95 protein-coding genes (1 of these 95 cut by a window edge) are annotated in these 115,343 nt (G+C 47.9%); 35 read left to right on the top strand and 60 right to left on the bottom strand.

Going from position 1 to position 115,343, the window contains the following annotated elements:
- Positions 1-67: 67 nt before the first annotated feature.
- From ACE3MQ_RS10965 to ACE3MQ_RS10950, 4 genes are all read right to left on the bottom strand, one after another.
- Complete coding sequence (locus ACE3MQ_RS10965) at positions 68-487, bottom strand: chemotaxis protein CheW (protein ID WP_379392651.1); 420 nt, start codon at positions 485-487, stop codon at positions 68-70.
- A 17-nt stretch (positions 488-504) separates the two neighbouring features.
- Entirely contained in the window at positions 505-2,103 is a 1,599-nt protein-coding gene (locus ACE3MQ_RS10960; protein ID WP_379392650.1) for a methyl-accepting chemotaxis protein, read from the bottom strand.
- A 272-nt stretch (positions 2,104-2,375) separates the two neighbouring features.
- Positions 2,376-3,035, bottom strand: a complete 660-nt coding sequence (locus ACE3MQ_RS10955; RefSeq protein ID WP_379392649.1) for a response regulator transcription factor — start codon at positions 3,033-3,035, stop codon at positions 2,376-2,378.
- A 41-nt stretch (positions 3,036-3,076) separates the two neighbouring features.
- Positions 3,077-5,986, bottom strand: a complete 2,910-nt coding sequence (locus ACE3MQ_RS10950; protein WP_379392648.1) for a sensor histidine kinase — start codon at positions 5,984-5,986, stop codon at positions 3,077-3,079.
- Between the two features lie 405 nt (positions 5,987-6,391).
- Between ACE3MQ_RS10950 and ACE3MQ_RS10945 the strand changes: the two genes are divergently transcribed.
- Both ACE3MQ_RS10945 and ACE3MQ_RS10940 read left to right on the top strand, forming a co-directional pair.
- The gene (locus ACE3MQ_RS10945) at positions 6,392-7,204 is read left to right on the top strand and encodes an AAC(3) family N-acetyltransferase (protein ID WP_379392647.1); all 813 of its coding nucleotides are present in this window, start codon (positions 6,392-6,394) and stop codon (positions 7,202-7,204) included.
- A 183-nt stretch (positions 7,205-7,387) separates the two neighbouring features.
- Complete coding sequence (locus ACE3MQ_RS10940; RefSeq protein WP_379392646.1) at positions 7,388-7,525, top strand: hypothetical protein; 138 nt, start codon at positions 7,388-7,390, stop codon at positions 7,523-7,525.
- Between the two features lie 71 nt (positions 7,526-7,596).
- On the opposite strand, the gene ACE3MQ_RS10935 is transcribed toward ACE3MQ_RS10940, so the two are convergent.
- From ACE3MQ_RS10935 to ACE3MQ_RS10920, 4 genes are all read right to left on the bottom strand, one after another.
- Entirely contained in the window at positions 7,597-8,478 is an 882-nt protein-coding gene (locus tag ACE3MQ_RS10935) for an alpha/beta fold hydrolase (protein WP_379392645.1), read from the bottom strand.
- Between the two features lie 153 nt (positions 8,479-8,631).
- A complete protein-coding gene (locus tag ACE3MQ_RS10930) occupies positions 8,632-9,072 on the bottom strand; it encodes a DUF2269 family protein (RefSeq protein ID WP_379393074.1) in 441 nt (146 codons plus the stop codon).
- 6 nt (positions 9,073-9,078) lie between these two features.
- Positions 9,079-9,429, bottom strand: coding sequence for an ASCH domain-containing protein (locus ACE3MQ_RS10925; protein WP_379392644.1), 351 nt, complete (start codon positions 9,427-9,429; stop codon positions 9,079-9,081).
- Positions 9,430-9,513: 84 nt separating this feature from the next.
- Positions 9,514-11,625, bottom strand: coding sequence for a S41 family peptidase (locus tag ACE3MQ_RS10920; RefSeq protein WP_379392643.1), 2,112 nt, complete (start codon positions 11,623-11,625; stop codon positions 9,514-9,516).
- 201 nt (positions 11,626-11,826) lie between these two features.
- Between ACE3MQ_RS10920 and ACE3MQ_RS10915 the strand changes: the two genes are divergently transcribed.
- Positions 11,827-12,522, top strand: coding sequence for a 4'-phosphopantetheinyl transferase family protein (locus ACE3MQ_RS10915; protein WP_379392642.1), 696 nt, complete (start codon positions 11,827-11,829; stop codon positions 12,520-12,522).
- A gap of 210 nt (positions 12,523-12,732) precedes the next feature.
- On the opposite strand, the gene ACE3MQ_RS10910 is transcribed toward ACE3MQ_RS10915, so the two are convergent.
- The 7 genes from ACE3MQ_RS10910 to ACE3MQ_RS10880 form a co-directional block, all read right to left on the bottom strand.
- Positions 12,733-14,403, bottom strand: a complete 1,671-nt coding sequence (locus tag ACE3MQ_RS10910; RefSeq protein ID WP_379392641.1) for a M20/M25/M40 family metallo-hydrolase — start codon at positions 14,401-14,403, stop codon at positions 12,733-12,735.
- Between the two features lie 97 nt (positions 14,404-14,500).
- Positions 14,501-15,787, bottom strand: a complete 1,287-nt coding sequence (locus ACE3MQ_RS10905; RefSeq protein ID WP_379392640.1) for an NCS2 family permease — start codon at positions 15,785-15,787, stop codon at positions 14,501-14,503.
- A gap of 203 nt (positions 15,788-15,990) precedes the next feature.
- Positions 15,991-16,944 carry an ABC transporter permease gene (locus tag ACE3MQ_RS10900; RefSeq protein ID WP_379392639.1) on the bottom strand — a complete coding sequence of 318 codons (954 nt, stop codon included), beginning with the start codon at positions 16,942-16,944 and terminating at the stop codon, positions 15,991-15,993.
- A gap of 3 nt (positions 16,945-16,947) precedes the next feature.
- Positions 16,948-18,018, bottom strand: coding sequence for an ABC transporter permease (locus ACE3MQ_RS10895; protein ID WP_379392638.1), 1,071 nt, complete (start codon positions 18,016-18,018; stop codon positions 16,948-16,950).
- Complete coding sequence (locus ACE3MQ_RS10890; protein WP_379392637.1) at positions 18,011-19,546, bottom strand: ABC transporter ATP-binding protein; 1,536 nt, start codon at positions 19,544-19,546, stop codon at positions 18,011-18,013. Before ACE3MQ_RS10890 ends, ACE3MQ_RS10895 begins: the two co-directional genes overlap by 8 nt.
- A gap of 62 nt (positions 19,547-19,608) precedes the next feature.
- Entirely contained in the window at positions 19,609-20,667 is a 1,059-nt protein-coding gene (locus ACE3MQ_RS10885; protein WP_379392636.1) for a BMP family lipoprotein, read from the bottom strand.
- A 69-nt stretch (positions 20,668-20,736) separates the two neighbouring features.
- Positions 20,737-21,924, bottom strand: a complete 1,188-nt coding sequence (locus tag ACE3MQ_RS10880; protein WP_379392635.1) for a phosphopentomutase — start codon at positions 21,922-21,924, stop codon at positions 20,737-20,739.
- Between the two features lie 140 nt (positions 21,925-22,064).
- Here ACE3MQ_RS10880 and ACE3MQ_RS10875 point away from each other — a divergent pair, with 140 nt between their 5' ends.
- The 3 genes from ACE3MQ_RS10875 to ACE3MQ_RS10865 all read left to right on the top strand — a co-directional run bounded on the left by ACE3MQ_RS10875 (position 22,065) and on the right by ACE3MQ_RS10865 (position 25,378).
- Positions 22,065-22,781, top strand: a complete 717-nt coding sequence (locus tag ACE3MQ_RS10875; RefSeq protein WP_379392634.1) for a Crp/Fnr family transcriptional regulator — start codon at positions 22,065-22,067, stop codon at positions 22,779-22,781.
- A 187-nt stretch (positions 22,782-22,968) separates the two neighbouring features.
- Complete coding sequence (deoD, locus tag ACE3MQ_RS10870) at positions 22,969-23,673, top strand: purine-nucleoside phosphorylase (protein WP_379392633.1); 705 nt, start codon at positions 22,969-22,971, stop codon at positions 23,671-23,673.
- A 268-nt stretch (positions 23,674-23,941) separates the two neighbouring features.
- Complete coding sequence (locus tag ACE3MQ_RS10865; RefSeq protein WP_379392632.1) at positions 23,942-25,378, top strand: serine hydrolase domain-containing protein; 1,437 nt, start codon at positions 23,942-23,944, stop codon at positions 25,376-25,378.
- On the opposite strand, the gene ACE3MQ_RS10860 is transcribed toward ACE3MQ_RS10865, so the two are convergent.
- The 10 genes from ACE3MQ_RS10860 to ACE3MQ_RS10815 form a co-directional block, all read right to left on the bottom strand.
- Positions 25,356-26,564, bottom strand: coding sequence for a stalk domain-containing protein (locus tag ACE3MQ_RS10860; RefSeq protein ID WP_379392631.1), 1,209 nt, complete (start codon positions 26,562-26,564; stop codon positions 25,356-25,358). The two genes, ACE3MQ_RS10865 and ACE3MQ_RS10860, sit on opposite strands and share 23 nt — an antisense overlap.
- Positions 26,565-26,771: 207 nt before the next feature.
- Positions 26,772-27,827 carry an NAD(P)/FAD-dependent oxidoreductase gene (locus tag ACE3MQ_RS10855; protein WP_379392630.1) on the bottom strand — a complete coding sequence of 352 codons (1,056 nt, stop codon included), beginning with the start codon at positions 27,825-27,827 and terminating at the stop codon, positions 26,772-26,774.
- A gap of 321 nt (positions 27,828-28,148) precedes the next feature.
- Entirely contained in the window at positions 28,149-29,165 is a 1,017-nt protein-coding gene (locus ACE3MQ_RS10850; RefSeq protein WP_379392629.1) for an SDR family oxidoreductase, read from the bottom strand.
- A 194-nt stretch (positions 29,166-29,359) separates the two neighbouring features.
- On the bottom strand, positions 29,360-30,400 hold the full coding sequence (locus ACE3MQ_RS10845; protein ID WP_379393072.1) for an endo-1,4-beta-xylanase: 1,041 nt from the start codon (positions 30,398-30,400) through the stop codon (positions 29,360-29,362).
- 31 nt (positions 30,401-30,431) lie between these two features.
- Positions 30,432-31,391, bottom strand: a complete 960-nt coding sequence (locus ACE3MQ_RS10840; protein ID WP_379392628.1) for a carbohydrate ABC transporter permease — start codon at positions 31,389-31,391, stop codon at positions 30,432-30,434.
- Positions 31,392-31,393: 2 nt separating this feature from the next.
- Entirely contained in the window at positions 31,394-32,353 is a 960-nt protein-coding gene (locus tag ACE3MQ_RS10835) for an ABC transporter permease (RefSeq protein ID WP_379392627.1), read from the bottom strand.
- A 78-nt stretch (positions 32,354-32,431) separates the two neighbouring features.
- Positions 32,432-34,126 (bottom strand): type 2 periplasmic-binding domain-containing protein, encoded by a 1,695-nt coding sequence (locus ACE3MQ_RS10830; protein WP_379392626.1) that lies wholly within the window; start codon positions 34,124-34,126, stop codon positions 32,432-32,434.
- 136 nt (positions 34,127-34,262) lie between these two features.
- Complete coding sequence (locus tag ACE3MQ_RS10825) at positions 34,263-35,801, bottom strand: response regulator transcription factor (protein WP_379392625.1); 1,539 nt, start codon at positions 35,799-35,801, stop codon at positions 34,263-34,265.
- 20 nt (positions 35,802-35,821) lie between these two features.
- Positions 35,822-37,618: a sensor histidine kinase gene (locus ACE3MQ_RS10820; RefSeq protein WP_379392624.1), complete on the bottom strand. Its 1,797-nt coding sequence runs from the start codon at positions 37,616-37,618 to the stop codon at positions 35,822-35,824.
- On the bottom strand, positions 37,611-39,179 hold the full coding sequence (locus ACE3MQ_RS10815; protein ID WP_379392623.1) for a helix-turn-helix domain-containing protein: 1,569 nt from the start codon (positions 39,177-39,179) through the stop codon (positions 37,611-37,613). The genes ACE3MQ_RS10820 and ACE3MQ_RS10815 overlap by 8 nt, the downstream gene beginning before the upstream one ends.
- Before the next feature lie 183 nt (positions 39,180-39,362).
- Between ACE3MQ_RS10815 and ACE3MQ_RS10810 the strand changes: the two genes are divergently transcribed.
- Positions 39,363-40,001, top strand: coding sequence for a polysaccharide deacetylase family protein (locus ACE3MQ_RS10810; RefSeq protein WP_379392622.1), 639 nt, complete (start codon positions 39,363-39,365; stop codon positions 39,999-40,001).
- A gap of 134 nt (positions 40,002-40,135) precedes the next feature.
- On the opposite strand, the gene ACE3MQ_RS10805 is transcribed toward ACE3MQ_RS10810, so the two are convergent.
- The 5 genes from ACE3MQ_RS10805 to ACE3MQ_RS10785 all read right to left on the bottom strand — a co-directional run bounded on the left by ACE3MQ_RS10805 (position 40,136) and on the right by ACE3MQ_RS10785 (position 49,808).
- The gene (locus ACE3MQ_RS10805) at positions 40,136-42,106 is read right to left on the bottom strand and encodes an FAD-dependent oxidoreductase (protein WP_379392621.1); all 1,971 of its coding nucleotides are present in this window, start codon (positions 42,104-42,106) and stop codon (positions 40,136-40,138) included.
- Positions 42,107-42,266: 160 nt separating this feature from the next.
- The gene (locus ACE3MQ_RS10800) at positions 42,267-43,085 is read right to left on the bottom strand and encodes a MerR family transcriptional regulator (RefSeq protein WP_379392620.1); all 819 of its coding nucleotides are present in this window, start codon (positions 43,083-43,085) and stop codon (positions 42,267-42,269) included.
- A gap of 200 nt (positions 43,086-43,285) precedes the next feature.
- Entirely contained in the window at positions 43,286-43,900 is a 615-nt protein-coding gene (locus ACE3MQ_RS10795; protein ID WP_379392619.1) for an SAM-dependent methyltransferase, read from the bottom strand.
- A gap of 140 nt (positions 43,901-44,040) precedes the next feature.
- Entirely contained in the window at positions 44,041-44,511 is a 471-nt protein-coding gene (locus tag ACE3MQ_RS10790; protein WP_379392618.1) for an SRPBCC family protein, read from the bottom strand.
- Between the two features lie 77 nt (positions 44,512-44,588).
- Positions 44,589-49,808 (bottom strand): S-layer homology domain-containing protein, encoded by a 5,220-nt coding sequence (locus tag ACE3MQ_RS10785; protein ID WP_379392617.1) that lies wholly within the window; start codon positions 49,806-49,808, stop codon positions 44,589-44,591.
- Between the two features lie 314 nt (positions 49,809-50,122).
- Between ACE3MQ_RS10785 and ACE3MQ_RS10780 the strand changes: the two genes are divergently transcribed.
- From ACE3MQ_RS10780 to ACE3MQ_RS10760, 5 genes are all read left to right on the top strand, one after another.
- On the top strand, positions 50,123-51,244 hold the full coding sequence (locus ACE3MQ_RS10780) for a C40 family peptidase (RefSeq protein WP_379392616.1): 1,122 nt from the start codon (positions 50,123-50,125) through the stop codon (positions 51,242-51,244).
- Between the two features lie 275 nt (positions 51,245-51,519).
- Positions 51,520-52,215, top strand: a complete 696-nt coding sequence (locus tag ACE3MQ_RS10775; protein WP_379392615.1) for a response regulator transcription factor — start codon at positions 51,520-51,522, stop codon at positions 52,213-52,215.
- Positions 52,208-53,212, top strand: a complete 1,005-nt coding sequence (locus tag ACE3MQ_RS10770) for a sensor histidine kinase (protein WP_379392614.1) — start codon at positions 52,208-52,210, stop codon at positions 53,210-53,212. The genes ACE3MQ_RS10775 and ACE3MQ_RS10770 overlap by 8 nt, the downstream gene beginning before the upstream one ends.
- Before the next feature lie 113 nt (positions 53,213-53,325).
- Positions 53,326-54,087, top strand: coding sequence for an ABC transporter ATP-binding protein (locus tag ACE3MQ_RS10765; RefSeq protein ID WP_379392613.1), 762 nt, complete (start codon positions 53,326-53,328; stop codon positions 54,085-54,087).
- Entirely contained in the window at positions 54,077-56,020 is a 1,944-nt protein-coding gene (locus ACE3MQ_RS10760; protein ID WP_379392612.1) for an FtsX-like permease family protein, read from the top strand. Before ACE3MQ_RS10765 ends, ACE3MQ_RS10760 begins: the two co-directional genes overlap by 11 nt.
- 387 nt (positions 56,021-56,407) lie before the next feature.
- Here ACE3MQ_RS10760 and ACE3MQ_RS10755 read toward each other — a convergent pair whose 3' ends face one another.
- The 3 genes from ACE3MQ_RS10755 to ACE3MQ_RS10745 are packed head-to-tail and all read right to left on the bottom strand — an operon-like array spanning position 56,408 to position 58,657.
- Positions 56,408-56,614 carry a DUF2997 domain-containing protein gene (locus tag ACE3MQ_RS10755; protein WP_379392611.1) on the bottom strand — a complete coding sequence of 69 codons (207 nt, stop codon included), beginning with the start codon at positions 56,612-56,614 and terminating at the stop codon, positions 56,408-56,410.
- A 13-nt stretch (positions 56,615-56,627) separates the two neighbouring features.
- Positions 56,628-58,352, bottom strand: a complete 1,725-nt coding sequence (locus tag ACE3MQ_RS10750) for an AAA family ATPase (RefSeq protein ID WP_379392610.1) — start codon at positions 58,350-58,352, stop codon at positions 56,628-56,630.
- 23 nt (positions 58,353-58,375) lie between these two features.
- Positions 58,376-58,657, bottom strand: coding sequence for a ComEA family DNA-binding protein (locus tag ACE3MQ_RS10745; protein ID WP_379393070.1), 282 nt, complete (start codon positions 58,655-58,657; stop codon positions 58,376-58,378).
- An 8-nt stretch (positions 58,658-58,665) separates the two neighbouring features.
- Here ACE3MQ_RS10745 and ACE3MQ_RS10740 point away from each other — a divergent pair, with 8 nt between their 5' ends.
- Positions 58,666-59,019 carry a hypothetical protein gene (locus ACE3MQ_RS10740; RefSeq protein ID WP_379393107.1) on the top strand — a complete coding sequence of 118 codons (354 nt, stop codon included), beginning with the start codon at positions 58,666-58,668 and terminating at the stop codon, positions 59,017-59,019.
- 271 nt (positions 59,020-59,290) lie between these two features.
- Here the strand turns inward: ACE3MQ_RS10740 and ACE3MQ_RS10735 are convergent, their stop codons facing one another.
- The 4 genes from ACE3MQ_RS10735 to ACE3MQ_RS10720 form a co-directional block, all read right to left on the bottom strand.
- Positions 59,291-59,749 carry a hypothetical protein gene (locus ACE3MQ_RS10735; protein WP_379392609.1) on the bottom strand — a complete coding sequence of 153 codons (459 nt, stop codon included), beginning with the start codon at positions 59,747-59,749 and terminating at the stop codon, positions 59,291-59,293.
- 2 nt (positions 59,750-59,751) lie between these two features.
- Positions 59,752-60,378 (bottom strand): 4Fe-4S single cluster domain-containing protein, encoded by a 627-nt coding sequence (locus tag ACE3MQ_RS10730; protein ID WP_379392608.1) that lies wholly within the window; start codon positions 60,376-60,378, stop codon positions 59,752-59,754.
- A 252-nt stretch (positions 60,379-60,630) separates the two neighbouring features.
- Positions 60,631-61,506, bottom strand: coding sequence for a polysaccharide deacetylase family protein (locus ACE3MQ_RS10725; RefSeq protein WP_379392607.1), 876 nt, complete (start codon positions 61,504-61,506; stop codon positions 60,631-60,633).
- A gap of 197 nt (positions 61,507-61,703) precedes the next feature.
- Positions 61,704-63,110 (bottom strand): transcriptional regulator, encoded by a 1,407-nt coding sequence (locus ACE3MQ_RS10720; RefSeq protein ID WP_379392606.1) that lies wholly within the window; start codon positions 63,108-63,110, stop codon positions 61,704-61,706.
- Between the two features lie 224 nt (positions 63,111-63,334).
- Here ACE3MQ_RS10720 and ACE3MQ_RS10715 point away from each other — a divergent pair, with 224 nt between their 5' ends.
- On the top strand, positions 63,335-63,679 hold the full coding sequence (locus ACE3MQ_RS10715) for a helix-turn-helix domain-containing protein (protein WP_379392605.1): 345 nt from the start codon (positions 63,335-63,337) through the stop codon (positions 63,677-63,679).
- Between the two features lie 900 nt (positions 63,680-64,579).
- Here the strand turns inward: ACE3MQ_RS10715 and ACE3MQ_RS10710 are convergent.
- From ACE3MQ_RS10710 to ACE3MQ_RS10695, 4 genes are all read right to left on the bottom strand, one after another.
- Positions 64,580-65,407: a hypothetical protein gene (locus tag ACE3MQ_RS10710; RefSeq protein WP_379392604.1), complete on the bottom strand. Its 828-nt coding sequence runs from the start codon at positions 65,405-65,407 to the stop codon at positions 64,580-64,582.
- A gap of 5 nt (positions 65,408-65,412) precedes the next feature.
- On the bottom strand, positions 65,413-66,186 hold the full coding sequence (locus tag ACE3MQ_RS10705; protein WP_379392603.1) for an ImmA/IrrE family metallo-endopeptidase: 774 nt from the start codon (positions 66,184-66,186) through the stop codon (positions 65,413-65,415).
- Positions 66,187-66,197: 11 nt separating this feature from the next.
- Positions 66,198-66,551: an XRE family transcriptional regulator gene (locus ACE3MQ_RS10700; RefSeq protein ID WP_379392602.1), complete on the bottom strand. Its 354-nt coding sequence runs from the start codon at positions 66,549-66,551 to the stop codon at positions 66,198-66,200.
- Positions 66,552-66,765: 214 nt separating this feature from the next.
- Entirely contained in the window at positions 66,766-67,356 is a 591-nt protein-coding gene (locus ACE3MQ_RS10695; protein WP_379392601.1) for an NAD(P)H-dependent oxidoreductase, read from the bottom strand.
- 133 nt (positions 67,357-67,489) lie between these two features.
- On the opposite strand from ACE3MQ_RS10695, the gene ACE3MQ_RS10690 reads away from it, so the two are divergent.
- Positions 67,490-67,918, top strand: a complete 429-nt coding sequence (locus tag ACE3MQ_RS10690; protein ID WP_379392600.1) for a MarR family winged helix-turn-helix transcriptional regulator — start codon at positions 67,490-67,492, stop codon at positions 67,916-67,918.
- Between the two features lie 34 nt (positions 67,919-67,952).
- Here the strand turns inward: ACE3MQ_RS10690 and ACE3MQ_RS10685 are convergent, their stop codons facing one another.
- Complete coding sequence (locus ACE3MQ_RS10685; protein WP_379392599.1) at positions 67,953-68,744, bottom strand: MerR family transcriptional regulator; 792 nt, start codon at positions 68,742-68,744, stop codon at positions 67,953-67,955.
- Positions 68,745-68,807: 63 nt separating this feature from the next.
- Between ACE3MQ_RS10685 and uvrA the strand changes: the two genes are divergently transcribed.
- Positions 68,808-71,270: an excinuclease ABC subunit UvrA gene (uvrA, locus tag ACE3MQ_RS10680; RefSeq protein WP_379392598.1), complete on the top strand. Its 2,463-nt coding sequence runs from the start codon at positions 68,808-68,810 to the stop codon at positions 71,268-71,270.
- 190 nt (positions 71,271-71,460) lie between these two features.
- Here the strand turns inward: uvrA and ACE3MQ_RS10675 are convergent, their stop codons facing one another.
- Positions 71,461-72,231 (bottom strand): TerC family protein, encoded by a 771-nt coding sequence (locus ACE3MQ_RS10675; protein ID WP_379392597.1) that lies wholly within the window; start codon positions 72,229-72,231, stop codon positions 71,461-71,463.
- A gap of 358 nt (positions 72,232-72,589) precedes the next feature.
- The gene (locus tag ACE3MQ_RS10670; protein ID WP_379392596.1) at positions 72,590-73,651 is read right to left on the bottom strand and encodes an LLM class flavin-dependent oxidoreductase; all 1,062 of its coding nucleotides are present in this window, start codon (positions 73,649-73,651) and stop codon (positions 72,590-72,592) included.
- Between the two features lie 416 nt (positions 73,652-74,067).
- Between ACE3MQ_RS10670 and ACE3MQ_RS10665 the strand changes: the two genes are divergently transcribed.
- A complete protein-coding gene (locus tag ACE3MQ_RS10665; protein ID WP_379392595.1) occupies positions 74,068-74,586 on the top strand; it encodes a hypothetical protein in 519 nt (172 codons plus the stop codon).
- Between the two features lie 11 nt (positions 74,587-74,597).
- Here ACE3MQ_RS10665 and ACE3MQ_RS10660 read toward each other — a convergent pair whose 3' ends face one another.
- Together ACE3MQ_RS10660 and ACE3MQ_RS10655 are read right to left on the bottom strand one after the other, a co-directional pair.
- The gene (locus ACE3MQ_RS10660; protein WP_379393068.1) at positions 74,598-75,416 is read right to left on the bottom strand and encodes a pentapeptide repeat-containing protein; all 819 of its coding nucleotides are present in this window, start codon (positions 75,414-75,416) and stop codon (positions 74,598-74,600) included.
- 312 nt (positions 75,417-75,728) lie between these two features.
- Positions 75,729-76,070: a zinc ribbon domain-containing protein YjdM gene (locus tag ACE3MQ_RS10655; protein WP_379393066.1), complete on the bottom strand. Its 342-nt coding sequence runs from the start codon at positions 76,068-76,070 to the stop codon at positions 75,729-75,731.
- Positions 76,071-76,599: 529 nt separating this feature from the next.
- On the opposite strand from ACE3MQ_RS10655, the gene ACE3MQ_RS10650 reads away from it, so the two are divergent.
- A complete protein-coding gene (locus tag ACE3MQ_RS10650) occupies positions 76,600-80,610 on the top strand; it encodes a glycosyl hydrolase family 18 protein (RefSeq protein ID WP_379392594.1) in 4,011 nt (1,336 codons plus the stop codon).
- Between the two features lie 137 nt (positions 80,611-80,747).
- On the opposite strand, the gene ACE3MQ_RS10645 is transcribed toward ACE3MQ_RS10650, so the two are convergent.
- The 6 genes from ACE3MQ_RS10645 to ACE3MQ_RS10620 all read right to left on the bottom strand — a co-directional run bounded on the left by ACE3MQ_RS10645 (position 80,748) and on the right by ACE3MQ_RS10620 (position 87,336).
- Positions 80,748-82,658, bottom strand: a complete 1,911-nt coding sequence (locus ACE3MQ_RS10645; protein ID WP_379392593.1) for a beta-N-acetylhexosaminidase — start codon at positions 82,656-82,658, stop codon at positions 80,748-80,750.
- Positions 82,659-82,830: 172 nt separating this feature from the next.
- The gene (locus ACE3MQ_RS10640; RefSeq protein WP_379392592.1) at positions 82,831-84,276 is read right to left on the bottom strand and encodes a polysaccharide deacetylase family protein; all 1,446 of its coding nucleotides are present in this window, start codon (positions 84,274-84,276) and stop codon (positions 82,831-82,833) included.
- Positions 84,277-84,360: 84 nt separating this feature from the next.
- Positions 84,361-85,326 (bottom strand): aldo/keto reductase, encoded by a 966-nt coding sequence (locus tag ACE3MQ_RS10635; protein WP_379392591.1) that lies wholly within the window; start codon positions 85,324-85,326, stop codon positions 84,361-84,363.
- Between the two features lie 108 nt (positions 85,327-85,434).
- A complete protein-coding gene (locus ACE3MQ_RS10630; protein WP_379392590.1) occupies positions 85,435-86,094 on the bottom strand; it encodes a ThuA domain-containing protein in 660 nt (219 codons plus the stop codon).
- A 23-nt stretch (positions 86,095-86,117) separates the two neighbouring features.
- Positions 86,118-86,819, bottom strand: a complete 702-nt coding sequence (locus ACE3MQ_RS10625; protein ID WP_379392589.1) for an SDR family oxidoreductase — start codon at positions 86,817-86,819, stop codon at positions 86,118-86,120.
- 61 nt (positions 86,820-86,880) lie between these two features.
- The gene (locus ACE3MQ_RS10620; RefSeq protein WP_379392588.1) at positions 86,881-87,336 is read right to left on the bottom strand and encodes a VOC family protein; all 456 of its coding nucleotides are present in this window, start codon (positions 87,334-87,336) and stop codon (positions 86,881-86,883) included.
- Positions 87,337-87,516: 180 nt separating this feature from the next.
- Here ACE3MQ_RS10620 and ACE3MQ_RS10615 point away from each other — a divergent pair, with 180 nt between their 5' ends.
- Positions 87,517-87,690, top strand: a complete 174-nt coding sequence (locus ACE3MQ_RS10615) for an alpha/beta fold hydrolase (RefSeq protein WP_379392587.1) — start codon at positions 87,517-87,519, stop codon at positions 87,688-87,690.
- Positions 87,691-87,737: 47 nt separating this feature from the next.
- Here the strand turns inward: ACE3MQ_RS10615 and ACE3MQ_RS10610 are convergent, their stop codons facing one another.
- The 3 genes from ACE3MQ_RS10610 to ACE3MQ_RS10600 form a co-directional block, all read right to left on the bottom strand.
- On the bottom strand, positions 87,738-89,363 hold the full coding sequence (locus ACE3MQ_RS10610; protein WP_379392586.1) for a glycoside hydrolase family 9 protein: 1,626 nt from the start codon (positions 89,361-89,363) through the stop codon (positions 87,738-87,740).
- Positions 89,364-89,564: 201 nt separating this feature from the next.
- Complete coding sequence (locus ACE3MQ_RS10605) at positions 89,565-90,932, bottom strand: amino acid permease (protein WP_379392585.1); 1,368 nt, start codon at positions 90,930-90,932, stop codon at positions 89,565-89,567.
- 353 nt (positions 90,933-91,285) lie between these two features.
- Entirely contained in the window at positions 91,286-91,825 is a 540-nt protein-coding gene (locus tag ACE3MQ_RS10600; protein WP_379392584.1) for a hypothetical protein, read from the bottom strand.
- A gap of 102 nt (positions 91,826-91,927) precedes the next feature.
- On the opposite strand from ACE3MQ_RS10600, the gene ACE3MQ_RS10595 reads away from it, so the two are divergent.
- The 3 genes from ACE3MQ_RS10595 to ACE3MQ_RS10585 all read left to right on the top strand — a co-directional run bounded on the left by ACE3MQ_RS10595 (position 91,928) and on the right by ACE3MQ_RS10585 (position 94,432).
- Positions 91,928-92,842: a phosphatidate cytidylyltransferase gene (locus ACE3MQ_RS10595; protein ID WP_379392583.1), complete on the top strand. Its 915-nt coding sequence runs from the start codon at positions 91,928-91,930 to the stop codon at positions 92,840-92,842.
- Positions 92,843-92,978: 136 nt separating this feature from the next.
- Positions 92,979-93,716 carry a glycosyltransferase family 2 protein gene (locus ACE3MQ_RS10590; protein ID WP_379392582.1) on the top strand — a complete coding sequence of 246 codons (738 nt, stop codon included), beginning with the start codon at positions 92,979-92,981 and terminating at the stop codon, positions 93,714-93,716.
- A complete protein-coding gene (locus ACE3MQ_RS10585) occupies positions 93,716-94,432 on the top strand; it encodes a glycosyltransferase family 2 protein (protein WP_379392581.1) in 717 nt (238 codons plus the stop codon). The genes ACE3MQ_RS10590 and ACE3MQ_RS10585 overlap by 1 nt, the downstream gene beginning before the upstream one ends.
- Positions 94,433-94,556: 124 nt before the next feature.
- Here the strand turns inward: ACE3MQ_RS10585 and ACE3MQ_RS10580 are convergent, their stop codons facing one another.
- Positions 94,557-95,441, bottom strand: a complete 885-nt coding sequence (locus tag ACE3MQ_RS10580) for a LysR family transcriptional regulator (RefSeq protein ID WP_379392580.1) — start codon at positions 95,439-95,441, stop codon at positions 94,557-94,559.
- Between the two features lie 124 nt (positions 95,442-95,565).
- Here ACE3MQ_RS10580 and ACE3MQ_RS10575 point away from each other — a divergent pair, with 124 nt between their 5' ends.
- Complete coding sequence (locus ACE3MQ_RS10575; protein ID WP_379392579.1) at positions 95,566-96,756, top strand: coenzyme F420-0:L-glutamate ligase; 1,191 nt, start codon at positions 95,566-95,568, stop codon at positions 96,754-96,756.
- 287 nt (positions 96,757-97,043) lie between these two features.
- On the opposite strand, the gene ACE3MQ_RS10570 is transcribed toward ACE3MQ_RS10575, so the two are convergent.
- Both ACE3MQ_RS10570 and ACE3MQ_RS10565 read right to left on the bottom strand, forming a co-directional pair.
- Positions 97,044-98,543: a malate:quinone oxidoreductase gene (locus ACE3MQ_RS10570; protein ID WP_379392578.1), complete on the bottom strand. Its 1,500-nt coding sequence runs from the start codon at positions 98,541-98,543 to the stop codon at positions 97,044-97,046.
- A 241-nt stretch (positions 98,544-98,784) separates the two neighbouring features.
- Entirely contained in the window at positions 98,785-99,429 is a 645-nt protein-coding gene (locus ACE3MQ_RS10565; protein ID WP_379392577.1) for a helix-turn-helix transcriptional regulator, read from the bottom strand.
- Between the two features lie 329 nt (positions 99,430-99,758).
- On the opposite strand from ACE3MQ_RS10565, the gene ACE3MQ_RS10560 reads away from it, so the two are divergent.
- The 10 genes from ACE3MQ_RS10560 (at position 99,759) to ACE3MQ_RS10515 (ending at position 110,672) form a co-directional block, all read left to right on the top strand.
- On the top strand, positions 99,759-100,559 hold the full coding sequence (locus tag ACE3MQ_RS10560; RefSeq protein WP_379392576.1) for an endonuclease/exonuclease/phosphatase family protein: 801 nt from the start codon (positions 99,759-99,761) through the stop codon (positions 100,557-100,559).
- A 7-nt stretch (positions 100,560-100,566) separates the two neighbouring features.
- Entirely contained in the window at positions 100,567-101,658 is a 1,092-nt protein-coding gene (locus ACE3MQ_RS10555; protein WP_379392575.1) for an extracellular solute-binding protein, read from the top strand.
- A gap of 105 nt (positions 101,659-101,763) precedes the next feature.
- On the top strand, positions 101,764-102,774 hold the full coding sequence (locus tag ACE3MQ_RS10550; RefSeq protein WP_379392574.1) for an ABC transporter ATP-binding protein: 1,011 nt from the start codon (positions 101,764-101,766) through the stop codon (positions 102,772-102,774).
- 23 nt (positions 102,775-102,797) lie between these two features.
- Positions 102,798-104,495 carry an ABC transporter permease gene (locus ACE3MQ_RS10545; protein WP_379393064.1) on the top strand — a complete coding sequence of 566 codons (1,698 nt, stop codon included), beginning with the start codon at positions 102,798-102,800 and terminating at the stop codon, positions 104,493-104,495.
- A gap of 51 nt (positions 104,496-104,546) precedes the next feature.
- Complete coding sequence (locus tag ACE3MQ_RS10540; protein WP_379392573.1) at positions 104,547-105,230, top strand: MgtC/SapB family protein; 684 nt, start codon at positions 104,547-104,549, stop codon at positions 105,228-105,230.
- Positions 105,231-105,247: 17 nt separating this feature from the next.
- The gene (locus ACE3MQ_RS10535) at positions 105,248-107,515 is read left to right on the top strand and encodes a glycoside hydrolase family 65 protein (RefSeq protein WP_379392572.1); all 2,268 of its coding nucleotides are present in this window, start codon (positions 105,248-105,250) and stop codon (positions 107,513-107,515) included.
- Positions 107,516-107,564: 49 nt separating this feature from the next.
- Positions 107,565-108,248: a beta-phosphoglucomutase gene (gene pgmB, locus ACE3MQ_RS10530; RefSeq protein ID WP_379392571.1), complete on the top strand. Its 684-nt coding sequence runs from the start codon at positions 107,565-107,567 to the stop codon at positions 108,246-108,248.
- Between the two features lie 299 nt (positions 108,249-108,547).
- A complete protein-coding gene (locus tag ACE3MQ_RS10525; protein WP_379392570.1) occupies positions 108,548-108,874 on the top strand; it encodes an autorepressor SdpR family transcription factor in 327 nt (108 codons plus the stop codon).
- Between the two features lie 230 nt (positions 108,875-109,104).
- Entirely contained in the window at positions 109,105-109,647 is a 543-nt protein-coding gene (locus tag ACE3MQ_RS10520) for a hypothetical protein (RefSeq protein WP_379392569.1), read from the top strand.
- The gene (locus tag ACE3MQ_RS10515) at positions 109,644-110,672 is read left to right on the top strand and encodes an alpha/beta fold hydrolase (RefSeq protein WP_379392568.1); all 1,029 of its coding nucleotides are present in this window, start codon (positions 109,644-109,646) and stop codon (positions 110,670-110,672) included. The genes ACE3MQ_RS10520 and ACE3MQ_RS10515 overlap by 4 nt, the downstream gene beginning before the upstream one ends.
- 153 nt (positions 110,673-110,825) lie before the next feature.
- On the opposite strand, the gene hprK is transcribed toward ACE3MQ_RS10515, so the two are convergent.
- Positions 110,826-111,743 (bottom strand): HPr(Ser) kinase/phosphatase, encoded by a 918-nt coding sequence (gene hprK / locus ACE3MQ_RS10510; RefSeq protein WP_379392567.1) that lies wholly within the window; start codon positions 111,741-111,743, stop codon positions 110,826-110,828.
- A gap of 276 nt (positions 111,744-112,019) precedes the next feature.
- On the bottom strand, positions 112,020-113,150 hold the full coding sequence (locus ACE3MQ_RS10505; protein ID WP_379392566.1) for a glycoside hydrolase family 88 protein: 1,131 nt from the start codon (positions 113,148-113,150) through the stop codon (positions 112,020-112,022).
- A gap of 102 nt (positions 113,151-113,252) precedes the next feature.
- Between ACE3MQ_RS10505 and ACE3MQ_RS10500 the strand changes: the two genes are divergently transcribed.
- Complete coding sequence (locus ACE3MQ_RS10500; protein ID WP_379392565.1) at positions 113,253-114,113, top strand: AraC family transcriptional regulator; 861 nt, start codon at positions 113,253-113,255, stop codon at positions 114,111-114,113.
- Between the two features lie 251 nt (positions 114,114-114,364).
- A protein-coding gene (locus ACE3MQ_RS10495) for a helix-turn-helix domain-containing protein (protein WP_379392564.1) crosses the window boundary here: on the top strand, positions 114,365-115,343 show its 5' portion. Its footprint extends 473 nt past the window's final position; 979 of the gene's 1,452 nt are visible here — the first part of the coding sequence; it begins with the start codon at positions 114,365-114,367; the stop codon falls past the right edge of the window.

The raw sequence follows: 115,343 nt of genomic DNA, 5'->3' as shown, positions 1-115,343 counted from the left end.
TGGCTAAACACATACGTCTCGCCCTGCCTAGGCCCATCAAAGCAAACCGTGACACCCATCCTTCATCCTATCGGTACAGCAAAATTTCATCCAGCTTTAATATGCCTACCAAACCGTTATCCGATAGTCCAATCCCTACGAAATAGCTCGAATCAATTCCTCCGATATGCTTAGGAGGTGCTTGTATATCCTTGAATTTGGCCACTTTATTCACCCGATCTACGATAATCCCTACAGTTCCCTCTTGATGATGAACTACAATAATTCGGGTCGCTCTGGAATGAGCCCTCTCTTCAAGACCAAAAAACCTTCGCAAATTGATGACGGGTATAATCGTACCCCTTAGATTAATGACTCCTTCTACATAAAATGTAACATTAGGAATATGGGTAATATCCTGAAGCCGAATAATCTCATAGATGTCCTGGATATGAATGGCATACGGTTCTTCCTCAATAGCAAATTCAATGTATTGTTGCTGCGCCATGGTCTGCCCGCCCCTCCTCATTCGATTTTGAAGATGGTTACTAAGCCATTCAATTCCTCCGCCAGCTGCGCCATCGATTGTGCTGTAGAGGCTGTCTCGCCGCTGCTTGCCGCTACTTCTTCGGTTGCCGCAGAAATGCTCTCAATAGCCTCTAGAACCTCTGCGGATTGGGCCGCCTGCTCCTCGCTAGCTGCTGCTATTTCCGTCACTTTATAAGCCGTCTCATTGACCATGGATAAAATATGTTCAAACGCTTCCCCGGTTCTCTGCGAGGATATCACGCCTTCATCTACCACTTTTACGCTATGCTGCGTATTCTCCTGCATTCCTTTAATGATAGTAGTGATTTGCTTCGTTGCCTCGCTGCTGCGTTCCGCCAGCTTCCTTACCTCATCCGCTACAACCGCAAATCCCCTTCCCTGGTCTCCGGCACGCGCCGCCTCAATCGCTGCATTTAGAGCCAGCAAATTCGTCTGCTCGGCAATCTCATCGATGACCTCAATAATCTCGCCGATTTTATGCGAATCATTCGCAAGCTGCACCATTTGCTCATTCACGCGATTCATTCCATCAATCGAGTTCTGGACAACCTTTCCCCCATCCTGCGCGATGCTCATCGTCTTCTCAGACAGCTCAGATGCTTGCTCTGCGCCTTGGGCCACAGAATTAATCGCTGCGGACAGCTCACGAAACAGCTCGTTCATCGTCTGAGCTGCACTGGCCTGGCTCATACTGCCGCTCGCAATTTCTTCGGTACTTGCCGAAATCTGCTGAGAGGCCGCGGAGACTGTCTCGGACGAGGCGAGAATCCCGCCCACGGTTTGTCTCAGATTCACGACCATATCATTGACCGAGCTGGCCAATTGCCCGATTTCATCCTTCGTATCCATATCCGAAGTTTCGCTTAAATCCCCTTCGGCTACTTTGCCTAGCAGCTGCACAACTTTATTCAGAGGCTTGGCGATAATTTGAGAAATAAGGAGCCCCAGACCGATGCTGATCATAACTGAAGCCACAATCACTGCAATCGTAATGTAGCGTGAAGTCTCATACAGCTTGTCTCCGCTCTCCTTTGCTTCCTCGGCCTGAGCCAGGTTAATCTCAATCAACCCGTCCATAACGGCTTTTAACTGATCGGTAGCCGTTTTAAGAGGGCCCGTGCGCAAATAATTCGTATAGTCCTGTGTGCTGATATCGGTTTGATTTACCTCCAGCACCTCTTCGATCCCCTCAGTGTAATTTTGCCATGCTTCAGGAAGCTCCTTCAGCTTTTCCAGTTCCGCTGGCGTCGAGGCCATGCTGGAGTATTTATCAAGCAACACATCGAGCTTATCGGTATTATCGCGAATTCGAGCCTCATACTCCTTAACTTCTTCCTTCGAGTCTGCCATCGCATTAATATCCCGAATCTCGATTCTATTAAAATTAAATAAGTCGGTAGCCTCCGAAAGATAAAGAATCGGCGTGAGTCGATGATCATACATATCCTCAATCGATTCATTCAATTTCCCGAGATTGCTGATGCCATAAAACCCGACTCCGCATAGTATGGCCGAAACAATCATAAAAGCGACGATTAATTTTACTGCTGTCTTCATATTTTTGAACCACTTCACGCTAACACACCCCATTTTTCTCCATGATGTATTACAAAGCCCCACAACATAGCCTTATTGCTGTCCTACCCACTATCCACGCAGGCTTCAGCCTCCAGATAAGCTTCTTCAATTTGATTGACATCTCATAACTAGAATCATCATAAGCTATCGCCTTATTCCAGTAACCGAAAAAAATTGGCGCACCTCCGCAAATATATTGCGGCATCCTGCAAACAAAAAAATAGCACGGTGCCTCCCCTGCACGGTGCTATTTCGCGTAAAATTTTAAATTAAGATAACTGAAAATCCGAGTCATTCAATAAGCCGATCTGCTTCGCTTTTAGAGCTGCTTCTATCCTGGACTTCACGTTAAGCTTTTGAAATAAGCTCGTCAGGTTATATTCCAACGAACGCTGGCTCATATGAACGATCTTTGCAATCTCCTTGTTGCTCTTTCCTTTGGCAATTTCTTTTAAAATGTGATATTCCCTGTTGCTAATTGAAGGAGATCCATGATCTTCACCCCTGGCTTCCCCGGTCTGTTCAACTCTTCTCAACTGCTTGACCAAGGAGAAAGGAAGAATGACCTGCCCCCTTAAGGCGCAGCGGACGGACATTACGAGCTGCTCTCGGGTTGTTGTTTTTGGGATAAATCCGAATATTCCCGTTTCGATCATTAAATTGAAATGGTTATTAAACTCAAACCCCGTGTAAATTAAAATTATGGCATCGACATGCATTTCAAGTACTTGCTTGGCCAGATCCATCCCGTTAACATCCCCGATATGAAGGTCGAATAGCATTACGTCAAAGGATTGCGCGCTTACCATCTGCAGTACTTCTTCGGCGGAATTAGCCAAAATGACCTTCATATCCCCTTCCTGCTCAAGCATCATCCTTGTTCCTTCCATTACGGTAGGATGATCGTCTACTAACAATATACGAATCATATACATGCCCCTAAATCAATTAATGTTAATTCTAAAAAATATCAGCTGCAGCCGGGGATGGATATATAGATCGACAGCCCCTCATTTCTCGAGGACAGAAATTGGATTGTCCCGTCCATGCTTCGTACCCGCTCCTTCATGCCATAGATGCCCATGCTTGTGTACGAGTCTTCCATTTTTGCCAGATCCATGCCAATCCCATTATCCTTATACTCTAATCGAGTACGTTCCCCGCCGCTAGACAATAAAATACGTACTTCGGTCGCAGAAGAATGCTTCGTCGCATTTGCCAAGAGCTCTTGGACAATACGATATACCCCGATTAGAATATCATTATTCAATTTATGGTGGAAGTGCTCGGAGTCAAAGTGTATACGATAATTGGCTCGCATCTGCGTAATCTCGAACAGCGCCTCAAGTGAAGGCACCAGCCCGTCCCGGATTAACAGCGGAGGCCTCAGCTCATTACAGGTGACGCGCAGCTGATATATGACATCCAGGAGCCCCTCGCTGATTTGCTCCAGCTGCTCTCGAACCTCTCCCGTAACGGATGTGTCCGATAAGAGCAGCTCCAACTTGCGGAACCAGATAATTTGCTCCTGAAGTGCCGAATCGTGCAGATCCTGCGCAAGCCGTTTCCGTTCCTTCTCCGATAAGTTAAACATGAACCGCAGCAGCCATGTAGGCGTAACTTGTCCGGAAACAACCTGCTCCAGTTCCTCCGTCAAATCCTCAATCAGTAGAAAGTTGTCGAATAGAACACTGACATAACGGGTGATCGTCTTCAGCCACACTCGTATCGCTGTAATTCGCAAAGCCGGGGGCTTGCCAGGAATATGGAGCAAATAACTCTTTCCGCGTACCTCTCCGATTTTCAGGGAAAAGCCGCTGTCGTTTTCAATGATTTCGCACAGTTTATCATGGTTATATTCAGCCTCCATGATGGTTGCGTTCGGGATCCATAAAATATTTCGAACTTCCGCTAATAAACGCTGCTTCATGTGACTCGTCTTCATCATGCCGAACAGATCATGGGAGAATTGATCCAGGCTTGTCTGCAAGCGGTAATACCGCTCCTCGCTCTCACGAATGACTTGCTCCGTCCTTCTTCGTTCTTCATCGGCCTTTTTCCTATCCCTGATATCGCGAAACATGGATATCCCCGCATGCTTCCCCTTATATAAAATCGTACTGGTTACCACCTCAACATCAATCCATTCACCGTCCGAACGAATCAGCTTCTCCTCTATAAGAGAGGCGCTTCTTTCCTCCGTATAAATCGTTTCCCCCAGCCGCTCTTTGACCAGCTCCCTGTAATCCGGATGGATATACTTAAATATCGGTTGTCCGACCAGTTCTCCTTGGGAGGATACCCCGAACAATTCCAGGCCTGCCAAGTTGACGTAGATGAACCTGTAATCACTGTGCAGAATGATCGCTTCCGGTGACATTTCAATGAGGCGCCGACTCAGCTCCTCGCTCTCCATCAAGGCTTGCTCCACCTGCTTCTTCTCCGTGATATCCTCGAACATAAGCTGAACGGATGAGGATTGGGAGTCAAATATGGAAAACATAGTCACGACGATGATCTGACCATCGGTGCGAATAATCTCATATTCCGTAGGTGGAGAGTAGCCGTTCAACAAAGTGTTGTCTATTCTCCTCCTAGCATGCTCACGGTAATCCGGATGAATCAAATCCATAATATGAAGATCAATCGCTTGCCCTTTAAACTCCACGCCAAGCATCTTTGCTCCCGCCGGGTTAATGTAAGTGAATTTATGATCCTTATAGACTGCTATGGCTACTGGCGACAGCTCAATCAATCTTTGGTAGCGCGCTTCACTGCCTATAAGGTCGGTAACATCTTTAGCGATCACAAACACGCCTTCGATCCGCTGATTCACATAAATCGGTACGTTCTTCATGTCCCAATGAATCACTCGATCATTCTTATGGCAAGAAGTCACAGAATATTGCGGAGTATGTCCTTTCAGCGTCTGCTCGTAGTAATTCTTTAACCGTTCCGTCTGTTCCGTGCCTAAGAACGCCTTGAGAGAGAAGCTTCCTTTATCTATACTAAGTTCTTCCTCTGTAATCTTCTCCGCCACTGGATTAATCGCCAAGACGTTCCCGTGCAAATCGAGTTCGCACACGACGTCGGAATTATATTCGAACAAAGATTTGTAACGCTGCTCGCTCCTGAGCAGAGCTTCTTCCACAGCTTTTCTATCTGTAATATCCATTACTGCGCCATCCAGCCGAATAACGTTGTTAGCATCATCCAAGCCGGGAATGATCCTGACTTGAATCCAGCGAATTTCCCCGCTTGCATGGATAATCCGGTACTCGCTCAAGTCTGGAAGCCCTTGGTTAACGATAGCTTTTACTTTTTCGAACAAAGGCAGATCCTCTTTATAAATCTGTTCCTGCAAAAAATGTGGCTCTGTCACCTTTTCCAGGGGATAGCCCGTAATTCTAGTAATAGCCTCGGAAGCAAAGGAAATATGATCGGAAACGCAATCATATGACCAGATGGCTACATCAATTTTCTCCAGCACCCTCTCGTACATGGCATACGTTCGTTGATATCGCTCCTGCATTAGCCGCCGATCCGTAATGTCCGCAAGGAATCCATCGATGCGAATCACCATGTTATCCTGATCCCGGACAGGAACGCCGATGCTATGAACCCATTTCATCTCCCCTGTATCCGTATGAATACGATATTCCAGGCTGCTTATTTGCCCGGAATATAAGATGTCCATATGCTCGACGAACATATGGACATCTTCCTTATGAACCATTTCTAGCAAGCGATCAGGCCGAAAGAGGGATGAAGCCTTCTCTTCCAAGCTGCCGATCCACTTCCTTAAGTCATTGCTCACCACGGTTAAAAAACGGGTCTTCTGATCAATAGACCAAGAGATTGCGTTGCCGTATAAACTCATGCTGTAACACCTGCCCCCTTGACTTTCTAATCTCATGCTGATTATAGGGTGTAGCACGTTTTATTTATTTTTTTACCTTAAAATAATTATCGGGACTACACTTTGCTTTCATAATATTTATCTTAAAATTTATGTACGAGCCCGGTCTGGAAGATTATTGAAATGGCTTGCCCTTTTTAATATAATGAAAAGGAAGCAAACAATGTAAGGGCAATGCTTTTCTGGTGGCATCAGAGACAACCCCTCGGTTAATGAGGGGCTGTCTCTTTTTTTAGATCTCAGAAGGTATAAATCGAGCATAAACCTCCTGATATCGCCAGAAAAACTGCCGCTAATCGCGGTCTATCTTCTTAAGAGAGTATGTCGATAAACGTTTTTCTTATAATTAATAAAGGAGTGAGTACGATGACAGATCCACGTTCGAGCCAAAGCCTGATTCTAACCAAAAGCGATTTAAAAGAGCAATTCCGGCGCTGCGGCGTAGCGGAAGGACAAACGATATTCGTGCATACTTCGCTAAGCCAGATTGGATATGTGGTTGGCGGAGCCGAGTCTTTAATCCGCGCTCTGCTTGAAATTGTTGGCGATAGAGGCACATTAATGATGCCGTCCCAGACCTGGAAGAATCTTGATCCCTCTGCAGGTGTTCATTGGGAGGTTCCAACTGACAGCTGGCCTTTAATACGTGAGCATTGGCCGGCTTACGATAAAGAAATTACACCGGCCATTGGCATGGGCGTTGTTGCGGAGATGTTCCGTAAGTGGCCCGGCGCAGCTAGATCCAACCATCCGGCAAGATCCGTGGCTGCCGTAGGCTGGCATGCGGAATATCTTACGAAAGAGCATGATTTAAGCCAGATTTTCGGCAAAGGCTCGCCTGTTGATAAGCTGTATGAGCTTGATGGTCATATCCTGCTCATTGGAGTCGGATATGACAAGAACACCTCGCTGCACTTAGCAGAGACTAGGGCGAGCTTTCCCACGAAGCGGTTTACGGAGGAAAGCAGCGCGATCATGATCGACGGGAAAAGAACATGGGTGACCTACCGCACTCAAGCCGTAGATGACGAGGATTTTATTCCTTTAGGCCAACAATATGATAGAGCTCATAACGTAACAATTCACAAGGTTGGTGCGGCTGAGGTTCGTTTTTTGAGACAGAGACAACTCGTGGACTGGGCTGTACAGTGGATGGAAAAACATCGAAAGAGTCAATAATCTTCTATATTTTCACAAAATGATTGCGCAGATAGTATTCACTTCAATGTGATTGTTGATGGACACAAAATATACATAAATTCTGTGCTAAAGGAGGTGCCGATAGACAGTAACAGCAGCTACTATCACTGCCCTCTCAGTCCTTATTTTGATTTCACCCATAGCATTCATAAAGAGAAATTGATGATTACATTGAAGGAAGAAACAGTAACTTCCCTTCAATTGCAGCCTGGCGATCAGTTTGAGGTTACCTTAGGCAGAATCGGGGACTATGCTTACAATATGATTAGTGATGAAGTGATTATTGTAGAAGTCCAGTAATGGAATCAACAGAAGCTTAAAGGGGCTGATTTCCTGGCTGCATGCCGAGGAATCAGCCGCTTTCTATTAGCTTACCCTAGCAGGAAGCCTACGATTTCTTCATTGATCCGTTCAGGCTGTTCATGATTAATTCCATGCCCCGTATCCGGAATGACCTTATACTGATATTTTCCTTCGTCCAATATTCGGAGGAAGTCCCGCTGCAGATCAATCCGATGTTCCGCCACGAGAAAATAGAGCTGGCTTCCTGCGGCGCCCCCCTCTTCCCGGTTATATTTCTCCACCTTATGAACAAACATCGCCTGCTGATTATGGCTCTTCATAAGAAGTGCCAAATGATCCGCCAACCAAGGGTATTGCGTAAAAATCTCGGAATTGGGCGAGCTGAGCTTTTTTAATATTCGAATTAAATTTTGATGGGTGGGAATGCATATTTCCGGAAACATCATCAACAGCGTCCGTACCATCGTCTTGAATGGATTCGTCACCATCCCGCCTTCCAAACAAACGGTTCTATGTACTCTGTGGCTATTGACCGCCGTGTAGTTGTAAGCCATGTATGCCCCGTTGGATACGCCCGCCAAGTAAACGCGCTCGTATTGAAAATGATCGATGATTTGATGGATCCAGTCCACCTGGTCAAAGCTGCCCCTGACAAAGTGCTCGTTGGGTATGCTTTTGCCCGGGCCGCCAAGGGTGTCCACAGCGATACAATAAAAATGCCGGGACAGCTCTTCTACGTTCAGAACCCACATCACCGCCGAATTATCTCCCACCCCATGGAACAGCAGCAAAGGGGGAAGATCGGGACGCCCCGAAGTAATGCAATGGGTTAGCCCGTACTTCGTGGGGATATGATGTTCCTGGAAATCTACAGGCCACATGTCTAATATGCGTTGGTAGGATTGAAGCACCTGCTGTTCGGCCCGCTTATTTTTATATACTTTAACCATCCTACTACCTCCAGCTTCATTATTATCCTTATAACCTGATATTCGCCTAGAAAAAAGAAATCGCCTCCCATCTGCTTAACACTTCGATGAAGGGCGATTCCGTCAATCATAATCTTGCCGTCACATGGCTGTCTTGCATACTTGGATAAAAAACTACCATAACTGCGGCTTAGCAACCATGAGCCATAGCATAACGAGCAGGAGCAGCAAATAAACCCATACCGAGCGGAGCAGCTTCCTGACCAGGTTCTCCTTGTCCGCATCAGGCTCCCCGAATTTGCGCAGCTTTGGCGTAAAGGCGCGGGCCATAAAATAGAGCGAGCCTGTCAATATAATATAGGTCGCTATAAGCCACGACTCCGTCCAAGACCATGACGCAACCACAATCAGAAGAATTCCCGAGACAACCAATACATGGCCCATATGCTTAACCAGCCGGATCGCCGACCTGAACGTATTCAAATAGGCCTGTCGCGCTTCGGGCCCTGCCGTCCGTAGGCGGGGAACCAACGGTATCAGGATAAAAAACGGGCCGATCGACGTGATCGCGCTGAGAATGTGAATATACAATAGCAGAGTGCGCAGCGTTTCCACATTCACCTATTTCCGCACAGGGTTGAATTCGTGAACCCAAACGCGCATGGTCGGTACCCAGCGCATGCCGGGATGAATCGATAGGATCGATTGCTTGTACTCCTCAAGACTCGCGTAGCCTTCCTGCATAGCCTGTTCTTCCGTCAGGTCGCCGAGGGTCTGGGAATACACCTGCTCTACTACAAAATCCCGCCCCTTCAACGTCATGACTTCCCCCACATCGGCGTAACGGCCGTTGCGGCGGGTCGCCGTCTTCTGACCTGCCAATACCTTCTCCACATCGGCTGGCATAGTTACTAATCGCTCAATCGAACAGGTCTTAGGCGGCAATGCCTCGTGTTCTGCATGGTTTTGCATATAGTTACCCTCCTCGTCAATTCTTTAATTTAACTTTATCACAATTGTGATTAGTGTCCATAACCTTCCGGGGACGTCGCGCCCCTACCGCCCTGCTTTTATCGGCTTCATATAATCCTCCAGCTTGGAGCTTTTAACGTAGATATCCGGACGGATGTGGGAGTACATAATATTGTTCTGCCTTACGTTCCAATAGTGATTTACCGCGATCACCATAATCTTATTCGCTTTGTCCTCAAATACGCGTTGCCCGACTCCTTTGCCGTATGTGTCCTGGCCTATAATCGTCACATTAGGCAAGTAGGTGCTAAGGCCCAAAGTTAATAACTCGGAGGCGCTCGCTGTATTTCCATCCACTAGAACATATATTTTTTTGAAGGCAATATAATCCGCATCTGAGTAGTAGTTGTCCGCATAACCGTCCCGCTCGATCAGCATGCTTGTCACGCATTCCGGCAGCAGCGCATCCAAAATGTAATTAGCGCTGTCCATATTCCCGCCTGTATTCCCCCGCAGGTCAATGACTAGCGTCTTGGTTTCAGAATTCGCAATTAGATCGAGATATTCAACGAACCTGTCATCGGTATTATGGTTAAATTCGTAGATGCGGAAGTAAGCGATCGTCCCCTGGTCTTCATAGAGCACATCTTGATCTGGACGCTCAGTGAACTGATCGTATTCCTCCCCATAAATGACAGAGGTGAATACATCCCTTTGATGCATCGCACGATCGAGAACCTCAGCTATTTCCGCCGTCGTCAACTCCTCCTGATCCAGCTTGGACAAAATCGTATCTAAATCAGGAATACTCCCTATGTATAAATAATTGTCCTTGAAAAAATGCTTAATCCGCTCACCGAGCGGCTTCCTGCTGTCCCTTAATGCATCCTGAATATGTAAGGCCATCGGATTGCCGGAGTATAACTCCAAGCTCTTCTCGCAATACTCCTCCGCCCGATCGTATTCTTCCAGCATAAGATAGGAATACGCCATCGTCGCGTAGGCCTCGTCATCTTGCGGATCCAACTCAATCACTCGCTCCATAGCCTGGATGGCTTCCGTGTAATGGTCTAGATCAAAATGGCATTGCCCCGTAAACCATGGAATGAGGGAAGAGGAGAACTCTTGCTTCCCGGCTTCCTCGCCAAAAGCGATGCACTGATAATTTCTGCGGCCATTGTACAGCGCCCTCAGCTTGCTGATGCTGCCCTCTTCATGCTGAGGCTGGAGCTGAACCGCCTGATCATAATACTTCGCCGCTTGGACGTACATCGATCGTTCCATATGAACGTCTCCCATGGCTATATGTATATCTGCATTGGACTTATCCTTCTGAACGGCGGCGTCATAGCTGTTCTTCACCCGTTCAAAATCTCCCAGCGCGTTATAAGTCTCCATCATCTGCACATAAACTTCGGTATGGTCGGGAAACTTTTCAGTCATGCCCCTATAGTGATGTTTTATAAGATCTATATCGCCTGTGTCTTCAAGTACAGCGGCTTTAATGCGGTAGGTCTCATAATTATCCGGTTTCTGCCGGATGAGATCATCGGCCAGCCTGCTCGCATCCTCATACCGATCAAGTTCGAGCAGGGTGTATATTTTCGCTTCAAACCCATCCATATCTGACTCATCCATACCCAAATAAATATCGAATTGCTCCAGCGCTTCTTCATATCGCTCTAAATCAAAAAGCGTTCTGCCCTTGCCATAATAAGCATATTTCTCATTGCCAATTGCTAGAGCCTGATCGTAGCTCTCCAGCGCCGCTTCATATTCATACAAACCGTACAGGGCATTTCCTTTATTCACATACTCCCAATCCTGATTGGGCACAATGAGGAGCGACTTCTCGATGTATTCCAAGCCTCTCTCATAATCCTCCAGCTCGTTGTAAGCCCAGCCTAGATTGTTAAACGGAGCCCCCATATACTGATCCAATTTCATTTCGCTTTCCAAATCAACGAGAGCCGGTTCCATTTTATAAGCATATTCAATCGCCTTTTCCAAATATTTGATCGCCTCTTCATATTCCCCCTTGTCCACTAAGCTATACCCTGTTGCATTATTTCTTACCATTTTCCCCCAATCCTCAGAGCCTCTGTAAGCGGTCCACTGAGTACAAGCACTCAGCATCCCCAGCATGCAAATGCCTACCATCAAGCAACAAATCCGAATGACACTTCTCTTCTTCAAACTGTTCCCCCACTCTTCGCAGCAATTTATCTCTTTCGTTAAGTTATCTATATCTTATCATGGAGCATTCAGGGGAGGAATGACTTTCAAGTGAAATAATGGCAGAACCATGGTTTGCTGGCTTGCATTTGCCCTCCGCAATAATATCCTTATAATGGAAGAAGAGACAACTGACTGATTGATAGATTAGGCGGGGAAAAAATGACTGAGATTTACGGTGTCCAGCTAGAACCAAACTTAACCTCGCTCCCTATTTGGAGCCTGATCGATGTACTTCCTATCGAGAGGCAGGAGCGAATCCACAGATTTATGCGCAAAGAAGACGCGCTAAGAACTTTAACAGCCGATATTCTATCCAGGCTCCTTATCTGCAGCAGGCTGAACATGAAGAACAGAGATATACGGCTGATTCAAAATGCTTACGGCAAGCCGCTGTTGGAGGGAGAATCCGGTCTGCACTTCAACAACTCCCACTCCGGGGAATGGGTCGTTTGCGCCATAGACGATTCACCTGTCGGGATCGATGTGGAAAAGGTCGCAGATATTGACTTCAGCCTCGCCAAGCGTTTTTTCTCCGAACAGGAGTGCTTTGATCTTTATATGCGTCAGGGTGGTGCCAGATTAAGATATTTCTTCGATTTATGGACGCTTAAAGAGAGCTACATCAAAGCGGCGGGCATGGGGCTCTCCTTGCCGCTGGACTCCTTCTCCATCCGTGTCGGACAGGAGCGGATCGAGCTAAACACTCGAAATGATTTCAAGAATTGTTCGTTCAAGCAGTATGACATCGATTCCTCGTACAAAATGTCTGTTTGTGCGCAGCATGACCGATTTCCTGATGATGTCCGCATGCTGGGCCTGGATGAGCTGTATGAACAGTTTTTGGTTTATGTATAGCCTCCAGAGTATACACTTGCGCCTTGGGAACTGCATCGCGCGCAAGATTCTTGTTTTTCATAACTTCTCAGTAATAAGTTTGAACGTTCAAGCTACCGCTCTTCTTGATGTAAAAGGAGTATTCCCCGCTCGGGGAATACTCCAATTTCCTTTCAACACTTTACCGTTCAGCTTTAACCTTTGACCGCCGATCACTTCAGGTTTTATACCCTAAGCCCATCTTCGATTCTTCACGGCTCTGCAAAATACAGGAAAAATCAGAGAGAGCGCCAGCGCGGCAACCGTGAGTAAAATACCCGCCATATCTAAAGTCATCAACATATATACGAGATAAAGAATCGGCGTAAATAGGATAAGACCTGGGATGGCGAATAGCACGGACACCCATGTCCAATCTCCCTGCTCCATTCGAAAGGAAAGATTCAAGCCGATCAAGCTGAATAGAAGCGGCCAGGTAAATAAATAGCTTCCACCCGGTAAAGAGAACGTCGACATCACACAAAACAAAAGCCACAACAGCAATGTTCCCAGCCAAAGGTTCTCTGCGCGAATATATCGCGAAATCAAGCGAACCAACAGCAGGTTCAACACAACCGTAAGGATCAGCAGGCCGATAAAGTAGTAAATGCTTATGCCCGGATCAGTGACCGTCGATTCGTATTGATCTACCGGCATATTAGAGCGCACCAGGCTCCACCCAAGTGTAATTACTCCGCCTACTGCCACCAAGCTGAGCAGAGTAATCATAAAGCCTCCAATAAGCCCTTTAAAGCTAATCCTTCTGTGGTATATCCCATGCCAGAGCGTTCCGGCAAATAATATTCCTACGAATACCATGAACCAGATTCCCCAGGATTCAGGGTAGCTGACCATCTTCCAGCCAAACACGTTAAAGTACACCCGGTTCTCCTGTTTCACATGCGGCTGACCCAAATCCAAATCTCCAAAATGGCGGGTCAAGCTCAGCATATATTCCCCATGGTGCTGCAAGCTGGCCGGGTCTAAATTTTCCGGAGTGTCGAGTACAGTGTGGTACGCATTCAATCCCATGCCAAAGGCAAAATTCAGCCCAGCTAATCCCCCGGCCCGGAACATCGTCAAATCTGTATCATTCGGCATAAGTTTATAAACGTTATATATGAGCGAATAAGCGATCGGTTGGGGAGCGGCCTTCATGAATTCCTTAACGATCCATCCGTTCTGCTCGCTGGTCTCGAACATAAATGACGGGCCTTTATTTCCACGGGCTTCAAAGTTGAGCACAAGTCCAATTTCTTTAGCCCATGGATGCTCATTCATAAATTCCCGCGCGCCGAGCAGCCCGATTTCTTCGCCGTCCGTCATGAGCACGATCAGGTCATTCTTAAGCGCCCCGGATACCTGCAGGGCCCTCAGCGTCTCCAGCATGGCTGCAATCGCTGCCCCATCATCCGCGGCTCCCGGCGCAGCCGGAACAGAATCATAGTGTGCCGCAAGCATCAGGGCTTTACTATGATCGGTGCCTGGAAGCCGTACCATTATATTCTCAAGTGTCCTCGATTCGCCGCGCCGATCCAAGGCCACCGTCTCCTGAATTTCGGGACTGAGCCCAAGCGCCTTCAGTTCGGCCATAAGATAATCCCTGACCTCGTCATGGGCAGGCGTGCCTACGGGATGAGGCTCCTTCGCAATGACCTTCAGCTTCTCCATCGCGCGCGCAGCGGAGAAATCCTCAGATGGCGCATCCGGCCCAGCCGCCGGTGGTGCTTGGATCTGCAGCATGCCGATGAGGATGGCACCTAGTATAACTATTGGAATTCCGATCCCCTTTACCCACTTAGCAAGTTTTGAGCCTGTTGGCTGCCTTGTCATAATGGATGGAGATGAATAATATGAAGCCACAATACCCCTCCTGATTTTTCAACTTGAGGAAAATTCTTATTCCTTCTCATCATAATCGTGAAAAATCAACTTGCCAAGAAGAGAGTTGCCGCAGCCTCTAAATCGAGCCCAAGATGAAATACAGCAGGAAGAAGAAGGCGATCATATACATGGTCATAGACACTTCCGCACGACGACCCGTCACCCACTTCACGATCGGATAAGCGATGAAGCCAAACGCAATTCCGTTAGCAATGCTGAAGGATAGGGGCATAACCGCCAGCATCATGTAAGCCGGAAAGGCTTCGGTAAAGTCGTCGAAAGGCACTTCCTTAATCGACATAATCATCAGGCATCCTACAATAATAAGCACCGGAGCAATCGCACTGCTCGGGATAACTTTGAATAAGGGGACAAGAAACAAGGCGGGGATAAAAAGCAGTCCTGCGGTCAGCGAGGTAAGACCCGTTCTTCCGCCGGATGCAATGCCGGTCGCTCCTTCTGCCGCCGTCGTCATCGGACTGCATCCGAGCAGCCCTGCACTGATAACCGAAAAGGAATTCGCCTGAAACGATTTTCTAAACTTCGACTTATTCGGAAGCATGCCCAGCTGGGCCCCCATATTTGAAAAGATAATGACCATCGATAAAGAGAATACGGCCGTCCAAAATTGGAACGTCCCTATCCCGCTGAAATCTAAAGCAAGAAACAGTTCCCCATACCCGCCAAAAGAAATACTGAAATCTCGCAGCACCGAGAAATCAACAATGCCAAGCGCCGCGCCAATCCCCGTTCCGGCAATGATCGCAATCAAGAAATTCCCTCTCACATTACGTAAGAATAACGGCAGCGCGATAACTAAAGTTAAAATCGTCGTTAACGCATGTGGCTCATTGAGGCTAGCCAAGCTCACAAAGGTGCTCTCGTTGGCCACGATCACACCACCGTTTTTTAAGCCTAGAAAGGCAATGAAAAAACCAATCCCTGCCGTCATTGCATGTATCATTGACTTTGGAATCGAGCGGGATAAATAGTCGGCCCACTTCGTCACTGACGTGACCATGAATACAAGCCCGGCAATGAATACTGCAGCCAGTGCCTGCTGCCAGGTTAACCCTAGCGAGAACACGAGCGTAAATACAAAAAACGCATTATCCCCCATGCCCGGGACAAGAATGAGGGGCGAGTTGGCCCACAGCGCCATCAGCATACAGCCGATGAAGGAGCAAATGACCGTCACGATCGTAGCCGCTTCATACGGCATTCCCACCATGCTCAGAATGGAACCGTTCACGGCAATGATATAAGCTACCGTCATAAACGTGGTTAATCCCGCTACCATTTCAGTACGGATCGTTGTCTTCTCTTGTTGAAGGTGAAACCATCTTTCTAGTCTGCTATCCAATGAAGAACACCTCTTTATTAGCACTACTGTTCCTGCTCACGAGCCCATTACACGGAATTCCCCTGCATTTTTGCAGCATTTTCTTCTAAATATTTGGCAGCTCGCCGAATGTTCATTTTAAAAAGGGCTGGAGGTCTTAAAGACTCCAGCCCCTAATCCAACTATAAATTCAGCAATAAGCCCACAGCTAAACAACATAAGACTCACCGCTTCCCGACCTCGTATGGTTCCCCTAATGCTTTCGGTGAACGCGCCTTCCCTACCGCGCCAATCAGTACGAGCATCGTCAGCACATACGGCAGCATGTAGAAAAATTCATTCGGAATGCGAGCTGCGAATTCGAAGATTTGCAGTTGATCCTTGACGGCTTGTGCCAAGCCGAAGAATAAGGAGGCCAGCATGACGCCAACCGGATTCCACTTGCCGAAAATAACCGCCGCAAGGGCGATATAGCCTTGACCGGAAATCGTGTTGAACGCAAAGTTGCCGTTCGAGGTAAGCACGATGGTCGCTCCGCCTAGCGCCGCAATCGAGCCGCTGAGAATAACGGCCATGTAACGCATGCGGTTGACCTTGACCCCCACGGTATCCGCAGCGCCAGGATGCTCGCCGACCGCACGTAGTCGGAGCCCGACAGACGTCTTATAGATAATGAAGTAAATCACAATCACGAACGCAATAGCGATGTAGGTCGTTGGATAGTTGTTGAAGAACGCATTGCCAATAAACGGAATGTCGCTTAGGAACGGGATTCTGAATTTATGGAATACCGTTGTCAGCAGCGGGCTTTCCGCCGAGCCTTCAAAGATCAGCTTCACCAGAAAGAAGGTGGAGCTCGCCGCAAGAATATTGATGACAACCCCGCTGACGACCTGGTTTGCCTTAAACCTGATCGTGGCTACGGCATGGATACTCGAGAATATAGCCGTAAATATAAAGGCACCGATAATTCCGAGCCATGGCGACAGCCCGCCTAACCCTGCCGTTTCTGCATAATAAGCAATGACGGCCGAGAAGAAAGCTCCGGACACCATAAAGCCTTCCAGTCCAATATTGATGACGCCCGAACGCTCGGATATAAGCCCGCCAAGGGCAGCAAAGATAAAGGCCGTGGAAAATACGAGCGTCCCATTAATGAGATTGCTGATAATGTCCATCACTTACACCTTCTTCTTCAATTTATTTGTAAGCGGGCGGAAGAAGAGCTTCACAATCCCCGGTGCGGCAACGAAAAAGATAATGAAGCCGATGACCATCCGAATGATCTCGCCCGGGACTTCCGCACCGAAGCTCATGCCTTGCGAGCCATAGGTCAGCGCCCCGATCAGCATGCCGGAAAGGAACACGCCGAGAGCCGTATTCCCGCCAAGCAGGGCGACTGCGATTCCATCAAATCCTAGACCCGAGGTCACCGAGTTAATAGCGATGTATTTAAATACGCCCAGCACCTCAAAGGTACCGACCAAGCCGCCGAACACGCCGGAAATAAACATTGTGCGCACCATGACATTCGATACCTTCATCCCTGCATACTCGGCCGCATCCGGGTTAAGTCCGACAGCCCGCAGCTCATAGCCCCATTTGGTTCGGTTCAAATAAATATGGTAGAAGATTACGGCGAGGATCGTGATGAGGAATCCCCAGTGAATGCGGGCGCCCCCCATGAGCTGGGATAGCCAGCCAATTTGAATGCTGGCCGATTCTTGAATCATCGCAGATCGCTGTGTACCTGCTTGCGGCATGAAAGTACGAATCATGTAATGACTGAAATAGAGCGCAATAAAGTTGAACATGATGCTGGTGATAACTTCATTAATGCCCCGCTTCGCCTTAATATACCCCACGAGTGCACCCCACAATCCTCCGAGGATTGCACCGAATATAACAGCAACTACAGCATGCAGCAGAGGAGGCAGGCTCAGCTTCGTTCCTACGATAAGCGCACCGAGCGAGCCCATAATGATCTGGCCATCCACCCCAATATTGAACAGACCCGCGCGGAAAGCAATGGCTACCGCGAGACCGCACATGACGAGGGGAACGATCGTACGCAAGGCCTCCCCGATGTCATAGCTGCTGCCGAATATTTTGGTTACGAGGGAGTCGTAAGCGAGCAGTGGATCATACCCGCCAATCAGCATAATTATTGCACCCAATAATAGACCAATAATAATAGAGACAACAGGAATAACAGCAGATTCACGCCTGAAAATACTCATTAATTTATTCATGTGTGCCATCTCCTTCATGCTTGCCGGCCATCATCAGCCCAAGCTGCTGATCATTCGTCGATTCCGGCGTCGTCTCGCCAACGATCTGCCCCCCGAACAGGACAAGGATCCGGTCAGCAACGTTCAGGATTTCCTCCAGCTCAAAGGAGACCAGAAGCACGGCTTTCCCTTCGTCTCGCTGAGCAATGAGCTGCTGATGCACAAATTCGATCGCACCTACGTCAAGTCCCCGCGTCGGCTGAGCCGCGATGAGAACCTGAGGCTTCTTGTCGATCTCCCGCGCGATAATAACCTTCTGCTGGTTGCCCCCAGACATAGAGCGAACCTTGGTATCAATGCTTGGCGTCCGTACGTCGAACTCCTTTACTAGACGCGCGGCCATTTCATCCCTCGATTTCTCATTAATGAAGCCGCGTTGATTCAACTCCGGATGATCATACGTTTGCAAGATAATATTTTCACTGACGGTAAAATCCAGAACGAGCCCATGTTTATGCCGATCCTGAGGTATATGTGACAATCCGCTTTCCGATATGAAACGTGGGGATTGATTAGTGACGCTTTTGCCCTGGAGCAGGATTTCACCTGATTTAATGCCTCGCATGCCGGTAATCGCTTCGATCAGCTCCGTCTGACCGTTGCCATCGACCCCGGCAATCCCGACGATTTCGCCTGCGCGAACGGAGAAGGACAGTCCATCTACCGCATTTTTTCCCTTTCCGCTTTCAACAACTAAATCCTTCACTTCCAATAACGCATCTCCAGGCTTGGCAGCCTGCTTCTCGGTCTTAAAGTTTACGGCTTTCCCTACCATCTTCTCCGCCAATTCCTGCGGATTAGTCTTAGCGACTTCAACGCTCTCAATGACTTTTCCACGGCGAATAATCGTGCATGTATCCGCGATTTCCATAATTTCTTTAAGCTTGTGCGTAATCAATACAATCGATTTGCCTTCGGCCACCAAACGTCTCATGATTTCCAGCAGCTCGCTGATCTCTTGAGGCGTCAGCACCGCGGTCGGCTCATCAAAAATAAGAATGTCCGCACCCCGGTAGAGCGTCTTGATAATTTCCACCCGCTGCTGCATGCCTACGCTGATCGATTCAATCGTAGCCATGGGATCAACATCGAGCTTGTACTGCTCGGAGAGCTTCTTGACCTGTGCGCTGGCGCCTTTAATATCGATCTTCATCCCCTTTTTCGGTTCCATGCCAAGAATGATATTCTCCGTCACCGTGAAGGGCTCGACCAATTTAAAATGCTGGTGGACCATCCCGATGCCAAGATCAATCGCCTTATTCGGGCTATCGATCAATTCCTTCTGCCCATTCACGTAAATTTCGCCTTCATCCGGCTGATATAGTCCAAAAACGATGCTCATCAGCGTCGACTTGCCTGCACCATTTTCTCCGAGCAAAGCATGGATCTCACCGCGTTTCAATTGAAAACTGATCGAATCGTTGGCCACTACTCCGGGGAATCTCTTCGTGATTCCTTTCAGCTCTAACGCAATATCCGCCTTAGTCAAAGTAGACCCCTCCATCAAAGTTTCCGTCCCCTATCGCGAGAGGTGACAGGGGACGGAATTTATTATTCTTCAGGTACTACAATTTCGCCGTTAATGATTTTTTGACGATATTCTTCGACTTTAGCCAGCACGTCAGGGGCTACGTTCTTCTCGGAGGTCGGAGCAATATCGACACCGTTCTCCTTTAGGCCCATCAGCGTGACTTGTCCTGCCGGGAAATTACCTTCGGCTAGGCTCTTGGAAATTTGATAAACCGCTTCATCTACTTTTTTCACCATGGACGTGAGTGTTACATCATCGCCGAAGATCAAGGATTGGTCTTTATCGACCCCGATAACCCATACTTTACCGCCCTTGCTGTTGCGTTCCTTCGCTTCGTTAAACACACCGTTCCCTGTTAAGCCTGCTGCATGGAAAATAATATCCGCCCCATCGTTATAGATGGTTGAGGCCGCTGATTTACCCATATCTACCCGGTTAAACAAACCGGTGTAGTTCACAATCAATTTGGCATCCGGATTAACCGCTTTGATTCCTTCACGGAAACCAGCTTCAAAACGTTTGATGACCGGAATCTCCATGCCGCCGACAAATCCGATTTTGTTCGTCTTCGTGGTAAGTCCCGCGATAACCCCGACGAGGTAAGAGCCCTCCTGCTCCTTAAAGGATACAGAGGCAACGTTAGGCAACGTCAGATCAGAGTCCACGATTCCAAACATTGAATTCGGGTTCTCATTGGCCAACTGAGTCACGGCATCCGCCAGGGTAAAAGCAGTGGCCCATGTTAAGTCATAGTTCGCTTTTACGAATTGATTCAGGTTCGGCACAACGTCCGCATCGGATTTCGGCTCCAGGTATTTCACCTCAAAGCCGTAGTCCTTCTTCAACTGCTGAAGCGCTTCCCATGCGCTTTGATTAAAGGATTTATCATTGACGCTTCCAAGGTCAGTAACCATACCGACTTTAAGCTTCTTGATTTCTTGTTGATTACCGTTGTCAGCAGGCGTATTGGCATTTCCCGCACCAGCGCCGTTCTGGTTCGTTCCATTTTGTCCGCATGCCGTAAGAACCAGTATAAATACCAACAAAAGAGGCAATACAGTTTTCATTGTCTTTTTCATTTTTAATTTCCTCCCTAATGTGATTTGCCTTTGGTCTTTGCTTTGAATTGGTTAATCGCCAGTTAGAAACTAGTCAGGAGCCACTAGCTGCCCTAGGAAGCTTTCCCCCAATTCCGGCTTGTCCACCCCGAAGTTGTCGGCGATCGTGGCCGCCAGATCCGCAAAAGTGCTTCTTGTGCCAATCAAAGTGGCTTGATCAGCCAGTGCAGGATTGTAAATTAGAATCGGGACATACTCGCGGGTGTGATCGGTTCCCGGGCTTGTAGGGTCATTCCCGTGATCTGCCGTAATGATGAGCAAATCGCGTTCTCCCGTCTGCTGCATCAGCTCTGGAATATGCCGATCGAATTCCTCGAGGCAGGCAGCGTAACCGGCAGGATCGCGGCGATGGCCGTATAAGGAATCGAAGTCCACTAAATTAGTAAAAAGCAAGCCTTTAAACGAGCGCTGCAACAACCGAATCGTTGTTTGAATACCGTCTAAATTATTCTTTGTTGGAAAGGACTCCTTTATTCCTTGTCCTGTAAATATATCATAAATTTTACCAATAGAGATAACATCATATTCGGCTGCCTGTAAATGATCCAATACTGTGCTGCCGAACGGAGCCAATGCATAATCATGGCGATTCGGCGTGCGTACAAATGCACTGGGCTCCCCGACATAAGGTCTGGCGATGACGCGCCCAACCACGTAGGGATCGTGAAGAGTCAATTCCCTGGCGATTTCGCAAGCACGGTAGAGCTCCTCCAGGGGAATCACTTCTTCATGAGCGGCGATTTGAAAAACGCTGTCCGCCGAGGTGTACACGATCCAGGAGCCTGTCCGCATCTGCTCTTCTCCGTACTCATCGAGAATTTCCGTTCCCGATGACGGCTTGTTGCCAATTACCTTGCGACCGGTCAGCTCCTCGAACTTTGCGATGAGCTCTGCGGGAAATCCTTGCGGGTATACTTGAAACGGCACCTCTACCTTGAGCCCCATCAGCTCCCAATGCCCGGTCATCGTATCTTTGCCTACGGATACCTCCGCCATTTTTCCATGGCTAGCCAAGGGTTTCTCGACGCTTGGGATTACAGGCAGCGGAGCAATGTTACCCAGACCAAGCGCAGTAAGATTCGGCAAGCTGATCGTAGGGACTTGCTCACAAATGTGGCCAAGCGTATGGCTGCCTTCATCCCCAAAGGCCGAAGCGTCCGGCAAAGCGCCGATCCCTACACTGTCCAGGACAATGACGCATATTCGTTCAAATTTCATACCATTACCTCGATTCTGTAAATAACAATATATGCTGCTATGCTATGTTTTCTTTAAATCATGCTACAATAATCTGTAGGGCTACTTACAATCTCATAACCAAGCTGTTCATATAACGAAACTGAAAGGACGTAGAATTCATGATTGATAACATCTCAGACATTCATATTTTTTCCGGCCTTCCTGAAGATGATTTGCAATATATAGTCCCATTTCTTAAAGAACGGCAATTCAAGAAGAACCATATTCTGATGTTTGAGAATGACGAAAGTGATGAGATCTATCTTCTACGCTCAGGCATGGTTAAAGTTTACCGCATGTACGAAGGTAAAGAAGTCGTCCTCAGCATTACGACGCCCGGCGACATTATCGGCGAAGTCGAATCACTGTCGAACAGCTACCATCGAATTTCATCGATTGAAGCGCTGGAGAATGTCTCCGTCTGGCAAATTTCGGGTCAGGACTTCATGCACCTTGTCGATAAGTATCCCATCATCCTGAGAAACGCTTACAAGATTCTGGTGGAGCGTACCCGGATGCTCAATCGCATGATCCGCTATTTAACCTTCTATGACGTTCGCGGCAAAGTCGCTAACTTAATCATGGATCTTTATTATAATTTTGGAACCACGCACGGAAACGTTTACAAAATCGATTTGAAAATTAATCAATCCCTGCTCGCCAATATGATCGGCATCACTAGGGAATCGATCTCCAAAACGCTTGGCGATTTTCAAGCCGAAGGACTAATCGATATTCGTGATAAGTACCTATACCTCCTTGATATGAAACTGTTAGAATCTATTTGTCATGAGACGGAAGAGTTCCCTACGCTTCGCAAGTGGTATAACAATTAGGCCTGCCTATTGCTCTCAATATAGCAAATGACAGCGCTTTAATTCCGTTAACAGCGTAACGATTATTTTGTTAACCAATTCACAAAGACGGGGTTAACCCCTTAACAGTTCGCGGACCTTGCATTGTGATATGCTTTTCGTGTAATGTTGCCACAGGCACAATATAACTAAGCTGGAGGGATTTTACATGAGCTTTCACATCGAAGCTAAGGTTGGCGAAGTTGCAGAATCCGTCTTACTGCCCGGCGATCCGCTGCGCGCAAAGTATATTGCCGAGACATTCCTGGAGGATGCTGTCTGCTACAATGAGGTTCGCGGCATGCTGGGTTTTACAGGAACCTATAAAGGTAAACGCGTATCGGTTCAAGGCACAGGCATGGGGATGCCTTCCGCATCTATCTACATCCAAGAACTGATTAACGATTACGGTGCCAAGCATCTCGTGCGGATTGGAACATGCGGCGCTATTCAGCCGGACGTCAAAATTCGTGACGTTATTGTCGCTCAAGCGGCGGCTACCAATTCCGCGATCATTCGCAACCAGTTCCCTGGATACGACTTCCCGCAAATCGGGAACTTTGATTCCATCAAGACCGCTTATGAAATCGGTACCAATAAAGGGTTGAATCTGCGTGTCGGCAACGTCCTCTCTTCCGACCTGTTCTACACGGACAACAGCGATGAATTCAGCAAACTCGGTAAGCACGGCGTGTTGGCTGTAGAAATGGAAACAGCAGCACTGTATTTCCTCACGAACAAATTCGGCGTTAAAGGCTTAAGTCTTCTCACGGTAAGTGACCATATCCTGACCGGAGAGCAAACGACGGCTCAAGAGAGACAAACGACCTTCAACGACATGATCGAGGTTGCTCTGGAAACCGTCTCGAAGTAAGGCCTGTAGCCCATGTGCCTTTAATTGAGTAAAACCATCACAAACAAACAACGAAGAGGACTACTTGACAGCAGCGAGCTACGCTATCGGGTAGTCCTTCTCTTTTATCCCTATCCCCTATGAGAACGAGATACGTCTATCATCCATATTAGGAGGTCTTATTATTCGCCGCTTATCTATCTTGCTCCCTATTATGATGTTCTGCAGCCTCTTATCTCTCCCAATCCAGGCCTCCAGCTCCATAGAATTTACAGTTCAGGAGGATACCTTGCATCATATCGATGAAGAGATTATCCAGAACATGCAGCGCTTTGACATTCCGGGTATGGCCTTCGTGCTTGCGGATGAGAACGGTACTATTTATACCAAAGGGTATGGGGTACTCGAATGGGGTAGTGCTGAGGAGGTTGAACCTACAAACTCTTTTCAAATCGGCTCTATTTCCAAAGTGTTTACTTCACTAGCAATCATGCAGCTTCGGGATCAAGGACTTATCCAGCTGAATGCCCCTGTCACAGAATACTTGCCTTGGTTTGCGACGAAAAACCCCACTCTCTCTGACCGCATTACCATTCACGATCTGCTGAATCATACGAGCGGACTCCCGGGGCGGCTCAATACTCATGATATAAATGGATCGCATCCAGATGCGATCGCACAGCAAATGGCTCGCAAGCTTCAGAACGTACAGCTTGTCGCCGATCCGGGCACAACCTATGAATATACCAATATGAACTATGACTTGCTGCAGCTCATTATTGAGGAAGTCAGCGGTTTATATTTTCCCTACTATATGCGTGATCATATATTTCAACCTCTAGGCATGCATCGAACGTTCTTCACTAGTGAGGCTGGACTTGATCCCAATTCGGCAACCGGGCACCGATATATCTGGGGGAAGGCTCGACCTTTTCATGAGAAGCTGGCCTACGCCACCTTGGGCTCTGCTGGATTATCGACGAATGCCGAAGATTTGGGGAAGTACATTACTTTTCTTCTAAGCGGCTCTTCCGTCTCGGGCAATCCTATCATCCAAGCAGATAGTTTGCGTGAGATGCATATGGCAGCTATTTTTGATTCTTCGATTGGGTATGGATACGGCTGGGAGATCACGACAAATACCATTGAGAAAAAAGGAGGGCTCCCCGGGTTTTCCGCCAATCTGATTGTATTGCCCGGCAAATCGTACGGCTTCGCCCTGCTCGCCAACTCCAAGCAAAACATTACCGACGAAACGAATTTTAACATTTATCGAATACTGGAGGGGGAGCCTCTTCGGCAATTAAACAAGAGCGATTTTCCTGCTATCTCTTACGTAAATAAAAGTCTTCTATATATTAGCGCTTTGTTTATCCTGGTGACTCTGCTGATGTGGCTTCCCACATTAGTAGGATGGCTAAGGAAGAGAACATGCTCCTCCATAGCAAAGCCATCCCTTGCAACACTGTTCATCTGCTTCATGTTAAATGGTTTCATCCTAATTTGTGTCTTCTATTATATATACCTATACGTTCCATATGCGAGCGGCGTACCTTCTTTATATCGGCTTACGACGGCACCCGACACCGTCTACGGATTAACGCTGCTTTCCTTAGCCTGGCTTGGCTTCAGCATTTCTGTGGCTTGCAGATCTGTTATACGCAAAGAGGCAAAGGCATCCCAAAAATCGAAAGCATCCAAGCCTATCCTTCCACCTCGACAATAAACTCGGCCCAGGCGGTTGAGACTGGCCCGTGCTCAGGGGCTGGAATGTATTTAGGGCTGCTGACAATGATTAAATAGTAACCGGGGCCGTCCACTTGAATAGCTCCGGAGAATTTATTGTCCTGAATCGGGAGCTTGTTTGAGTTTACCGTCGTATACACGCCATGACCCAGTCCTCCAGGCTTAGGATCATACTTCTCCGCCGTTACGGTGACTTGATCAAAGTTGTCATTTGGCTTCACAATCGTTCCCTCAACGGAGATCTGGGCTCCACTCTTCGCTCTTACGTAGCCTGACGCGGGCCTATTGATGGTTATATATTGCTGTCCTTCTTCCGTCAACTTTATGGATATCGCGTCCGGCTCGCTAACCTTACGAAGAACAGTGAAATCAGCCGTGCCTGCAGAAATCGCATAAAGCTGCAGCGGATTAATGCCTGGACGCAGATTAGCCGTAAATTCCATGCGGTTGTACCGCCGGCCGTCCAGCTCTATTCCTTTTGCTGTTACTTTACCCGTACCGCCTCCCCATCCCCCACTGCCAAAAGAGTACAAAAATTGGGGCGTATACATGTCCTCCTGATACAACATCGAGAACTTGGCCGTCTCCCCATCTGTCTCCCAGCTCGGGGTCAGCACTTCGATGATTTTCTCGCTCCAGTTCCAGGTGACCGTTCCCTGATTCAACGAGGGGGAAATACCGATCCAGGCCAAAGGCTTAACCGGAATATAAGTGCGACCGTTCGCCAAAAAAGGCTTCGGGATCTTCTCGTTAGCAGCCGCTTCCCCGCCAGGCAGATAAACCTGATCTGAGCCGATCCGGAATGACAGCTCCTGCAGGCTTGGAGAAACCTGCGCCTTCATGACGACTCGCGCCTCCTGCTTCTTGGCATCCCAAGTGACCGAAGCGGCCGCCCCGCTCTCCTGAAGCGTACGCAGCGGCACGAAGACTCGACCATCCTTCAAGATCGGCTTATCCGCATGCACGGCCTTCCCATCCAAAGTTGCAGAGGTTCCCTTCATATTGAACTTCAATTCATGCTTCACGCGGTACATTTTGGCAATATCGCTTTCGGGATCACCGCTCGCGTTCGCCGCCACAGCAGGCGCAGCGGGCGCAACTAATGTACTTATGGTTAGAGTCAGTACTGCGGTTATGGACAGCAAAGTGCTTGCTATTTTTTTCATGATATTTATACCTCCTCTTATTGCTATATAAACTCAATATTTCTTCAAAAGGTTGCACGATTTATGCAATATCCTACCTAGGACTCAGCACACACTGCATTCTAGGAAAAACAAAAATCAACTGTATGAGGCCCTTTCCCCGCCTACAAATACAGTTGATTTCCTGAGCGGCAGAGCGCCGCACTAAGTATAAGGGTGAAGCTCAAATTACTTGATCATTTGCTGAATCAACTCCCGGTTGCGAGCCTTAAAAATCTCGTTATGGGAGGAGACCATCCCGCTCTTATGAGCGTCGGGCTGAATATATTGCTTGGCCCGATTGACTGCATTGGCAGCATCCTGGAAAGCGCCCGCAATAAGATGCAATTTCCCGTCATGCTTCAAAATATCCCCCGCGGCGTACAGTCCTTCTATGGAGGACTCGCTGCCAGCGCTGCCGGCGATATAATAATTATCCGCTATATCTATGTTCAATGCGCTATTCTCAAGCAAGGCCTTATCACGTTCATAACCATGATTGATAATCACTTCATCGATCTCCAGGTAAATAACCTCGCCCGTCTCATGATTTGTCAGCTCAACGCGCTCTATCGCTTCGTGATTCTCGCAAGCCATCAGCTTCGTAATCGACGTATTGAAATAGCATACCGCCGAACTATTCATCAGTTGAGTAGCTTGCGCCTCATGCCCGGACAGCGCCTCTTTCCGATAAGTTAAATATACCTGACCCGCAATCGGCTCCAATTCATTAGCCCAGTCAATCGCGGAGTTGCCGCCGCCGGAAATAATCACAGTCTTGCCCTTAAAACGCTGAAGTGATTTTACCGTATAATTGAGGTTGGAAACTTCAAATCGTTCCGCTCCTTCAATCTCCAGCTTCTGGGGATTCAATATGCCTCCGCCTACAGCAACAATCACCGTTCTGGAGTAATGCTTCTGCCCCGACGCGGCCTGTAATATAAAAATCCCCTCATCATCGCGGGATATAGACTCTACCTTCTCATTCAACACGACCTCCGGGTTAAAGGTCAATCCCTGCTCTACAAGCTGCTCGATGAGCTTCTCGCCCGAAACCGGAGTCAGACCCCCAACGTCCCAAATCATCTTCTCGGGATAGACATGAATCTTCCCGCCCAGCCTTGGCTGGTATTCTATCAGCTTGGTCTTCATCTCTCGAAGTCCGCTATAAAAGGCGGAGTAAAGCCCTGCAGGCCCTCCACCGATTATGGTTACATCAAATATTTCCTGCCCTTGCTCCTCCACATCCACTCACTCCTCAGCTATAGATAAAGACCTGAAATAATTGTTGATAACAAAATCAGGCCATTTTATAGTAATTATATTGAAATTGATAATCATTATCAAGTGAATGTTCGAAAGTCACAGCTATTCATTTCTATGCAGCGACAACCATCGGTCGTAAATCGTGCAGCCGGACGGTATTCGGCGGGCATCATGGTTGCCTTGATCGCACCCCCTCTTTTGTCTATCTGCTGCTCAAAAAATAAGCCGAACGACAAGAGCCCCACAAGTTGAAGGTTGGTACCTTCCGCTTGGGGGCTTACATGTTTAGGTTAGGTTTTCCTACTCCGTTACAGCCTTCACAGCACACTCTAACGCTCCGATCACTTTATCGCACCACACATCAAATTCCGGATCCTCTACTTGGAGCTCTGGATGGGCCAAAATGTGCTTCACCGTTTGCTTAATTCCTTGATCGAGCCGAGTTGTAGCTACAAATTCCGGCACCAGCCGTTTCAGCTTGGAGTTATCGAACACGACTGAGTTGGCCTTGTCTCCCAGCAGGCTGCCCCGCAAATCATCCGAGCTGCAAGCTGCCAAAAATTCGGAGGATATATGCACCGCATTCAGCTTCACGCCCAAAGCATCAGCGATAATCTCATAGATTTGATTCCAAGTCACGCTCTCATCGGACGTAATATGAACGGACTCGCCGATGGCATGGATGTTGCCCATCAAGCCTATGAAGCCCTTGGCAAAGTCGCTATTATGCGTCATCGTCCACAGGGAGGTGCCGTCCCCATGGATGATGACCGGCTTGTTCTCCAGCATCCGTTTAGCGATCTGCCAGCTTCCCTTGCTTCCATGCACGCCTAGCGGTATGGAGCGTTCACTATACGTATGGCTTGGTCTAACAATCGTAATCGGAAAGCCATGCTCGCGGTACTGCTTGATAAGGTATTCCTCGCAAGCGATTTTGTTTCTGGAATATTCCCAGTAAGGGTTAGATAAAGGCGTACCCTCGGTAACTCTATAATCGGACAAAGGAGTCTGGTAGGCAGACGCCGAGCTGATGAACATAAATTGCTTCGTTCTGCCATTGAACAGCCGATAATCCCTCTCCAGCTGCTTAGGATGGAAGGCGATAAAGTCAGCCACGACATCAAAGTTCATATGTTCAATCAGCCTGGCCACTTTATCTTCATCATTTATATCCGCTTGCAGGATATTTACTCCCGCCGGCAAGCCGCTATTTCTTGTACCCCGATTCAATAGGTAAAGCTCGCAGCCCGTCTCCGCCAATTGCTTCGTAATTGCCGAGCTGATCGTTCCCGTTCCGCCGATGAATAGTACTTTCATATGCCACCTCCGCAAATTGTTCGTCCTCTCTTACGATATCATTCGTTTGCCGCCAGGACAATTGACCCTACGTTTTATTTAATCGGCAATACAGCAAGAAAAGGGACGCCCGAACCGGGCTTCCCTTTTCTTATTACAGCTTTTCAATAAACCTCTTAGCTTATGGTAATGCAGCTCACCTATGACATCAGAAATCACTTTGAAGCAAGCTCGGTAAGCCGATAAAAAGCTGGCTTAGGACGATGCAGCCCATCAAACAGGAACGGCCAGTTTTTTCGCCCGCGTATAGGGAAATCGTCCAGCCAAGTATAATCATCCGCAGCTCCCCAGAAGGTCACGGAAGTGATCTCATTCCGGTATTCCTTCAATAATTTAAAGATCCGATCATACCGCTCCGCCTGCAGCTCAAGCAACTCCGCCGAAGGCTCGGTCAAATCCGTACGCTTATCGTCGAAGCGGAACATCGACATGTCCAGTTCCGTAAGCTGCAGCTGCAGACCAAGGGAAGCATACTTCTCCAACGCAGCTCGAATCTCGTCGAGGGAAGGATCATACACATTCCAATGGGCCTGTAGGCCAATGCCGTGTATAGGGACGTCTTGCTCCAGCAGCGACTTCACCAAAGTATAGATCTTGTCGCGCTTCGCCGGATGGGATTCGTTGTAATCATTGTAGAAGAGCACCGCATGAGGGTCAGCCTCATGGGCATATTCAAACGCCCGGGCAATGAATTCCGGTCCGGCAATATCCAGCCATTTCGACCGACGCAGGAGGCCATCCCCTTCGTCCTCTATAACTTCGTTTACCACATCCCAAGCGTAGATATCGTCTTTATAACGTCCTACCACCGTATGGATGTGCGATTTCATCCTCTCCAGCAAGGTCGCCTTATCTATAGGATTTCCCTGCTTGTCTTCAAACAGCCAGCCGGTAGACTGGTTATGCCACACCAAGGTGTGTCCCCGCATCACCATACCGTGCTCCCGGGCGAAGGCCGCTAATCGATCCGCCTCGTCGAACGCGTAAACTCCTTCTTCCGGCTGCAAGCTGGCAAACTTCATTTCATTCTCCGCCGTAATGCTGTTGAAATGATAGGCCAGCAGTTCCTCCTGTGTTCGAATGGTCAGCGGGTTTACAGCAGCCCCGATTCGGAAGTCATTTGTAAAAATATCCTTCAGCGCTGCTTCCGTGCGCCTATTACTCTTAGACAAAATGGATTCCTCCTGACTGATCATCTGATTCAGATCATTACGTCCCCAATTCCTGTTATTCCTTAACACTTCCTACATTCAGTCCGACGACAAAATACTTCTGCATGAATGGGTAAACTAGCAGAATCGGTACTGATGCTACAACCGTTACAGCAGCACGGATCGAGATCGGTGTTACCATGTTCGCTGCAGTTTCCTGTGTTACTCCTGCACCAGCAGCCACCGCAGGGTTATTGTTCGCGTTCATACTTGAAGACAACAGCTTCATCAACTCATATTGCAAGGTACTTAATTCTTGTCTCGAAGAAGTATAGATAAATGCATCAAACCAAGAGTTCCACGCACCAACAGCGACGAACAAAGCGATTGTAGCCAGAACCGGTTTACAAAGCGGAAATATGATGCGAATAAATATTTTAAAATCCCCAGCCCCATCAATTCTTGCTGATTCGACGAGGCTTTCCGGAATCGATCCGATATATGTCCGGATGACGATCATATTAAACGCACTAATCATTGAAGGAATAACATATACCCAGAACGAATTGATTAAGTTCAGGTCTTTCATCAGGAAGTATCCTGGAATCAAACCGGCGTTAAAATACATCGTCAGAATAAAAATAAAGGTAATCGGTTTGCGGAACACATATTCCCGCCGACTTAGCGTATAAGCTAGCATGGTGGTTAGTCCCAGATTCAGCAGCGTCGAAAGTACCGTTCTTGCCACGGAAATCCAGAATGCATCGAAAATGGTTCCTGAGGCGAATACCGCCTTGTAGTTCTGCCATGTAAATTCTCGAGGCCACAGATACAGTCCGCCGCGAATAGTATCATTCCCTGCATTGAGGGAAACGACGATCGTATTCAGAAAGGGATAGAGCGTGACAATAACAAGGCAAATCATAAATATGGTATTAAAAGTATTAAATAGGATCGGCTCAATTTTTCCTCTTCCGACAGATCTAGTCACTGCGGCAGCAGATGCTGGCCCAGGGCTGATGGTTTGATTTGCCATAACTATAACAGCCTCTCTTCCCCTAGCCGTTTAGCGACCCCGTTTGCAAGCAGCAGCAATGTTACGCTAACGACCGTTTTAAATATACCGGCAGCAGTAGCTAAAGAATAGTTTCCTTGAGCGAGCCCGTATTTCAGCACGAAAATATCAATCGTTTGCGACCAATCGACAACAAGACCGTTACCAAGCAGGTATTGGACTTCAAATCCTGCCTCTAGAATGTGGCCGACCTGCATAATCAACAGAATAATGATTGTAGGTTTGATCCCCGGCAATGTTACGTGGAACATTTTCCGGTAGCGGCTTGCGCCGTCAATATCGGCGGCCTCATACAGTGCCGGATCAATCGAGGCCATGGCGGCCAGATATATAATCGTATTCCAGCCGACTTCCTTCCAAACATGCGAGGCTCCGACGATACCCCAGAAGTATTTCCCTTCACTGAGCCATTGGATCGGTTCTTTAATCAGATGCAACTTCATCAGGACATCATTGATGATTCCGTCCGAGGCCAAGCTTGTCGCCACAATCCCGGTTACGATAATCCAGGACAAAAAGTGCGGAAGATAGGAAATCGTCTGTACGGTTCTTTTCCAAAATATTTTCTTAATTTCATTCAACAGCAGCGCCAATATAATCGCGGTTGTGAATCCAAGAATCAGGTTGATAACACTCATGGCCAGTGTATTTCGCAGCACTTGCATGAAACTATCATCTTTAAACAGGAACTCGAAGTGCTTAAACCCTACCCACTTCTGATCACCAAAGCTCTTAGCCGGTCTGTAGTCCTGAAAAGCCATCGTCCAGCCCCAAATGGGAACATAGGCGAACAATACGATATACGCCAGCAGAGGTACGGACATGTAAATCAGCTGACTCTGACCTTTGATAAGGGACCAGTTGATCTTTTTTTCTTTTTTAGGCTTCCGGACGGCTCGGTCTTTTTTCAAGGTCTGATCCATATTTTTTTCTCCCCAAAACCTCTTATTTCGGAAGATGGAAGGCTAATGAACGCCTTCCATCCTCCGATTTAAAGCCAGTTATTTTACAGTCCAGGTATCTCTTCTCCATTGCAGCACTTCATTGATACGATCTTCGTAAGCCTTGATGTTAAGTTTGCCAATTTCTTTGGTATATTCATCCCAGACGCTATCGAATTCAGAAGGCTTTGCAAGGATTGCCTTCGGCAAGAATTTAGTCGATAATTCATTTTGCTTCGTGTTGACGATCTTCGCTTCAGATCCGTCTACCAGATCAACCGACCAGGCAGGGTAAGCAATTTCATTCTCTGGAGCCGGGCTGAAGAAATCGACATAGCTGTTGAACCCGTATTGAGCAAGGAAGTTCTTGTCATACTCGTTCAAACCAGCCTTGTATTCTTCCGGTTGAGCAGCAGCGTCCGTAGAGTTTCCATCAGAGAATTTGCCTTGCATTTTTGGAGCTCTGCCATAGAAGGCATCGGCTTTGTTAGCCAATTTCCAGGTTCCGTCGGTAAACTTGTCGCGTTGTTCCTGGGTTTTCATGAAACGGCCCTCTTCATTGACATAGTAGTCTTCGCCTTCAATACCCCAAGTGAATATTTTCTGCCATTCTTCTTGAATCAGCGTATCCAACAGTTTAATAATTCTCACAGCTTGTTCTTCAGATGCATTGACAGTAATCCCGAAGCCGTTGTCCAGGTTAAGTGCCGGGCGATCTTTATAGTGATCTTTTATGCCTTCATCATAAACAAGTGGAAGACCGACATACGTTCTTTCAAATTTCTTCTGAGTAGTCAGAGAGTCTTCTGCACTTTGGAAGTTCCAGTGCTGGTCAAACATGCCCAAGACTGCGCTACTGGAGATTTTGGCCATATACTGGTCATAGTTTTGAGTAAATGTTTCCTTGTCGATGATGCCAGCTGCGTTCATTTCGTTCAATTTCTTGTAGTATTGCTTCGCATAATCCTTATCGGCAAAAATTTCCGCCTTACCGTCTTTGACAACTACGCCGCCGTCATTCGGATGACCGATCAAATGCTGCGGAGCGTTGAATAGCCCCCAGTTTCTCCAGTCATAGTTAAGAATTTCAAAGCCTATCGTCGGAGTGCCGTCGATCGTTGGATATTTCTCCTTATACTTGGCGATCAAATCAAAGTATTCATCCAATGTTTTCACTTGAGGATATCCTGCATCAGCCAAAACATCCTTTTGAATCCAGAAGGCAGGACCGGAATACCAAGTGGTGTCAGGGTCAGAATTATAAACGCCATAGTTTGGAAGAGTATAGATATGGCCGTCATTAGGATCTTTCATCATGTTCCAGTACTTCTCATAATGCTTTTTCAAGTTCGGAGCATGTTCTTCAACCAAATCTTCGAGCGGGATAAATGCGCCCGCCGCTTTCAGCTTCTGATTATCCGTCATCATGTCAGGATAATCGCCGCCAGCGATCATAACGCCCAACTTCTGGTCAATGTCGCCCGCCAGAAACTCGAACTTGAAGGTAGCACCTGTTTCTTCTTTGATCATCTTGTATATTTTATTGTCCGGCGTCGGCTGCTGGCCGGCTTCCCCGATAAAGATACTGATTTCGAACGGTTCTACCTTGCCATCATTATTTCCGGTCGCCGTCTGCTCCGGAGTATTGTTCCCGCTTGGCTTCGCATTCCCGCCGCCGCAGCCTGATAGAACGACGCTGAGCGACAACAGCAGAATTGTCCCGAGCCGAAGCCATGTCTCAGATGTACCCCCCATTGTTAAAAGCACCTCCGTAAAAATTTTTAGCTACACACAAGCTCCCTTTGTAAGCCCTTTCATGTAACTTATCTTTATTTTAGAAGCGCTATGAGAGCCGAACTATACCACAATTAAAGGATTAACCCTAAAAATTTTAGAACATGGTGCTTTTGTATTCATTGGGAGACATCTGCTTCCTGATTTCAAATTGTTTAAAAAACTGACCATAGTGGCTGTAGCCAACGAGCTCTGCAATTTCGCTATTCTTCAGTTCACTCTGAGCAAGCAGGCGCACCGCTTCCTCAATTCGCAGGTTATGTACAAGCTCATTAAAGCTGATTCCATTCTTCTTCAACAGCAGCTGTCCCAAATACGCCGGATGCATATAGAAAATTTCGCCTAATTTCTTCAGCGTGAGGCGTTCGCGGTAATGCTCGCGGATGTAATCGTTAATTTCCTGAACAATCCCCTGCGATTGTTTGGTTTGCTCCCTCAAAAGCAGCTTGATGCCGTCCGTGCCGCAGGCTAGCAGAAGGTTCATCAGATCGTTCATAACAAAGACTGAATCCGATAAACCGGGAAGCGCATATTTCTCGAACAATAACTCGGTCTGCATCTCGCTCGACTCATCCAAATACTCCATGATTCTGCACATCACATGAATGACGACCTTCTTGACGATTTCCGGCGCAACGAGCATTTCCCGAAAGCTGCGGGCCGCAGAGTCTACGGCCTCCTGAAAAGCGGCCTGATCCAGAAGCGTAATCGCTCCGATGATCGCCTCCACCAGCTGCAGTTGATCATAGTGGTAATTCAAAGGCTGATTCGCAATCTGTTCATAACGGAAGATGCTGTCATATCCCGTGTCATAAAATTTATAAATCATTGCTTCTCTCGCGGTTTGATAGCTATGCCCGATTTGGAGCAGATTGCCCGCCCCGGCGCCGACAGCCACAAATACCCGCTTTCCGGAATATTGCCGTACCAGCTCCTCGAGCGTCCGCCAGGTTTTTTGTCCACTATCTATGCTCTGAGAATAGCCGAATACGATTCCAAAGCGGTTCATGTCCAAATCGATTAAATACATCGCTTCTTCCTGATACATAAGGGCTGCGGCTTTAATTCGCAGCTCAGCGAACGAGTCGGCCTCCGCCTGTACGAGGCAGAAATTCCATGTCTCCCGGGCTTCCGATACTCGACTTAACAGCGAAACTGCGGCTTGATCCTGTGTTTGCTCCTGCAGCATATCCTTGATGCTCGATACGATCTCCTCGTAAGAGGCGATTTGATTCAGGCTCTGCTTCTCCTGCTCCTGCACCAGCTCCTCATGGATTTCGGCTAATTCCTCCTCCGCTTCCTCGGGAATGATCGGCTTTAATAAATAGTGGTTCACGCCGTAACGCAGCGCCCGCTGGGCATATTCAAATTCACTGTACCCGCTGAGAATAACAAATCGCACTCCACGAGCCTGCTCCGCCTGGCAAGCCGCTATCATTTCCAGCCCGTCCATGAGCGGCATGTTGACGTCCGTAACAACCAAATCCGGCTGTAGTTCATGGATCATCTGCAGGCCTTCGATCCCGTTGCTCCCCGTCCCGCAGATTTCGAACCCGATTTTCTGCCAATCGATCCAGAGCTGCATCCCTTCCAGTGCGCCGGGCTCATCGTCGATCAAGAGCACTTTGAATGTCATATATTTTCCATCCCCCTTGCCTATGTGTGATCAAGAAGCTTAAGCGGAATATCATAGCTAATTTCCGTCCCCAGATGAGGCTGACTGACGATATCGAAGCGAACCTGGTCGTCATAGTACAGCTCCAGCCTGCGATACACGTTGCGGATGCCGATGCTGGTGCCCGAGGAGTTTTCATTTCGCACGGCGAGAATGACCTCCCGCAGCTTGCCGGCCTCCATCCCTTTCCCGTTATCCGCGATGACAATGCGAAGACGGGCATCCCTTATCGTGGCGCTAATCCGTACAATGCCAAGCCCATCGATCATCTGAATGCCATGCTTGCAGGCATTCTCGACTAGCGGCTGAATGCTCATTTTAGGAATTTTATATTGGAGCGCCTCCTCCTCGATCTCGAATTGATAATTAAATTTATCCCTGAACCGAAATTTTTCGATTCTCAAATACATTTCAATGAACATGAGCTCTTCTTCGAGAGTTACGACATCTTCCTTCCAACTGAGCAGCCTTCGCAGCAGCCTGGACAAGCTTTTGATTATATCGGTCACGTCCGAATAATTGTTCTTGGTGCATACGACCAAAATCGCGTTCAGCGTATTGAACAGGAAATGGGGATTCATCTGGCTCTGCATAAAGTTCAGCTCCGCCCGAACACGCTCCATCTCCAGATTTTTCTTCTGGATCTCCAGCTTGTATACGTTGTTGATCAGGGAATTGATTTGAGTAGTCATCCTGTTGAAGTTGCGGATCAAGCCGCCGATTTCATCGCGTCCCTCGTCAATTTGAATCAGATCGAACTTCTCGTTGGACACCTTCTGCATATGCCGGGACAGCCGCTTCACCCGGTAATTATAGGATCTCAGCATCACGTAAATGAACATCGTAGCCATCAAGGTGACGGCTGCAGCCATTACACCTACGAATAGTCGCATATCAAGCATCGCCTTCGTAATTCGGGTTCCTTCTGCGAGCCCGATCAGCCGCCAGCCCTTTACATATTTGGCCGTGCCGATTGAAATCGTATGTACATCCTCGTCGCTATACTGTTCCGGCAATTTAAAGACGGGATACGGATCCAGGCTGCCTCTTTGGTAGCCGCTCGCAGACGACATGATGATTTGGTTATGCTCATTGACCAGGTAGAGTGTGAAATAGTCTCTTTCCCGCACGATTACATCGTAAATTTTGCTCAAATCAATATCGATGCGAAGCAGCTTCTCGTAGGTATTGAAAAGATCAATGTAATTCATTTTCTCGATAACGCTTAAATAAGGGGCCGTATATGCCTTGTTGCTGCTATCTGTCGCCTGGTACGCCGCAACCATGACGCTTTCATTCGATTCTCTCCAGAGCTTATACCAGTCACTGGTCTTGACTTCCTCATTGATGACCTGATAATTCCCTCCGTTCACGATGGTCTGATTATCCGTAAAAATCGTGATGCGTTGAATTTGGTTATTTACCGGCATATAGCCAGTTACCCGATGGCGAAGCTGCTCATCGAAGGCGACGTAGAAGTCCAACTGATCCTCATAGGTCTGATCCAGCATCTCATACAGCGTCCGATCCCTGGTTAAGGCATGGCTGACCGCCACGCCCCCGTCGAGGTAGTCGTGGATATCCTTTCTGGCCCGCTCTAGTGAAATCTCCAGGTTCTGCTCCTCTCTTGACGTGATCAAATGGGACATGCGATCCATAAATAAAAGATTCATGAGAATGATCGGAAGAAGCACGCCGATAAAGAAAATAAGAAAAAACTTATAATTCAGCGGAATGTCATTCACTATTTTTCTAAGCTTGAATTTTCTCTCAGGCATCTGTAGCTCCTCCTGCTTCCAAAGCGGCCCTATTCCCGGCTTCCTGCCTGTATGCCGACGGCAATATTCCCGTGCTCAGCTTGAATTTATTAATAAAATAGTCCGTATTGGGATAGCCGACTTGCAGCGCCACATCGGAAATTTTCATCTGGGTTCGCTTCAGCAAGCGTTTAGCTTCTTCAATCCGCTTCTCGTTCAGATACGCGTTAAACGATTGGCCCGTATTTTTCTTGAATAATTGCCCCAAATAAGTCGCGTTCATATGAAATTGCCGGGCCAGCTCCTGAAGCTGGAGCTTACTGCGAAACTCCCGATCCACGTACTGGATGACATGGAATATCGTATTGCACTCATTCTCCCGTTTTAATTCGCTTAACCGGGAAGCTCCCCGCAGGCATAACTGCTGAACGTATTGCTCCATCACGAAATAATCCGCCAGCTCACCTAGTGCGCCATGCTGTTTCTGCAGCTCTTCCATCACCGTATCCGGATTCCCGCCGAGCTCGGCGATTCGCTCGCAGATCATCCATTCTAGATTTACGACATAAGCCTTCGCTATCTCAATGTCTGACAAGCGGCAAGCAAAGGAGGTGACAAATTCCTTAACGCTAGCATCGATAAGCTCCGAAATTCCTGCAGCAAACGCAGCGAACATCTGATCGAATTTCTCCTTATGGACTTCATGTCTCGCCTGCCCTTTGTGATCGCCGCAAAAATAGAACAGCCCTTTTCTTCCCTGGCTGCGCTTCGCTCTGACCACTTCATCCGCTTGCCGGTACAGCTCACGGATGGAGCCGATCCCGCACCCTTTATCGCTAACAGCTACCGTGACGGACTCCCCGGCATGAATCGAAAGCTGCTTGTGCAGCTCAAGGGCCGCTTCTCCCAGCCGGCCGTCCAAGCTATGGCTCGATTGAACGAGCAAGCCGGTTCTCCCGAAGTTATCGTGGAAGGAGTGAACGACCTCCTGGGGGAAATAGGTGTCAGCCCATGCTGTCATATCCAAGGGAATCGGCGATGCATCAATTAAAATGCACTGCAATTCGGAGTCCTCCCGCAGCTGCATGGAGCTTGCTGCCTGCTGCTGCAAGCACTCGCCGGACTCGCCTTGGATCAAACGGTTAATGATATTGTTCACGACGAATAGCTGCTGCTTGATTTGGCTTTGCTCCGAGGCTATTTCATTCAGGATGCTTTTACTAAGCTTGATCAGCAAGGTATCTATATCTTCATCATCAACAGGCTTAAGCAAATATTCAGCAACCTTCTGGCGCATCGCTGAACGAGCATAGTCAAAATCGTCGTAGCCGCTGAGTACGACGAATTTAGGCGGCTTCGGCAGCAATCGGTTACACTGCTCAATCAATTCAAGGCCGCTTAGGTTCGGCATATTGATGTCCGTGATCACCAGCTCGGGGCGATGATCCTGTATCATGCGGAGTGCCTCGGTGCCGCTCAAAGCTTCTCCGCAAATATGAAAGCCGTATTTTTCCCAAGCAATCATCGTCTTCAGCCCTTCGAGAATCCAGGGCTCATCATCTACCAGCAATACATTCAGCACGCTAATCTGCCTCCTTAGTTCAATTCGCCACGCAATATGAAAGCGCATACATTACTTGCAATGTCTTTGCACCGGTAAAAGGATACTTAGGTAAGCCTGATTCTATCAAAGGAGGAATAAAAAAGAAACATCCAGAATTAATCAATACAATGGTCTTTATAAAGCATAAGGAGGGCTTCTATCATGTTCGGCACCGCAATTATTCATAAGTTTGTTACTGAGGAGAAGGTCGTAGCTTTTACCTTTGATGACGGCCCAAATCCCGTTTACACTCCCCAAATCCTGGATATTTTTCGAGAGTCGGGGGCCAACGCAAAGGCGACCTTCTTCATGATCGGCAGCCAAATTGAGCAGCATCCCGAGCTTGCGCGAACCGTGCACCTTCAAGGGCATGAAATCGGCAACCACACATATACCCACCCTTATTTATCGAAGCTGGGTGAACAGGAATGCGCCAATGAAGTTATCCGGACTGAGAATTTAATTTTGAAGACTATTGGCATCAAGCCGCAAGCATTCCGTCCACCCTACTTTGATTATAACGAGCAAGCAGCTCAGTTTATTAGCGGACGGGGCTATACCTTGGTTGGGGCCGTAAACGGCGAAGCCATGGATTGGGAACAGCCGGGAGTACGCCATATTGTCGAAAAGACGAAGGAGAATCTGTCCCCCGGCAGCGTACTGCTCTTTCACGACGGCTTCGGTGACCGTTCACAAACGGTGGAAGCGGTTCGGATTCTGGCTGGAGAGCTGATCGCCGAGGGATACCGACTGGTAACCGTTAGGGATCTAATCAATTTATCCTCCGGGAAAAAGGCTTAGTCACGATATGGAGCATGCACAGCCCCACAATCCGCCGTACCTTATCCGGCTTCATTCCATAAAAAAGGCACCTCCGATATATTTCGAAGGTGCCTTTAGCGCAACTATTGATCATAGATTATTATCGACATGGCCTATTTTGCTAATGCGTTATTCGCTGCGCTTTCCCCGCCAAGCCTTCCAGAGGTGAACGAATAACCAATACCTACTCCGTTGCCGACATACGTATCGTTAAACAACACGCCCTCCGATTCCAAGCCTATGGCATACAAGCCCTTCACTGGTACGCGCTTATCATTCAGTACCTGAAACTTCGTGTTGACGAGTAGACCGCCGACAGACCCCAGGTTGTTGATTTCCGCAATAATCGCGTAGTATGGCCCTTGCTCACCCATCGGCAGCAAATAATCTTTGGCTTTGCCGAACTCGGTATCTACGCCTGTCTTTGTCGCCTCTTGATATTTATGGAACGCGTCGAGCAGCACGTCCTTGTCCATTCCGGCATTTTCGGCTAATTCCTCGAGCGTATTGCCTTTATAGCCATCTCCGTTCTCTACCATGGCATCGAAGACTTTATCCGCATTGCTCCAAGGATTATCCAATGTAAACTGATCCTGGAATGCAGCGTAGAACTCCGGCGGCATGCCCGGCAATTTCGGTGCGTTAACGCCGTTCATTCCCTTGGCCATGAGCGCATCTACCTGCGACTTCGAGACGATCACGAGGTGATAGGCTCCGTTGAACGCACTCGTATTGGCAGCGGCTACCGCTGTAAGCGTGGATGCCTCATCTCGGAATCTTGCACCCGAAGGGCCTACATTCATAAAATTCGGCAAATAGGTGAGCATCAGCGGATAACTGGCTTCATACGGTGAAAACTGCGTTTTCAGCTTATCCGTAGCCCGCGCCAAGGTCTGGTGCAGCATTTGCCCGCCAAAGTTATCCGGTACCTTCGCGCCTGCTTCCCATGCCATCTTCAAGCCTTCTCCGATGTTCTGGCCAAGACCGCCATTCACACCTTCAAAGCCAAAGCTCTCCTTCACCATTTCCTTATTGGCCGCATAACCGCCCGTCGCCATGACGACGCTCTTCGCGCTAATTTCCAGTGTCGTACCGTCTGCCTTCTCGGCGATCACCCCGATGACCTCTCCACTGTTATTGGTCATGAGCTGCGTGGCGGTTGCTTCCGTAATGACTTGTCCGCCTTGCTTCTCAACCGATTCTGAGAGCATCGCTCTCAGTGTCTCCTGGCGGGTCTCATAAGCTGGCAGAACATGAAGCTGTTCCCCGGCGAAGTTCAGGAAGGTTGTCTTGTACCCTTTTTCCGCCAACCAATCATACGTGTCTCCTGATTTTGTCACATATTGCCGGATCGCAGCTGCATCGACTCGCCAGTGATTGTTCACGATCCAATCGGCAATTTCCTGTTCCACATTGACCTTCAGCCCACTCTCCACAGCAGCTGAGGAATTATAGAACTTCCCGGCCCAGGATAAATTGCTTGCCCCGCCGATCGTAGCCGTCTTTTCGATGATGATGACCTTTGCGCCTTGATCCGCCGCAGAGACGGCTGCCGATACGCCGGAAGCCCCGGCTCCAACTACGGCAACGTCTGCCGTTAACTCCTCGACTTTTCCTGCTCCGGCTTTTTGAACCTCTCTGCCCTTGAAGGCCTCTATGTTTGCACCCGCCTGCTTGACGGCATTCTCTACCGCAGCCAATAGAGCGCTGCTCGTTTCCGTAGCCCCGCTCACAGCATCGACCGATAAGGTTTGCCCGGCAATAATCTGCTCCTTGACTTTCTCAATAGCGGTATCGCCAATTCCAGCGGTCTCCGTCTGGCTTACAATGCGAATGTCCGTAATGTTCTCAGCCTCGTCAAATGTGACTTCGACCTGGATCTTTCCGTCCTTTCCGTCCGCTTCCGCCTTATACGTACCCGGTTTAAAGGAGCTTGACGGCTCGCCGGATTCCTGCTGCTGATTCGTTGGCTCCGATTCCGTGGGCTCTGCAGCATTATTGCCGCTGCACCCTCCTAAAATAGTTAGTATCAGTACGAAACACAGCAAAATGATCGTGATGTTGTGGACTGCCTTTTGACGCATAGCTGTTCCCCCTGTTCTGTGATGTTCGTTCTCCCATCTTCGAGAATGAAGATATGAGATTACTGTAAACATTGGTGCAGCTCCAAGGTCAATGGAAGATATGTGAAAAAAATCCCAAAGTCCATCAAAACCGATGAACCCCGGGATTAGACTAGTGTATTCATTTTATTGCTCGAATCGGAATATAAATTTCCAAATACGTGCGGCTATGCTCGCCCAGCTTCTCGTTAAGCAGAATCTTCCCCGTAATATCGCCGACTATCGAATATCCGTGCTCCTCAATATAATCCAGCATAAACCGAAATGACTCACTGCTTATATATTCCTCTTGTGACCGAACAATAACCGCGGAGACGCAAGTTTCGGGAGGCAGGTACTCGACGCTGTCATTCATGGCTACGTTAAGCCGCAAACTGTCCTCTTCAAGCAAAGTAAGACCCCAGCTGTAATCCATGACGTCATATCCTATCGTTTGATCCTTATTCTCCATTCGGAAGGAATAGTAGGTGTAGGGCAGCTTTTCCATCCAATCTTGCACCACGTATTTTAATTCCTCCTGCTTCAACAAATCATTCTTGTACGTCTGCTTAATTCGATATCTTCCCGGCAGCTGCCTGATTTGACATTGATACATGGAGCCTCTGATTTGTCCCAGCTCTTCATGGATCTCTTTCATTTTATTTAAAAGCATGGCGCTCCTCTGGATTTCCGCCTCCAAAAGCTGCTGCGCTTCATTGACCTTATCGACAATTTCGTCGGATGAAGCTTCCTTCATAAGCGACGCTACCTCATAAAGGGGAATTTGCATGCTGCGATACCATCTGCTCATAAGCAAATCTCTGGCGTCCAAATCATTGAAGAACCGGTAATTGTTCTGATTGTTCTTTATCGGACGGATAATATCATGCTTCTCATACAATCTCAGCGTATCTGGCGACACGCCGACGATCGAAGCAAACTCACCGATGGAATACTTCATGCGCTGTCCTCCTTCCTGCGGTCGCCCTATATTTCATAATTTTGTGTGCCGCTGTAGCGACTTACCTTTATGATAGATTGTTTTGCCACAAATGATTGTGAAATGTATCACTAATATAATATGTCGCTCCCTTGCCCAAATAAAAATGACCCTTTAACGTCATGGGTCATCTTTATCCTGTCTTATGGATTCCGCAGAAATCAGGTTATTCTATTGTGTTTTAGGCGATAAATTAGAAACTTCTCCTTCTTATGGGTCGCTCCGGGTACGGTCACTCTATGGATTAACTGGAAAGAGGTGTGCATCTGAAGGAACTGTTTATACTCCGCAACGGGATAGTAAAGAATGATGTCGATCGTCCGCGGCTCCTCCTCGGCGGATCGCAGAATATTCCGGACAACCTGTCTGAAAATTTCAATAGCGAAAGGATTGAAGAAGTAGAAGGTATTATCCGTCCCCTTCACTTCATAATGCTCAGCGAGTCCATATTTTAATCGGATCGGAGCATGGATGTGCTTGGCCTGCTGCCTGTAGCTTGCCTTGTTTTGGAGCGCTTCCTCATACGTCTTGTCATGCACCTCAATGCCCGTTACCGGAATTTGGAACCGGTGATGGATATAGAAGGGCACCCGCCCTCGCCCGCATCCAAAATCAACGACCTTGTCCGACTTATTCAATTTATATACCTGAAACAACCTATCTAGTGCCTTGTAGGGCGTTGCTTCGTAACGATGATAACAAACCGTTCCGTTCCGCCATTCCCTCATGCCGACCGTCCTAATTCGCAGCGATTGATCATGTTTTCTTTCAGCCATAGATAAATTCCTCATTTTATGTCATGTTATAGCCTTTCTTGATCCCCTATCATACTTATCATTCGCGAGGCTTACAACGATTTCTCATTAACTTTTGAAAAGTTGTTGAATATACGAAAAAAAGGAGGGACAAGCCCTCCTTACGGCGAAACAAGCTGCACATATTTTTCGTACCATATTTGCCATTCCTCATGGCGCGATTCTACCGTCTGCCCATTCAGTAATTTCTGGATGACGTCCAGGCATACATGCCAGCCGGCAAGATCCTTCGGGGTATGATCCGTCATTTGATGCAGCTTCTCGATAAAAACGAGACGGCATCCTTCAGACTCGGGATACAGCTCGAAACGTACAAGATCCTCGCCCCAGGTGTATTCCAGTACAGAATTCGGCTTCAACTCTGTAATATCGAGCTCCTCGAACGTTCCGTCCTGCATATCAAATTTAATGACTCCTCCCTCACGAAGTTCGTCGACCCGAAGCTCCGGGAACCATTGTCCCAGCTTGCCGTTCTCGGTCAGCCATGCCCAGATCTCTTCGGCGGAATGCTCTAGCTGGCGCTCAAAACGCGCGATATATCCGTGCTGGACTTGCTGGATGTCTGCTAACATCGGAATCCCCCTTATCAAGCGGCTTACCGCAGTGGAATATCCATATTATACAACGCCGCGCGCTTGTTATGCCCGGCTTACGGACGATCCAGCAGCCGGAGTATTATCGTTACCGCTTCAGCACGGGTCGCCGTCTCCTGCGGCGCAAATCGGTTATCGCTGCGTCCCGCAACAAGTCCCTGCTCCTGCATGGCGATGACCGCCCCTTTTGCCCAGGCCGGAATCTCCTTGTCATCGGCAAAGTCGGTACCTGCCCCCGTGCCGGCTTTAAGTCCTGCCGCTCTAGCCAGCAGCGATATCATCTCGGCCCGCGTGATCTCCCTGGCCGGACGGAAGCTGCCGTCTTCATAGCCGCGAATGATCCCTGCCTGCACGGCTTTAGTGATAGCGTTATGCGCCCAAGGCCCGATGCTTTCACGGTCGGTGAAGCTAAGCTCTGCAGCTGCCTCTCCATCCCCGGTCAGCTTAAATGCTTTGGTCAGCATCACCGCGAACTCCGCGCGAGTAACCGCTTCATTCGGCTTGAACGTTCCATCCGGGTAACCGTTCACGAATCCTCTTGCTGCCGCTTTCTGAATACTTGCTTCAGCCCAATGCCCTGCCGTATCGGAGAGGCTTACAACGTGCGGCTGAGTCGAGGCTTCCGAGTCACCATTGCTTCCCCCATGGTCATTGTCCTTCCCTGGCAGTGAGTTTCCAGAATCCTTAGGCTTCGTGCCGCTGGTGTCTCCTGTGCTGTCCGTGCCTGCATTTCCACTGCTGGAGCTGCCCGGATTGCTCCCGCTGGTGTTTCCACCGCCGGATTCACCGCCACCGGAGCCGCCATCAGAGCCACCCTCGCCCGGATCACCTGATCCCGGCCCATCAGGGTTCTCAGGCTCCTGGAAATCGATGAATTTCAAGAAGTCTCCCCAAAGGATATTGCCGCTCGCATCCCTTTCATAGTTAACTACCGGGTCAAGGCTGGCAAAATTGGCATCGGTCAGCTCTTTGCCCGACTTGTTCTTGGAAACCTTGCCGTCAAACATAAAGTTGTTATCCGATGCAAGCGATGCCGGATAGTTATCCTTGGCAATATCGATCGTCCGGTAGGATAAGAAGCCATCGATCGTAAAGTCCGGCGTAATATGCGCATACGTCGTAAAGCTCAAATTACCGCCGTCATTATTGAAGCCGATATTGTTTATCGCAATGACGCCTGGATTGCTGTTGCTGGTGAAGCCGTAAGCGCCATTGCCGAAGGCGATGGAATCACGGATGATATGCGGAACGTGAATGCCCTCACCGCCCAGCTTGAAGCCGTTCTTGTCTCCCGCGCCTACAGTGCCATCCGTCAGAAATCCATTATTGAACGCTGCGCTATTCTCAATCAGCACCGCGCCAATCGCGCCGGTTCCCGCCTTGGTGTACAGATCCCAGCCATCGTCGATATTGTTATGGGCCAAGCAGCCCCTGAACACATTTCCGACGCCTGAAGTCAGCTTGGCGGCAAAGCCGTCGGCATTGTTATCAGACGGGTCGCGATTATCGAACGCTGAGCTGTTCAGAATCAGGTTATACGATGGCCATTCCGCCGGATCCTGGGCGCTCGTATCCGTTCGGCTGATTTGCAATCCCGTATCTCCATTGGCAAAGAATCTGCTGTTCTCCACAATGTTATGGCTGCCCCCTACGGTAAAGCCTTTGGTATTGCCTGCAGAGCGAGTGAAGTCCAGCCCCTGAATATGCCAATAGTTCCCGCTCAGTACGACGCCTTCCGATTTCTTGTCGAAATCGATGACAGGCCTTGTCCCTTCTGCCGCAACTAAATATTTCATCGCGCCGGGCTTTCCATCGTTATACTTCTTGATTTCCATTTTGGAGCTGCGCACATAACGGCCCTCTTGCAGGACGATGCGCTGGCCTGCCTTTACAAAGTCGATTGCCGTATCGATATCCAATGGACGCTCTGCCGTTCCATTTCCGCTGCTCGTTCCGTCTGGAGATACGATGATATCTTTGCCGGCTGCATACTCCCTTACCATAACGGTAAAGTTGCGAACGATTTTGTCATAGGAGGTTAATTTCTGGGTATCATCCGGTACAAAAACAATGCTGAAATTCGTGTCGCTCTGCACAGCTAGCTCAGCCTGAACGGCCAGCCGCTCCCCCGCGCCAGCATGAGCATCCTGTAGAATCACTGTCTGCCCTTGCTTCACCGTAACTGTGCCGTCCACATTCGAACGCAGAACCAATTCGTAATCCGTGTCCGAGGTTTTATCCAAGGAGAGGACTTGCAGGCTTGGCTCGACAGGTTCAGTTGGCGGTACAACCTGCGGTGCATCCGTGCCCGCGTCGCTTACGGTCAGCTCCACGTTGTTGACGACGATGGTCGCAACACGTGCCGTATAGAAGCCGATATACATTTTTGAATCCTGTACATTTAAAATATCCGGCGTAAAAATGATCTCCTCTTGCCCCTGATTCAGCTTGCCCGTAAAGCCGCTGTTCGTTTTCGCCAGCGTCAATTGATAAGGCGCAGCCGGATGTGTGTTGCCCGCGGCCGGGCGCTCGTTTTTAAGCATTCTGGCTTGAATTCCCTGACTGCCCGCGCCATCCGGGGTTTCGACACCCGTGCGCACGAACAATTGCGTACCGTTGTCATTTCTCGTGCCTCCGCTATATCCGCCAATAGCCGCAATATTCGAAGCAAACACGCTGGAATTGCCTTGCACGCCAATCGCGTCCCTCGCCATAATGCCAAAAGACTCTTGCCCATCGTGCGGATTCTTCGCATAGGACACCACCTGAATGTCCGCCGACAATACAAAATTGTCTTTGTCCGCATCCAGCTCCGTGTAATAGTACGTAATTCCGTCATGGTCTCCGGTTACTTTTCCGCCATCCGCAGCCACCAGCTCGATCGAGCCGTCTTCGTGGATCACTGCATAGTTACTTTTAGCCGAAGTGGATTGGCCGAATTGAGTGGTTTTCCACTCCGGTGCCAGCTTCTCTCTGACCGTTACCTTATACGTTATCGGGCTGATCGACGTGTCAGCGGGGACAACGCTAATCTCATATACACCAACTGTTTGTCCATCGAATTGCGAAGGATCGACCGTAAAGTCGGTTAGCTCCTCCCTGTCGCCGTTGTCGAACACCTTCGAGACCTCTAAGCCGGTATGTTCAAAAACATCCCCACGCTCAAAAGTCGTCTTCGGATAATTCGTCACTTCGATCCCGGCCAACTCTTTGACCTTCACCGTCACCGGAAAAGAAGCCGTCAGCCCTTTGTGATGCAAAGTAACCTGCTTCTGCCCAGGAGTAGCGGTGTCAAGAGACGAAGCCGTATATTCATCCCTCATTAGCCTCACTTCCGAGCCATCGCTATACTTCGCATACAACAAGAGTCCGTCCAAATCCAGGGCATCACCGATAAAATAAACCGTTTGCTCCGGCTGCTGTCTAATTTCAAGCTCCGCAAGCGCTGCAGCCTTGACGCTCACTTCAAAGGTCGTATCCATTCCTGGTGTCTCCTCAGACATTATCGTCACCTCCACAGTACCGGCCTGCCTGAACATATAGGGCATCAGCTCCGTGACCGGCTGCCCTGCAATGGATATCGAATATTGATCGCTTGTCAGCTCCGCCGTTTGGAAGCCGTTATTGTATTCCGCCAGAACAACAAGACCTTCCGGATCGAAAATATCCTCCAAGTAGTAAACCGTTTTAGCTGGGAAATATTTTACCACTAGTGAAGTCACCGTCAGCGGCACAATTTGCAGCGGAACCTTTGCTGTAGCGCCGTTATAATGGATCATAATTTCAATTGGCCCCACTATGCTGCTATCAAAGCCTGTAACTATATACTCGCTTTGCGCCAGTACCTCCTCGCTGCCGTCAGAATATTGCGCTTTGACCACGAGCCCCGTTAAATCCAGGCTTTCGCCCACTAAGTACGACGTTTTCGCCATCTCACTGAAATCAGCGGACAAGGCGCTCACTGTTCTGTTCTCCACGCGAATATCTATGTCACTAAAGGCAACCCTTGCATCTCTAGCCGCATATACCCCCGCAAAAAGCGTATCTGTGAACATCTCCTCCAACGTGAGAATTTCACTCTGATGATTCACGGACAATAAGTACGTCGCGCCTGATTTTTTGATGCGCAAATCATATACTTCTCCCGCGGTTGGCGCATTGACGCCAGGCTGCGGATTCAGCTTCGCTTGGACGCCCCGGCTCTTGTAGAAGCCTTTCATCACCGTATCCAATGCACCGACCGCCACATAGCTTGAAGTCGTCGTGCTTGCATCCCCATGGGCGCCTACACTGTCCCTAAGCATTAGTCCAAAAGACTTCTGATTCGGCGTACTAATGCCGCTGTCGCTATTGAACGATATGACCTCCGCCTTCGCGATCAGCTCGAAGTTAGCCTCGGCCGGGAGCTCCTTGAAGTAAAAGGACATCCCCTCATCGCCGCTGGCTATTTTCCCGCCGTAAGTCGCCAGCGTTACCGAGGTTTCGCTCTGCTCCACAGGAGGAGGATTCTTGGACTCGCTCGTGTTGCCGCCAAAAGCACTGAACTGCCAATCGCCGAGCTCGACAGAACCTTCGATGCTTAACCTCACGTCTTTAAAGGTGACCGTCGTATTCCGGGCAGTATACAGCCCTGCATAGCGAACACTTCCCGCGAAGTCCGTAATGGCTTCCGTTTCATCGCCGATCTGTACGATGTACAGGTTGCCGGATTTTTTAATGCTGAGCCGATATTCCTCGCCCGGTGCAGGGGAAGCGGCCGAAGCAAAGGCATCGGTCTTCTGCAAACCGCTCCCTTGCGATTTATTAAGCGCTTTCATTTTCTGGTCTAAAGCACCCACTGCTACATAATCTCCGGTAAATGTCCCGACGCTCTCGTTATCCAGCACGTTGCTGCGGAGCATCAAGCCGAATGACACCTGATTATGGGCTGTCCAAGCGTCCACCTGTGCCGTAGCTGTCAGCTCAAAGTTGGCGTCCGGTGCGACCTCTTTGAAATAATAGGCAATCCCTTCGGTGCTGCTCGAAATTTTTCCCCTGTCATTGGAGCTTCGAAGCATCACCGTGCCTCCGGCATTTTCGGCAATTCCGAAATGATCAGGCGTAATCTTATCCGATCCACCCACATCCCCGAAAACGCTGCCCTGCCAGTCACTCGTGATGTCGATCATACCGGGAGATGGATCGCTCCCCTCTTCTGCATCAACCGCCAAAGGAAAAGAAGAAAAAATAAGCAAACATGATACAATTACAGCCAAATAACGTTGTAGTTTTCTCAAATCGCCAAACTCTCCTTTGTTCAAATTTTTGGGTCATGCTGCGGTTTGCTCTCCATTACTAAACTTATTTAGTAAATTTATCTCTCCTACCTAGTTTATGATTCTATACTAATTCCATTGATTTGTCGCCACAAAATTAGCAGATTTAAGCAAAAAAAACGCAGCCACCTCAAAATGAGGGGAGTGCGGTTCAAAACTTTATGTTTTTCTACTAGACTCGTATACAAAGCACTCGCCAATATTTGGTACACAACTAATCCGGCTTGTCCTCGTCCAAATATATGAAACAAACCAATCAACAAGGTGATGCACATATGACAAACAACAAAATCACGCTGCTGCTCCTTCTGGCAGCCACCCTACTGTATACTGCTCCCGCCTCTGTACAGGCTGAGACCGCTATAGCAGAAGCTCCTTCGCAAACTGTGATTCAAGCACAGCATCGAGCTCAAATTCAACCTGCGGCCCAATCCCAGGATCAAGCCAAGTCTAAGCCAATTGCTATTTACCTGGACGACCGCCAGCTTGAGCCTGAAGCAGAGCCGTTGATCGTGGACGGCACCGTGCTCGTCCCGATGCGCAAACTGTTCGAAGAGCAGGGGGCGGAACTGATCTGGAGCAGCGCAACCAAGACGATTACTGCAACCAAGGACAACATGACGCTCATCTATCGCATAGGAGAATCTACCGCCAATCTCAACGGGAAGCCGATTAATCTGTCAATTCCCGGCCGAATTGCGGACGGTTATACCTTAATGCCGCTGCGCTTCGTCAGTGAAACCTTGGGCAGCACCGTCAAATGGTCTTCCGACACGCGGACGATCCATATCTCCTCCCCGGTGAACTATGAGACGACGATCCGCTGGGGCGTCAATCTGCGCAGCCAACCGGAGGCGGCAAGCAGCTCTGCCACGGGTGAGCTGATCCCTGCAGGCGAAAGGGTTCATGTCATTCGCGAGGTCGGTGCTTTCTGGCTAGAGGTACGTACCCGGGATCAAAAGCGCGGATATATCTCAGCCAAGCCGAAATATACCGATTATTCGAGCCCCTCCCTCCTTGAACGGCAAGGAGAGGAGCTGATTGCTTACGGCAAGCAATACCTAGGCACGCCGTACGAGTTTGGGGCTTCACCCGACCAAACGAATACCTTCGACTGCTCTTCTTTTGTGAAGCGCGTCTTTCAGGATACGCTGTCTATCGAACTCCCACGGGTATCCTACAATCAAGCCAAGGAAGGCCAAGAGGTCGGAATAGACGAGCTGCGCACCGGAGACCTGCTGTTCTTCAGCGCGCGCGGGCTGGACATTGGGCATGTGGGAATTTATGCGGGGAACAATCAAATTCTACATACCTACTCGAAGAAGCTTGGCGTTCATATCGGGGAATTCGACGGCCAGTGGAGAGAGCGATTCGTAACAGCTCGCAGAATGTTTTGAGCAGGGGGTTGTAACAAGAAACCCTCTCCGAATAATTAGATATTTTCCTATGACGAAGGAGCATCTCGATATTGAGCTGCTCCTTTATTGCGATGTTTATTTTCAATCGGTTTTCATTCGGCCAACTATTATGCCTCCAGACGATGGCTTTCCTATCATTTCTGCTCCTTTTGTTAAAGTTGCCTCAGCAAAGATTTACAATCACTGCATTTAATGTGAAGATGAAGTGAGAAAATAAGCAAGGAAGTTATAAACTAATTAATGGTGGTGACGCCATGTTCAAAATTATGCTGATCGAAGACGATGCCAGCCTGTTCAGCGAGATTCGGGAACGACTGCAGCAGTGGTCATATGACGTACATGGAGTGGAGGATTTCAGCAGCGTCATGCAGAAATTCACGGCCGTGAAGCCCGATCTCGTCATTATTGATATTCAGCTTCCGAAGTTTGACGGCTTTCATTGGTGCCGGATGATTCGGGCCCATTCCAATGTTCCGATTATCTTCCTGTCGTCGCGCGACCACCCGACGGATATGGTCATGTCCATGCAGCTGGGGGCGGACGATTTTATTCAAAAGCCTTTTCACTTCGAAGTGCTTGTGGCGAAAATCCAGGCGACCCTGCGCCGCGTCTACGACTATAATACCGAAGCGGTCTCCCTGCGCACGTGGTGCGGGGCCGCGGTCGATTATGAGAAGAACACGGTTACGAATGCCGAAGGCTCGGTCGAGCTGACCAAGAATGAGATTTACATTTTAAAGCTGCTCATCGAGAAGAAGAACAAAATCGTCACCCGGGAAGAGCTGGTCAAAAGCCTCTGGGATGACGAGCGGTTTATCAGCGATAATACGCTGACGGTCAACGTTAACCGGCTGCGTAAGAAGCTAGAGGAGCTCGACCTGGGACGAATGATTGAGACGAAGGTTGGACAAGGCTACATGGCCATTGAGGAAGGTGCAGGCCGTGATTAGAAAATTCCTGATCGAACGCCGCAGCTGGATTCTGCTCGTCATCGTCCTGCAGCTGCTGACCTTATCCGTTGCCTACCTCGATTCGGAAATCCCGCTGGAATCCCTGCTCTACATCGTTTTTCTATCGACGATGATCTTCGTGATTTTCCTCGTCGTTCGTTATCATCAAGAGACCCGGTTCTATAAGAATTTGGAGGAATGGGAGCCGCACCTCGACGTAACGGACTTAGTGGAAGGGCACCGCCCCTTCGAGAGGATCACCCGCACTCTACTGCTTGAACAGACCAAACGGCTCAAGGAGGAAGCGGCGCACAACCGTACGGTGCTCGAAGAGGAGAAGGACTATCTCTTGTCCTGGATTCATGAGGTCAAGACGCCGCTGACCGCCATGCATCTTATGCTGGAGCGTCTGGAAGACGAGACTCTAAAGACGCAGTTGACTTACGAATGGCTGCGCATCCATCTCCTGCTTGATCAACAGCTGCATCAGAAGCGGATGCCCTCCATGGAAAATGATATGTATGTCGAGCACGTCGACTTGAAAGCCCTGCTCTTCGCGGAAATTCGTACCCTCCGGTCATGGTGCATGCAGAAGGGGATCGGCTTCGACGTGGATCTGCAAGTTTCGGAGGTACTCAGCGACGCCAAGTGGCTTGCGTTCATTCTCCGCCAGCTGCTGACCAATGCCGTGAAGTACAGCGAGGACGGGGATGTCTGCGTAAAGAGCTATACCTGCGGCGACTATACCGTGCTTGAGGTAAAAGATGAGGGGAGAGGAATTGATCCGCGCGACCTTCCCCGCATTTTCGATAAAGGCTTCACTTCGACAACCAAGCATCATGAGGATAAAGCGACGGGGATGGGACTATACTTAGCCCATAAGGCTGCCTATGCGCTTCACATCCGGATCGATGTCGACTCCAGGCCGGGAACCGGTACGACGGTAATACTTACCTTCCCGCAGCGGAATGCGTTCGTTCAGATTCAAGGCGGATAGCACAGGCATGTGACAGCATTGTCACATGCCTTATTCAATTGTTCGCCGAAACGAAGGAACGAGGAGAGCGATCCCTTTTATAATGGAGCTATCGAATAAAGGAGTGTGGAGAAATGGCGATACTGGAAGCCACTAAAATTCATAAAAGCTACGGCAATAGATTCAATAAACAGGAAGTGTTAAAAGGGATCGATCTGAGCATCGACCAAGGGGAATTCATCGGGATCATGGGAGCCTCAGGCTCCGGGAAGACGACGCTGCTGAATGTTCTCTCCTCCATCGATCAGGTGAGCGGCGGCATCGTGCTGATCGAAGGCCATGAGATGACAGGAATGAAGGAGAAGGAGCTTGCGGAATTCCGTAAGCGGCATTTGGGGTTTATTTTTCAGGATTATAATTTACTGGATACGCTCACCGTGAAGGAGAACATCCTGCTACCGCTGTCAGTTTCCAATGTGTCCAAGAAAGAAGCTAACCAAAAGTTTCAAGCCGTCGCAACCGAGCTGGGGATTCATGAGATCAAGGATAAGTATCCGAATGAAATTTCCGGCGGGCAGAAGCAGCGCACCTCGGCCGCCCGGGCGTTTATCCACGAGCCGAGCATTATTTTTGCGGATGAGCCTACGGGGGCGCTGGATTCCAAGTCGGCCTCGGATCTGCTGAACAAGCTAAGCGAAATGAACAAGAAGCGGCAAGCCACGATTGTGATGGTGACGCATGATCCGGTCGCTGCGAGCTATTGCAGCCGGGTTATTTTCATCAAGGATGGACAGGTTTACACGCAGCTCAATAAGGGGGAAGAGACACGGCAGACTTTCTTCAAGGACATTATGAAGACTCAAGGGGTACTAGGAGGGGTGCAGGTTGAGCATTAATTACATCATTCTCCGCAACCTCAAAAAGAACGCAAAAAATTACTACCTGTATGTCTTCGCCCTCATTTTCAGCGTAGCGCTCTACTTCGCTTTCGTCACGCTGCAGTATGATCCAGCTATGGATGAGATCAAAGGAAGCATCAAGGGCGGGGCGGCGATCGGCGCCGGATCGATTCTGTTGATTGCCATTGTATCTATCTTCCTGCTGTATGCCAACAATTTGTTCATCAAACGGCGCAGCAAAGAGATCGGTTTGTTCCAATTGATCGGGCTGACCAAGAACCGGATATTTCGTATTCTGACGGTGGAGAACTTCATACTCTATTTTGGCTCACTGCTGATCGGGATGTTCGTCGGGTTCTCTTTTTCCAAACTGATTATTATGATTCTATTTAAAATTACTGCGGTGGAGTCCGGGGCAACGCTAAGGTTCTCTGTTCAAGCCGTTATTCAGACGATCATCGTATTCCTCGCGATTTATTTGCTGATCATGCTGATGAATTATACTTTTATGAAACGGCAGAGTATCCTCTCTCTCTTCAGAGTACGCTCGTCCACGGAAGAGAAGGTGAAGAAGGTATCGGGATGGGAGATGATCCTCGGGATCTTTGGCTTAGCCTTAATCGCGCTCGGCTATTATATTTCCACGAAGCTGTTCAGCGGAGACTTTATCGCCATGACCGAACTGTTCCTTGCGATGGTAGTGATCCTCGGCTCGGTGATCGTGGGAACGTATCTGTTCTATAAAGGGTCGGTGCGGTTCATCTTCTATCTGATTCGCAGGCAAAAAGGGGGCTATCTGAACATCAACGAGGTTCTGTCCCTCTCCTCCATCATGTTCCGAATGAAATCCAACGCTCTGATGCTGACCATCATTACGACGGTATCGGCATTGGCCATCGGCCTGTTGTCGCTCAGCTATATCTCCTACTATTCCGCAGAGCGGTCGGGGAAGAACGACGTGCCCAATGATTTCTCGTTTACGGTTCAGGCCGATGCGGATAAGTTCAAAGAGGCTCTGACCTCCAGCGGTATTCCGTTTCAAGAAACGTTCATTGATGTGCTTCAGGTGAAAGCCGACTTCGCCCAGGTGATGGAAAATCGCTTAGGAAATGACGATTCTGATGCCCAGGTGATGATCATCGGCATCATTAGCGATACATCGGTCAATGAACTCGATCTGCCCGAAGGGGAGACGCTCCTGACGGGGTCTAGCGACCTGATGCAAACCTTTTTTGCGATTAAGGATAGCGGAGAGATTCAATTCATGGGGCAGCAGGAAGTGATTCCGCAACAGATCCGGGCTATAAATAGAGAACACCTTGTGTCGTGGCATTTCAGAGGCGGCCTTCCGATAGCTGTTGTAGATCAAACCGTATTCGAGCGATTGAAGCAGGATGCCGACCCTGAGATTCAGAAGAAATCCTCCACGTATATCGGAATCGATATTACTGATGCTGCCGAACTGAACGAGGCTAACGCGATATTTGAAAAATTAGAATTAGGCCAAGACAGCATCAATGAATCGCAGCTAGCCGTCATACGCAACCAGCAGCAAACGATGGGACTAATCATGTTCGTGGTCGGCTTCCTGGGGCTCACCTTCCTGATGACCTCCGGCTGCATTCTGTATTTCAAGCAGATGGATGAAAGTGAGGAAGAGAAGCCGAACTATACGATACTCCGAAAACTTGGCTTCAGCCAAGGAGATTTGTTAAAAGGTATTCAAGCCAAACAATTGTTCAACTTCGGTATCCCGCTCATTGTGGGGCTGCTGCACAGCTACTTTGCCGTGAAGTCCGGCTGGTTCCTGTTCGGCACCGAGCTATGGACGCCTATGATCCTGGTGATGCTGCTGTACACAGTGCTTTATTCGATCTTTGCAATCCTTTCGGTGCTGTATTATAAGCGAGTGATTCGGGAGGCATTGTAGAGGCTTGCAATGGTAATGATGCGAAGGGTTCAAATCATTGCAGGAGGGTGTGAATGTACTGGCGGCCAGTCGGTATTTGACGGTTTTCATGCAACGTTACTGGATTTGTTGTATTTAAAGTCGCTCTCTATCACTGAATGTACAAATAGATGGATTTCTTGTAGTTAAAATGAGGTTTGGAGGGAAATAAGCCAAAAGGCGATGCATTAGATGCATGATATACAGCTATTTCGGCTAACTTCCGCTATAGAGCTAGGATAGAATCATGAAATCCATTTAATTCTTCCTAAGTAGCGTTGGCAACAGAACCAACAGTAGAGCAATTGAAGTCAAGCATGCGCAAACCTAAAGAACCGAGCAGCCATACATGACTGCCCGGTTCTTCTTTTATTCCAGCTTTATATTTTGCGCTTGCTGGATCTGAATCTGTTCCGTTTCATAGAATTCTTCCGTATACTCCGCTTTGACGGCTTCAGCGTCCAGCAGCTTCTCCAGAATGGGGATTAGGTCCGTGCACTTCTCCCCTTTTATGCCTTTTGTCTCGGCATGGATCGATCCGTCCGGAAAGATGCGGACTTGGATTTTTTCGGCCATGATCACTCACTCCCTAGAAATCAATTGTTCTTCCGCCCCGTTTAAAGCGAACATCGTCGTCTCCATGATCCTGGCTATCCGGAGCCGGATTGCTGCTGACAGCTGGAGCGTCTTCCTTAACATAGTCCTCCAAATCTTCCTTCGGCGTTGCGGTAACCGCGCGTACGTTGGCCCATTCGCGTATCGCCCGAATTTGCTCGGACTGGGTGATCGATAGCGGAACCGTATTTACGATAGCCCGCTCGAAATCATCCAACTGAATGGAGCGATCCACGGCATAAGCTTCGAATAAGGCATCGATGACAAGCTGCTCGATCTCGGCTCCGACGAAACCCTCGCATTGAACGGCCAAATCCTCCAGCACCTCGTCGGTTAACTGGAACTCCCCGATAACCTCCGGGTGCTTCAAGCGTTTGCCCATGTGAACCTTCAGAATTTCTTTTCTTTCCCGTTTGGTCGGCAGATCGACGAAGAAAATTTCATCAAAACGGCCCTTGCGCATAAGCTCCGGCGGTAATCCGGCAATATTGTTGGCCGTAGCTACGACGAATACCTGGCTGGTTTTCTCCTGCATCCAGGTCAGGAATTGGGCGAAGACACGGGCCGACGTGCCGCCATCTCCGCCATTGGAAGTAGCGCTGAAGCCTTTTTCGATCTCGTCGATCCACAAAATACAAGGCGAGATCGCTTCGGCGGTTTTGATCGCCTTGCGCATGTTCTCTTCGCTGCTTCCTACAAGACCGCTGAAGATTTTCCCGATGTCCAATCTTAACAGGGGCAGCTGCCACATGGAGCTGATCGATTTACTGATCAAGCTTTTACCGCAGCCCGGAACGCCCGTAATCAGCACCCCTTTAGGTGCGGGCAGACCATATTTGCTTGCCGATTCCAGCCAAGACTTATTCCGCTTCGTCAGCCAGCGCTTCAGGTTCTCCAAGCCGCCGACGTCCTCCATCTTCAATTCACTGCGGATGAATTCCAGAATGCCTGTCTTCTTGATGATCTGCTCTTTCTCTTCGAGGATGACTTCGACATCCCGAATGTCCAAATGGCCGTCTTCCACCATCGCACGGGCAAATGCGTTCTCGGCCTCGGAAAGCGTCAAGCCCAGCGCTGCTTTGGCAATGCGCTCCCGTTCCTCCGGCGTGACTGTGATTTGTATTCGACCCCTTTGCTCGTTCACGGCGATCATTTCATCCAGCACGGTTTTAATTTCGTTGAAGGAAGGGAGTTCGAAATCGACAATCGTAATATCCTTCTGCAATTCCTCCGGCAGGATTAGAAACGGCGATGTAAAGATGACATTGATCGGATTCGGGCTTTGCTTAATGCGAATCAACATATCGCGCAGCTTCCGAATGACTTGATAATCCGGCGCTCTTCCTTGCCCCCCGAAGTATATATGGAAATCCTGCATGACGACAATGCAGGGCCGATCGTATTTCTCAATGAACTCCAGCGCCTTCAAAGGCTGCCTGGTGTCCCCTCGGGAGTGCCCACTCACATCAATGATGCCTGTCGTCATGCGCCAAATCAACACTTCTCTCGGTGTTTTAATCAGAGCAACCTCCTGGGCAATCGAGCGAATGACCGACATGGCGCGGTCTTCCTCCCAGGTCTGAATATATAAATAGGGGAACCGTGCTTTGAGCAGATTAGCCAGCAATGTTCTGGATTTCGATTGTATTCCTGGTACTCCGTGCGTGCCTGGCGTGCCTGATATTCCTGGTACAGTCATTCCGTCGTTTCCTCCAGATCGAATTAATAGTCTATGATCCTACCTGATTTAGGCTGAGTAATATTGTTGCTGGTTGCTTGCGAAAAAACGACAATCTGTGCGATGCTCCTCATGGTGTGTTCTTTCAACCCCATTACTTGCGAGAATTGCTCGAAGGATCGAAACCCTCCCAGTTCCTGACGCTTTATCACTACTCTCTTAGCTAGTACAATTCCGATTTCCGGGATCGAGGCGATTTGAGCTTCGGATGCCGTATTGATATCTATGATTTTTCCATCCAACGGAGCCCTTACTGTCGGAGGCATATTGCCCGTTGGAGGCATACCGCCCGATGGTGACGGGGTATTTACTCCCAATGGCGGCATATTGCCTGACAAGGGAGGGACGCCCCCTGGCAGCGGTTGCCTATAGCCCGACGGTGGCGGAGCATTCCCCGGCAGCGGTGGTCTGTGGCCTGACGGTGGCGGGATGCTCCCCGGCAGCGGAGGCATATTCCTCGGCAAAGGTGGCCTATGTCCCGATCCAGATTGTGGCCGGGGTTGCCCATAAGGGGCACCCTGGAATCTATTTTGATTTTCCTGCCATAGCTGTTGACGTCTTTGCTGCTCCAAGATATCCTCATTCTCTTTTACTACATCTAACTGAACCAAGTAAGCTGAGCGAATGATAAAAGCATGAATAATAGATGCAATCCACGAAAGAAGAAGAATACGTACCCCCATATCATAACTAGGTATGTAGAGGCCTATAATAAGCAACCCGAGATATAGAAATCCAAAGTTTCTCCAGGTATTATTTTTCACTCTGAACCCAATGTATAAGAAGGCTATAAAGCTAGCCAGTCCGATAGGTACAAAGGTTGCTAAAATCCACCAGCTATTCGCTGCCGCCCAAGCTGAGCCTCTGTTGGTGTATTTTTTGCTCACGCCATCCTCCCCTTATTGCTGTTCATTGAGTATGTAAGTAACCTGTATGGAATTATCCTCCAGCAGTTCCTCCTTCTCCAGGATCAAGCCTTGTTCTTTGGCTTTTTCAATCAGGTTCTGGTAAACCCTCTGCTGAAGATAGTGGGTATAAGATTTCTCTACATTATCCACCCATACTCTGAATGCCTGCTCATCTGCGGTTGTGGAGATCACCAAGGAATAGCAGCCTTCTTGATTCAATAGGAAGGTTACCTCATTCTCATTGCTCAACTTCAAGGAATCCAAGCTCTCCACCTGCCTTAACGAGCAGCTCCACTCTTCCAAGGCTTGTTTCAAGAGCGCTTCATCCTTCATCCGGGTCTCTATGACTTTGAATTCATTCCTCTTATTTTCCGTATAATTCGATATGCTATCCGCCACCTGTTTCGTTACAGCAATAGCTAATGGTATTAGCAAAATTTCAATACTCATCGTTATACCTCCTTGCGTGTATAGCCCAGCTGATGCAGCATGTCCAGATCTAGTGCACGAGCCATGCCATTTGCAGTAATCGTTCCATCAGGATGGATATGTATTTCTAATTTATTGGGGATCGACGGAAGCTCCGCTTCAAGGTGTTTATATGCCTTCGTCAAAAAACGATACTGCTGGTTCCTCGAACCAATCCAAGGGCGGCTAAGATCATGCTGACTTTGGATGTACGGGCCATCAATCAGCAGATCCGTCGCTTGGAGCAGGCGGCGCCAGCCTGGATGGGTCGAGCTCCTGATCGTTGCATATTCGTAGCCCGAGAACGTAAGCAAAGATAAGCCCAATTCCTTTATTTTCGCGGCAAGGATACTTAATTCATTCGCCTGGCTGAAAGGTTCTCCACCTAAGAAAGTGACACCTTCCAGCTCAGGGGTGGCTTCTAATGTTCTTTCAATATCGCGAGCTATCTCCTCGATCTCCTGCTCCTCCCCGCCCTGCATATCCCAAGTATGGGGATTGAAGCATCCCTCGCACTTGATAGGACAGCCCTGCACCCAAATGGCGTAGCGCAGCCCGGGTCCCTCGACCCTTGTTCTTCTCTCAATCCTCGAAATTCGGATGGAAGGCACCTGAGTCACCTGCCTTGTATGTATATTTAATAGTTGTATACGTATCTCACTTTAAAAAGATCCTTAATCCGAGCCTTACATCCAATTCCCAGATCCTATGCTTCTAGAACTATATGGCGTTAGTATGATTTTACAATAAAAAGAGATTAAGGGATACGGCCTCTGGTTAGTAGTTCCTCGGTTTAACCTTCGGAAGGGTTGAATAAAAAAAAGGTATACTGACTTTATGCTCAGTATACCTTGCACATTCTGTTATTTAGTTGGAATATCCAGCTCCAATAACTCTGAAACCGTTACTAGCTTAACCTGATCATTTCTAAGCTGGTTGATGATCCTAGGCAGGGCATCGACCGTGCAGGACAAATCCTCACCTTTTCCACCGCCAGAGTGGTGCAGGATAATCGCTCCTGGTTTTATATGGGCAAGGACATTGGTCTCTACCTGTTCTGGAGTTAATCCCTTCCAATCCAGGGAATCCACGTTCCAATTGATGATTTTCTTACCCTGGCTTGCTAACCACTGAATTTGTCCTTCGCTTATATTTCCATAAGGCGGTCGAATAATATTCGGGATATATCCCGTATATTGGCTGATGAGCTTATCCGTCTTGTTCACTTGCTCCCGAAATTCAGCGTCCGATATTTTTGGGAGGTTGGCATGGTTATAAGAATGATTCCCTAGGAGGTGTCCTTCCTCAACTATGCGCTTAACAACCTCAGGATGTGCTTCAACCCGGTTCCCAACAACAAAGAATGTAGCTTGTATACCCTCCCTTTTCAACACATCCAACACCAGCGGTGTAAACTGATCATCTGGCGCATCGTCAAATGTCAGAGCCACTTCTCGTTTAGAAGAAGGCCCATTCAATATGAAAGTGCTGCGGTATTTCTTTCGCAAGTCAGCCAAGGAGAGCGGATGCGGCTTTCGTACCTTTTTTTCCGGCCCGCCTGCCAAGTTAGGGGTAGCAGACTCAGCCTGTAAAGTTTTTGGTTGTTCTGATTTGGCGTTCGGCTTGATTTGCTGCGCTTTTTGCGTATTGTTTTGCGTATTGTTTTGCGTATTGTTTTGCGTACAGCCTGAACATAAATAGAGGACAACAAGGCAAATAACAATCCAACGGAACCTCATGGCAAACACAGCCTCCTGATTCAAATTTACTGCTATGCCATAGGCTTCGTTATTTTGGATTAAATTATGTAAAGCATCAGAATCGTCGATTTGCCGTTGGATTCCCCCTTTATTATTACCTTTAGGATCAACCTCCCAAGCCGTGAATCAAGGGCTTAAATAAGGACTCGTAAGACGTTATGCTGGTCAGAACAAAACTACACACAATCAGCAATTTTTTTCTCCTCATGGTTCCTTTGCACCTCACTTATTAGATTTGTGTACTGCTCCTTCATCTCTGGCGTTGCCCATGCCCGATACTTCTCAAATAAGCCTACGCAACGGATGACTACCGTTTCACTATAAATTGCTGCACAGGACTCCAGACAGGCGATGATGTAGTTCATGCCGAGCTCGGCCCGCTCTGTAGTTAAATAGTAAGCCGCCAGCTCGGACAGCAAACGCGTGTGTTGATCTGCTGCGATTCCAGCATGATAACCCCCAAAGGCGTGCTCACGCTCCTGCAATTTTAAATGCGGGCCGAAACGTTCCAGGATGTTGTCCACTTGAAAATGATGACGATTAGCAGCCTCCGTGATTTTTAGCAGGGCTGAAACCTTCTCGCTGTCATGGGAAGCAACGTAATCCACGTATTCAGGCAGAACCTCCTCCTGCCCGGCCATCAGCCGATACAGGCATGCATTAGCCCGGCCCCATTCCTTAAACTGTTCCATGATTATGCACTCTGTCTCACTGTAACTTTGCACCCAGCTCATATCCATGTATAACGAAACATAATCAAGAGCCTGCTCGTAGTCTCCCCTCGCCTCACAAACGTTAGCTCTCAGCAGATAAGCGTAAAAAATATAGAAAAGTACAGGCCTTCGTGTTCTCGATTGAGACGATTCAGTGCAGGGCTTTCTTCGTTGCTTCGTGCCAGGAGAAAGTCTGTATTGGATATCCGCTTTATACCCCAGTTGTTCAGCAAGTTCTTCGACCTTAGTCCAACGTTGATTTGCAGCATAGGTATTGGCCAGATCCTTAAGCGCATCCAATTGGATTGCTTCCTCCAAGCGTTCCACATAAGGCTCAAAAGAAGCCGCTAATGATAAATTGACTTCCCTATCCTCCCCGAGATGAATCGTGAATAAACGATACTGACAAAGAGCTAATCGTTCCGAATGCTGATACCTCTCACTTTCAGCCACACATTGGTATAACAGCGCCGCCGCTCTTGTTCTTCCTGCTTGGTACCACTGCTCTGCCAGCTCAAAAAGATGTGGAGCATATGCTAAATTGTCCATGGTGGCAATTATGATTCGCTGGATACAATCCAGCTTGCCTAGCTCCGCACAACGCCGGAGCAGCGATCTCAGCCTGCGCCAATCCGGCGAGGACTCCGCCAAACATTCCTCGACATACAACTCGTATAAGCTGCCTTCCGTCAACCCCATGCCCACACTAATCCGATCCAACTGAAGCATCGACATCCGCTTACGGTGATTAATCAGGCCGCTCAGCGTTCCAGCATTAACACCGGAAATTTCAGAAAATTGATGAAGCGACAGACCCTTCTCTTTAATGTAATCCTCCAATAGCTGCCGGATCGTGGTTGTTGGTTGCATGGACGGAACCTCCTTTCGAGAAGATGGGAATTTAGTTATGATAAAAATTCAACGTAGATCGGCAGAAAAGAAAAGAATGTGACTATATGGAAATTATACCTCACATTGCTAGTGGTTTCAATGTTAAAACGACTTTTCATAAATATAAAAGTCCTTTTAACTAACTCCAACCCTCTCTTTCCTTGGTCTACACTTTGATATAGAGAGAGGTTGTGGAAAATATTATGGAATTATCCGTATCTATTACACAGCGAATCGGTGCAAAAATTCGGCTACATCGCATAGCAAAAAATTGGACACAAGAACAGCTTGCAGAAGCGATTGGTTCTACAGCTTCCTATATTGGCCAAATTGAACGCGGCGAGAAAAACATACGCCTTGATACAGTTGAAAAAATAATCACTGCCCTAGATCTATCCATTGAGCAGTTATTTGATAATGAACATGAGCCCTTTTTGCAATCTAAGAAATGGGTTTGGGATAGCATAAATTTGATGTTGCAACAAGACGAACGGACTCAACGTAAAGTGTATCGAGTGATTCGGGAAATGCTGTTGGAAGAGGATTGAGGTGTTAGTTATAAATATGCTAGCTAGGGCAATTATGATCGTTAAAGGGGACTTACATAACAGGGACTAAAAAGGGGAAATACCTTTTTCTGATACTTTAGAAATAATATTAAAACAATGAGTCCATGCACAAAATGTTGTTTTATACAGTTTAAATGTTATTAGGATGCTATTACCCTATTGCATATAATCATCTTATCGCTAGCACACCATTATTAGATTTAGGGTGTGTTATTATTTATTTGTATTTGTCGAATTCTCAGAATTCATCAAGATTAGTAAAGGAGGAGTATCTATGACTGAGGCTTCTTTAAAATCTTATTAAAGAAACCTGGAATTAATTAAGAAACATTCAAAAATTAAAATTAGAGAGTCCTGCAAAAGTCATGTTTTTCGAAAAGCCAAGATTTTAGGGGGTACAATTATGTCTCCCTAAGCACAAAAAAAGAGCCTTAGAAGCGATTCTAGAGGCTCGTATGTTATTTACTGTTTTTGTTGTTCAGAAAAGTAGACTTTTGCAGCAGTCGGAAATTAGAGGGTTCCCAACACAGATCAATGATCAATCTGGACTCTCACAAGCTCTAAGATCGGGGCTTTAGCCTCAACCAAACCTTTTGACCATAATTAACTGACCCAATGTATATATTTTATCTGCTCGTACTCCAGATTATGCTTTTAATTCCCCTTCGGCCATATTGTCGTTTGTGATAAGTACCTGATATTCGCAGCCAGATAGAATTGAAGTAATTGCTGCAACAATAACATCTTGATAAAGCTGATTGTACCTATTATTAAATACAAATACAGGTCTCCTTTTCTGGATATTAAGTCAGTAAACGGGGTCAGAGTTTCTTCTCATTTCTCAAAACGAAAGTGTTATCCATTGGTTATCAGAAAAATCTAATACACAACCTCAATTCGCCGTAACTCCAAGAGTTCTATAAACAATGAGTTATCCATCGCCCCCTCAATGATCGTATGTTCTGTGATCCCATTATTTATTTCCCTATACAATACTTTTCTTGCCGGATCTCTGTAACTATCAACTATTTCTGCTATCGACAATCCCCTTCTTATACGAGCTTGAAGCATCGAATCGTTACTAAAAATACGAACCTTAACCCTGCTTCTAATCTCAGAAGCGATACTATCGAATCTATAATAGCAGTGATCCACAATGCGATATAAGTCACGATCAAGACCTATGAAATTAATATCAAGCGTCGGAAATACATCACGTATGAGATTCGACAGCCATAATAAAGAATATTCCCCTTTATTCCTGCCACCGTAAAAATGGGTAGTAAACAAATCCATTACTTTGTTCTCGATTTGCTGATTCGGAATGTTCTTAATTGCTTCGGCTAATGACTGGATTGTAAGAAAGGAACGGATGGTACAATTCTGATATTTCGCTAAGGAACGCTGTTTTGGAGAGTACATTTCGTGGAAGTATTGAACAAACGATGCTTCATTTATTAAAATTACCTTGCTAAACTGATTAAAAAAATGAGAGTACCTTAAGTCAGCATCTTCATGCAGCCTCAATTCGTCTACGATCGTCTGCGAAATAATAATCGGATGATTACTAATAAATTCATTAGGCAGTTGATAGCCATGACGAAAGAAGGCCAGCTCATGCACCGAAATAGCTGCTGTGTCATAGAGGAATACGCTTTGCGAAGTATCGAGGATATCCATGATTTCTTTAAAGTCCGTAATGAACATATCATCTAAACCTTTTTTATATTTTTAAAATATTCTTTTACCGCATTCAGAGTACCCCAGTTGCTTTCATTGGCCATGTCGGGCAAACGATCGCGCCCATGCTCCATCAGCTTCTCTACTTCCTGAAAATGAATCAGCATACTTCTCTGCACAGGTGAGGGATCCAATCCTAAGCGTACAAACTCGTCTTCAAATTGAAGCTTCTGATCAAACCATACTCTTAAATCTTCAACGCCAATTAGATGCAATTCATACAGTCGAATAAGTACAGCCTTATACGGGGCTGAGAACCGAGACATCGTTTGTATAATCTTATCCAGTAACACTTCCTCCCTAAGGCTCTGATAAAAGCTAATAACCTCAGCCGCATCCATCAACAGCAAGGAAGCGAAGTAATCGGCCTTCCGCTCGTCTAAATCCCGATCTAAATCTGATTCAATAATATGCAGCTTTTCGGGATCATTTTGAGTACGGGATATAATATGAAAAACTTCATGCAACAAAATGAAATTTTGATAAATTCGGGGCTGCCAGCTATTCAGGTAACACAGTACCTTTGGTTTTTTCAATAAAATGAATCCACCAAGAGTCTGATCCTTAATCGGCGCTTGAATCAAAAAATGGTTCTCTTCAATCCAGCGTTTAGCCCCATCCAGGATCGTCCATCCATTCAGATGATAATCCCTTAAGTAAGCCTTTACGTAACCATCCACTTCATAAAAAATTTCTTTATTTTTCTCGAAAATATCGGGTAAATGGTCGAAAGTTAATTCCGGCATATAATAACCCCTTAACTATAGATATTGACCAGGTCACAAATCCTCCCAATTTGCTCGAGACCTTGTCTTCCTTCTTCTGATAACTCGCCAGCTGAGAAAGCGGCGATACTACTCATTAAACCAATTTGTACCGTTTGTTCTGCCTTATATTGAAAATCCTCCTCAATGAAAAAAGAAGGAGGTAAGCCTAGTACTTCAGCCAGTTCCACTGCAAACTGAGCAACTTTCTGATTCTTGCCACTTAAATTCGCATAAAAAGCGGAAGGAGATTTGCCAAGCCTCTTAGCCAATCGTTCTTTCTTGAAGCCTTCACCGTCTAGATAAAGATTGATACGATCTAGAATTATCTTCTGATTTGATGCCATAACCATCACCACCCTTATTTTATATTATATTCAAACCATGCTACGAAGTACAGTTTTTCAGTAATTTATTTTAAAATATCCCGTTTTTCAAGGAAATAACAACTAAATATCTAATTTATTTACTGTTTTTCAGGAATATATTCATTAATTACTAGTATTCAAATTAGTCTGCGTTATAAGAATCTGCTTTATTCACTCGCTTTTTTAAGCAGCATCATAAGCCACTAGCCTCCCTAAAAAACCGATACACCCTCTCCAGCTTCTCCTTTTGCTTGCCCCGCGGGCTCTCCATATTGCCGAACTCAAAGAACTTTACCTTCTTGATCCCAACATAGTTAAACAGCGCTTTGCGCATTAACGTTTTGTGAGCGTTGTTCAGCCAGAACAGCGGATAGTGGGCCGGCCCCATCATCGTCGAAATACAAACTACGGATTTCCCTTTTAACAATCCCTCTGGCAAAAGTCCGCCCTTATCCCTATATGCGAACCCCGAAGCAAACATCTGATCAATGTATCCGAGCAGCATCGCTGGAGGACGTCCCCACCAGATCGGATAGATAAATACAATCTTGTCAGCCCATGTAAGCTGATCCCTGTATGGGGATAAAGCGGGGTCAATATGCATATCTCTCCTGCGCTTATGCTCGTTGAACACCAAGACGGGATTGAAGCCTTCTTCGTATAAATCGAGTACCTTAACCTCCTGAATCGCTGCGTTCTCTTGACTCCCCCGGATGACTTCCTGCAAAAAAGCATAGTTCAAGCTCTGATGGTTCGGATGCGTATATATAATCAATAACTTCATCGCCAAGCCCCTTTACTTATCATTTGATAAACAAAGGGTAGCATACACTCTTTTTAATTGTCAAATGATAATTATTATATGATAATTGTTTTATGATAATCATTTTGTTATCGTATCTCGTAGAGGTGATCCTATGGATAAGCATGCACTATTCCAGAAATTTGTGGCCTTTATCGCGGCCATTCATGAAATAACCAGTGATATGACTAGAGATGTGAGATCCGAAGACATAACACCCCTTCAATATAAAATGCTCGAATACATTGCGATCAGCCAACCGGTCACGCTGAGTGAAATCAGTGAATGCATGCATATTTCCATGCCGAATACGAGCCGGGAGCTGCGAAAGCTAAACGAGAAGCAATTATGCGATAAGCTGACGGATAAAGAAGACCGACGCAAGCAATATATTCGGCTTTCCGAGCAAGGGGAGAAGATGATGAATGAGGCTTTCGGGTGTGTGGAGTCCCGCTTTGCTGAGCGAATCGCTCATGTTTCCGAGGAGGAGTTGCAAGAAATCGAGCGTGCGCTCGATCTGCTGCATAGCAAGGTTTTTTATTGAGGATTAAGAGTACGCCAATACTACCTGCGAGGTTCTATTTCATCGCTAATAAATCCAGAACCTCCCGGGCGTTCTTCATCGCCTCCTCTAGAGAGACGATCAGCCGATCGGTGAGGGTCACGATATCCTCATCCGCTCGGGGCGTGTTGAGTACAGATAGGATATCTGTTTGTCCCCCTTGATCAAGCGCCAGGAACAGCCTTAATATAGCTGCCATAGAAAAATGAGCGCTCCGCAGTGTTCGGATAATTTTCATTCGGTCGATTTCCACGCCGCTATACATACGATAGCCATTCTCCATTCGCGGCACTTCAATTAAGCCGTTGCGTTCCCAGTTACGCACCACATCGACCGACACCTCCAGCTTCGCCGCAGCTTGCTTGCGTGTATACCGACATTCATCGACGGACGATGTAGCCGTGCCATGAACCCACTGATGAACGAGCTGCGCCGCCTCCAAAGCGCGAGCATGCTCCACTTGCAGGCAAGCTAAATAATCCTCGGCCAGTTTATAAGCCATAGGATACTCCTCTTGCCCCGTCGCCTCTACGATAGCCCGGGCTTTGGCGCGAAGATGGCCCTGGATGATTTCACTCCGAAATGCCGCGCGAGCTACCTTCATCTGCCATACATGAAGGTCGGTATAACAGCGATAGCCGTTCTCCAGCCTTTGGACAGGAGAAATGAAGCCCCACTCTTCATACAAACGGACGGTATTGGGATGTACATGGACTTCTTTGGCAATTTGAGATGTCGAGTACGTCTTGATGACTCTCCCTCCTTTAAAATTCTGAATGGCATAGCACCACCCCTCCAAACCCTCCATTAGCACACCAAGGTTTAAGCTTTTGCTAGAATGATCTCATCAAATCTAGGAGGAAACGTGGCAATGACTCAGAACATCGTAATTCAAGGGGCGTCCGAGCATAATCTCAAGCAGATCGATGTCGTTATTCCGAAGAATAAGCTGATTGTAGTTACAGGTGTATCCGGTTCAGGCAAGTCCTCGCTGGTTCTCGATACCTTGCAGAAAGAATGCCAGCGCCAGTACATGGAGTCCCTCGGTTTGCTGAATGAGGAATTCCAGAAGCCTCGAGTACGGAAAATGAGCGGACTGTCCCCATCTATCAGCATCCACCAGCACCATACGAACCGCAATCCCCGCTCCACGGTCGGAACGATGACCGACTTATATTCTTACCTTCGATTATTATACTCGAAAATAGGACAGCAGCACTGTCCGCACTGCCTGCAATATACGTCAGCCAGCCAGGATACGGATGCAGACGCGATCGCCTGTCAGCAATGCCAAGGCCATGTGCCAAATCTAACCCTTGCTCACTTCTCTTTCAATAAGCCGCAGGGCGCTTGTCCCTCTTGCATCGGACTAGGCGAGCTGCATCAGGTTGATTTATCGAAGGTACTCGATGAATCAAAAGCGATTGAAGATCATGCCATCTATGAATGGGATATTCATTATATTCGGCGCAATAAGACCGTTTTTGCCAATGCGGCTAAGCATTATGGATTCAGCTTCGATACAAAGAAACCTATCCGGGAACTGCCGAACGATGCTAAAGACTTTCTGCTGTACGGGACGACGGATGAACGATTCACCAGACATTTCCCGCATGTCCCTGCCCCTAAGACCGTCACGGCCGGCAATTTTGAAGGCCTTGTCACGAATATCATGCGCAGATATGCCGAAAGCGGAGATCATCCCTCCAAGCGAGCCAAGTTTGAGCAAATGCTGATTACCGCGTCCTGCCCTGCTTGCGAAGGAGAAAAGCTGAACGAAACAAGCAGACAGATTAAAATCGATGGCGAAACAATTGGTGCTCTCTCCAAGCGCTCCTTGGAGCAACTGTCAAGCTGGGTTGACCAGTTGAGCACGCAGCTTCCTGAAGATGAGCATGCCAAGATCCAGCCGATCCTGGCTGAGATGCGTTCGAACCTGGACAAACTGCTGTCCATTCGACTAGGTTATCTTACGCTGAATCGTGTGGTCTCTTCATTATCTGGCGGAGAATATCAGCGGTTTCGTTTGGCGGCTCTCCTGGATTCCGGGTTAACCGGAGTACTGTATATTTTGGATGAGCCAACCATAGGACTTCACTCGAAGGATACCGATCAGCTGGTTTCCGCGCTCAAACGATTAAGAGACCTGGGAAATACGGTCATCGTGATCGAGCATGACATGGACTTTATGCGACAGGCGGATTGGATCATCGATATTGGCCCTGGCGCGGGTGTTCATGGCGGCGAAGTCATTGCCGAAGGGACACCTGAAGACATTTTAACGAATCCACGATCCATCACAGGCCGCTATATGAAGAAAAACATGATTTTAGCCCATAATCCTGTAGATTTATCATCGGCGATTCATATCGAACAAGCCTCAAGCCATAATTTGAAGCAAATTAATGTAAAAATCCCGCTTCAAGCGCTGACCGCTGTAACCGGAGTTTCAGGCTCAGGGAAGTCCACCCTGATCTTTGATGTGCTGGCTCGGGGGCAAGGTGCCAAGGCTATCAAGGGCTTGGAGCAGTTTAACGAGATCATTCAGATCGATCAATCGCCTATCGGCAAGTCCTCCAGATCCAATGCGGCTACGTATACCGATGCATTCACACCGATTCGTTCCTTATTCGCTAAAGTCGCCAAAACAGCTAACCTAAGCATCCAGCTCAAGGACTTCTCGTTCAACGTCCCCGGCGGACGCTGCGAGACCTGTGAAGGCGCCGGCTTCGTTACAACCGTCATGCACTTCATGCCGGATGTAGAATCACTCTGTCCAGCCTGCCGCGGCAGGAGATACCAAGAGCATATTCTGGCCGTGCGCTATCAAGGCGCTAACATCCACGATGTGCTGCAAATGTCCGTCGATGAAGCCTTGCGGCTGTTCTTCTCTCAGCCTGCCATCAGGCAGAAATTACAGCTCCTCTCCGACATCGGGCTAGGTTATCTAAAGCTGGGGCAATCGGCAAACACACTGTCTGGCGGTGAAGCCCAGCGAATTAAATTAGCAAAAGAATTAAGCAGGAAGGCGAGTGGCCATATTCTCTATCTACTCGATGAACCGACGACTGGACTGCACCCACAAGACATCGAAGTGCTGTACCAAATGATCCGGCAATTGGTGAAAAAGCGGCATACTGTCTGCGTCGTAGAGCATAACCTGGAATGGATCGCGGCCAGCGACTGGATCATTGATCTAGGCCCTGAGGGTGGTGCAGAAGGCGGCTCCGTTATCGCCGAGGGCACTCCTCGCGAGGTGGCCGAGAGCAGCAATAGGAAGAAGAAGTCGCATACAGGCGCACTGCTGGCTCGATATGAGAAAAACATCGTTTAATTTTGCAAAAAAGCTGCAGGACTCCTCTTTCGTATCTTATTCCAGAGCAATCCAGTAAACAAAGGCTGCTGACCCCAAAAAAGGTGTCAGCAGCCAGATATGATGCAAACCAGCTAATACCTAAAAAATTAAGCATTCACATTCTACGTTGCCCAGTGAACGACTTCCTTCGCTCCTGCGGCCGGGATGTCTAATTTTGCCCAGCCACGGCCGGCTTCTTCTCCTTGGAGAGGAACCAGCCAGCCGCACCAATCACAATAAGAACAAAATAGAAGATGAGCTTCCAAAGCGTGGAATGCGCAAACTCATGCGAAATGAGTCCCACGTCCTCATGTCCCAACGTTAGAACGGCGAGTTTAACGCCAACCCAGCCGACAATTGCAAAGGCAGCAATTTCGAGACCAGGTCTGGAATTCAGCAAATTCACGAACAAGTTAGCCGCAAATCGCATAATAACCAGTCCAATTAACCCTCCCGCAAACACGACGATAAATTTGCCGCCATCCATACCGCCAATCGCCGGAAGCGGAGTATCTGGCAGCGTCATCGCCATTGCGACGGCCGCCAAGATCGAGTCTACCGCAAACGCAATATCCGCTAATTCCACTTTGATGACCGTTGTCCAGAAGCCGGGCTGCTTCTTTTCTTTTTTGACCTTGACTTCTTTTTTCTTGATAAACACTTTTCTGACGATGTGGTTGATCGCGATAAATAATAAATACAAAGCGCCGATCGCTTGAATCTGCCATACATCCACCAAGAAAGAAATGATAAATAACGAGGCTAATCGGAACACGAAAGCACCGGCAAGCCCGTAAAACAATGCCTTTTTCCTATCCGCTTCGGGCAAATGCTTTACCATGATGGCCAGCACCAGAGCATTATCCGCGGCCAAAAGGCCCTCCAGAGCGACTAATAATACTAAAACCCAACCGTATTCCAGCAACATTGAAAAATCCATTCTCCATCCCCTTTTCCGAATCGTTCTTTTACCTTTTCTAGTGTTAGCTTGTCACCCTACAAATCATCCAAAAACTTTCTAGCAATTAGCGAATCCCCCTTAAGCCCGTCTAAAATAAAATAAACCCTTGCCAAACGGCAAAGGTTTAATAAAAAAGACCTTTACCCGTATAAAAAGCAGGCAAAGGTCTTGCTAACAACAAATTCGTTGCCAACAAAGCCGGAAGACATCGGTCTTCGAATTGACGACTTTGCTGTATCAGCTACTCCCCTTTAGGAAGAATATCAAGTTTTTTTAACTATAACTGCTTTCCCCGGGCTTTGTCAATGGACATGTTCGTTAATCGTATAGAAACTATTTAAATATTCTCTTCGTTCTCTGCTTCCCAGCGAGCGACTTCCTCTCGCACACGCGGGGCAACCTCGGTACCCAGCAGCTCAATAGCCCTCATGACATCCTCATGCGGCATCGTACCGAGCGGAACGTGCAGGAAGAAGCGAGTGATCCCTACATCCTTGCGCAGATGGATGATCTTCTGGGCCACCGTCTCCGGGTCGCCTACGTATAACGCCCCTTCCAGGCTCCGGGCGGTGTCGAAGCTCGAACGATCGTAATGGCCCCAGCCCCGCTCGCGGCCAATTACGTTCATACTCGCCTGCGTAGAGGGGAAGAACTTGTCCGCCGCAGCCTCCGTTTCCTCCCCGACAAAGCCGTGGGAGTGCGAGGCGATTGGCAGCTTCGATACATCATGTCCGGCTTGCGCCGCTGCCCGCTTGTACAGCTGTACGAGCGGGGCGAACTGAATCGGGCGGCCGCCGATAATCGCAAGGACGAGCGGCAAGCCAAGCAGCCCGGCGCGGATTACCGATTCCCTGTTCCCTCCGCTGCCGATCCATACGGGCAGTGGGTTCTGAACCGGGCGCGGATAGATGCCCAGGTTATGAATCGCCGGGCGATGCTTGCCGCTCCAGGTCACTTTCTCGGACTCGCATATTTTAAGCAGCAGATCCAGTTTCTCATCGAACAGCTCGTCATAATCCTGCAAGTCATATCCAAACAGCGGAAAGGACTCAATGAAGGAGCCCCGCCCTGCCATAATTTCGGCCCGTCCGTTCGAAATGCCGTCGAGCGTGGCAAAGTCCTGGAACACCCGTACCGGATCGTCGGAGGAAAGCACCGTGACCGCGCTCGTCAGCCGAATCCGCTTCGTCTGAGCCGCAGCGGCAGCCAGCACGACGGCTGGAGAAGATGCCGCATAATCCTTTCGATGATGCTCGCCTACCCCGTAAACGTCCAGCCCTACTTTGTCGGCCAGAACGATCTCCTCCACTACCTCGCGCAGCCGCTGGGCATGGCTCATCACCTCACCCGTATGTACGTCCGGCGATGTCTCAACAAAAGTGCTTACACCTATTTCCATGGTCAATCCCTCCTGCATCCTTCGATTATTAACGCTTCTCCTCATAACACTTGAAAAGGAATCTCACATTGGAGAGCGAATTTTACTATATCTCATTCTATCCCAATCATGAAGGTTATGCCTAATGGTGACTTGTTCGAACGTTATGTTATCGCTCTCATTTTGGGCAATTCGCTCTGTTGTCCGTTACTTTCCTGATTAGATGAAACCAACTAAGGTGGAAAGCAACTCCCAAAGGATCGCCTATCCCAAAACGTTCGCTAGCTACTTTTAATTAAACTTGTTTTGACACAAGTTCAGCTATGATGAATTTTAATTTGGCTTTACAGCTAATTCAAATTCATCAGAAAAGGAATTTTCTAAAACGCAAATTTCGTTCATATTCTACGAATTGGAGAAAGGAAGCTGTTATCCGTATGAGCAACAATACCATTAAGGCCCTCATAGGGACGTTGGCAGGGCTGCTCCTGATTAGCCTATTCCTCTGGTTATACCCTTTTCCCAAGAAGATTGATATCGAATATCCAGCGGTTCAATTCCGCGGTCATCCGGCCGAAGCCGTTGAACAAACCACACTAACCCTAAAAGGCGTTCTCTACAGGCCGTTATTTCGTGATGAGAGATTCGTTGGGGAGCTTTTCATTGAGAAATATGATTTCACGACAAAATATGAGCTCATCGATATTGTTTTCCATAAGAATATTAGAAATGGGTGGGGAACATTGTCTTATACTAAAGTAGCGAACGGACAAGTCAGCCTCAACACATTCGGCGACATCCGGAAATTAAACCAGTTTGATAAAGTGCTTATTTCCGTGTATGAGCCTATAGGAGAAAGCAGCAAAACCTGGACTGACTTAGTGATTACAGCTCCGGCCCAAAGCTTTGAAGAGGCTCAAGATATACAGGAAGCCTTCCGGGATTCGTCGGATTAACCAATTGCACCTTAGGCCTGCCAATGCATCGGATGATTGATGGACGGCGGCAGCTTGGTCTGGATGTCACCTTTCGCGGAGTTGATCTGAGCCTGGGTGAGAAAAATACTATCCCTGAGATCGGCCCCCCGAAGATCCGCATCTCTCAGATCCGCCCCGATGAGGTCAGCCGCACGCAGGTCTGCGCCCCGAAGGTCTGCGGCGATCAGGTAGGCTCCCCTTAAGTTAGCGGCGCGAAGATCCGCCCCACGCAGCTTTGCTCCGATCAGATCCGCGCCCCGGCCAAAGGCCTTCCGGCGACGGGCAGCCGGGCTCTTCAGCGATTGTAAGGCTGCGGCTCGCACAAGCTCGCTAGCCTGCAAGAGCAGCATATTCACCTCGGCCCGATGTGCGGCTGCATCCAGCTTCAAGAGAGTATCAGCATCGAGGCAAGCCAGCCGCTCCGTCTCTTCCAGGGCTGCCCGGATGTCATTGTGAATAGAGCGGGCAGGCTGGAAGGTTAACGCCTCGGTCAAGTACCAGAGAAGCTCATGGAGCTGCCACATGAGCGGGAACACCTCGAACATCGCCTTCGCCGCTGCCTCGTTCTGCCGCCAGTCGCGTCCTCCAAAGGTCACTTGGGAGACCTTCTGTCCCGCACCGAGGCAGTCATATACCGTACAGCCCCGAAAGCCCTGCTGTCTAAGGCTTTGATGGATGCCGCAGCGGAAATCAGGCTGTAGATTCGGGCAAGGCTCACCGGCGTTCTTATCGTTCGCGAAGTCTGCCGAAACCGCAAAGGGCAGCGCAACACAGCACAGCCCGAAGCAGTTCTCGCAGTCAGCCTGCAAGCTGTGGCTGTATTTGCCCCCATCCCCGAATCTAGATTCCGAATTTTTATTTTGGTCAGACACGATCCGTTCTCCTTCCCTTTCTACGTACCTAAGTTTTGAGATCTTTAGAGAAAAAATATGTTAGTATCATAGATACTTTTCTTCTTCTCCGTCAATCTTTTTTTACTTGGATCGTTCCCCCATTATTGCGGAAATGTTATGTACGTATGCAAATAAGCATGCAAGCTCCTTACGAGCTTACATGCTTATTAAAAACTTCACTCTTAGCTGCACTCTTATGCGATTGATCCTTTTTGTCGCAGCGCGAATCTATATCTTTTTCACAAATTCCGATTTCAGCTTCATCGCCCCGAAACCGTCAATCCTGCAGTCGATATCATGATCGCCATCAATCAGGCGAATGTTCTTCACCTTGGTGCCGATTTTGATGACGGATGAGCTTCCCTTCACCTTCAAGTCCTTGATGACGGTAATAGAATCGCCGTCGTTCAGAATATTTCCATTAGCATCCTTCACGACTTTGGCTTCTTCTCCCTCAGCGCCACCCCCATCAGCAGACCATTCATGACCGCATTCCGGGCATACCAACAAGTCTCTATCTTCATATGTATATTCTGAACTGCATTTCGGGCAATTGGGTAATGACATAATTTTATATCCTCCATTCATTTTCAATAGCATTGTATGATTTGTGAGCCCCACCAAAGACACATAGGTGCTCGTCTGCCTTATATAGTGTCATAGTCCGCCCATATTGGCAAACCACCTCAAGATATTTAACATTTACTTCTATTAAATATGGTGAAAATATTGAATTATAAAATTTTATCCCTTTTTTATAAATATTTCCCCCTTCCCAATTTATCAGGTAGATTCCATGATTAGATTGTTAACACTTTATGAACATTCAACTCTGTAGAAAGGAAGGGAATTAAGTATTTAAAGGGGAACCAATGAAAATACAACCCGAAGGAGGTTGGTGCGCTAAATCGACATCCAATTTAGTAAACGCTTTCAGGTTGCTGAGCTTTTGAATTTGGCAACTATTTGCAAGCTCACATCATGGTTTCAACACATCATTTCATAACTCGAGATCTGTAGAATATCCTTGCATGTTAGAAGGATATGAATGGATTTTTAAATGAATAACATAATAGAGGTGAAAATGGTGAACTCAATAGTGCCCAGGAAACACTCCAAATGGATAACATGGTTTCTGATTATTGCAATATCTTTTACACCGCTGTTTAGTTCATTGACAGCCCATGCTGCAGATGGCAATTCATCTCCTCAGTCTACAGCCCCCACAAGCGCCCCTGCGACAGTGACCAGTTCTACTTATGCACCTCAAGATCCGCTAGCACCGCAAAATTTAAGAGTTGTTCAAGATTCGATTACCTCTACTGAAGCTACGATAGAATGGGATTATGATCCCGACGATCCGAATCATAAGGCTGATATCGATGTGTGGCACGCTGATACCGATGAGTATTTCACTTCGGGATACATTGGCAGCCGAACAATTGATAACTTGAAACCGAATACAACTTACAAGCTTTATGTAACTTGGCTTGATGAATCGTCCCCAGAAGAAGCATTAAAACACAAAAGTAATATTGTAGAATTTACGACTCTCGACGGCCCGGGAAAACCCGAGAAAACCTCCGGCCCGGCTAATCTTCGACTGGTGGAAGTAACCCATAACCAAGCAACCTTCGTGTGGGATTATCTTCCTAATGATCCGAATAATATCGATGTCTGGAACGCCGATACAAACGGGTATATTACTTATGGTAATCTAACTACGCAAGCAGTTTCGGGCCTTCAGCCGGAAACCACCTATCGAATCTACATTACCTGGTACGATCATAGGCCTTCTAAAGAGCTCAAAAGTAATATTCTCGAATTTACAACTACTGCCGATACAACCGTGTACGAGGAGGCACCTTTAGCGCCTCCAAGCTATCTGAAGGTCACTGATGTCTCTGCGGATACGGTAACTTTAAACTGGGGTTCGAGCCCAAGAGCGACTGGATACAATCTCTATGTGAACGGCATCCAGGAAGATGCAACTTCAGGCAATAACGAAACTACACTGTCCTACGGCCCTCTTGTAGCAGGCGAAACCTATACATTCGCCGTGAGTGCGGTGAACGATGAGGAGCCTGCTTCCGAGAAAAGCAACCTAGTTACCGTGAAATGGGGCGAGCTTGCTCAGCCGAAGGGGCTGCAAGTCGTAACTGCGACAAGATCCTCTGCAGCTCTGGGATGGGCACCAGTCCCTGGAGCCACAAGCTATGACATCTATCAAGATGGAACTAAGATCGGTTCCAGCAATGATAACCGTTATGTAGCCAAGGGACTTGAGGAAGGCAATGCATATCGTTATACGATTGTTGCCAAAAACAGCTTATGGTCTTCTTCCGCAAGCGAGGAGGTCACGGTAGTACCAGGCAGCAATTATAATAATATTACTTATTACACATCCTGGTCTGCTAGTCAGGGTGGACGAAATTTCCACCCGAAAGATATTGATGTATCGCAAATCACGCATATCAATTACGCCTTCGCCGATCTTTGCTGGAAGAAGTTTGGAAGCGCTGCGAGAGCCTGCCAAGACCCTGATATTCCTGCTCAAGATCGTTACGTCTATGATGGCGAAATGATCATAGGGGATCCAGAATTCGATTTCGTGAATTTCGAATCCTTTTCGGAGATTAGAGATCAGAACCCTCATCTGAAGCTAATGATTTCCGTCGGCGGCTGGTCATGGTCCAACCATTTCTCCAATATGGCAAGAACGGAAGAAACCCGTCGCTCCTTCGCGGAATCTGCGGTCAATTTCCTCCGTGAGTACAAGCTGGACGGATTAGACGTGGACTGGGAGTATCCTGTTGAGGGCGGAGAAGACGACAACTCCAGAAGCCCGGAGGATCCGATAAACTTCACGCTTCTGATGAAGACCGTTCGCGAAGCGCTGGATGCAGCCGGCTCCGAGGATAACAAGTACTACTTACTGACGATTGCCTCCGGGCAGGGCGATAATTTCGTTAGAAATGCCGATCTTGCCAACTCCGTACAGTATCTCGATTTCATTAACATTATGACTTACGATTTTAGCGGAAGCTGGGAGACGCTCGCTCATCATAATGCGCCTTTATTCTATGACAAGGAGCATCCAAGAGCATCGACCACAGCCCCAAGAAATCATGTGCTTGGCGGCCTGCTGGGCCATTTAAACGGTGGAGTACCGCAGCATAAATTGATGGTGGGTGTACCTTATTACGGCAAAGCATGGGCAGATTGCCCGGCTAGCGGACAATATCAAACCTGCGAGAGTATTATGCCGGGAACATGGGAAGCCGGTATACTGGATTTTACAGATATTGAGGAAAACTTCCTGAACAAAGACGGCTATGTCCGTTATTGGAACGAAGCAGCCAAAGTCCCTTATCTGTACAGCGAGGAGACTAAAGGCTTCATTACCTATAACGACAAAGCAACAATGATGTACACGGCATCGATCGTCAAATCTCTGGATATCGCAGGCGTTATGAGCTGGGATGTCAGCGGCGACCGCAACCGGACATTGACTACTCAACTGGTGCACGACTTGCCAATCGACGGCAATGTGAATACTTCCGCTCTAGCGGCTCCAAGTAATCTGTCAGTGGCCTCCACATCGACCGATTCGATTCAAATTCAATGGGGAGCAGTTAGCGGGGCGACGGAGTATGAGGTTTATGTGAATAACGCGATGGCGGGAACAACAACAGCCGACAAATACACGATCAGTTCTCTTGCCTCAAATACTACTTACAAGATTCATTTGCTGGCTATAGTAAAGTCAGATGATCAAATTGAAAAGGTATCAGCAGCTTCTAATGTGCTGAGTGCGCAGACTTCAACCGGTGCCGGAACAGGCGGTGGCTCTGGAGGCTCTGGAGGTTCCGGAGGATCAAGCGGCTCTGGTGGAAGCGGTTCGGGATCACCTGCGCCAGCCCCACAAAAGCCTAAGCCTGAAGGGCAGCTCGACGTCAAAGTAGTTCTTGATGGAGACAAGGCCGTGGTAACCGTGCCGACCAATACGGCGGTTGAAGCAATTAACAATTCAAACTCCTTGAACTTCCAAATCTCTGCTGGAGATAAAGCGCAGCAGGTAGAGCTTGAAGTTCCACAAGAAGTGATTGCCGCACTGGCCAAAAAAGGCCCACAGAGCAGCCTGTCGGTGCTTGTGGACGGAAGGGAACATCGAATTCCTGCAGCTCTAATATCCGGAGATGGAAGCGCTAGCATTTCCATTGTTGCTCCAACTGAAGCCGAGACGGCTGCTATGATGGAGCTGCTGCAAGGCAAGAAAGTACTAACAGAGCCTACCGTGCTTAGAATCGAAAAGCCGAACGCGGATAACACAGCGAAAGAGCTTAAGCATTTCGGCAAGTCCATGGTAAGCGAATTTATTACACTGGATGCAGACGGCATCGACGTAAAAAGCCTCGTCGGAATCGTCTATATTCCAGAAACGAATGAAATTCGTTCTGTGCCGACGTTAATTCAAGTCAATTCCGACGGTACAATCACTGTGGAAATCAAGAAAACAGGCAACGGTATTTATGCACTGGTTCAATCCAGCCTCCCTGACCTTCTCGATGTCTCGCCATGGGCTAAAAAGGATGTAGCTGAAGCTATAGCCAAGTTGATCGCGGTGAGCGAAAATGCCAATCATTTTGGAGGCAAGCAGGAAACTACCCGCGCCGAAATTATATCCATGATTGTAAGAGGCCTGGGGATTATTCCTGACGCAGATCCATCCGTGTTTTCGGATGTAGACCCGCAATCGAAGCATGCGAATGATATTGCCGCAGCTTATGCAGCAGGGCTGATCAAAGGCAGAACCGATAGTACGTTCGATCCAAACGGCCTGGTCACTCGTCAGGAATTGGCGGTGATGCTTGCTAATGCGATGAGTTATGCAGGCAAAGAGAATGCTGCAGCAGAGGCTGCGCTGGACAAATTTAAGGATCAGCAAGCTATTTCTTCCTATGCCCGATCCGCTATGGCGTTCATGGTGGAGCAAAACGTCCTTTACGGAATGTCAACTGACGAGCTGGCTCCTCAAGCGAATGTGACTCGTGAGCAGAACATTGCTACCGTAATGAGAATGCTGCGCGCATTGGAACTATCAAATTAACTCTAAGTAAACATCTGCAAAATCAGAAAAGCAGCAAGTCCCCTCAACGAGGGAGGCTTGCTGCTTTTCTTATTAGCGGCAAAACAAATGAAATACTTCTTCTAACATTCAGAAATTCAGACCGTGAACCGGTAGAATTAAAATGGATTAATTACATGGAAAAAGACGTTCGGCGAAGCCATGCGGTAATAGTAGCTGCACCAGCCGGCTCCCTTCTGATTGAATCGGTTGACCGTGCTGTACACTAGCCGCTCCTGTTCCAGCTCCTCAATTGCCGGGATTCGCCCTTCCACATAGTCAAGCAGTCTTAAGGCAGCGGTGTCCAGCCGATTTATGATTCCGCCATAACGGATATCGATAACCTCCCAGCCGAAGGGCTTGAACATCCGCAGCCATTGTGAGCGGTGTGCAGCTCTTAGCGCTTTGACCGCTTCCGCGATGGACGGCAGCACCGCCTCCGCAATACGCCGCAGCTCGGCATGATCGCCGGAGTCATATGCTCGCTTCAATTCGAGGCCGATTTCACTCTTCTGCTTCAACACCGCGGACAGCTTCTCCGGTACGTCGAACAAATAATCCAGCTCCGCGTCCTTCACGCGCACTCGGCGAATTTCCTGCTCAAGCTGCGCGTAATGATCTGCCATGGCCAGTCCCTCGATCTGCTTATCAAACAGACCCAGCAGCACATCCTGATAGAGCAGGAATTTGGACGGATTACTCTGTTTCCGATTATCAGGCTCCGCACCAGGCGTCTCATCCAGATCCTTGAACTTCAGGAATGCATCAGCCCCAATCCCCGTACAGAACTTCACCCGTTCTGCCACCTGGCTCCACGCCAACTCTCCTTCCGTATAAGCGTGCTCCGCGTAAAACTGCAAACCGAGCAGCGCTGCATACGGATTCCCCTCCATACCGTCATCGCCCCACATCGTGGCGTAGACTTCACGGATTCCCTCTTGCTTACATACCTGAAGCGCCGAATCCGTGGCTTTCAAGGATAGTCCATAGTTCACGCCAAAGGTATTGAACACCCAAACACCCCCGGCGAATGCCAGATTGCAGCCCAGCGGACGATGCTTCGCAATCAGCTTCTCATAATCCTCTTTGTCGATATGGGCGTAATCCCAATACACCATATCCACATCTTTTGGAATTCTACGAGCCATTTCCTCAGGGATCTGAGTCTCGGTGTCATAATGCTCAGCCCCGTCCTTCGAAGCGAATTTCAAGAACATATCGCTCCACATCATAGGCTTCAATCCCCGGCGACGCACCATCTCAAGCACCTTTTCCAAATGGCCGGTCATGATTTCAAACCGTTCAACATACCCGTTTCGATCAAGGTATTTGCCTCGTCCAAGCTCCTCTGCTTCATCCATACCAATATGGATCTTCTTGCTGCGGAACGGAGCGCTTGCCGCTTCGATCATGCGATCGACCAGTCCCTCGGTCTTCTCGTCTCCGACCAGAAGTGCTCCTTTCGTGTCTTTATAATAGGATACTGGCTCCCATTTTAGGAACTCCTCCAGGTGCGCAAGAGTCTGGATGCTCGGGAATGCCTCAATCCCGAATTGATCCGCATAATCATCAATTTCCCGGAGCTCGTCTTGCGTATAACGTCCACGCATATAGCCGAAGTAGGGTTCGCCACTGATTTCATATGTATCCTCAAGATACAGCATCACGGTGTTCAAACCCATCAAGGCCATTTTGCGCAGCAAAAACTTGAAGCTGTCTACCGTCAGAACACCATTGCGGGACAAATCAAACATGGGGCCAATGGTGTCGAACTGTTGGGATTCCCGTATCGCAAAAGGCCTGCCGCTGCGGCCATGCTGTACAAGCAGTCCCAAGCCGCGAAAGAATTGATGTTTCTTACCGAAGCGTATGTATGCTCCACTTTCATTCAATTCAACTTCAAGATCTCCGGTAGAGGATTCCACCTGAACAGGCAGACCCTCCTCCCCTTCAATAAAGGCAATTTCCCTCGACAAAGCCTGAATTCCAGGCCGCAGAGACGTCAAGTCTCCTTCAAAACGCAGCTTCATCTCTTCCCTCCTGATTTCATAGGTTTTACAACGCTATCCAATAGATATAAAACGCTTTAATACCTACTATACTAGAAAAAATACAATCAAAAGGGGGAAATTTCTCTAATCATTTCATCCTTAGATTAGAGTAGTATAACCTTTATTATTAACCTATTTGGAAATGGTTAACTTACGATAGAAGTTCGCTAGCCCTTACGAACGTATAACCCTGCCGCTCCAGATTCTCAATCACTGTTGGAAGCGCCTCGATGGTGTGCAGATCATCCAGCATATGCAGCAAAATAATGCTGCCGCTCTGCGTCTGCTCCATAATGCTCTGGGTAATTTGAGCAGCAGACTGGCTTCGATCCCAGTCCTTCGGATCTACATCGAAATTGACAATGGTATGGTAGCCGGTGGCTGATATAATTTTTGCAGCCTCGGGCGTGATATTTCCGGTCGGCGGCCGGAAGATCATCGCTGGCTTTTCTTGAATGGCTTCCGTAATGACTTGATGGGCCTTGACCACCTCGTTTTGCAGCTCCGCTGGGGTGAGATCAGCCAGCTCCGGATGGCTATACGTGTGATTGCCAACGTCATGCCCTGCCTCCGCGATCGCCCTGGCCAGGTTCGGATTCTTCTCAACCCCGTCCGCGCGCAGGAAGAAGGAGGCCTTAATCTGATACTTGTCCAGAATGTCGAGGATTTGGGTAATCGTGTAATCCGTCCCCCAGTCGTCAAAGGTCAGTGCTATTTTTTTGCTGGTAGTTTCTTCTTTGTAGACAAGGTTGTAGGACGCTAACTCCTTGTCGGCGTTCAGACTGGCAGCATCATATCCTGCGATTCGCTCGAGCGGCTCCCGCTCTCCGCCCTTCATTACGAGCTTGCTTAGCGGCACGAACGTATAGCCTACGTCCTCGGCTGCAGCGGCAAGAAGTGAGATGTCTTCGAAAAGCTGCTTATTCTCCCCCGTATCGAGCGCGATAATTCCCCCGCGATGGATGTATTTTCGAACATAACTTCTCTTCTGGGCTTCGGTTTCCTTGTTCCAATTATGAAGAAACAAACTATAAGAAATCACCGCGTTCTGCCCATTATGTGCGGCTGCAAGCCGGATATCATCGTCGTATTCACCGTTCCCGGTTCTTACATATCGGGGAGTGATGCCCGTTTCCTTCCGAATAACCTGATTCGCTAAATGGATCTCCTTATAAATCTGATCATAGGAAAGCTTGCTCAGATCACTTCCATTTAACGTATTGTTCTCGATTTCATGGCCGCGGGACACGATCTCCCGAGCGATATCAGGCTCCTCCGCTACTCTCATGCCCGGTAAAAAGAAGGTGGCTTGGATCCCGTAACCGTCCAGCTTATCCAGCAGCTTGTTCATGGTGGCGCTATCCGCCATTCCGTTGAAGGTAAGCGCCAACTCGCGTCCGGTCGTATACACAGAGGAGATCGCCTGGCTTGGAGCTCCTGTATACCTTTCTATCGGCTGCCTAGTTTCGACTTGTTCAATCCCGTTTGTATTTTTATTCCCGGCCATATTGCAGCTGGCTAGAACCATGCAGACCAATATCAAAAAAACGGCCTGCACCCAGCCTCTCCCAAGCCTGTTCGTATTTCCCGCTTTCATTTTCCGTGCTCCTTTATGTCTGCTTCATTCGTTTTTATATTACGTAAGAAAAGCCGGGGCATTTCCTCCGGCCTTGTTTTCCTGCTAAGCACCGTCTCGCAAATAGCGGACAGTATCCTCATCAAGCTGGAGATCGCCCGCGCTTACGCTTTCCTCCAGCTGTTGCATGGTGCGGCTGCCGATAATCGGAAATGTCGCAAACGGCTGCGACGTCAAATACGCTAGCGCCACTTCGGTACCAGAGCGACCGAGCTGCCGAGCCAGTTCCTCGACCCGGCTAAGGCGGCCAAAGTTAGCTTCATTGTAGAACATTTTTACGACGCTTGGCTTGGATCGGTCTTCAGGACGAAATCTTCCGCTGAAAAATCCCTGTGCCTGCGACGTATACGGGACAGCCGTAAGCTCCGTGGTGAGGTGGTAATCCATCATCCGCCCATCCATCAGGACGGTCGTCGGATCATCAAGGCTTCCTGGGTTCACCTCCGCCAAGCTCCATTGCATCTGATTGGCAATGAAAGGCTGCTTCCCCGCAGATAAGGCATATTGCCTAGCCGCTTCAATCCGATCGACCGTCCAATTTGAGCAGGCGTAATAACGAATACGCCCTGCTCGAACGTGCTCATCGAGCGAATCGATAATTTCCTCAACCGGCCGGGATGGATCATCGCGATGCAGCCAGTAAATATCGATCACATCCGTGCCTAGATTGTTCAAGCTTTGTTCCAAATCAAATGCGATATCCTCCGGCGACAGTCTGCTGGCAAAGAGGTTATCCAAAGGGGGATGCGCCCCCTTCGTAGCGAGGATAATCCGGTCGCGATTTCCCCTGCTTTTCAACCATTTGCCAATCGTCTTCTCGCTGATGCTTTTCACTTCGCTTTCCCAATCGGAATACACGCTTGCCGTATCAATGAAATTACCTCCGCCATCACAATAAGTATCCATCAAAGCAAATGAGTCGGCCTCGCCAATCGCACCGCCGATCGATGCCGTACCCAAGCAAATTCGGGATGCATGAAGCTCTGTTTGCGGAATTGTCGTGTATTTCATAGAAACCCTCCTTTTTTCTTGCAAATATGATCGCCCTTATCTTTAAGCGTTTGTGCGCCCGTCAAGAAAAAGGGATACCCACCTATACAGACAGTATCCCCTGCAATATTATGGTTCAAGCTTGGCACACCAGGCAACCAGGCTCCTCATGGCTTCAACAAACTGCGGCATCAACAGGCCATCGGAGAGATGTGCCGGCGTCATGCATCCGACGCGGCCAGCCCCATAGCTATGATACCATCCGGCTACAGCTTCACCATCCACGGATGAGGAACGCATGAACACATTCGTCTCATCCTCCTTACAGTCGACAAAATAATGCTCGTCCATGAAGCTGAAGGCTTCTCCTAAAGCACCCAGCTCCGTGCCAGATAGCGGCGTATAAGTCACTTGGCTATGCTGCTCCGGATGCATAAGGAAGTGTCCGCGAAGCATTCTGACATAGGCCCCGTCATACGGATAAGATGCCAATCCCGAGTGCCAGGCCAGCCAGGCTCCGCCGCCGGCTACATACTTCTCGATCCGCTCGGCGATTTGTTCCGTCATCCAGTAGCTAACCGGCTCCGCCCGAGGATCAATATAATATCCTGCAAACAAGACGACTAAATCCGGCGCTTTGAGAAGCTCCTGTTCGCACTGCTCCACGCCAGCATAGATCAATTGGAGCTTTCCTGCCTTAACATAAGGCTCGGCCACTTTCTGAAAAGATTGTCTGGCCAGCTCAGCATCATGATAATAATCGCCAACGATCACTAGTATACGCTTCATTCGCAACCATCTCCAATCCGCTCTTAGTAGGGCATAGGCTCGCCTTTATAAGTAATCATCCAGCTCTCCTGCTCAGGAACGACCCTTCGCTCCGCAAGATTTATCAGACCAAGTGCCGTGTTCTTGGGATCTCCCGGTGCCTGTTCTCCCCCCATCGGCGTTCGAATCCAGCCGGGGTGAACATTATAGACGGCAAATCCTTGAGGCGTAAGCTCCTTGCGAAGCTGGGCCGAGAAGAAGGTAAGCGCGCTCTTGGATAAGGCATACGGATAATCTCCGCCGTAAGCTCCTGTAAAGCACCCCGCCTCCGAGCTGATATTGATAATGCAAGGCTTGGCGCTGCGGCGCAGCAGCGGCAGAAAATGCTTGACCATTTTCATCGGCCCATATAAATTGGTCATCATCGACTGCTCCACCTCTGCCATATCCAGCTCCTCCAGCTTCTTATCGCGTCCAACCAAAATTCCCGCGTTATTGATCAGGACATCCACTGTGCCGAATTGCTGTTCAATTGCATCCCTTCCTTGGATAATGTCACTTTCCTCCGCTACATCCAACTGGATGATTTCCAGCTGCCCGGGATACTCCTGACGCATCGCCTGAAGCTGTTCGTTCTCCTGCTTCAAGCTCCTTACACCTGCGATGACATGATGCCCGCCCTTGAGAGCTTCGCTTACTGTAGAAAGACCCAGTCCCTTGCCTGCACCAGTGATTAAAATATTCATGCTCTTCTCGCCACCTTTTTCAGCAATTAATCCTGTTGTTTAACGTTGTCCCTCGGGAGTTCTAATTATCGTTCTCAAGCAGTTCGACCATGACCTTCAATTCTTTAAAAGTATCCATATACGCATAACGGCCACCCGTGTACTCGCCCTTCTGAATCAGCGGCATGTGCTTCGCCTCCAGCACTGCGATTTTCTCTTTCATGCCCTGAATGACGAAGGCGATATGGTGAACCCCTTCACCATGCTCATCCAGGAACTCTCGCCAGGTAGAAGGATGCTCATCAGGCTCAATCAGCTCTATTTGAAGCTGACCGCAATCCAAGAAAGCCAGCTTGGCGCGGGCTTCTGAGGATTCTCCCTGAAATTCCGTTTGTGCGGTATCAACGGTATCCGTCCAGAACCATTGCGGCTTCTCAATGCCAAAGAAATCCGCGTAGCTTTGGGATACCTTGTCGATGTCGCCTACAATGATGCCGATCTGCGTGATGACGTTGGTTCCTAATGATTCTTTTTCCATTTCGGTAAGCTCCTTTTATATTTAATCATGAGCTCGTATAGCTGTCTTGCTATACTGTCCAAAAGCTCTGGAGAGTTCTTCACCGTTACTTCTTGGCCCAAGCTAATGAAAAACCTTGTAAAATACATAATATCATTTTTCCCAATATCCCCTTCAAGCGTTCGGACTTAAAAGGAATGCGTGATTCACGGCAAAAAGAGCTTCGTTCTAGACACAAGCCAAGCAGAGCTTATGGCCGCACGAAGACCTAACACAAAGCTTGAGGTTTTTGATGAATGCGGCCATGGCGTCCATTCTGACGATCCGGACGGCTTTGATCGGGTAGTCAGAGATTTTCTCGATAAACTCGATTAAAAAGCAGAGCCCCGCTTTTCTCAGCGGGGTTTGTCTGCTTATTATTGCTACTTAACAAAATGGGACAGCACGAACACCGCGGGAGAATTCCAATAAATCGTGACCTCATTGGTTGCGTAGCTCTCCATGACATCGGCAAAAGAAGCGGCTGGCGCTCGATCTGCTAGGTGCTCGCGCGCATAATCATCCTGCTTGCCATAGTTCGGGCCGCCCGAGACCAGCCCAGGAACAGGCGCTTGGACGCCGTCTCCCTCGGAGGGACGATGATGCGGATGCAGGATCGGCCGACTGCCGAACCCGGTAACATAACTCATGCCTGCCACATTGGCGCCAAATAAATAATGGACGTGTTCAACCGCATGGCGCTCGTATGCATTTGAATCAGACAAACGATCTGCCACTAACAGCAGCATAGCATGATTCATCACCAGCATGTTGCTGCCCCAAATATACTGCTCCGGCTTAAGCGATATACCGAACCCGTCTTGGCGGCTAACCGCGGCAAGCTCAGCGGCGCGCTGCTGCAGGCCGGCATGTAAACGGGCAGCAAGCTCAGGCTCCTGCTCCCGCTCGGACATCAAGTAAGAGATCGTTCCATATCCGCCCATATCGGCCCAGCCCAGCTCGTATTTATCAAAGGTATGCTGTCTAGAAAATTGCTGGAAGGCCACATGATATCGGGATTCCCCGGTAGTCCGGTACATTTCGGCCGCGGCCCAGTAGCGCTCATCCATGTCCTGCTCGTCCCCGTACTCCCCAGTAAAGATCTCCGGCGGATTGCGGAAGCCCGGATATTCAGGATGGCGTTCGAGCCATGACCAGGCTAGCTCCGCTGCCTTTAGACATGTTGCAGCAAAGGAGGCGTCGTAAGAAGCATACACTCGAGCGGACATGGCCATGACGGCGGCAAAGCATCCCGTTGCTGTCGCTGAAATAGGTGTTATGTACAGCTCCGCCGTATCTTCCTCGGGCATCACATCCGAGCCGGGGAAGTGCAATGTTGTGAGCTTATGGAAGGCTCCACCGCTCCCGCCATCCTGCATGCGAAGCATCCACTCCAGCTCATACCTGCATTCGTGAAGCACATCCGGCATAATGTCATTGCTCTCCGGCAGCGGCAAGGACTTGGCAAAGGCTTGCGGGTAACATTCATAGGCCAGCAGCAAATCTGCTACCGCTTTAGCACCGGGTGCTACATATTTCCCGTAATCCCCGGCATCATGCCATCCTCCCCAAGCGTCGACTCTTCGCGGCTCCTCTCCGTAGACTATTGCAGGCGTAAGGTGACAAGCCGCATGCTTCCATGGGCCAGCATACTTCTCTTCCAGCTCCATCCCGCAGCGGAAATAGTAAAACGCTTTCAACAATGCTTGATGGGATTTCTCATAAACTGCATCTGAGATCACAAACGGGTAAGAGCTTTGACCATCTTCGGCCTCAATCCGATACGTTCCCGGTTGATCCCAAGCAGAAAAATCACCACGGCTCACCCTAATTCCACTGGCTGCATCTTCGGTCGCAGGCAGTGTCTGACCTTGCCAAACCGCTTCGCCGCTTACATGATCCACAAGCCGGAAGCGCCCCCCCTCTCCTGCGATCATGGCAATCTTCGCATCTCTGCTCCGATAACCGAGTTGGTTAACGGCTATGCTGCCCTGCTGCTCCATGTTCATGCGTGAATGTCCTCCTCTTTATTCCAATTTAGCACCCATGATATTTCCTTTTTGAATATTGGTCAATCGCTTTTTTAGAGAAATGAATGACCGTTCTCCTGTTTATTGAAGAACGGTCATAACTTTGCCTTCTATTCTTCCCACTCGACAGTTTGCTGCTAATTCCAGTCCTGAACAACAGATAAAGAGGACACCCCGCAATTATCGCCGGGATTTCTTGAACTTGACCAGCGACCAAAGAAAAAGAAACAGCAGGAACGCCAGGCAAGCACCAATGCTAAGCATATTTTGGCGATCAAAAAGAAACAGTACGGCAATGATCGACAGGCTTACCGTCGCCAGAATCGTGATGTATGGAAAGCCCCAGACGCGAAAGCTCGGCTGTACCGGGTAGCTCCGGCGCAGCTTAAGCTGAGACAGACAGATGCTAATCCAGACTAACAGGACGACAAAGCCCGGCACCGCCATAAGAAAGCGGAATAATCCATCCTGAAAGAGGTAGGCTAGTATGGCGCCCCCAATCAATACGGCCGCACACAGCTTCAAGCTGTTCAACGGCACTCCCCGTTTTGTCGTACGGGCCAGGTAAGGCGATGCTTCACCGCTGGCTGCCATCGAATGCAGCATGCGCGTCGCACCATAAATCCCTGAATTCGCCGCAGACAATACCGCGGTAACGAGAATAAAGTTCATCACGTGCGCCGATCCCTGCATCCCCGTGCTGGCAAGCACCTGAACAAAAGGACTGCTCTCGCTGTTCAACTGATTCCAGGGAATTAAGCTGCAAATGATGAGGATTGGCAGCGTATAGAACAGAATGACCCGCAAAATAAAGCTCTTAACCACCTTGGGGAGAACCTTGTCCACATCCTTGGTCTCCGTTAAGGTAAGCCCGATCAGCTCCGACCCGCCATAAGAGAACATCACCACCAGCAGAGCGCCAACAATCGCCGTCCAACCGTTCGGCAGGAAGCCACCGTAATCCACCAAATTATGCAGTCCGCCCGTCCCTTCCACCGACCATACGCCCGACAAAATCAAAATGCCCAGCACGATAAAGACAATGATCATGCCGATCTTAATGCCCGCCAGCCAAAACTCCGCTTCTCCAAAGCCGCTAACACTCAGCATGTTTATCCCCAGCACGAGTGTTGCACACCCCAAGGTTAACAGCCACAGCGGCGCATCTGGAAGCCAGTACTGCAAGAAGCTCCCTGCGGCAAGCACCTCGATCACGCACACCGTCAGCCACATAAAGCAATATAGCCAGCCGATAATAAAGGACAAACGTTCGCCGAACGCCTCCCGAATAAAATCCTTCATATTGCGATTCGGATATACCATCGCCATCTCAGCAAGGGCCGCCATCACGATTAGCAGCAGCAAGCCCGCCAAGATGTAGGAAATGACAATCCCCGGCCCGGCTATACTGATCGTTTCATAGCTTCCTTTAAATATTCCCGTACCAATAACACCGCCCATCGCCATAAAAGTAATATGACGAGGCAGCAATTTCTTGTGAAGCGTCCCCTGTTCCTGTTCGTTTGCTTGTGCCCTCTCCTGAGACATTTCCCGACTCCTTCCAGTGATCCATCTATCCCATCTTTTTACGAATCCACTCTTCTTTATTTAAACACCTAGATTTACAGTTTACCCTTATTCGACAAACCATGCACGCTCAAACAGCACACTTCCCAGGAAATACTTATTTCTCTTCTTCCTATTTCCTCGCTTTAGAAATAGCCAAAAACCGTACCTCAAATCAAGTACGGTTTCAAGCATTAAATATGCTTTTAGACGCAATTGGAACGCATTTCAGCCCTTAAGGAAACGGCAAGCGGAAAATTCATCCTTTTTTTTCAGCGTCCCCCCCCAGTGGTCATCTTGGCGATTGGAGTGTGAAGACGCTGTCCAATTTACACCTACTCTGGCTCATACTCGCTTAATTTTCCTTCGTAGATCAAATGGAGTCGGTCGCTCTGGCGAAAATCGTCCGGCGTAACCAGAGCCGGCAGCTTATTCCATAACTTGATACCGGATCTATCCAAAATTTCTGCGACGAATTGCGAGCAAAAGTAAGAGTTGCTGAATTCGACGGGTTCCTTCAGAGCGATGCCAACCACGCCTAGAATGTTATATAGATACTTGTTGCGGCTTCGGATAAAAATATGTAATACCCGCTTCATCTTCTCGACTTCGCGCTCGGATACCCTAAGCTCATAGATGACGCATGTCGTATTCGGGTATTTGCTGAACGTGCCCGTCTTGATATCCTCCTTCACGAATCCCCCATTCAGCGGATTGTTCGGGCTCTTCCTTCCGAAGCTGTACAGCTCTGAAAGCTCCCGGTTGAAGGAAATCGAAGCATGGTTGTAAGGTGCTCTTGTATACCCCTTAATAATCCTCGTAAAAAGCGTCCCGGTATTCGTTAGCAAAATAAAGACCGATCGATCAGCTGCCATTTACGAAATTCCCCTTATCAAAATTGAATTGTTCCTTCATAATAACATATGATCGCCCCGATGGGACGATCCTACCTCATAACAAGTTGGTGGTGATGGCCCGTGAACAGCTCGCTAATAACCTTAACTTTAATTTTTACAGCGTTATCAGCCATTCATGTGATATTTTATGTGCTGAGCAAAATACAGCCGAACAAAGATTATGCGGCCATCGGTACCCGGATCAAAACCTGGTGGGGCATGTTCGTTATCTTTTGTTTGGCCACCTTATTTAATCCGGTCGTGTCCCTACTGTCCCTTATGCTGCTCACCTTCTTTGCGCTGAAGGAGTATTTCTCCATGATCCGATCGAGAAAAGCCGACCGCAGACTGTATCTGTGGGCCTACTTGTCCATTCCGGTGCAATTTTATTGGATATATATCGAGTGGTACGGGATGTTCATTATTTTTATACCTATCTATGTATTCTTATTCCTGCCGCTTCCGCGGTTGATCAACAAAGGAACGGTCGGCTTTCTGCGCAGCGTCAGCTCTACGCAATGGGGACTGATGCTGATGGTGTTCGGACTTAGCCATCTGGCTTATTTCCAGTTTGCCACACCGGAGTACGGAGCGGGACTTGTGCTCTTTTTAGTCGTGCTGACCCAGTTGAATGATGTTGTACACCATCTGGCATCGATCTATTTCGGCAAGCGCAAAGTAGTTCCGACTGCCAACCCGAATCTGACCTGGGAAGGGTTTGTCTTCGCGTTTCTCATTACGACAGGGATTGCGTATCTAATTCATCCCTATCTGACGCCGCTTGGCGCGGCATTTGGGGTGTTTTCCGGCATGCTGATCAGCTTGAGCGGCTTCTTCGGCAGCTTAACGGTTTCCGTGCTGAAGCGGGATTTATTAATCGGTGACGACAATAAATTCGATGCGTTAAAGAAAAGCTACCTCAGCCAGGTTGATAGTCTGGCTTATACCTCGCCGGTCTTTTTCCACGTTATCCGTTATTTCTTTGATTTCATGTAATTCTGTACGAAGCTCTTAAGCTCCCAGTAATAAAATGCTCGTTTATTCTTTGGTGGATATGCCGTTACCCTTATGTTCCGTTTACATATTGTAAAGTGAGTTACTATTAATCATCACGGATAGGGGGAGCGATGTAATGGGATCCGGCCTAAGAAACTCTATGAAGCAGCAGGGAGTTTCCGTTATTACCTGCACGAATCGCCCGAGCTTTGTAAAGAACCTGTTTAATAATTACATCAGGCAGCGCCATCCGAAGAAGGAACTCATCATTATTGTAAACAACGATAAAATACCACTTGAGCCTTATCAACGTTTAGCTAAAAAAGACCAAAACATACATGTTTTCCGCGTTGCAGGACACGACTCTCTCGGTGCTTGTTTAAACTTTGCCGTCCGTAAAACGAAGTACAGCTACATCGCCAAGTTCGATGATGATGACTATTATGCGCCCTACTATTTAAAAGACAGCCTGCAGGCATTGCAAAGAACAAATGCCGATATTGTAGGAAAAAGGGCACATTATATGTATTTACGCGGATCAAAGACGCTTATCCTTCGTTTCCCACGGGATGAGAACAAACCCGTTACCAAAATTCCAGGCGCTACGCTCTTCATCAAACGGGATGTACTGAACAAGGTGCAGTTTCCTAATAAGAATGTGGGGGAAGACGACCTTTTTTGCATCAGAAGCAAAAAACAGGGGTACAAGGTCTATTCTGCCGGAAGATATAATTTTGTCGCGATACGCCGTAAAAATTCCTCCAGCCATACGTGGATGATCAGCGACAAAGAGCTGCTCTCTCATCACAAAAGAATCCCGAAGGTTCAAAATTACAAAAAATTTGTGCAGCGTACACCGACGGGGGGAAAATAATGGCGAAGTCCGATGCCTCCAACGACCGAAACGCCGTTTCCATAATTACCTGTACGAAACGGAGATACTGCATGGACACGCTTTTCCGTAACTATGCCAGACAAAATTATCAGAATAAAGAGCTTATCGTCATACTCAATCACAAGAATTTGAAAATGAACGACTATCTTAACGCCGCAAAGCCATACAATAACGTAAGAATATACAGCCTGCCGAATCATTCGCTTGGCGGCTGTCTTAACTACGGAGTTAAATTAGCCAAATACAACCATATTGCCAAATTCGATGATGACGATTATTATGCCCCCGGCTATCTCAAAGACAGCATGCAAATATTGCGCAAAACAAACGCCGATATTGTAGGGAAACGAGCCCACTATATGTACCTGAACGGTAAAAAAGTGCTCCTACATCGTTACTATCATATGGCCGATAAATATGTCTCCCTAGTTCAGGGAGCAACTCTTCTAGTAAAACGCCACGTGTTCAAGCAAGTCAGCTTCCCCCATAAAAACCGGGGTGAATGCGTAGAATTTTGTAGCGCCAGCCGGGCAAAGGGCTTCAAGATTTATTCCGGGAACCCCTACAACTTTGTTGCACATCGCCGAAAAAATTCCAAAGACCATACTTGGATCGTAAGCGATAACAAGCTGCTGGATCGAATGGCGAAGGTACTCAAGGTCAAAGACACGAGAAAATTCGTGACTCGAAACTAAAGGTAAGAGCATCCCCTTATTGCGCATATCGGGTGGCAATGCTGTTGTCGTGGACTTCGCCTAAAGCTAAAGCTATCTGTTCCATCGAGAATAGATAGCTTCTTTAAGTAATATCTTGTTATGATCATTTGTTTTCCAAAAGCTCCACAAATTTTGTTGCCGCTGGCGATAGGGGTACGCTTTTAATATAACAAACGCCTATGCTTCTGCTTGGAATCCCTTCTATTAGCCGGACTTCATATAGCAAGCCTTTCGATAAATATTCTTGAGAAAACTCCTTCGTCACACATGCAATTCCTAAGTTGATTTTAGCAAACTCCAATAATAAATCATGCGAGCCTAGTTCAAATTCCGGTGCAATCTTAATTCCTTTAGAGATCATATAGTCTTCTACATATCTACGGGAGTTTGATTTCAATTCCAGAAATATCAATGGAAGCTTTACTAATTCGTGGAGACTCACCGGCTGTGATAAGCTTTCTCTAAACCTCTCCCCATAAACAAATGTATCCTGGATATCAAAACAAGGTCTTACCTCTAATGAGGAATCCTCGATGGGCAGGTTGCAAATAGAAATGTCTACCTCGCCCGATTTTAAAATCGAACAAAGCTCCAACGTTGTCCCATTCACAATGGTAAATTTAATATTCGGATATCTATTATGGAAAGCTTCTAAATATGGAAGCAAAAAATATCTGGAGATCGTATCCCCTACGCCGATTTTTAATTCACCCGCTGTTAAATTTTTAAACTCCAGCATCTTTTCTTCCCCAGTTTGTAGCAAGTTGATCGCAGAATTCGCATATTCAAAAAGAAGGCTGCCTTCATTGGTCAAAGATGCCCCTTTTGGTGTTCGATTGAAAAGCCGTGTATCTAAATCCTTTTCTAATTGCATGATCGCCTGGCTAACCGCCGGCTGTGTCATATATAGCTCTTTGGCTGCCTTGGAAAAGCTTTCGCTTTTCGCAACCTGACTAAAAATTTTATATAAATCTAATTTACTTATCATATAACCATCCTTTATACCCTATATTCGATATATTAATTTAACTTATACCACTCGGCTGATGTATATTACAAGTAGGTGGTTAGATAATGGAAATAAACTTTATCATCCTAAGGAGTTGAATGTATTGGAAAGAGTAGTTGGAACCGTGGTTAGAGGCCTCCGTTGCCCAATCATCAAACGAGGGGATCATATAGAGAATATCGTTGTAGATAGCGTGTTACAAGCCGCTGGAGTTGAAGGCTTTCAAATCCAGGATAAAGATATTGTTTCGATCACAGAGTCCATCGTCGCCCGCGCTCAAGGGAACTATGCGACGGTTGATCATATTGCCAAAGATGTGCAGTCCAAGTTCGGCGATAAGACGGTTGGCGTCATATTCCCGATTTTAAGCCGCAACCGTTTTGCAGTCTGTCTTCGCGGCATTGCAAAAGGCGTTAAAAAGATCGTGCTAATGCTCAGCTATCCATCCGATGAGGTTGGCAATCACTTGGTCGATCTCGACATGCTTGACGAAAAAGGCGTTAATCCTTGGACAGATGTTTTGACGGAAGAACAATTCCGCGGGCTCTTCGGCTATAACAAGCATACGTTTACAGGCATAGATTATATTGATTACTATAAATCATTAGTGGAAGAACAAGGCGCGGAATGCGAGGTCATCTTCTCCAATAACCCAAAAACCATTTTAGAGTACACTAAAAATGTGCTGACTTGTGACATTCATTCTCGTTTTAGAACGGCCAGAATTCTAAAAGCAAATGGCGGAGAGAAAATATATAGCCTGGGCGACATCCTGGCGGAATCCATTGATAACAGCGGATTTAATGAAGAGTACGGTCTGCTCGGATCGAATAAATCTACTGAAGATGAAATCAAGCTCTTTCCGCGCAACTGCCAACCGACTGTCGATAAGATCCAGCAAATTTTCAAAGAAAAGACAGGGAAAAATGTTGAAGTCATGATTTATGGGGACGGTGCATTCAAAGACCCTGTCGGTAAAATATGGGAGTTGGCTGACCCGGTTGTATCACCGGCTTACACATCCGGGCTGAACGGAACACCGAATGAAATCAAGTTGAAATATCTTGCGGATAACAACTTTGCTGATTTAAGCGGCGACGAACTTAAACAGGCCATTTCTGAATACATCAGCAATAAGAATGATGATCTCGTAGGATCGATGGAAGCACAAGGTACCACGCCTAGAAAGCTTACGGATCTCATCGGTTCCCTGTCTGATTTAACCTCAGGAAGCGGGGATAAAGGCACACCTATCGTCTATATCCAAGGCTATTTTGATAACTTCACAAAGTAAACTAATTAGCCCAAAATCCATACTTTGAATCCTCAACTCAAGAGAGACCACCTTGCGACAAAGCAGGTGATCTCTCTTTTTGTTAGAGATAAACAGCGAGGTAGTTCGTTGGCTCCCGCCAGAAATCCGGTATAAATATCAGCCGATTGACTTCTCGCGGTTAACAGCAAGGTGGCAGCTCGGATCATTGCGGCGAGGAGTTTTCTGACTGCGAAAAAACAAGAACCCTTGATCCAAAGATAGATCAAGGGTTCCAGGTTATATCATTAACGATATGCACTTAAAAATTAGTTGTATACGGGTACTTTTTCACTTAGACCAAGCGTCTGTGCTGTTAAAGTCTGAATATCTTGAATAAGTTCTGGGTTTTCTAATAGCGGCACGCCATAAGAAGGAATCATTTCTTTGATTTTCGGCTCCCACGCTTTTATATGCTGCGGGAAGCACTTAGTTAATACCTCAAGCATGACGGAAACGGCGGTAGAAGCACCTGGAGAAGCGCCGAGCAAGGCAGCGATCGATCCATCAGCGGCGCTAATCACTTCCGTACCGAATTGAAGCATCCCTCTGCCGGCATCCGTATCCTTAATCACTTGCACTCGTTGGCCGGCTACCACTAAGCCCCAATCCTCGCTTTTGGCGTCCGGGATAAACTCGCGTAGCTCTTCCATGCGTTTTTCTTTCGATAACATAACTTGCTGGATCAGGTATTTTGTCAATGGAACGTTTTTTGCGCCTGCTGCCAACATCGTTACGAGATTATCCGGCTTTACGGAAGTAATCAAATCAAGCATCGAGCCGGATTTTAAAAACTTTGGTGAAAAACCGGCAAACGGCCCAAACAACAACGACTTTTTATTGTCAATATATCTCGTGTCAAGATGCGGTACAGACATGGGAGGGGCACCTACCTTAGCTTTGCCGTATACTTTGGCATGATGCTGCGCCACCACATCCGGATTATTGCACACCATAAATAGCCCGCTTACCGGAAATCCTCCGATATGTTTTCCTTCAGGAATACCGGACTTCTGCAGTAAATGAAGGCTTCCTCCCCCACCGCCGATAAAGACGAACTTTGCAGTATGGCGCTCGATGCTGCCGCTATCGACATTCCGTACTTTCAATTCCCACGAGCCGTCGTCAGTACGTTTAATATGATCTACGCTATGCTTGTATTTTATATCGACGCTTTTGCTCTCTAAGTGCTCAAACAATATGCGCGTTAAAGCGCCGAAGTTGACATCCGTTCCAGACTCAATTCGTGTTGCCGCTATAGGTTCATTCTCTGGACGGTCTTTCATCATAAGCGGAATCCATTCCATCAGCTTTACCGGGTCATCGGAAAATTCCATCTCTTGAAACAACGGGTTGTTTGATAGCGCTTTAAATCGCTTCTTTAAAAACGATACATCTTGCTCCCCTTGCACAAAACTCATATGAGGCAACGGCGCAATAAAGTCCCGCGGATTAGCGATCAGATTGCTGCTTACAAGATAAGACCAGAACTGCATAGAAGCCTGAAACTGTTCATTAATTTTGATAGCTTTGCTAATATCTACCGTTCCGTCTGATTTCTCGACGGTGTAGTTAAGCTCGCACAGTGCTGCATGTCCCGTTCCCGCATTATTCCATTCGTTAGAGCTTTCCTCTCCTGCATTTGCAAGCTTCTCAAACACTGAAATTTCCCAGTCCGGTACTAATTCTTTCAGCAGCGTCCCCAAAGTTGCACTCATAATTCCGGCACCAATTAAGATAACATCTGTACTAATTTGTCTGTTACTCATTCTTACCGTCCCTTATACCCTAAAATTTGCAGAAAGGATGCGCTCCTGCTAAGGCGTCACAGCAAGCCAGTGCGGAACCTAGTCACACACCTTTTCTGGATCAATTTTATAACCTGACCCTAGTGTATCAATAATTTTGATAGATTAAAATGTTTATTTACAATTATATGATAATTTTAAGCTATTTAGAATCTGGTTTATTACAGTAACGCTTTTATTTGAGTTAAATCAATTTAAAGCTCTAAAGCACTTCGAGCTCTGAGTATCGGTTCCGATACTGCAACGGGGTCATGGACATATATTTTTTGAACTGCCGGCTATAGTAACTCTGGTTGCAGAAGCCGAGCAGCACAGCAATATCCAGAATGCGAAGATCGCTATGAATGAGGAAATATTTCGAATCCTCGATACGGTTTCTATTAATATACTCCACAATGGACATGCCGACTTCTTGCTTGAATAGGCTGGACAAATAATACGGATGCACTTTCACGTTGGCCGCTAGATGCTCAAGCGATAAGTCGCCGAAAGCTTCATCATGAATGTAGGAGATTGTCTTATTGATAATAGAGTTATATGATGGCTTTTTTTCTTTGCGCAGCGTCCAGAAAAAGGAGTGAAGCATCTCGTACTCAAGCTCCTTCAGACCGCCGATCTCGCTGGTCTCCTCGATTTGCCGGATGAATACATCGCTCAAATTGTAAGCATGCTCCGGGTGAACCCCGCCGCTAATGATTGCCCGCGTGAACAAGGTGCAGGTACAGATCAACGAATTTTTCAAAGAACGAATCTGGTCCCGAGCCAGCGTAGCACGATCCTGGCGGTTAATCGCATCGAGGGCTTGGGTTGCCTCGTCCAGCAAACCCTTGGTTAAAGCCTGTAGCATCTTCTGCTCCGAATTGTAGGAAGGGTGTACAAAAAATTCCTGCTTGTTTTTGACGCGTTCTTCCATAAATTTTTTTATAAATTTCTGAGGGACTATATTATTTGTGGCTGCCATATTTCACCCTTTAATTTATACTAAAAATCTTTATTTTTTAACAGCATTATAACCCTTTAACTTATACACTTCAATATGTAACAAAAGTCATTTCGTTCTGAGTAAATAACATTAGGGGGATGTTAGAGGGCGATTTAGGCAGCGCCTTAGGGAGAACATAAGTTAAAGCGGTTGCAACGGAAGCGAAAGTGTCGAAAAACACAGCCGAGGAGGGGATGGTGACAAACATGACGATTTATGAAATGGCGTCCTTCAATATTCGCTTTGACAATCCCGCCGATGGCGAGAACAGCTGGGAGTGCCGCAAGGAGCATGTGCTTGGCATGATGGCGCATTACCGCTGGGATGTCGTCGGATTGCAGGAAGCAAGGGGCAATCAGCTAAGATTTTTGTCCGAATTGGACGATTACGGGACGGAAGGCGCAAGCCGCGATCACGATCCCGAAAGCGAGCATAGTCCGATTTTCTACAAAAAATCGGTGTTTGACAAAGAGGATGGCGGCACCTTCTGGTTGTCGCAAACGCCGGACGTTCCTTCGAAATCCTGGGGCTCGGACTGCATGCGAATTTGCACCTGGGTAAGACTGAAGGACATGAGGAACGGAAAGCGGCTCTTATTCATGAATACCCATTTGGATCATATCAGCGAGGAAGCAAGGTACCGCGGCGCTCTTATGATTCTGGATTGGATCGAACAGTACGCGGTAGGCCTTCCGGTTGTGCTCACAGGAGATTTCAACGCTTCTCCAGAGGAAAGATGTTATAAAGAAATTATAAAGCGCTTAACTGACACCCGAAGGGTGGCGGATGCGAATCACTACGGCCCTTGGGGAACCTTTGCCGATTTCCGTTACGACATTCCGTGGAGTGAATTGAAGGAGATCGATTATATCTTTGCAGATAAGGTAAAGGTGCTGAGAACGAGAGCCGTGACCGACAGTTTTGACCGGAAGTATCCTTCGGATCACTTTCCAATTACAGCCACTTTAGAAATAACTGACCACAAAGGAGACTGACTTCAATATGAAAAAGAAATGGATGCTTTTGACGTTAACTTTAGTACTGTCAATGATCGTAGCAGCTTGTGGCAATAACTCAGGGAATAGCGGCAATGCCGGAGGCTCGAACACGGACTCCGGCGACGGGCAGACGGTTAAAAACGAGAAGCTGATTGTCTACACGAACGCCAACTCGGACGGACGCGGCGAATGGCTGGTCGCTAAAGCGAAGGAAGCCGGCTATGAAATCGAAATCGTGGGAGCCGGCGGTGCCGATCTGACGAACCGACTGATTGCCGAGAAGAATAATCCGGTAGCCGACGTAGTTTACGGTCTGAATAACATGCTGTATGAAAAGCTGAAAAAAGAAGATGTGCTTGTAGAATACGTACCCGCTTGGGCAAAAGATGTAGAGGAAGGCCTAAACGATCCGGAAGGATATTACCACGGCTTGATCAAGCAAGCGATTTTGCTGGGCTACAATCCGGACAGCATCGCGGCGGATCAAGCGCCGAAAGATTGGACAGACCTGTGGAACAATCCTGAGTTCCATGGCAAATATGAGGCGCCGACGCTGCTTGGACAAATTACGCCTCAGCTCGTGGTTGCCGGAATCCTGACTCGCCACATCGACGAGAACGGGGAGCTAGGTATTTCGCAGCAAGGATGGGATGAAGTGAAAAAAATGTACGACAACGGGGTTCCGATGGTTGAAGGAGAAGATCCGTACGCGAACCTGTCCAGCGGCAAAACTCCGCTAGTCACCGTCGTATCCGGCACGCTTAAGAGTAAAACAGAGCAATATGGCGTTGAGGCAGGCACGGTTGCGCCAGAGGTTGGCGTTCCTATGATCGTGGAGCATGCCGCAATTATTAACGGGACAAAGAAATTGGATACAGCAAAGCGGTTCGTTGAATGGTTAGGCACGGCTGAGGTTCAGGGCGAATTCGTGGCGCAATTCGATGCGATGCCGGCTAATATGAACGCTGTGGCGCAGGCAAACGACGAGGTGAAGAATCTGTATTCGGCGCTGAAGCCGCAGCAGTTCGATTGGGGCTTCCTCTCGAACAATGTTGAGCAATGGGTCGAAAAGATCGAATTAGAAATCAAGAAATAAGACCTAAAACATAATCGACGGTTCGACAGCAGACTGCATGTTAAAGATGGCCGATATGCAGTCTGCTGATTTTCATCCACAAAAATTCATAAACAAGGGGTAAACATGATCACATTCAAGGATATCCAGATTAAATTCGGCGATTTCCATGCCATCAAGAATTTAAATTTAAACATTAAAGAGGGTGAATTCTTCACCTTTCTAGGGCCGTCGGGCTGCGGTAAAACGACGATTCTGCGCAGCCTGGTCGGCTTTATCCAGCCGACGGACGGACAAATCTTCTTAAAGGACAAAGACATCACGAATGTCTCAATCGAAAAACGGGAAATCGGCATGGTGTTTCAAAGCTACGCATTGTTTCCAACGTTGGACGTTTACGAGAATATCGCATTCGGCTTGAAGGTCAAGAAAATGCCCAAGGCGGACATCGATCGAATGGTCAGGGAAATTGCGGGCAAGGTAGACTTGAACGACGAACAGCTCGCCAAGAAAGTATCGGAGCTGTCGGGCGGCCAACAGCAGCGCGTGGCCATCGCCAGGGCGCTGGTGCTCAAGCCTAGCATCCTTGCGTTGGATGAGCCGCTATCCAACCTCGATGCCAAGCTGCGGGTACAATTGCGCAACGAGCTTAAGGACTTGCAGAAAAAGTTTGGCATCACGACGATCTACGTTACGCATGACCAGGAGGAAGCGCTGACGTTGTCCGATCGCATCGCGGTGTTTAATAAGGGCGTCATTGAGCAGGTAGGCACGCCTCGCGAAATTTATAATGAATCCAGAACCGAGTTTGTATGCAATTTTATCGGTGACATTAATTTGATTGCTCCGTCCATTATCGAGAACAGCGATTTGAAAAACCATGTGGATCCCCACAAGAAATCGTATATTCGCAATGAGAAGGTAAATCTCTCTCCCGTGGCCCAAAGAGCAGATACCGTTCGGCTTAAAGGCAAAATCGTCGATCAGGAGTTTTATGGCCTGTACACCAAGTATACCATCGAGGTGATCGGAGGCGGGCTGCTGAAAACCCTGGAAACGGAGAGCGGATCGGCACAGCCCGGCGTAGGAGACGAGATCGACGTGTACATCAATGCCAATGATATTCTTCAGTACTAGGGGGTGACATTCGTTTGTTTGCAATGAAAAATAAAGGCCGACTGCCGATGCGACCGACCGCTATGATCATGTACGGGCTGATCGCCTGGTTTGTCATAGCCTTTCTGATCTATCCCAACCTGAATATTTATTATGAAATCTTTTTTTCCGGCGGAAAATTTTCTTTCGATGCTGTCGAAAAGCTGCTTCGATCGGAACGGGCGATGAAGAGCTTGTACAACAGCTTCCTGCTGGCATGCTCCCTGGTTGTCACCGTTAATATTGTAGGCATCTTTCTCGTTCTCGTCGTGGAATATTTCAAGGTCAAAGGTGCGAAGCTGCTAAGGCTTGGTTACTTTACTACCTTGATCTACAGCGGTGTCGTTCTAGTCTCGGGCTATAAACTGATTTATGGAGAAACCGGGTTTATGACGAAAGTGCTGTCGGCCATATTCCCGTCCTTCGACACGACATGGTTTCACGGCTACTGGGCAGTTCTGTTCGTCATGACGTTCGCCTGTACGTCCAATCACGTTCTCTTCCTGAGCAACGCGATCCGGAAGGTTGATTATCAAACGGTCGAAGCCGCGAGAAACATGGGCGCCTCTACCTTCTACATTTTATGGCGTGTCGTGCTCCCGGTTCTGAAGCCCACCATATACGCACTCACCATTCTGGTGTTCCTGACGGGGCTTGCGGCAACATCTGCTCCGCTTATCTTGGGTGGAACCGAATTCCAGACGATCACGCCGATGATTTTGACTTTTTCCAAGAGCGTAACCTCGCGGAATTTAGCCGCACTGCTGGCGCTTATTTTGGGTATCGCGACTTTGATCCTGCTGTCGATCATGATTCGTTTCGAGCGTAAAGGCAATTTCATGTCGGTATCGAAGGTGAAGGCGGATCTGGTCAAGCAAAAAATCAATCATAAGCTCGGCAATATTATCGTTCATGCCATCGCTTATTTCCTGTTCCTGATTTATGTCATTCCGGTTATTCTGATCGTGCTGTTCTCATTCACGGATGCACAGAGCATCTATTCGGGAACGCTGTCGCTCAGCAGCTTTAGCCTGGACAACTATATACGGGTATTCTCCAGCTTGTCGGCGTTCAAGCCTTACCTGGTCAGCATATGCTACGGGGCGGCGGCTTCAGTTACTGTGGTAGCCATTGCGTTGATGGCCTCCCGGATTTTGCATAAATACCGAAATGCCTGGTCCACGATGCTGGAGTATGCGCTTCTCATTCCCTGGATATTGCCTTCCACGCTGATCGCCATCGGACTGATTGTTACGTTCGGGGTACCTAGATGGATTGTCGGAAATTCCGTGCTCGTTGGCACGGTCTGGATGCTGTTCTTAGCGTATGTCATCGTGCATATTCCGTTTACGCTTCGGATGGTGAAGGCCTCCTTCTTCAGCATAGACAGCAACTTGGAGGATGCGGCCCGCAACTTGGGAGCCAAACCGTTCTATACGTTCCGAAGAGTACTGCTCCCTATCATTCTTCCGTCCACATTGGCCGTACTCGCCTTGAACTTCAACGGGATATTGGCCGATTACGACGTGACGGTGTTCCTGTACCATCCATTGTTTGAGCCACTCGGAATCGTGGTCAAGAACAGCACCGATCCGCAGGCTTTGGGTGACGCCAAGGCTCTCACTTTGGTCTATACGGTTATTCTTATGATCATGTCCGGTTTAACGCTATATTTTGTGTATGGAAGAAAAAGCAGAAGCTAGAGTCATACATCATGTCACAGGCTCCGCCCTTTGAAAGGAAGATCCCATGGAATGGTTAACAATGAACTGTTTATAAAGCTGGGCCTGGCAGCTCTGCTCGGCTTTATTATCGGATTGGAGCGCGAGATTAAGAGAAAGCCGCTGGGCTTGAAGACGAGCTCCGTCATCGCGATCATTAGCTGCTTGCTTACAATCGTCTCCATGGAGTCCGCCTACCTGGCGACCAGAAGTGAGCATGATATCACTATCCAAATGGATCCGCTCCGGCTTGCCGCGCAAATCGTTTCGGGAATCGGCTTTCTAGGGGCCGGTGTCATTCTGAGGCGGGGCAACGACCATATCTCGGGCTTGACGACAGCCGCAATGATCTGGGGCGCCGCCGGAATCGGCATTGCCGTTGGAGCGGGCTTCTTTATAGAAGCGATCATGGTGGTCGTGCTGCTGATCGTCAGTGTAGAGCTGATTCCCTTCTTGCTGGAGAGGCCGATGAAGCGGCTGGGGAACGAGCATCTGATTCTAATCACGGTCGACAAGCCGTCCAGCCTGGAGCAAATCATCGATAATATCCAATCGCAGAAAATCCGGATTTCACATTCACGGATAAAAGATATTAAAAAGGACGCTGTCCATTTACTTGAGCTTCGGACAAAAGTGAGCTCTAACAAATCGATTACGAATTTATACCACACCATTTCCGGTATGGAAGGGGTCGTATCGATCGAAATTTCGAATTAGGAAGGAATTCAGTATACATGTCTTGGATCATTCAATCCAATCAGCCAGATCAAGCAAGCTTGTTTCAAGAGGAGAGCCTTTATTTTACGGGAAACGGTTATTTGGGCGTGCGCGGAAACCTTGAGGAAAATGACAGTCTTCCCAATACGTCCGGCACGATTCGCGGAACATATTTGAACGCGTTCCACGATATTACTAGCATCGCGTACGGGGAAAAATTAAACGCGTTTCCCGAAACCCAGCAGAAGCTCGTTAATGTCATGGATGCGCAGACCGTGCTGATTTATTTCGGCGAAGAGGGCTGTAGGGAGCGGTTTGCACTGGACGAAGGCGAGATAATAGAATACCGCCGTATTCTTCATATGGATAAAGGATATGCGGAAAGGTATGTGCATTGGAGATCGCCGCAGGGCAAGGAAATCAAGCTGCGCTTCAAGCGCATCGTCTCCTTCCGCGACAAGGAACTGTTTGTTCAGGAAATTTCATTAGAGCCCGTAAATTATTTCGGAGCCGTAACCGTCGTGTCGGTATTGCGGGGCGACGTATCGAACTTTGCCGATCCAAACGATCCGAGGGTCGGTTCCGATCATGTCAAGCTGCTGCGGGTCACGGCGGCGGAGGCGGAAGGCAGCAGAGCCGGGATAGAGATGGAAACACTGCGCTCCAAGCTTCGCGCCGCTTGTGTTTCTACATGCCGGGTCAATCAGGGCGGAAGGCAGCATATCACCCGAACAGATGAGCGTATCGAGACAGTGCTTGCTTTCGAGTTGAGGGAGAAGGTCGTCTTAACGAAGGTTAATATCTTCACCGATTCGCTCCGGCATGGAGAGGCACCTCTGCAAGCCGCCTACGAACTGAGCCTTAAATTGTCCAGCCTGTCCTTCCAGGAGGTCGCGGAAGGCCAACGCAGCTACCTGGACGAATTCTGGCGCCAGGCGGACGTTCGAATCGGAGGAGATCCGGCCCTTCAGGAAGGCATCCGCTTTAATCTGTTCCACTTGCTTCAATCGGCAGGCCGCGACCGCCATTCGAATATAGCAGCGAAGGGCTTGTCGGGCGAAGGGTATGAAGGCCATTATTTTTGGGACACCGAAATTTATATGCTGCCTGTCTTTTTGATGACGAACCCGGAGCGTGCTAAGTCGCTGCTTCTTTATCGCTATTCGATATTGGACGGCGCACGGGCTCGCGCACGGGAAATGGGCCACGGTCAAGGCGCGTTGTTCCCGTGGCGAACCATATCGGGCGGAGAGTGCTCATCCTACTTTCCGGCTGGCACCGCCCAATACCATATCAGCGCGGACATCGCTTACAGCTTTGTTCAATATTATTTGGTCACTGGAGACTTTGAATTTATCGAGCGCTATGGAGCAGAGCTTCTGATTGAGACGGCCCGCCTGTGGATCGATACGGGCCATTACCACGATGGAAAATTCAAGATCGACGCGGTAACTGGACCGGACGAATATACGGCGATCGTCAACAACAACTATTACACAAATGTGATGGCTAAATATAATTTGAAGTGGGCCGCCCGCACGGTGGCGGAAATGAAGGAGCGCGCTCCCGAGGCGTTAGCCGAATTGGCTGGAAAAATCGGACTGAAGGAAGAAGAAATCGACGAGTGGCTGAAAGCCGCGGAACAGATGTATTTGCCTTATGAATCGGCACTCCATATCAATCCTCAGGACGACGCCTTTTTGCAAAAGCGAGTTTGGGACTTCGCCGGAACGCCGACGGATCACTACCCGCTCCTGCTGCATTATCATCCACTGACGTTATACCGTTATCAAGTTTGCAAGCAAGCTGATACGGTGCTCGCGCACTTCCTGCTGGAGGACGAACAGGATGAATCGGTCATCCGGGCCTCCTATCACTATTATGAGAAAATAACGACGCACGATTCCTCACTGTCTTCCTGCGTCTTCAGTATTATGGCCGCAAAGATCGGAGAGCTTGACAAGGCGTATGATTACTTTATCGAAACGGCGAGGCTGGATCTGGACAATACGCATGGAAATACGAAGGACGGCCTCCATATGGCCAACATGGGCGGAACCTGGATGGCGATCGTGTTTGGTTTCGCTGGACTGCGCATTAAGGACAGCGGCTTGTCGCTCGCGCCGGTTCTCCCTAAGCAATGGGATTCTTATTCGTTCACGATTCTATATTTGGGAAGACGCTTGTTAATCAGCGTGGATCAAAACGAACCGAAGGTCACCTTGCTGTCGGGTGACGAATTGACGATCCGTATTTTCGGACGGGAAGTGCGTTTGACTTCATAAAGCAACAGCCCGTCAGCTTGATGGGATGAATAAGGGGAGGAAGCAAATTATGGCCGACAAGCCAATCGAAGCGGTTGTGTTTGATTTGGACGGCGTCATTACGGATACGGCTCATTTTCATTATGTAGCGTGGAAGAAGCTGGCTGAACAACTGGGCATAACCATTGACGAGGCCTTCAACGAACAGCTGAAGGGCGTTAGCCGACTGGATTCTTTGGAGCTAATTTTGCGTAAGGGGAAGCAGAAGTACGAATATACCGAGATGGAAAAGGAACGGATGGCGGATGAGAAAAACGCTCATTACTGTCAATTGCTGACGCAATTAACGCCGAACGACATCCTGCCCGATATTCCAGAATTGATCACTTCGATCAAAGAGGAAGGCATCCCGATCGGTCTTGCTTCGGTATCCAAAAACGCAACAACCGTGCTGCGATCCTTGCGCTTGGAAGGTACGTTCGATTACATCGCGGACGCCGCGCGAATTAAGCGATCCAAGCCGGATCCTGAAATCTTTTTGACCGCGTGCGCTGGATTGGGAGCCGACCCTCGGCACTCGATCGGCATTGAGGATGCGGCCGCGGGCATCCTGGCGATTAAAGCAAGCGGCATGTTCGCCGTGGGAGTCGGCCCCTCTCTATCCGGTGCCGACTATCTGGTGGAATCGACCGATCGATTGCGCTGGGATGAGATCAAGTCGTCGTATTTAATGCATACCGCGATCAACCATTAACCGACTATTGTCTTCGTCAATAGTCCCGGCTTTCCGCTGTTTGAAGCGGATGGCGAGGCGAAGCCCCTTCTGCTGTTAAATCAGCAGAAGGGGCTTTTGATTCCATTTACCAAGCCCGCCGATCAGTTTGGTTAAAGTCGATCGAAGGTATTCAATGAAAACTGCTAATAATCCGCCATATTAGCTTGCACAATTTGAATGCAATATCCGAATAATTGCTTAACACTTGATCTATTTTGAATTATATGGTTATATTTAAGTAATCACTTAAATACTTAAATATAAGCAGGTGATAAGCCTTGTTCAATAACACTGTATATAAAGCGCTGTCTGATGAAAATCGCAGAAAGATACTGGACATTCTTCTCGACGGGGATCGAACTGCCGGGGAAATCGCTGAGCATTTTGAGATGAGCAAGGCCGGCATCTCCCAGCACCTAACCGTGCTTAAAAATGCCAAGCTCGTCTATACAGAAAAACATGGTCAATACGTCATTTACTCTCTCAATACGACGGTATTTCAAGACGTTCTAAAGTGGCTGCTCAAATTCAATAAGAAGCAAGAGACGGCGTCCACACCTCGAGAAGCAGAACGAAGGGATGTAAAGGGCTATGACCCAACGTGACATTGGAGGGTGAGCTGTCGGGGGAATGGAGTGGATATCCAAGGTGCGGTCATATGATTCGCCTAAAGATTGGGAACAGCATCTCAACCTCTATTCCCGCCACCGGTTTCTTCAGAAAATACTGTCACATTTACATAATTTTTACTCATTCTGAGATGGTCGATGGTTGGAAATCTAAGAACGAGTGAGAAAGCGTAAGAAAACATTAAATTATAGTGGGAGGAATCATAATGCAATTCATTTCTATGTGGTTACTATTTACTATCGCTACTCTGTCAGGGTTCTTTTACTATGCAGCTACAGCGGACTTCATCACTGCTTTTCTACACCCACTTACGATGCTTCTCATTATCGCTAACGCCATCATTCTTCCACGCCTACAAAGCCTGAAACCCTATTACGAGCGTTTCAAAAGTGGTATCTTCACCATTTTCATTACGCTTCTGTTCATCATTCTTGTCGTCCACGTCGCAGTAATTGCCTTTCAATCTGGATACACCTTCGATTTGTTCATTATCGTGCCATTGTGCGTTGGCACCGTTTTAATTATCACCGGTAACACGCTGCAACGCTTTAGATTGCCAGATAATTCAACTGTCAATCGCATCTGGAACCAATGCATCCGTCCGTTTTCAAGGATTCTCGTCATCAGCGGCGCCGTTATGATACTCACTATATTCTCCCCGGGGATGATGACAATCTTCTTCATCATACTTGGCGTTATGATCCTAGCATTAATGATCAGCTTTTCCAAAGGGGTGAAAACTTTATGAAAAAGGTAAAGAAAACAATTATCGTTTCCGTTTCAGTCTTACTGTTACTTTGTTCTATGCTTATTGCAATTGGCGCATTATACGAACAGTACACACTCAGGAATATCTTTCAAGACTATCCGCCACCAGGTGAACGGTTTGATATTGGCGGTCGTTTCCTCCACGCCAACGTTCAAGGTGATAAGTCTGATGAAACACCTACTGTCGTCATAGAAGCCGGAACCGGTAGTTGGTCAGAGGATTGGAAAATCGTTCAGCAGCAGCTATCTAAAGACGTGCAAGTCGTCACCTATGATCGGGCCGGATATGGTTGGAGTGACCCCTCTTCAGAGCCGTTAAGTTCAGAACAACTCACCTCCGACTTGCATGCGCTTCTCGAAGAGGTGGGTGTCGATACACCGATTATACTCGTCGCCCACTCTTCTGGCGGAATTTATTCACGTATGTATATAGAGCACTATCCTAAAGATGTCATGGGACTCATCCTAGTCGATGCCCGGCACGAAGGCTTTTCCGAGCAATTTTCTGAATATACTGAGGCCATGCTCGCAGCCGAAACTCAAAAATGGAACAGCTTTCTTGCACGCATCGGTGCAATCCGGTTAATGAACGGCATATTTGCCCCTGATCACCTTCCGGAACAGTTTGACACCGATGTCTACATGAATGTTTTATGGGATAGACACTTCTTCGATATAATTACTGAAGAGGTTGGCAACATGCGCCGTTTTGAACGCGAGCTTTCGCCGCTTCCCGAAGGTATACCGATAACTGTCATTACACCGGACACCCATTATATGAACGCCGTTGAACTCGGATTTTCTAAGGATGATGAACTCCTATTACAACAAGGATGGTACGACCATCAACAGGCCTTTGCTGCCGAGCGCCATGTAATAGCTGAAAATAGTACCCATAACGTTATGTTTGACCGACCAGAACTGATTGTTGAGGAAACGCTCCGCATGATTAAGACTATACAAAAAGAAAAAAACTGGATAGGGATGGGAAAACCCCAAAACTAAGTCCTTTCGCGAATGGCAGAGCCTACGATATAGGGATCGTTGCTTAGCGGGCACAATTGTAAAAATAAAATTAAAAAGAGGGCTGTCAGAAGTCAGTTTTCACTGACTTTCTGGACAGCCCCTTCTTAGGTTGAAAATATGCTTAGAGTACTCTTACGACTGCATTTCGTCTTCGATTCGCTTCATGAACTCTTCAGCGGCACTGTAGCCGAGCTGCTTGAGATACCAATTGTTAGCCGCCGCCTCAATCAGACCCGCCACGTCACGTCCCGGCTGAAGCTGGACTTCGATATGTGGAATCTTAACGCCAAGATATTCTGTGAACTGAGGTACCACTTCCAGCTCATTGTTCAGAGAATCCTCCTGCCATGGAGATAATTCAATGTCGAGCACAATTCGCGTCTCGTCCTGAAAGGCCCTGCGCCCGTATTGGCGTACCACATTAATCAGGCCGACACTGCGCAGCGCGAGAAACTCCCTTGTTGTTTCGTTATGTGTCCCGAGAAGAGTCGTTGGGCCGAGCTTCTTAAGCACCACAATATCATCCGCCACGAACCGGTGGCCTCTTCGGATGAGCGTGTGGGCTGTTTCGCTTTTGCCGATCCCGGATTTGCCCCGGAGCAGGATGCCTATGCCCGATACATTCACACATACTCCATGGATCGATATCTCCGGCGCAAGTGCCTTGATCAGATAGCTATCCAGCTTGGCGATAAACTCCGTCGTCGTCTCCGTTGTCCGCAGCAGCGGAATCCCCTCCTGTTCGCAGAACAGGATCAAATATGGGATTTCCTGCTGCCCCGACGTTACAATAAAGCATGGCGGATGATATTTGACGATGTTTCCGATATGCAGCTTGCGTTCCTCTACGCTAAGCGTTAATAGATAGGTAATTTCTTTGCGGCCGAGCACCTGAACCCGGTTCATAGGAAAAAAATCAAAATATCCGACAAACTCCAGCCCAGGTCTATGCGTCCGTGGACGGGTAACTTCGCGATCCATGTGGTTGGCTCCGGCAAGAACTTCCAATTGGAACGTTTCCTTAAGTTTTTGAACAGTGATCGTCTTCATGTTGTACTCCTCCTGCGGCTATGGCGCCCTGAACACGCCTGATATTCAATAACACCGATTTGGGATATATTCAACATCCAGTATGCTTGTTCCTGCAAATTATATGTCTTCAGAAGGAACTTGAGTCTCCATTGCCCCCTCTTCACTCCCTCTTCTTCAACAACAAATTATATGTCATCTACAGAAGTGTGCATTATTTCATCTATCAACAAAATCGATTAGCAGGAATAAAAAATAGCAGACCCGCTAAAAGACGGAACCTGCTATTTTTGTTGCTTAGAAGCTAAATATACGATTTTTCCAGCCGTTCAACTTAGCAAAAGCTTCAACAAAATAATAATCACCATAAATTAAAGAAACGTTAATATTGCTGTTTGCTGGCTTGTGGCCAGTACCACCTATCAAGATGGCTTCATGCCCTGGCTGATCCCAGGTTGCATAATGCTCGCTTAACGCATACAGCATCCGTTCGGCAGCGGATAGGTAAATGCGCTTCTCATGCTCATCCAAATGCTCTGCAAGCTCCATTAAGCCTGATGCAGCGATAGCAGCAGCAGAGGAATCGCGAGGCTCGCCCTCAAGGGTCGGCAATCTAAAGTCCCAATAAGGAATAGAGTCATCAGGCAGTGCGGTAATAAAGTGATGGGCGACACGTTTTGCAGCAGTTAAATATTTGTGATCCCCGAAATGTCTGTAGGCTAAAGATAAACCATAGAGCGCCCAAGCATTCCCTCTGCTCCATGCAGAAGTAGGTGAATAGCCTTGTCCGCCTATTTGCTCTATAAATTCGCCTGTCTGTGGATCAAAAGAAAGAACATGACAGGATGAACCATCATCGCGAATGCCATATTTCAAGAAAGTATCTGTATGCTTCATCGCAACATGTTGATAGCGCGGGTCTCCTGTCGTTTTCGTCGCCCAAGTTAGAAGCGGTATATTCAGTAAACAGTCGATAATAGCCCAGCCCCGATAATCAACGCCATCTTCAACATTCCAAGCACGAATAAATTCGCCTGCTGCATTATAACGGCCCATTAAAAAATTTGCGGCCTTTAATCCAATTCTTAACGCTTCTTGATCACCTGTCCATTCATACTTGCATACCGCTGTCGGTAAAAATTGAAATCCCACATCATGATGAAGTTCCACGGGATAATCCTCAAAGCAAAGGTTAAGCTTGTGATCCCAGTCCCAGGCAGCAGCTTTGTAAACTTCATCTCCCGTATAGTCGTACATCACCCACAGCAGCCCAGGCCAAAAGCCGGAAGTCCACCAATCGTGGGCATTATCATCATATTTTCCGTCTGCACCTGCGACGTGCGGTGATTTTTCTCCAATTAATGTGATCATACGCTTTACTTTTGCATCCAGTTTTCGCATCATTTCTTCTTTATATGCAATATCCATTTCGTCACTCTCCTCTAATTTTTATTATAATGTCTGACAAGACGCCGAAATTGCAGTACAATGATTAAAAATGTTCCCCTATTAACTTTCGGAGGAGTAATTTTGAGAACGTTATATCAGCATTTTAATTTCACGCAGCAACCCTTTATTTGGTCATATGAAAATTGTACGACAAGCGATTTTCATGGGTATTATCATTGGCATAGGGGTTTTGAATGGTTAATTATTGAAGAGGGCAAAGGGAACGTTGTAGTCAATCAGCAGACATACCCTATAAAACCTGGTATGGTGTTCTTCTTCCTGCCTCATCAACTGCATAATGTCCACGTTCGGGTAAGTGAAAGCAGCCCATATGTACGTACAACGATTCATTTAGAGCCTTCTGCCATTGCTTCCTATTTGAACAGCTTCACCGTTCTCAAGGATCTCTTTACACGAGTAGAAAAAGGACTCATTAGACAGCAAGCAGTATCATTAAACGAAAGCATGCTTGAGGCTGTCAGGAGCACCTGTAGTGATTTCGACAGATATAGCAAATTCAGACCTTCGATAGCAGCCAACGAACAGCTTGGCTTATTTATGTTAAGAATGCTGACGATTTTAAAAAATGATTTAATTCCAAATGAGGGGCAGAAAAGCCAGCGAAGAATTACCGTTTCAGAAAAAGTTATGGATTGGATTGAAACGCATTATATGGAATCGTTTGAATTAGATAGGCTTGCGGCAGACTTGCATTTATCGAAGGGGTATTTATCTCGAATATTTCGTGAGGAAACAGGCACGAGCATTACTGGGTATCTCACTGTCCGAAGATTGCAGCAAGCATGCATCCTGCTCCAAACCTCGAACCAATCGATTGAAATCATCGGCGAAAAGGTAGGCCTGCCTAATGTTTCTTACTTTATTAAGCTATTCAAAAAATCGATGGGCATTTCCCCTCACCAATATCGTTTAAAGCTATAACTTCCCCGTTCTTGATATATCGATTGATTAAAACTCCAAAGCCCGTTACGATTAATTATAAGGATACTTGTCCAAGGACTTATCTTTTAAAATAAAAAAAGTACATTGACTGTAAGCCGCGTGAAACGGGAATCCTTGAACGTTTTACGGGGCTATTTATAAATACGCACATTCCGTCCCATACTTAGGTCTATCAACTTGTGAAACGACTGACATCTAGCCGATCTTTCAGGAAAGGAGAGAACAGACGCATGGAGAAGGAGTTTATATTGACACAAAAGCTGTTGACCCTGCTCGATTCTGAATATCGATGGTTTACCTTGGCCGAGATTGAAGAGCAGATTGGCGTATCAGACAAAACGATCCGTAAAATTATTGACGAAACCAAGGAGGAGCTTCCTCCTTCGATGTATATTGAGATTTCCCGAGGAAAAGGCGTTATTCTCCATTATGAGAAAAGGAATGTGGCGATCGGCGAAGTCATTTCATCCATGTACAGACAGAGAACCTTATATCAACTGCTCGATTTGCTATTCGCCGAGGGGGGACGCAACTCACTGGAAGAGTTGGCCGACAAGCTGTATATGAGCTCTTCATCGCTGAAAAAGCTGATTATCCGGTTAAACAACTATGAGTTGAAGCGATACAATTTGCGCATCGCGTATTCCATGCCTGAGGTCAAAGGCAGTGAAATTAATATCCGTTATTTTTACTGGAAATTGTATTACGATGCCTACGAATTTTCCGGCTGGCCGTTCCCCGGCATAGACCAGGCTCAAATCCACGAATACATCACGGCAGTCGAGTCGGAGAATGATATCGTGTATTTCCTCAAAGCCAAGCGAAGTTTGTCCTTTCTGGCAGCCATCATTATGACGAGGGTACTGCAGGGCAAATATGCAGACGTTCCCAGAGGTCAATACGACTGGGAGAGCAGCATGCTCCATTCATCCGTTACCGCATTGGCCCGAGCGCTTGAGCAGCAGTATTCCATTCATTTGCCGATGGACGAAATCCGGTTCTTACAGGCTATGTTCAGTTTAGGCCAATACAACTATTATGATGAAGCGAAAGTCAGTACGATGATAGCGATGGAGAAAACCAATCTCGTGCAGATCCAAGAGGAAAAATATCAAATCGTCAATCACTTTCTCATGCTTGCGCTTGCCGCTTTCCCTGCCATTGATATGAATGACCGGTTCATCTGGGAAATCGGAGAATTCTTCGAAA

This window comes from Paenibacillus lentus (assembly GCF_042714055.1).
Lineage (GTDB): Bacteria > Bacillota > Bacilli > Paenibacillales > Paenibacillaceae > Fontibacillus > Fontibacillus lentus_A.
This window is presented reverse-complemented; position numbering and strand designations above follow the sequence as displayed.

Excerpts from the sequence above, each read along its gene's own strand:
- ACE3MQ_RS10965 (WP_379392651.1), bottom strand. The coding sequence starts at position 487 with ATGGCGCAGCAACAATACATTGAATTTGCTATTGAGGAAGAACCGTAT.
- ACE3MQ_RS10955 (WP_379392649.1), bottom strand. The coding sequence starts at position 3,035 with ATGATTCGTATATTGTTAGTAGACGATCATCCTACCGTAATGGAAGGA.
- ACE3MQ_RS10950 (WP_379392648.1), bottom strand. The coding sequence starts at position 5,986 with ATGAGTTTATACGGCAACGCAATCTCTTGGTCTATTGATCAGAAGACC.
- ACE3MQ_RS10945 (WP_379392647.1), top strand. The coding sequence starts at position 6,392 with ATGACAGATCCACGTTCGAGCCAAAGCCTGATTCTAACCAAAAGCGAT.
- ACE3MQ_RS10940 (WP_379392646.1), top strand. The coding sequence starts at position 7,388 with ATGATTACATTGAAGGAAGAAACAGTAACTTCCCTTCAATTGCAGCCT.
- ACE3MQ_RS10935 (WP_379392645.1), bottom strand. The coding sequence starts at position 8,478 with ATGGTTAAAGTATATAAAAATAAGCGGGCCGAACAGCAGGTGCTTCAA.
- ACE3MQ_RS10925 (WP_379392644.1), bottom strand. The coding sequence starts at position 9,429 with ATGCAAAACCATGCAGAACACGAGGCATTGCCGCCTAAGACCTGTTCG.
- ACE3MQ_RS10915 (WP_379392642.1), top strand. The coding sequence starts at position 11,827 with ATGACTGAGATTTACGGTGTCCAGCTAGAACCAAACTTAACCTCGCTC.
- ACE3MQ_RS10900 (WP_379392639.1), bottom strand. The coding sequence starts at position 16,944 with ATGGACATTATCAGCAATCTCATTAATGGGACGCTCGTATTTTCCACG.
- ACE3MQ_RS10895 (WP_379392638.1), bottom strand. The coding sequence starts at position 18,018 with ATGAATAAATTAATGAGTATTTTCAGGCGTGAATCTGCTGTTATTCCT.
- ACE3MQ_RS10885 (WP_379392636.1), bottom strand. The coding sequence starts at position 20,667 with ATGAAAAAGACAATGAAAACTGTATTGCCTCTTTTGTTGGTATTTATA.
- ACE3MQ_RS10880 (WP_379392635.1), bottom strand. The coding sequence starts at position 21,924 with ATGAAATTTGAACGAATATGCGTCATTGTCCTGGACAGTGTAGGGATC.
- ACE3MQ_RS10875 (WP_379392634.1), top strand. The coding sequence starts at position 22,065 with ATGATTGATAACATCTCAGACATTCATATTTTTTCCGGCCTTCCTGAA.
- deoD (WP_379392633.1), top strand. The coding sequence starts at position 22,969 with ATGAGCTTTCACATCGAAGCTAAGGTTGGCGAAGTTGCAGAATCCGTC.
- ACE3MQ_RS10860 (WP_379392631.1), bottom strand. The coding sequence starts at position 26,564 with ATGAAAAAAATAGCAAGCACTTTGCTGTCCATAACCGCAGTACTGACT.
- ACE3MQ_RS10850 (WP_379392629.1), bottom strand. The coding sequence starts at position 29,165 with ATGAAAGTACTATTCATCGGCGGAACGGGAACGATCAGCTCGGCAATT.
- ACE3MQ_RS10845 (WP_379393072.1), bottom strand. The coding sequence starts at position 30,400 with ATGATCAGTCAGGAGGAATCCATTTTGTCTAAGAGTAATAGGCGCACG.
- ACE3MQ_RS10840 (WP_379392628.1), bottom strand. The coding sequence starts at position 31,391 with ATGGCAAATCAAACCATCAGCCCTGGGCCAGCATCTGCTGCCGCAGTG.
- ACE3MQ_RS10835 (WP_379392627.1), bottom strand. The coding sequence starts at position 32,353 with ATGGATCAGACCTTGAAAAAAGACCGAGCCGTCCGGAAGCCTAAAAAA.
- ACE3MQ_RS10830 (WP_379392626.1), bottom strand. The coding sequence starts at position 34,126 with ATGGGGGGTACATCTGAGACATGGCTTCGGCTCGGGACAATTCTGCTG.
- ACE3MQ_RS10825 (WP_379392625.1), bottom strand. The coding sequence starts at position 35,801 with ATGACATTCAAAGTGCTCTTGATCGACGATGAGCCCGGCGCACTGGAA.
- ACE3MQ_RS10820 (WP_379392624.1), bottom strand. The coding sequence starts at position 37,618 with ATGCCTGAGAGAAAATTCAAGCTTAGAAAAATAGTGAATGACATTCCG.
- ACE3MQ_RS10810 (WP_379392622.1), top strand. The coding sequence starts at position 39,363 with ATGTTCGGCACCGCAATTATTCATAAGTTTGTTACTGAGGAGAAGGTC.
- ACE3MQ_RS10805 (WP_379392621.1), bottom strand. The coding sequence starts at position 42,106 with ATGCGTCAAAAGGCAGTCCACAACATCACGATCATTTTGCTGTGTTTC.
- ACE3MQ_RS10800 (WP_379392620.1), bottom strand. The coding sequence starts at position 43,085 with ATGAAGTATTCCATCGGTGAGTTTGCTTCGATCGTCGGCGTGTCGCCA.
- ACE3MQ_RS10795 (WP_379392619.1), bottom strand. The coding sequence starts at position 43,900 with ATGGCTGAAAGAAAACATGATCAATCGCTGCGAATTAGGACGGTCGGC.
- ACE3MQ_RS10790 (WP_379392618.1), bottom strand. The coding sequence starts at position 44,511 with ATGTTAGCAGACATCCAGCAAGTCCAGCACGGATATATCGCGCGTTTT.
- ACE3MQ_RS10780 (WP_379392616.1), top strand. The coding sequence starts at position 50,123 with ATGACAAACAACAAAATCACGCTGCTGCTCCTTCTGGCAGCCACCCTA.
- ACE3MQ_RS10775 (WP_379392615.1), top strand. The coding sequence starts at position 51,520 with ATGTTCAAAATTATGCTGATCGAAGACGATGCCAGCCTGTTCAGCGAG.
- ACE3MQ_RS10765 (WP_379392613.1), top strand. The coding sequence starts at position 53,326 with ATGGCGATACTGGAAGCCACTAAAATTCATAAAAGCTACGGCAATAGA.
- ACE3MQ_RS10755 (WP_379392611.1), bottom strand. The coding sequence starts at position 56,614 with ATGGCCGAAAAAATCCAAGTCCGCATCTTTCCGGACGGATCGATCCAT.
- ACE3MQ_RS10750 (WP_379392610.1), bottom strand. The coding sequence starts at position 58,352 with ATGACTGTACCAGGAATATCAGGCACGCCAGGCACGCACGGAGTACCA.
- ACE3MQ_RS10745 (WP_379393070.1), bottom strand. The coding sequence starts at position 58,657 with ATGCCTCCGACAGTAAGGGCTCCGTTGGATGGAAAAATCATAGATATC.
- ACE3MQ_RS10735 (WP_379392609.1), bottom strand. The coding sequence starts at position 59,749 with ATGAGTATTGAAATTTTGCTAATACCATTAGCTATTGCTGTAACGAAA.
- ACE3MQ_RS10725 (WP_379392607.1), bottom strand. The coding sequence starts at position 61,506 with ATGAGGTTCCGTTGGATTGTTATTTGCCTTGTTGTCCTCTATTTATGT.
- ACE3MQ_RS10720 (WP_379392606.1), bottom strand. The coding sequence starts at position 63,110 with ATGCAACCAACAACCACGATCCGGCAGCTATTGGAGGATTACATTAAA.
- ACE3MQ_RS10715 (WP_379392605.1), top strand. The coding sequence starts at position 63,335 with ATGGAATTATCCGTATCTATTACACAGCGAATCGGTGCAAAAATTCGG.
- ACE3MQ_RS10710 (WP_379392604.1), bottom strand. The coding sequence starts at position 65,407 with ATGTTCATTACGGACTTTAAAGAAATCATGGATATCCTCGATACTTCG.
- ACE3MQ_RS10705 (WP_379392603.1), bottom strand. The coding sequence starts at position 66,186 with ATGCCGGAATTAACTTTCGACCATTTACCCGATATTTTCGAGAAAAAT.
- ACE3MQ_RS10700 (WP_379392602.1), bottom strand. The coding sequence starts at position 66,551 with ATGGCATCAAATCAGAAGATAATTCTAGATCGTATCAATCTTTATCTA.
- ACE3MQ_RS10695 (WP_379392601.1), bottom strand. The coding sequence starts at position 67,356 with ATGAAGTTATTGATTATATATACGCATCCGAACCATCAGAGCTTGAAC.
- ACE3MQ_RS10690 (WP_379392600.1), top strand. The coding sequence starts at position 67,490 with ATGGATAAGCATGCACTATTCCAGAAATTTGTGGCCTTTATCGCGGCC.
- ACE3MQ_RS10685 (WP_379392599.1), bottom strand. The coding sequence starts at position 68,744 with ATGGAGGGTTTGGAGGGGTGGTGCTATGCCATTCAGAATTTTAAAGGA.
- uvrA (WP_379392598.1), top strand. The coding sequence starts at position 68,808 with ATGACTCAGAACATCGTAATTCAAGGGGCGTCCGAGCATAATCTCAAG.
- ACE3MQ_RS10675 (WP_379392597.1), bottom strand. The coding sequence starts at position 72,231 with ATGGATTTTTCAATGTTGCTGGAATACGGTTGGGTTTTAGTATTATTA.
- ACE3MQ_RS10670 (WP_379392596.1), bottom strand. The coding sequence starts at position 73,651 with ATGGAAATAGGTGTAAGCACTTTTGTTGAGACATCGCCGGACGTACAT.
- ACE3MQ_RS10665 (WP_379392595.1), top strand. The coding sequence starts at position 74,068 with ATGAGCAACAATACCATTAAGGCCCTCATAGGGACGTTGGCAGGGCTG.
- ACE3MQ_RS10645 (WP_379392593.1), bottom strand. The coding sequence starts at position 82,658 with ATGAAGCTGCGTTTTGAAGGAGACTTGACGTCTCTGCGGCCTGGAATT.
- ACE3MQ_RS10640 (WP_379392592.1), bottom strand. The coding sequence starts at position 84,276 with ATGAAAGCGGGAAATACGAACAGGCTTGGGAGAGGCTGGGTGCAGGCC.
- ACE3MQ_RS10635 (WP_379392591.1), bottom strand. The coding sequence starts at position 85,326 with ATGAAATACACGACAATTCCGCAAACAGAGCTTCATGCATCCCGAATT.
- ACE3MQ_RS10630 (WP_379392590.1), bottom strand. The coding sequence starts at position 86,094 with ATGAAGCGTATACTAGTGATCGTTGGCGATTATTATCATGATGCTGAG.
- ACE3MQ_RS10625 (WP_379392589.1), bottom strand. The coding sequence starts at position 86,819 with ATGAATATTTTAATCACTGGTGCAGGCAAGGGACTGGGTCTTTCTACA.
- ACE3MQ_RS10620 (WP_379392588.1), bottom strand. The coding sequence starts at position 87,336 with ATGGAAAAAGAATCATTAGGAACCAACGTCATCACGCAGATCGGCATC.
- ACE3MQ_RS10610 (WP_379392586.1), bottom strand. The coding sequence starts at position 89,363 with ATGAACATGGAGCAGCAGGGCAGCATAGCCGTTAACCAACTCGGTTAT.
- ACE3MQ_RS10605 (WP_379392585.1), bottom strand. The coding sequence starts at position 90,932 with ATGTCTCAGGAGAGGGCACAAGCAAACGAACAGGAACAGGGGACGCTT.
- ACE3MQ_RS10600 (WP_379392584.1), bottom strand. The coding sequence starts at position 91,825 with ATGGCAGCTGATCGATCGGTCTTTATTTTGCTAACGAATACCGGGACG.
- ACE3MQ_RS10590 (WP_379392582.1), top strand. The coding sequence starts at position 92,979 with ATGGGATCCGGCCTAAGAAACTCTATGAAGCAGCAGGGAGTTTCCGTT.
- ACE3MQ_RS10585 (WP_379392581.1), top strand. The coding sequence starts at position 93,716 with ATGGCGAAGTCCGATGCCTCCAACGACCGAAACGCCGTTTCCATAATT.
- ACE3MQ_RS10580 (WP_379392580.1), bottom strand. The coding sequence starts at position 95,441 with ATGATAAGTAAATTAGATTTATATAAAATTTTTAGTCAGGTTGCGAAA.
- ACE3MQ_RS10570 (WP_379392578.1), bottom strand. The coding sequence starts at position 98,543 with ATGAGTAACAGACAAATTAGTACAGATGTTATCTTAATTGGTGCCGGA.
- ACE3MQ_RS10565 (WP_379392577.1), bottom strand. The coding sequence starts at position 99,429 with ATGCTACAGGCTTTAACCAAGGGTTTGCTGGACGAGGCAACCCAAGCC.
- ACE3MQ_RS10560 (WP_379392576.1), top strand. The coding sequence starts at position 99,759 with ATGGTGACAAACATGACGATTTATGAAATGGCGTCCTTCAATATTCGC.
- ACE3MQ_RS10555 (WP_379392575.1), top strand. The coding sequence starts at position 100,567 with ATGAAAAAGAAATGGATGCTTTTGACGTTAACTTTAGTACTGTCAATG.
- ACE3MQ_RS10550 (WP_379392574.1), top strand. The coding sequence starts at position 101,764 with ATGATCACATTCAAGGATATCCAGATTAAATTCGGCGATTTCCATGCC.
- ACE3MQ_RS10545 (WP_379393064.1), top strand. The coding sequence starts at position 102,798 with ATGAAAAATAAAGGCCGACTGCCGATGCGACCGACCGCTATGATCATG.
- ACE3MQ_RS10540 (WP_379392573.1), top strand. The coding sequence starts at position 104,547 with ATGGTTAACAATGAACTGTTTATAAAGCTGGGCCTGGCAGCTCTGCTC.
- ACE3MQ_RS10535 (WP_379392572.1), top strand. The coding sequence starts at position 105,248 with ATGTCTTGGATCATTCAATCCAATCAGCCAGATCAAGCAAGCTTGTTT.
- pgmB (WP_379392571.1), top strand. The coding sequence starts at position 107,565 with ATGGCCGACAAGCCAATCGAAGCGGTTGTGTTTGATTTGGACGGCGTC.
- ACE3MQ_RS10520 (WP_379392569.1), top strand. The coding sequence starts at position 109,105 with ATGCAATTCATTTCTATGTGGTTACTATTTACTATCGCTACTCTGTCA.
- ACE3MQ_RS10515 (WP_379392568.1), top strand. The coding sequence starts at position 109,644 with ATGAAAAAGGTAAAGAAAACAATTATCGTTTCCGTTTCAGTCTTACTG.
- hprK (WP_379392567.1), bottom strand. The coding sequence starts at position 111,743 with ATGAAGACGATCACTGTTCAAAAACTTAAGGAAACGTTCCAATTGGAA.
- ACE3MQ_RS10505 (WP_379392566.1), bottom strand. The coding sequence starts at position 113,150 with ATGGATATTGCATATAAAGAAGAAATGATGCGAAAACTGGATGCAAAA.